The organism is Actinacidiphila sp. bgisy160, from assembly GCF_057707815.1.
Map to the genome: position 1 here is coordinate 57672 of NZ_JBYIQW010000004.1, position 112068 is coordinate 169739.

104 protein-coding genes, 4 pseudogenes and 1 riboswitch (1 of these 109 cut by a window edge) are annotated in these 112068 nt (G+C 72.3%); of the genes and pseudogenes, 36 read left to right on the forward strand and 72 right to left on the reverse strand.

The window, feature by feature from the left end:
* Positions 1–608: the 3' portion of a hypothetical protein gene (locus tag AC3EUJ_RS05905; RefSeq protein ID WP_431959886.1), read on the forward strand. Its footprint begins 295 nt before the window's first position; 608 of the gene's 903 nt are visible here — the last part of the coding sequence; its start codon lies beyond the left edge, outside the window; the stop codon is at positions 606–608.
* Positions 609–772: 164 nt separating this feature from the next.
* Here AC3EUJ_RS05905 and AC3EUJ_RS05910 read toward each other — a convergent pair whose 3' ends face one another.
* From AC3EUJ_RS05910 to hisI, 16 genes and pseudogenes are all read right to left on the reverse strand, one after another.
* Positions 773–2602: an alkyl/aryl-sulfatase gene (locus AC3EUJ_RS05910; protein WP_431959887.1), complete on the reverse strand. Its 1830-nt coding sequence runs from the start codon at positions 2600–2602 to the stop codon at positions 773–775.
* A 171-nt stretch (positions 2603–2773) separates the two neighbouring features.
* Positions 2774–2962 (reverse strand): annotated as a pseudogene (locus AC3EUJ_RS05915) (glycoside hydrolase family 113); the annotation flags it as partial.
* A 224-nt stretch (positions 2963–3186) separates the two neighbouring features.
* Complete coding sequence (locus AC3EUJ_RS05920; protein ID WP_431959889.1) at positions 3187–4647, reverse strand: glutamate synthase subunit beta; 1461 nt, start codon at positions 4645–4647, stop codon at positions 3187–3189.
* A complete protein-coding gene (gene gltB / locus AC3EUJ_RS05925) occupies positions 4640–9226 on the reverse strand; it encodes a glutamate synthase large subunit (protein WP_431960035.1) in 4587 nt (1528 codons plus the stop codon). Before gltB ends, AC3EUJ_RS05920 begins: the two co-directional genes overlap by 8 nt.
* Positions 9227–9500: 274 nt before the next feature.
* Positions 9501–10232, reverse strand: a complete 732-nt coding sequence (locus AC3EUJ_RS05930; RefSeq protein ID WP_431959890.1) for a VIT1/CCC1 transporter family protein — start codon at positions 10230–10232, stop codon at positions 9501–9503.
* Positions 10233–10425: 193 nt separating this feature from the next.
* Entirely contained in the window at positions 10426–11472 is a 1047-nt protein-coding gene (gene lgt, locus AC3EUJ_RS05935) for a prolipoprotein diacylglyceryl transferase (RefSeq protein ID WP_431959892.1), read from the reverse strand.
* Positions 11473–11548: 76 nt separating this feature from the next.
* Positions 11549–12445 (reverse strand): DsbA family protein, encoded by an 897-nt coding sequence (locus AC3EUJ_RS05940; RefSeq protein WP_431959893.1) that lies wholly within the window; start codon positions 12443–12445, stop codon positions 11549–11551.
* 75 nt (positions 12446–12520) lie between these two features.
* The gene (gene trpA / locus AC3EUJ_RS05945) at positions 12521–13330 is read right to left on the reverse strand and encodes a tryptophan synthase subunit alpha (RefSeq protein WP_431959894.1); all 810 of its coding nucleotides are present in this window, start codon (positions 13328–13330) and stop codon (positions 12521–12523) included.
* Positions 13327–14571 (reverse strand): tryptophan synthase subunit beta, encoded by a 1245-nt coding sequence (gene trpB, locus AC3EUJ_RS05950; protein ID WP_431959895.1) that lies wholly within the window; start codon positions 14569–14571, stop codon positions 13327–13329. Before trpB ends, trpA begins: the two co-directional genes overlap by 4 nt.
* A gap of 185 nt (positions 14572–14756) precedes the next feature.
* A complete protein-coding gene (trpM, locus tag AC3EUJ_RS05955; RefSeq protein WP_431959897.1) occupies positions 14757–14894 on the reverse strand; it encodes a tryptophan biosynthesis modulator TrpM in 138 nt (45 codons plus the stop codon).
* 8 nt (positions 14895–14902) lie between these two features.
* Complete coding sequence (trpC, locus tag AC3EUJ_RS05960) at positions 14903–15712, reverse strand: indole-3-glycerol phosphate synthase TrpC (RefSeq protein WP_431959898.1); 810 nt, start codon at positions 15710–15712, stop codon at positions 14903–14905.
* Positions 15713–15861: 149 nt separating this feature from the next.
* Positions 15862–16299 carry a DUF2752 domain-containing protein gene (locus tag AC3EUJ_RS05965; protein WP_431959900.1) on the reverse strand — a complete coding sequence of 146 codons (438 nt, stop codon included), beginning with the start codon at positions 16297–16299 and terminating at the stop codon, positions 15862–15864.
* 87 nt (positions 16300–16386) lie between these two features.
* Complete coding sequence (locus tag AC3EUJ_RS05970; protein WP_431959901.1) at positions 16387–16599, reverse strand: HGxxPAAW family protein; 213 nt, start codon at positions 16597–16599, stop codon at positions 16387–16389.
* A 120-nt stretch (positions 16600–16719) separates the two neighbouring features.
* Entirely contained in the window at positions 16720–17385 is a 666-nt protein-coding gene (locus AC3EUJ_RS05975; RefSeq protein ID WP_431959903.1) for a TIGR02234 family membrane protein, read from the reverse strand.
* A gap of 58 nt (positions 17386–17443) precedes the next feature.
* Positions 17444–18964, reverse strand: coding sequence for an anthranilate synthase component I (locus tag AC3EUJ_RS05980; protein WP_431959904.1), 1521 nt, complete (start codon positions 18962–18964; stop codon positions 17444–17446).
* A gap of 32 nt (positions 18965–18996) precedes the next feature.
* Entirely contained in the window at positions 18997–19344 is a 348-nt protein-coding gene (hisI, locus tag AC3EUJ_RS05985; protein ID WP_431959905.1) for a phosphoribosyl-AMP cyclohydrolase, read from the reverse strand.
* Between the two features lie 81 nt (positions 19345–19425).
* Between hisI and AC3EUJ_RS05990 the strand changes: the two genes are divergently transcribed.
* Together AC3EUJ_RS05990 and AC3EUJ_RS05995 are read left to right on the forward strand one after the other, a co-directional pair.
* Positions 19426–20208: a hypothetical protein gene (locus AC3EUJ_RS05990; RefSeq protein ID WP_431959906.1), complete on the forward strand. Its 783-nt coding sequence runs from the start codon at positions 19426–19428 to the stop codon at positions 20206–20208.
* Positions 20209–20247: 39 nt separating this feature from the next.
* Positions 20248–20886, forward strand: a complete 639-nt coding sequence (locus AC3EUJ_RS05995; protein ID WP_431959907.1) for a TIGR03085 family metal-binding protein — start codon at positions 20248–20250, stop codon at positions 20884–20886.
* Positions 20887–20892: 6 nt separating this feature from the next.
* Here the strand turns inward: AC3EUJ_RS05995 and AC3EUJ_RS06000 are convergent, their stop codons facing one another.
* Entirely contained in the window at positions 20893–21597 is a 705-nt protein-coding gene (locus AC3EUJ_RS06000; RefSeq protein WP_431959908.1) for an MFS transporter, read from the reverse strand.
* A gap of 118 nt (positions 21598–21715) precedes the next feature.
* On the opposite strand from AC3EUJ_RS06000, the gene AC3EUJ_RS06005 reads away from it, so the two are divergent.
* The 3 genes from AC3EUJ_RS06005 (at position 21716) to AC3EUJ_RS06015 (ending at position 23847) form a co-directional block, all read left to right on the forward strand.
* Positions 21716–22903 (forward strand): MFS transporter, encoded by a 1188-nt coding sequence (locus AC3EUJ_RS06005; RefSeq protein ID WP_431959909.1) that lies wholly within the window; start codon positions 21716–21718, stop codon positions 22901–22903.
* Between the two features lie 186 nt (positions 22904–23089).
* The gene (locus AC3EUJ_RS06010) at positions 23090–23656 is read left to right on the forward strand and encodes a hypothetical protein (RefSeq protein ID WP_431959910.1); all 567 of its coding nucleotides are present in this window, start codon (positions 23090–23092) and stop codon (positions 23654–23656) included.
* Entirely contained in the window at positions 23653–23847 is a 195-nt protein-coding gene (locus AC3EUJ_RS06015; protein WP_431959911.1) for a hypothetical protein, read from the forward strand. The genes AC3EUJ_RS06010 and AC3EUJ_RS06015 overlap by 4 nt, the downstream gene beginning before the upstream one ends.
* Before the next feature lie 55 nt (positions 23848–23902).
* On the opposite strand, the gene hisF is transcribed toward AC3EUJ_RS06015, so the two are convergent.
* Genes hisF through hisD form a run of 8 tightly spaced genes read right to left on the reverse strand, consistent with a single transcriptional unit; the run spans position 23903 to position 29649 of the window.
* Positions 23903–24667 carry an imidazole glycerol phosphate synthase subunit HisF gene (hisF, locus tag AC3EUJ_RS06020; protein ID WP_431959912.1) on the reverse strand — a complete coding sequence of 255 codons (765 nt, stop codon included), beginning with the start codon at positions 24665–24667 and terminating at the stop codon, positions 23903–23905.
* On the reverse strand, positions 24664–25071 hold the full coding sequence (locus AC3EUJ_RS06025) for a Rid family hydrolase (protein WP_431959913.1): 408 nt from the start codon (positions 25069–25071) through the stop codon (positions 24664–24666). The genes hisF and AC3EUJ_RS06025 overlap by 4 nt, the downstream gene beginning before the upstream one ends.
* Positions 25068–25802, reverse strand: a complete 735-nt coding sequence (gene priA, locus AC3EUJ_RS06030) for a bifunctional 1-(5-phosphoribosyl)-5-((5-phosphoribosylamino)methylideneamino)imidazole-4-carboxamide isomerase/phosphoribosylanthranilate isomerase PriA (protein ID WP_431959915.1) — start codon at positions 25800–25802, stop codon at positions 25068–25070. The genes AC3EUJ_RS06025 and priA overlap by 4 nt, the downstream gene beginning before the upstream one ends.
* 13 nt (positions 25803–25815) lie before the next feature.
* Positions 25816–26466 carry an imidazole glycerol phosphate synthase subunit HisH gene (gene hisH, locus AC3EUJ_RS06035; protein WP_431959916.1) on the reverse strand — a complete coding sequence of 217 codons (651 nt, stop codon included), beginning with the start codon at positions 26464–26466 and terminating at the stop codon, positions 25816–25818.
* Between the two features lie 13 nt (positions 26467–26479).
* On the reverse strand, positions 26480–26632 hold the full coding sequence (locus tag AC3EUJ_RS06040) for a hypothetical protein (protein ID WP_361803158.1): 153 nt from the start codon (positions 26630–26632) through the stop codon (positions 26480–26482).
* On the reverse strand, positions 26632–27225 hold the full coding sequence (gene hisB / locus AC3EUJ_RS06045; protein ID WP_431959917.1) for an imidazoleglycerol-phosphate dehydratase HisB: 594 nt from the start codon (positions 27223–27225) through the stop codon (positions 26632–26634). The genes AC3EUJ_RS06040 and hisB overlap by 1 nt, the downstream gene beginning before the upstream one ends.
* Positions 27226–27229: 4 nt before the next feature.
* Complete coding sequence (locus tag AC3EUJ_RS06050) at positions 27230–28330, reverse strand: histidinol-phosphate transaminase (protein WP_431959918.1); 1101 nt, start codon at positions 28328–28330, stop codon at positions 27230–27232.
* A complete protein-coding gene (hisD, locus tag AC3EUJ_RS06055; RefSeq protein WP_431959919.1) occupies positions 28327–29649 on the reverse strand; it encodes a histidinol dehydrogenase in 1323 nt (440 codons plus the stop codon). The genes AC3EUJ_RS06050 and hisD overlap by 4 nt, the downstream gene beginning before the upstream one ends.
* Positions 29650–29779: 130 nt before the next feature.
* On the opposite strand from hisD, the gene AC3EUJ_RS06060 reads away from it, so the two are divergent.
* The 4 genes from AC3EUJ_RS06060 to AC3EUJ_RS06075 all read left to right on the forward strand — a co-directional run bounded on the left by AC3EUJ_RS06060 (position 29780) and on the right by AC3EUJ_RS06075 (position 33033).
* Positions 29780–31351 (forward strand): oxidoreductase, encoded by a 1572-nt coding sequence (locus AC3EUJ_RS06060; protein WP_431959920.1) that lies wholly within the window; start codon positions 29780–29782, stop codon positions 31349–31351.
* A 306-nt stretch (positions 31352–31657) separates the two neighbouring features.
* Entirely contained in the window at positions 31658–32374 is a 717-nt protein-coding gene (locus AC3EUJ_RS06065) for an LON peptidase substrate-binding domain-containing protein (RefSeq protein WP_431959921.1), read from the forward strand.
* A 17-nt stretch (positions 32375–32391) separates the two neighbouring features.
* Positions 32392–32892 (forward strand): Cys-tRNA(Pro) deacylase, encoded by a 501-nt coding sequence (gene ybaK / locus AC3EUJ_RS06070; protein ID WP_431959922.1) that lies wholly within the window; start codon positions 32392–32394, stop codon positions 32890–32892.
* Positions 32893–32958: 66 nt separating this feature from the next.
* Complete coding sequence (locus AC3EUJ_RS06075; protein WP_488180945.1) at positions 32959–33033, forward strand: 50S ribosomal protein bL37; 75 nt, start codon at positions 32959–32961, stop codon at positions 33031–33033.
* Positions 33034–33048: 15 nt separating this feature from the next.
* Here the strand turns inward: AC3EUJ_RS06075 and AC3EUJ_RS06080 are convergent, their stop codons facing one another.
* The 4 genes from AC3EUJ_RS06080 to AC3EUJ_RS06095 form a co-directional block, all read right to left on the reverse strand.
* On the reverse strand, positions 33049–33654 hold the full coding sequence (locus AC3EUJ_RS06080) for an ABC transporter permease (protein ID WP_431959923.1): 606 nt from the start codon (positions 33652–33654) through the stop codon (positions 33049–33051).
* Between the two features lie 67 nt (positions 33655–33721).
* Positions 33722–34549 carry an ABC transporter permease gene (locus AC3EUJ_RS06085; RefSeq protein ID WP_431959924.1) on the reverse strand — a complete coding sequence of 276 codons (828 nt, stop codon included), beginning with the start codon at positions 34547–34549 and terminating at the stop codon, positions 33722–33724.
* A 100-nt stretch (positions 34550–34649) separates the two neighbouring features.
* On the reverse strand, positions 34650–35663 hold the full coding sequence (locus tag AC3EUJ_RS06090) for an ABC transporter ATP-binding protein (RefSeq protein ID WP_431959925.1): 1014 nt from the start codon (positions 35661–35663) through the stop codon (positions 34650–34652).
* A gap of 61 nt (positions 35664–35724) precedes the next feature.
* Positions 35725–36972 (reverse strand): NYN domain-containing protein, encoded by a 1248-nt coding sequence (locus tag AC3EUJ_RS06095; RefSeq protein ID WP_431959926.1) that lies wholly within the window; start codon positions 36970–36972, stop codon positions 35725–35727.
* A gap of 204 nt (positions 36973–37176) precedes the next feature.
* On the opposite strand from AC3EUJ_RS06095, the gene AC3EUJ_RS06100 reads away from it, so the two are divergent.
* Complete coding sequence (locus AC3EUJ_RS06100; RefSeq protein WP_431959927.1) at positions 37177–37350, forward strand: hypothetical protein; 174 nt, start codon at positions 37177–37179, stop codon at positions 37348–37350.
* 93 nt (positions 37351–37443) lie between these two features.
* Here the strand turns inward: AC3EUJ_RS06100 and dnaE are convergent, their stop codons facing one another.
* The 6 genes and pseudogenes from dnaE to AC3EUJ_RS06130 all read right to left on the reverse strand — a co-directional run bounded on the left by dnaE (position 37444) and on the right by AC3EUJ_RS06130 (position 46637).
* The gene (gene dnaE, locus AC3EUJ_RS06105) at positions 37444–41022 is read right to left on the reverse strand and encodes a DNA polymerase III subunit alpha (protein ID WP_431959929.1); all 3579 of its coding nucleotides are present in this window, start codon (positions 41020–41022) and stop codon (positions 37444–37446) included.
* A gap of 117 nt (positions 41023–41139) precedes the next feature.
* A pseudogene (locus tag AC3EUJ_RS06110) lies at positions 41140–41730 on the reverse strand (zinc metalloprotease); the annotation flags it as partial.
* A gap of 228 nt (positions 41731–41958) precedes the next feature.
* The gene (locus AC3EUJ_RS06115; protein ID WP_431959930.1) at positions 41959–43623 is read right to left on the reverse strand and encodes an alkaline phosphatase D family protein; all 1665 of its coding nucleotides are present in this window, start codon (positions 43621–43623) and stop codon (positions 41959–41961) included.
* A 127-nt stretch (positions 43624–43750) separates the two neighbouring features.
* Positions 43751–44557, reverse strand: coding sequence for a DsbA family protein (locus AC3EUJ_RS06120; RefSeq protein WP_431959931.1), 807 nt, complete (start codon positions 44555–44557; stop codon positions 43751–43753).
* Between the two features lie 53 nt (positions 44558–44610).
* Complete coding sequence (locus AC3EUJ_RS06125) at positions 44611–45258, reverse strand: hypothetical protein (RefSeq protein ID WP_431959932.1); 648 nt, start codon at positions 45256–45258, stop codon at positions 44611–44613.
* Positions 45259–45320: 62 nt separating this feature from the next.
* Positions 45321–46637 (reverse strand): DUF2252 domain-containing protein, encoded by a 1317-nt coding sequence (locus AC3EUJ_RS06130; protein ID WP_431959933.1) that lies wholly within the window; start codon positions 46635–46637, stop codon positions 45321–45323.
* Positions 46638–46795: 158 nt separating this feature from the next.
* Here AC3EUJ_RS06130 and AC3EUJ_RS06135 point away from each other — a divergent pair, with 158 nt between their 5' ends.
* The 3 genes from AC3EUJ_RS06135 to AC3EUJ_RS06145 all read left to right on the forward strand — a co-directional run bounded on the left by AC3EUJ_RS06135 (position 46796) and on the right by AC3EUJ_RS06145 (position 49554).
* Positions 46796–47332 carry a VldE C-terminal domain-containing protein gene (locus AC3EUJ_RS06135; RefSeq protein WP_431959934.1) on the forward strand — a complete coding sequence of 179 codons (537 nt, stop codon included), beginning with the start codon at positions 46796–46798 and terminating at the stop codon, positions 47330–47332.
* A gap of 1019 nt (positions 47333–48351) precedes the next feature.
* On the forward strand, positions 48352–48702 hold the full coding sequence (locus AC3EUJ_RS06140) for a hypothetical protein (protein ID WP_431959935.1): 351 nt from the start codon (positions 48352–48354) through the stop codon (positions 48700–48702).
* Positions 48703–48963: 261 nt separating this feature from the next.
* The gene (locus AC3EUJ_RS06145) at positions 48964–49554 is read left to right on the forward strand and encodes a DUF4240 domain-containing protein (RefSeq protein WP_431959936.1); all 591 of its coding nucleotides are present in this window, start codon (positions 48964–48966) and stop codon (positions 49552–49554) included.
* 355 nt (positions 49555–49909) lie between these two features.
* On the opposite strand, the gene AC3EUJ_RS06150 is transcribed toward AC3EUJ_RS06145, so the two are convergent.
* Positions 49910–50362 (reverse strand): hypothetical protein, encoded by a 453-nt coding sequence (locus tag AC3EUJ_RS06150; RefSeq protein ID WP_431959937.1) that lies wholly within the window; start codon positions 50360–50362, stop codon positions 49910–49912.
* A 595-nt stretch (positions 50363–50957) separates the two neighbouring features.
* Between AC3EUJ_RS06150 and AC3EUJ_RS06155 the strand changes: the two genes are divergently transcribed.
* Entirely contained in the window at positions 50958–51542 is a 585-nt protein-coding gene (locus AC3EUJ_RS06155; protein ID WP_431959938.1) for a GNAT family N-acetyltransferase, read from the forward strand.
* Positions 51543–51893: 351 nt separating this feature from the next.
* Here AC3EUJ_RS06155 and AC3EUJ_RS06160 read toward each other — a convergent pair whose 3' ends face one another.
* The gene (locus AC3EUJ_RS06160; RefSeq protein ID WP_431959939.1) at positions 51894–52502 is read right to left on the reverse strand and encodes a helix-turn-helix domain-containing protein; all 609 of its coding nucleotides are present in this window, start codon (positions 52500–52502) and stop codon (positions 51894–51896) included.
* 89 nt (positions 52503–52591) lie between these two features.
* On the opposite strand from AC3EUJ_RS06160, the gene AC3EUJ_RS06165 reads away from it, so the two are divergent.
* Together AC3EUJ_RS06165 and AC3EUJ_RS06170 are read left to right on the forward strand one after the other, a co-directional pair.
* Positions 52592–53212, forward strand: a complete 621-nt coding sequence (locus AC3EUJ_RS06165; RefSeq protein WP_431959940.1) for a hypothetical protein — start codon at positions 52592–52594, stop codon at positions 53210–53212.
* A gap of 45 nt (positions 53213–53257) precedes the next feature.
* Positions 53258–53659: a hypothetical protein gene (locus tag AC3EUJ_RS06170; protein WP_431959941.1), complete on the forward strand. Its 402-nt coding sequence runs from the start codon at positions 53258–53260 to the stop codon at positions 53657–53659.
* On the opposite strand, the gene AC3EUJ_RS06175 is transcribed toward AC3EUJ_RS06170, so the two are convergent.
* From AC3EUJ_RS06175 to AC3EUJ_RS06185, 3 genes and pseudogenes are all read right to left on the reverse strand, one after another.
* Entirely contained in the window at positions 53638–54090 is a 453-nt protein-coding gene (locus AC3EUJ_RS06175; RefSeq protein ID WP_431959942.1) for a hypothetical protein, read from the reverse strand. The two genes, AC3EUJ_RS06170 and AC3EUJ_RS06175, sit on opposite strands and share 22 nt — an antisense overlap.
* 51 nt (positions 54091–54141) lie before the next feature.
* The gene (locus tag AC3EUJ_RS06180; RefSeq protein ID WP_431959943.1) at positions 54142–54729 is read right to left on the reverse strand and encodes a dienelactone hydrolase family protein; all 588 of its coding nucleotides are present in this window, start codon (positions 54727–54729) and stop codon (positions 54142–54144) included.
* A 73-nt stretch (positions 54730–54802) separates the two neighbouring features.
* Positions 54803–54913 (reverse strand): annotated as a pseudogene (locus AC3EUJ_RS06185) (RNA-guided endonuclease TnpB family protein); the annotation flags it as partial.
* Positions 54914–54971: 58 nt separating this feature from the next.
* Here AC3EUJ_RS06185 and AC3EUJ_RS06190 point away from each other — a divergent pair.
* Positions 54972–56075, forward strand: coding sequence for a mechanosensitive ion channel family protein (locus tag AC3EUJ_RS06190; protein ID WP_431959944.1), 1104 nt, complete (start codon positions 54972–54974; stop codon positions 56073–56075).
* A 17-nt stretch (positions 56076–56092) separates the two neighbouring features.
* Here AC3EUJ_RS06190 and AC3EUJ_RS06195 read toward each other — a convergent pair whose 3' ends face one another.
* The 5 genes from AC3EUJ_RS06195 to AC3EUJ_RS06215 all read right to left on the reverse strand — a co-directional run bounded on the left by AC3EUJ_RS06195 (position 56093) and on the right by AC3EUJ_RS06215 (position 61054).
* Positions 56093–57688 (reverse strand): Na+/H+ antiporter, encoded by a 1596-nt coding sequence (locus tag AC3EUJ_RS06195; RefSeq protein ID WP_431959945.1) that lies wholly within the window; start codon positions 57686–57688, stop codon positions 56093–56095.
* 35 nt (positions 57689–57723) lie between these two features.
* On the reverse strand, positions 57724–58161 hold the full coding sequence (locus AC3EUJ_RS06200) for a GNAT family N-acetyltransferase (protein ID WP_431959946.1): 438 nt from the start codon (positions 58159–58161) through the stop codon (positions 57724–57726).
* Entirely contained in the window at positions 58154–59089 is a 936-nt protein-coding gene (locus tag AC3EUJ_RS06205; RefSeq protein WP_431960036.1) for an RluA family pseudouridine synthase, read from the reverse strand. The genes AC3EUJ_RS06200 and AC3EUJ_RS06205 overlap by 8 nt, the downstream gene beginning before the upstream one ends.
* 58 nt (positions 59090–59147) lie before the next feature.
* Entirely contained in the window at positions 59148–59708 is a 561-nt protein-coding gene (gene lspA, locus AC3EUJ_RS06210; protein WP_431959947.1) for a signal peptidase II, read from the reverse strand.
* 119 nt (positions 59709–59827) lie between these two features.
* Positions 59828–61054, reverse strand: a complete 1227-nt coding sequence (locus AC3EUJ_RS06215) for a TraR/DksA family transcriptional regulator (RefSeq protein ID WP_431959948.1) — start codon at positions 61052–61054, stop codon at positions 59828–59830.
* Positions 61055–61608: 554 nt separating this feature from the next.
* Between AC3EUJ_RS06215 and ileS the strand changes: the two genes are divergently transcribed.
* A complete protein-coding gene (gene ileS / locus AC3EUJ_RS06220; RefSeq protein ID WP_431959949.1) occupies positions 61609–64737 on the forward strand; it encodes an isoleucine--tRNA ligase in 3129 nt (1042 codons plus the stop codon).
* A 762-nt stretch (positions 64738–65499) separates the two neighbouring features.
* On the opposite strand, the gene AC3EUJ_RS06225 is transcribed toward ileS, so the two are convergent.
* The 17 genes from AC3EUJ_RS06225 to mraZ form a co-directional block, all read right to left on the reverse strand.
* Positions 65500–66702: a DivIVA domain-containing protein gene (locus tag AC3EUJ_RS06225; protein WP_431959950.1), complete on the reverse strand. Its 1203-nt coding sequence runs from the start codon at positions 66700–66702 to the stop codon at positions 65500–65502.
* A 46-nt stretch (positions 66703–66748) separates the two neighbouring features.
* Positions 66749–67039, reverse strand: a complete 291-nt coding sequence (locus tag AC3EUJ_RS06230) for a YggT family protein (RefSeq protein WP_018557120.1) — start codon at positions 67037–67039, stop codon at positions 66749–66751.
* Between the two features lie 62 nt (positions 67040–67101).
* Positions 67102–67683: a cell division protein SepF gene (locus AC3EUJ_RS06235; RefSeq protein ID WP_431959951.1), complete on the reverse strand. Its 582-nt coding sequence runs from the start codon at positions 67681–67683 to the stop codon at positions 67102–67104.
* Between the two features lie 63 nt (positions 67684–67746).
* Positions 67747–68487 carry a YggS family pyridoxal phosphate-dependent enzyme gene (locus AC3EUJ_RS06240; RefSeq protein ID WP_431959952.1) on the reverse strand — a complete coding sequence of 247 codons (741 nt, stop codon included), beginning with the start codon at positions 68485–68487 and terminating at the stop codon, positions 67747–67749.
* Positions 68480–69220: a peptidoglycan editing factor PgeF gene (gene pgeF, locus AC3EUJ_RS06245; protein ID WP_431960037.1), complete on the reverse strand. Its 741-nt coding sequence runs from the start codon at positions 69218–69220 to the stop codon at positions 68480–68482. The genes AC3EUJ_RS06240 and pgeF overlap by 8 nt, the downstream gene beginning before the upstream one ends.
* 15 nt (positions 69221–69235) lie before the next feature.
* Positions 69236–70483, reverse strand: a complete 1248-nt coding sequence (ftsZ, locus tag AC3EUJ_RS06250; RefSeq protein ID WP_431959953.1) for a cell division protein FtsZ — start codon at positions 70481–70483, stop codon at positions 69236–69238.
* Between the two features lie 246 nt (positions 70484–70729).
* Complete coding sequence (locus tag AC3EUJ_RS06255; RefSeq protein ID WP_431959954.1) at positions 70730–71503, reverse strand: cell division protein FtsQ/DivIB; 774 nt, start codon at positions 71501–71503, stop codon at positions 70730–70732.
* Between the two features lie 184 nt (positions 71504–71687).
* Entirely contained in the window at positions 71688–72779 is a 1092-nt protein-coding gene (gene murG, locus AC3EUJ_RS06260) for an undecaprenyldiphospho-muramoylpentapeptide beta-N-acetylglucosaminyltransferase (protein ID WP_431959955.1), read from the reverse strand.
* Between the two features lie 6 nt (positions 72780–72785).
* Positions 72786–74186 (reverse strand): putative lipid II flippase FtsW, encoded by a 1401-nt coding sequence (ftsW, locus tag AC3EUJ_RS06265; protein ID WP_431959956.1) that lies wholly within the window; start codon positions 74184–74186, stop codon positions 72786–72788.
* Positions 74187–74226: 40 nt separating this feature from the next.
* Positions 74227–75642, reverse strand: a complete 1416-nt coding sequence (gene murD / locus AC3EUJ_RS06270) for a UDP-N-acetylmuramoyl-L-alanine--D-glutamate ligase (RefSeq protein ID WP_431960038.1) — start codon at positions 75640–75642, stop codon at positions 74227–74229.
* Between the two features lie 74 nt (positions 75643–75716).
* Positions 75717–76781 carry a phospho-N-acetylmuramoyl-pentapeptide-transferase gene (mraY, locus tag AC3EUJ_RS06275; protein WP_361811110.1) on the reverse strand — a complete coding sequence of 355 codons (1065 nt, stop codon included), beginning with the start codon at positions 76779–76781 and terminating at the stop codon, positions 75717–75719.
* A complete protein-coding gene (locus AC3EUJ_RS06280; protein ID WP_431959957.1) occupies positions 76781–78205 on the reverse strand; it encodes a UDP-N-acetylmuramoyl-tripeptide--D-alanyl-D-alanine ligase in 1425 nt (474 codons plus the stop codon). The genes mraY and AC3EUJ_RS06280 overlap by 1 nt, the downstream gene beginning before the upstream one ends.
* Positions 78202–79797 (reverse strand): UDP-N-acetylmuramoyl-L-alanyl-D-glutamate--2,6-diaminopimelate ligase, encoded by a 1596-nt coding sequence (locus AC3EUJ_RS06285; protein WP_431959958.1) that lies wholly within the window; start codon positions 79795–79797, stop codon positions 78202–78204. Before AC3EUJ_RS06285 ends, AC3EUJ_RS06280 begins: the two co-directional genes overlap by 4 nt.
* Before the next feature lie 169 nt (positions 79798–79966).
* Positions 79967–82327, reverse strand: coding sequence for a peptidoglycan D,D-transpeptidase FtsI family protein (locus AC3EUJ_RS06290; RefSeq protein ID WP_431959959.1), 2361 nt, complete (start codon positions 82325–82327; stop codon positions 79967–79969).
* A 73-nt stretch (positions 82328–82400) separates the two neighbouring features.
* Entirely contained in the window at positions 82401–82832 is a 432-nt protein-coding gene (ftsL, locus tag AC3EUJ_RS06295; protein WP_431959960.1) for a cell division protein FtsL, read from the reverse strand.
* Complete coding sequence (gene rsmH / locus AC3EUJ_RS06300) at positions 82829–83797, reverse strand: 16S rRNA (cytosine(1402)-N(4))-methyltransferase RsmH (protein ID WP_431959961.1); 969 nt, start codon at positions 83795–83797, stop codon at positions 82829–82831. Before rsmH ends, ftsL begins: the two co-directional genes overlap by 4 nt.
* A 156-nt stretch (positions 83798–83953) precedes the next feature.
* A complete protein-coding gene (mraZ, locus tag AC3EUJ_RS06305) occupies positions 83954–84385 on the reverse strand; it encodes a division/cell wall cluster transcriptional repressor MraZ (protein ID WP_431959962.1) in 432 nt (143 codons plus the stop codon).
* A gap of 235 nt (positions 84386–84620) precedes the next feature.
* On the opposite strand from mraZ, the gene AC3EUJ_RS06310 reads away from it, so the two are divergent.
* The 4 genes from AC3EUJ_RS06310 to AC3EUJ_RS06325 all read left to right on the forward strand — a co-directional run bounded on the left by AC3EUJ_RS06310 (position 84621) and on the right by AC3EUJ_RS06325 (position 90170).
* A complete protein-coding gene (locus tag AC3EUJ_RS06310; protein ID WP_431959963.1) occupies positions 84621–85163 on the forward strand; it encodes a beta-class carbonic anhydrase in 543 nt (180 codons plus the stop codon).
* Between the two features lie 108 nt (positions 85164–85271).
* Positions 85272–86249, forward strand: coding sequence for an AAA family ATPase (locus tag AC3EUJ_RS06315; RefSeq protein WP_431959964.1), 978 nt, complete (start codon positions 85272–85274; stop codon positions 86247–86249).
* Positions 86250–86283: 34 nt separating this feature from the next.
* Positions 86284–87627 (forward strand): DUF58 domain-containing protein, encoded by a 1344-nt coding sequence (locus tag AC3EUJ_RS06320; protein ID WP_431959966.1) that lies wholly within the window; start codon positions 86284–86286, stop codon positions 87625–87627.
* Entirely contained in the window at positions 87627–90170 is a 2544-nt protein-coding gene (locus tag AC3EUJ_RS06325; protein WP_431960039.1) for a transglutaminase TgpA family protein, read from the forward strand. The genes AC3EUJ_RS06320 and AC3EUJ_RS06325 overlap by 1 nt, the downstream gene beginning before the upstream one ends.
* 240 nt (positions 90171–90410) lie before the next feature.
* Here the strand turns inward: AC3EUJ_RS06325 and AC3EUJ_RS06330 are convergent, their stop codons facing one another.
* The 3 genes from AC3EUJ_RS06330 to AC3EUJ_RS06340 all read right to left on the reverse strand — a co-directional run bounded on the left by AC3EUJ_RS06330 (position 90411) and on the right by AC3EUJ_RS06340 (position 92401).
* Positions 90411–90818, reverse strand: coding sequence for a DUF3040 domain-containing protein (locus AC3EUJ_RS06330; RefSeq protein WP_431959967.1), 408 nt, complete (start codon positions 90816–90818; stop codon positions 90411–90413).
* 233 nt (positions 90819–91051) lie between these two features.
* Positions 91052–91822, reverse strand: coding sequence for a methyltransferase domain-containing protein (locus AC3EUJ_RS06335; protein WP_431959969.1), 771 nt, complete (start codon positions 91820–91822; stop codon positions 91052–91054).
* Positions 91823–91909: 87 nt separating this feature from the next.
* Positions 91910–92401, reverse strand: a complete 492-nt coding sequence (locus AC3EUJ_RS06340; protein WP_431959970.1) for an SAV_6107 family HEPN domain-containing protein — start codon at positions 92399–92401, stop codon at positions 91910–91912.
* A gap of 200 nt (positions 92402–92601) precedes the next feature.
* On the opposite strand from AC3EUJ_RS06340, the gene AC3EUJ_RS06345 reads away from it, so the two are divergent.
* From AC3EUJ_RS06345 to AC3EUJ_RS06370, 6 genes and pseudogenes are all read left to right on the forward strand, one after another.
* Positions 92602–93417, forward strand: coding sequence for an ATP-binding cassette domain-containing protein (locus AC3EUJ_RS06345; RefSeq protein ID WP_431959972.1), 816 nt, complete (start codon positions 92602–92604; stop codon positions 93415–93417).
* Positions 93389–95503 carry a YhgE/Pip family protein gene (locus AC3EUJ_RS06350; RefSeq protein WP_431959973.1) on the forward strand — a complete coding sequence of 705 codons (2115 nt, stop codon included), beginning with the start codon at positions 93389–93391 and terminating at the stop codon, positions 95501–95503. Before AC3EUJ_RS06345 ends, AC3EUJ_RS06350 begins: the two co-directional genes overlap by 29 nt.
* Before the next feature lie 43 nt (positions 95504–95546).
* Positions 95547–96158, forward strand: a complete 612-nt coding sequence (locus AC3EUJ_RS06355) for a TetR/AcrR family transcriptional regulator (RefSeq protein WP_431959974.1) — start codon at positions 95547–95549, stop codon at positions 96156–96158.
* 618 nt (positions 96159–96776) lie between these two features.
* Positions 96777–96989 (forward strand): annotated as a pseudogene (locus AC3EUJ_RS06360) (IS200/IS605 family accessory protein TnpB-related protein); the annotation flags it as partial.
* 28 nt (positions 96990–97017) lie between these two features.
* Positions 97018–97632 carry a DUF4126 domain-containing protein gene (locus AC3EUJ_RS06365; RefSeq protein ID WP_431959975.1) on the forward strand — a complete coding sequence of 205 codons (615 nt, stop codon included), beginning with the start codon at positions 97018–97020 and terminating at the stop codon, positions 97630–97632.
* 10 nt (positions 97633–97642) lie between these two features.
* Positions 97643–99172 carry a phytoene desaturase family protein gene (locus AC3EUJ_RS06370; protein ID WP_431959976.1) on the forward strand — a complete coding sequence of 510 codons (1530 nt, stop codon included), beginning with the start codon at positions 97643–97645 and terminating at the stop codon, positions 99170–99172.
* Positions 99173–99917: 745 nt separating this feature from the next.
* Here AC3EUJ_RS06370 and AC3EUJ_RS06375 read toward each other — a convergent pair.
* The 5 genes from AC3EUJ_RS06375 to AC3EUJ_RS06395 all read right to left on the reverse strand — a co-directional run bounded on the left by AC3EUJ_RS06375 (position 99918) and on the right by AC3EUJ_RS06395 (position 104399).
* Positions 99918–100865, reverse strand: coding sequence for a hypothetical protein (locus tag AC3EUJ_RS06375; RefSeq protein WP_431959977.1), 948 nt, complete (start codon positions 100863–100865; stop codon positions 99918–99920).
* A gap of 56 nt (positions 100866–100921) precedes the next feature.
* Complete coding sequence (metF, locus tag AC3EUJ_RS06380; RefSeq protein ID WP_431959978.1) at positions 100922–101839, reverse strand: methylenetetrahydrofolate reductase [NAD(P)H]; 918 nt, start codon at positions 101837–101839, stop codon at positions 100922–100924.
* 137 nt (positions 101840–101976) lie between these two features.
* The gene (gene thiE, locus AC3EUJ_RS06385; protein WP_431959979.1) at positions 101977–102681 is read right to left on the reverse strand and encodes a thiamine phosphate synthase; all 705 of its coding nucleotides are present in this window, start codon (positions 102679–102681) and stop codon (positions 101977–101979) included.
* 46 nt (positions 102682–102727) lie between these two features.
* The gene (locus AC3EUJ_RS06390) at positions 102728–103093 is read right to left on the reverse strand and encodes an Rv2175c family DNA-binding protein (RefSeq protein ID WP_431959980.1); all 366 of its coding nucleotides are present in this window, start codon (positions 103091–103093) and stop codon (positions 102728–102730) included.
* Between the two features lie 100 nt (positions 103094–103193).
* A complete protein-coding gene (locus tag AC3EUJ_RS06395; protein ID WP_431959981.1) occupies positions 103194–104399 on the reverse strand; it encodes an NAD(P)/FAD-dependent oxidoreductase in 1206 nt (401 codons plus the stop codon).
* A gap of 81 nt (positions 104400–104480) precedes the next feature.
* Positions 104481–104594, forward strand: a riboswitch (TPP riboswitch).
* Here AC3EUJ_RS06395 and thiO point away from each other — a divergent pair.
* The 6 genes from thiO to AC3EUJ_RS06425 all read left to right on the forward strand — a co-directional run bounded on the left by thiO (position 104591) and on the right by AC3EUJ_RS06425 (position 110362).
* Positions 104591–105739, forward strand: a complete 1149-nt coding sequence (gene thiO / locus AC3EUJ_RS06400) for a glycine oxidase ThiO (protein WP_431959982.1) — start codon at positions 104591–104593, stop codon at positions 105737–105739. Its footprint overlaps the riboswitch before it by 4 nt.
* On the forward strand, positions 105736–105954 hold the full coding sequence (gene thiS / locus AC3EUJ_RS06405) for a sulfur carrier protein ThiS (RefSeq protein ID WP_431959983.1): 219 nt from the start codon (positions 105736–105738) through the stop codon (positions 105952–105954). The genes thiO and thiS overlap by 4 nt, the downstream gene beginning before the upstream one ends.
* 4 nt (positions 105955–105958) lie before the next feature.
* The gene (locus tag AC3EUJ_RS06410) at positions 105959–106762 is read left to right on the forward strand and encodes a thiazole synthase (RefSeq protein ID WP_431959984.1); all 804 of its coding nucleotides are present in this window, start codon (positions 105959–105961) and stop codon (positions 106760–106762) included.
* A gap of 187 nt (positions 106763–106949) precedes the next feature.
* Positions 106950–108848, forward strand: coding sequence for a Stk1 family PASTA domain-containing Ser/Thr kinase (pknB, locus tag AC3EUJ_RS06415; protein ID WP_431959985.1), 1899 nt, complete (start codon positions 106950–106952; stop codon positions 108846–108848).
* Positions 108836–109738 carry a deoxyribonuclease IV gene (locus AC3EUJ_RS06420; RefSeq protein ID WP_431959986.1) on the forward strand — a complete coding sequence of 301 codons (903 nt, stop codon included), beginning with the start codon at positions 108836–108838 and terminating at the stop codon, positions 109736–109738. Before pknB ends, AC3EUJ_RS06420 begins: the two co-directional genes overlap by 13 nt.
* Before the next feature lie 90 nt (positions 109739–109828).
* Complete coding sequence (locus tag AC3EUJ_RS06425) at positions 109829–110362, forward strand: DUF4396 domain-containing protein (RefSeq protein ID WP_431959987.1); 534 nt, start codon at positions 109829–109831, stop codon at positions 110360–110362.
* Between the two features lie 34 nt (positions 110363–110396).
* On the opposite strand, the gene AC3EUJ_RS06430 is transcribed toward AC3EUJ_RS06425, so the two are convergent.
* Positions 110397–111011 (reverse strand): sulfite oxidase-like oxidoreductase, encoded by a 615-nt coding sequence (locus AC3EUJ_RS06430; RefSeq protein WP_431959988.1) that lies wholly within the window; start codon positions 111009–111011, stop codon positions 110397–110399.
* A gap of 161 nt (positions 111012–111172) precedes the next feature.
* On the opposite strand from AC3EUJ_RS06430, the gene bfr reads away from it, so the two are divergent.
* On the forward strand, positions 111173–111652 hold the full coding sequence (gene bfr / locus AC3EUJ_RS06435) for a bacterioferritin (protein ID WP_431959989.1): 480 nt from the start codon (positions 111173–111175) through the stop codon (positions 111650–111652).
* A gap of 26 nt (positions 111653–111678) precedes the next feature.
* Here bfr and AC3EUJ_RS06440 read toward each other — a convergent pair whose 3' ends face one another.
* On the reverse strand, positions 111679–111987 hold the full coding sequence (locus tag AC3EUJ_RS06440; RefSeq protein ID WP_431959990.1) for a (2Fe-2S)-binding protein: 309 nt from the start codon (positions 111985–111987) through the stop codon (positions 111679–111681).
* Between the last annotated feature and the right edge of the window lie 81 nt (positions 111988–112068).

The window sequence follows — 112068 nt, forward strand, 5'->3', positions numbered from 1 at the left end:
TCGTGGAGCTGCACGCGCGCTTCCGGGACGACCGGCGGGACGTGGGGGCGGTGCTGGCGCACGAGGTCATGCACGTCTATCTGCACCGGCTCGGCCTGGAGTTCCCCGGGGTGCGGGAGAACGAGATCCTCACCGACACCGCCACGACGTATCTGGGCGCGGGCTGGCTACTGCTGGACTCCTACCGGGAGGAGCCGGCGCTTCACGGGGAGCGGCTGACCACGGCCGCGTCCAAGCTGGGCTACCTCACCCCCGAGGAGTTCGGCTACGTCCTGGCCAAGCGGGCACAGGCCTTCGGCGACGACATCGAGCCGTGGCTCACCAGCCCGAGGGCCCAGGAGGCCTACCGGGCCGGGCTGCGGGTCGCCGAGGACGATCTGCGCCATCCGCCGATGGTCGGCTGCGGCTGGGCGGGCCGTCGCCGGTACGCCCACGACCGGCGGCGCGGCGGCGCCTACCCGGCCGCCGGCTACGCCTTCGAGGGCGGCGAGCCCCAGCGGGTCTCCTTTCCCTGCCCCACGTGTCACCAGCGGATCCGGGTGCCCGTACGGGGCCGGGTGAGGGCACGGTGCGGGCTGTGCCGCACCGTGCTGGAGTGCGACACTTGACATCCTCCCCGCCCTATGGGACGGGGATTCCTGGCTCACGTTGGCTGGGGACCAGCGGTCCGCCAGCGCTTACACGATCGGCACCAGCCGGGTTGAGACCAGCCCGGACCCGCATCACGCGGGCGGAGCGAACGGAGCACCTTCTTCACGTGCGTCCACGATCCTCACGGTGTGACGATCCTGAAGTCCTGGTCGGCGGTGTCCAGCAGCCCTACGAGGGTCGCGACCACCTTCAGGTCCCCCTCGTGCTCGACGCCCTCGAAGCGCCCGCCCGCAAGGAGCCGGTGCAGTTCGGGCCGGCTGAGGGTGAGCGTCAGGTCCGCGTGGCGGACGGCGGGCCGCCCGTCCTGGGTGGAGAAGTAGGTGAGGGCGCCGTTGGAGAGGGTCAGGTGCCAGGTGCGGCGCTCGTCGGTGAGGCGCCAGTCGATGGTCAGGTGGACATCCCAGGCTTTGGGGCCGTTGACCCGGATGGCGAGGGAGTCGATGAGCTGGTCGACGGTCAGGGCGGCCATCAGCGCCGGGTTGGCGATGACGACCGGTGTCCGCGTGACGCCCTGCCGCAGTTCCAGGGCGCCCATCAGGTAGAAGTTGCGCCAGGGCCCGTTCTCACAGCCGTGCCCCAGGCGTTCGTAGAGCACGGCCAGCTCCTCCGCCGCGGAGGCGTGCCCGGGGTCGGCGAAGACCGCGTGGCCCAGCAGGGTGACGGCGAAGCGCAGGTCGCCCGCGTCGGCGTACTCCCGTGCCTTGGCGACGGTGGCGTCGGTGCCGCCGAGGCAGTCCACGTAGCGCCGCGCCTCCGCCGCCGGGGGGTGCTGCCACAGGTGGGCCGGGTTGCCGTCGAACCAGCCCATATAGCGCTGGTAGACGGCCTTCACGTTGTGACTGAGGGAGCCGTAGTAGCCGCGGTTGGAGGTGAACCGTTCCAGGGCCGGGGGCAGCGTCAGCTCCTCGGCGATCTCGCTGCCGGTCAGGCCCTGGTTGACCAGCCGCAGGGTCTGGTCGTGGAGGTAGGCGTACAGGTCGCGCTGGTGCGACAGTAGCCGGTGGATGCCCTCTCGGCCCCAGGTCGGCCAGTGGTGCGAGGCGATGACGACGTCGGAGGCGTTGCCGAACAGGACGAGGGCCTCGTTGAGATAGTGCGCCCACAGCCGGGCGTCGCGGACCTGCGCCCCGCGCAGGGTGAGGACGTTGTGCATGGTGTGGGTGGCGTTCTCGGCCATGCACAGCACCCGCTTGCCGGGGAAGTGGAAGTTCATCTCGGCGGGCGCCTCGGCCCCCGGGGTGAGCTGGAAGATGATCCGGACCCCGTCCATCGTCTCGTCCTGCCCGGTGCGGGTGACGTGCACCGTGGGCGGGATCAGGGTGACGGTGCCGGTGGAGGCGGTCTGGCCGAGGCCGCAGCCGATCTGCCCGGCGGGGCCCTTGGGCAGTTCGGAGCCGTACATGTAGACGGCGCGGCGGGTCATCGCGACCCCGGCGTCCACGCTCTCGCCGGCGGCGTGCTCCAGGAAACCGGCCGGGGCGAGGACGGGCACCGGGTCGTGGCCGTGCGGCAGGACGCCGCGGGCACCGCCGAAGTGGTCGACGTGCGAGTGGCTGTAGATGAGGGCGGTGACGGGCCGGTCCCCCCGGTGCTCGCGGTAGAGGGCGAGGGCGGCGGCGGCGCACTCGGCGGAGCGGAGGGGGTCGATGACGACGACCCCGCGGTCACCCTCGACGAGGGTCATGTTCGACAGGTCCAGGCCGCGTACCTGGTAGACCCCCTCGACGACCTCGAACAGCCCCTGTTTGGAGGCGAGCCGGCTCTGTCGCCACAACCCCGGGTGCGCCGTGTCGGGGCACGGGCCCTGCAGGAAGGAGTACGCGTCGCCGTCCCAGACCACCCGGCCGTCGCCGTCGGTGACGCGGCCGGGGGTCAGGGCACCGAGGAATCCCCGGTCGGCGTCGGCGAAGTCCGTCGTGTCGTCGGTTGCGCCGGGCGCGAGAGCCGTCATGACGACACAATGTCAGCGTTTCGTCTGAATTGTCACGCCCATGTGCGCCACCAGCGGCGCAGTACCTCCTCCGCGGGTTCGCCGTGCGGGCCGTACGCGAGCCGGGGCGGCGTCTGCCCGCTGTGCGGCCGGTCGTCCCACATCCGCCAGCACACCTCCGGCCCGCCAGCCCTCCCCGTCCAGGGCGGCGAGCAGCGCTCGGTACGCGGCCGCCTGTTCGGCCTCCCGCAGTTGCCGGCTCACGGTCCAGGAGCACGGCGCCGCGGTCGACCCGCGCCGGCTGACGCAGCCGGCCTCGGTGAACAGCACACGGCGGAGGTCCCGGGCGCAGAAGCCGCCTGCGCCGGCGGCAGGCGGCATGGTGCACGCGTGCCAGGGGCGCGGCGCGGACGGGCCCGGCTGTACGGGGCGCGGACGCTCCGTCAGCTGCCCGCCCCGCGCGGGGCGGCGTGGGCGCCCGCACCGGGGGCGCCCGGGTGGAGTTCCACCACATGGCGGTGCGGCGCCTGCCCCCGGTCGGGTGAGGGCAGGCGCCGCCTTCGTTCCGTACGCCCTTGTACGGGACGTCTCGGGAGTGACGGGGGTCAGACCGTCAGCGGGCGATCCGTCGGGCGGATCGGGGCCGGCAGGATGCTCGCGCCGGTCAGGTAGTGGTCCACCGCGCGGGCCGCGGAACGGCCCTCGGCGATGGCCCACACGATCAACGACTGGCCCCGGCCCGCGTCACCGGCGACGAAGACCCCATCCACGTTGGTGGTGAAGTCCTTGTCGCGGGCGATGTTGCCGCGAGCGTCGAGCTCCAGGCCGAGCTGCTCGACCAGGCCGTTCTTCTGGTCGGTGCCGGTGAAGCCCATGGCGAGGGTGACCAGTTCGGCCGGGATGACCTTCTCGGTGCCGGGCTGCGGGACGAACTTCCCGTCCTTGAACTCGACCTCGACCAGATGCAGCGCCTTGACGTTGCCGTCCTCGTCGCCCTCGAACCGCACGGTGTTGACGGCGTAGACCCGCTCGCCGCCCTCCTCGTGGGCGGAGGTGACCTTGTACGTCATCGGCATGGTCGGCCAGGGCTGGTGCGCCGGGCGCTCGTCCGACGGCCGAGGCATGATCTCCAGCTGGGTGACCGAGCGGGCGCCCTGACGGTGCGCGGTGCCGACGCAGTCGGCGCCGGTGTCGCCGCCGCCGATGACGACCACGTGCTTGCCCTCGGCCGAGACCGGCGGGGTCACGAAGTCGCCCTCCTGCACCTTGTTGGCCAGCGGCAGGTACTCCATGGCCTGGTAGACGCCCTTGAGGTCGCGCCCCTCGACGGGCAGGTCACGCCACTGGGTGGCACCCGCGGCGATGACCACGGCGTCGTAGCGCTTGCGCAGTTTGGCGCCGTCCATGTCGCGGCCGATCTCGACACCGGTGCGGAACTTGGTGCCCTCCGCGCGCATCTGCTCGATGCGGCGGTTGATGTGCCGCTTCTCCATCTTGAACTCGGGGATGCCGTAGCGCAGCAGACCGCCGATACGGTCGGCCCGCTCGTACACCGCGACCGTGTGGCCGGCCCGGGTCAGCTGCTGGGCGGCGGCCAGGCCCGCCGGGCCGGAGCCGATGACGGCGACGGTCTTGCCGGAGAGCCGGTCCGGGGGCTGCGGGGTGACGTCCCCGTTGTCCCAGGCCCGGTCGATGATGGTGACCTCGACGTTCTTGATGGTCACCGCCGGCTGGTTGATGCCGAGCACACAGGCGGACTCGCAGGGGGCCGGGCAGAGGCGGCCGGTGAACTCCGGGAAGTTGTTGGTCGCGTGCAGGCGCTCGCTGGCGGCCTTCCAGTCCTCACGGTAGGCGTAGTCGTTCCACTCGGGGATCAGGTTCCCCAGCGGACAGCCGTTGTGACAGAAGGGGATGCCGCAGTCCATGCAGCGTCCAGCCTGCTTGGTGATGATCGGCAGCAGGCCGCCGGGAACGTAGACCTCGCTCCAGTCCTGCTTGCGCTCCTCTACCGGACGGGTCGGAGCGGTCTCGCGGGGCGTGGTGAGGAAGCCCTTCGGGTCAGCCATTTGCCGCCTCCATCATCTTCGCGACGGTCTCGGACTCGGAGAGCCCGGCTTGCTCGGCGGCGTTCTTGGCGGCGAGCACTGCCTTGTAGTCCCTCGGCATGACCTTGCCGAAGCGGGTGAGGGTGCGGCCCCAGTCGGCGAGCAGGCGCTCGGCGACGGTCGAGCCGGTCTCCTCCTGGTGGCGGCGCACCACGTCGTGCAACCACTTGATGTCGTCGGCGTCCAGTTCCTCGACGTTCACCATGCCGGTGTTGACGTTGTCCGGGTCGAGGTCGAGGACGTACGCGATGCCGCCGGACATGCCCGCCGCGAAGTTGCGGCCCGTCGGGCCGAGCACGAGCGCGCGGCCACCGGTCATGTACTCGCAGCCGTGGTCGCCGACGCCCTCGGACACCACGGTGGCACCGGAGTTGCGGACGCAGAAGCGCTCGCCGGTGGTGCCGCGCAGGAAAAGCTCACCGCCCGTGGCGCCGTAGGCGATCGTGTTGCCCGCGATGGTCGAGTACTCGGCCAGGTGGTCGGCGCCCCGGTCGGGGCGGACGATGATCCGGCCGCCGGACAGGCCCTTGCCCACGTAGTCGTTGGCGTCGCCCTCCAGGCGGAGCGTGATGCCCTTGGGGAGGAAGGCGCCGAAGGACTGGCCGGCGGAGCCGGTCAGGGTGATGTCGACGGTGTCGTCGGGCAGGCCCGCGCCACCGTACCTCTTGGTCACCTCGTGGCCGAGCATGGTGCCGACCGTGCGGTTGACGTTGCGGATCGCGATCTGGGCGCGGACCGGGTCCCCCTTGTCGAGGGCGTCCTTGGCGAGCGCGATCAGCTCGTTGTCGAGCGCCTTGGCCAGGCCGTGGTCCTGGTCGGTGGTGCGGTGCATGGCCGCGCCCTCGGGCAGCTCCGGCACGTGGAAGAGCGGGGCCAGGTCCAGGCCCTGCGCCTTCCAGTGATCGACCGCCGCGGTGGTGTCGATCAGCTCGGCGTGACCGACGGCCTCCTCGATCGAGCGGAAGCCCAGCTCGGCCAGGAGCTCGCGGACCTCCTGAGCGATGAACTCGAAGAAGTTCACCACGTACTCGGCCTTGCCGGAGAAGCGGTCGCGCAGCACCGGGTTCTGGGTGGCGATACCGACCGGACAGGTGTCCAGGTGGCAGACGCGCATCATCACGCAGCCGGACACCACCAGCGGGGCGGTCGCGAAGCCGAACTCCTCGGCGCCCAGCAGGGCGGCGATCACGACGTCGCGGCCGGTCTTCAGCTGGCCGTCCGTCTGCACCACGATGCGGTCGCGCAGGCCGTTGAGCAGCAGGGTCTGCTGCGTCTCGGCCAGGCCCAGCTCCCAGGGGCCGCCCGCGTGCTTCAGCGAGGTCAGCGGGGAGGCGCCGGTGCCGCCGTCGTGGCCGGAGATCAGCACGACGTCCGCGTGGGCCTTGGAGACGCCCGCCGCGACCGTGCCGACGCCGACCTCGGAGACCAGCTTCACGTGGATGCGGGCGGCCGGGTTGGCGTTCTTCAGGTCGTGGATGAGCTGTGCCAGGTCCTCGATGGAGTAGATGTCGTGGTGCGGCGGCGGCGAGATCAGGCCGACGCCGGGGGTGCTGTGCCGGGTCCTGGCCACCCACGGGTAGACCTTGTGGCCGGGCAGCTGGCCGCCCTCGCCGGGCTTGGCGCCCTGGGCCATCTTGATCTGGATGTCGTCGGCGTTGACCAGGTACTCCGAGGTGACGCCGAAGCGGCCGGAGGCGACCTGCTTGATCGCCGAGCGGCGCGCCGGGTCGTACAGGCGGTCCGGGTCCTCGCCACCCTCGCCGGTGTTGGACTTGCCGCCCAGCTGGTTCATGGCGATGGCCAGCGTCTCGTGCGCCTCGCGCGAGATGGAGCCGTACGACATGGCGCCGGTGGAGAACCGCTTGACGATCTCCGAGACCGGCTCGACCTCCTCGACGGGGATCGGGGCGCGCTCGCCGTCCTTGAACGCGAACAGGCCGCGCAGCGTCATCAGGCGCTCGGACTGCTCGTTCACCCGGTCCGTGTACTGCTTGAAGATGTCGTAGCGGCGCGAGCGGGTGGCGTGCTGCAGCCGGAAGACCGTCTCGGGGTCGAACAGGTGCGGCTCACCCTCGCGGCGCCACTGGTACTCGCCGCCGATCTCCAGCCGGCGGTGCGCCGGGGCGATGCCGGAGGCGGGGTAGGCCTTGGCGTGCCGGGCGGCGACCTCCTTGGCGACCACGTCGATCCCGGCGCCGCCGATCTTGGTGGTGGTGCCGTGGAAGTAGGTGTCGACGAAGTCGCCGTCCAGGCCGATGGCCTCGAAGACCTGCGCGCCGCGGTAGGAGGCGACGGTGGAGATGCCCATCTTGGACATCACCTTCAGCACGCCCTTGCCCAACGCCTTGATCAGGTTCTTGATGGCGACCTCGGCCTCGATGCCCGAGATGAAGGTGCCCGCCCGCAGCAGGTCCTCGACGGACTCCATCGCCAGGTACGGGTTGACCGCCGCGGCGCCGTAGCCGATGAGCAGCGCGACGTGGTGCACCTCGCGGACGTCACCGGCCTCGACCAGCAGGCCCACCTGGGTGCGCTGCTTGGTACGGATGAGGTGGTGGTGCACGGCGGAGGTGAGCAGCAGCGACGGGATCGGCGCGTGCTCGGCGTCCGAGTGCCGGTCGGAGAGCACGATCAGCCGGGCGCCGTCCTCGATGGCGTCGTCCGCCTCCGCGCAGATCTCGGCGAGCCGCGCGGCCAGCGCCTCGCCGCCGCCGGAGACCCGGTACAGGCCCGACAGGGTCGCGGCCTTCAGGCCCGGCAGGTCGCCGTCGGCGTTGATGTGGATGAGCTTGGCCAGCTCGTCGTTGTCGATCACCGGGAACGGCAGGGTGATGTTGCGACAGGAGGCCGGGGAGGGCTCCAGCAGATTGCCGGACGGGCCGACGGCGCTGATCAGCGAGGTGACCAGTTCCTCGCGGATGGCGTCCAGCGGCGGGTTGGTGACCTGCGCGAACAGCTGGGTGAAGTAGTCGAAGAGCAGCCGGGGTCGCTCGGACAGCGCCGCGATCGGCGAGTCGGTGCCCATGGAGCCCAGCGGCTCGCCGCCGGTCTTGGCCATCGGCGCCAGGATGACCCGCAGCTCCTCCTCGGTGTAGCCGAAGGTCTGCTGGCGGCGGGTGACCGAGGCGTGGGTGTGCACGATGTGCTCGCGCTCGGGCAGGTCGTTGAGGTGGATCAGGCCGGCGTCCAGCCACTCTTCGTAGGGGTGCTCGGCGGCGAGCTGGGCCTTGATCTCGTCGTCCTCGATGATCCGGTGCCGGACCGTGTCGACAAGGAACATCTTCCCGGGCTGCAGCCGGCCCTTGCGGACCACCTTGTCCGCGGCGATGTCGTCCAGCACGCCGGACTCGGAGGCGAGCACGACCAGGCCGTCGTCGGTGACCCAGTAGCGGCCGGGGCGCAGGCCGTTGCGGTCCAGGACGGCGCCGACGACGCAGCCGTCGGTGAAGGTGACGCAGGCCGGGCCGTCCCAGGGCTCCATCAAGGTGGAGTGGTACTGGTAGAAGGCCCGCCGGGCCGGGTCCATGGAGTCGTGGTTCTCCCACGCCTCGGGGATCATCATCAGCACGCTGTGCGGCAGCGAGCGGCCACCGAGGTGGAGCAGCTCCAGCACCTCGTCGAAGGTCGCCGTGTCCGAGGCGTCCGGGGTGCAGACCGGGAAGATCCGCTCCAGGTCCCCGCCGAAGAGCCCCGAGGCGAGCTGCGACTCGCGGGCGCGCATCCAGTTGCGGTTGCCCTTGACGGTGTTGATCTCACCGTTGTGGGCGACGAAGCGGTACGGGTGCGCCAGCGGCCAGCTGGGGAAGGTGTTGGTGGAGAAGCGGGAGTGCACCAGGGCGATCGCGGTGGCGATGCGTTCGTCGGACAGGTCCGGGAAGAAGGGCTCCAGCTGGCCGGTGGTCAGCATGCCCTTGTAGACGAGCGTCCGGGCCGACAGCGACGGGAAGTAGACGGCCGCCTCGCGCTCGGCGCGCTTGCGGAGCACGAAGGCCGGGCGGTCGAGGTCGATCCCGGACCGGGTGCCCGCGGCGTCCGCGACGAAGAGCTGGGAGAAGTACGGCATCGTCGAGCGGGCCGTGGCGCCGAGGGCGTCGGGGCCGATCGGCACCTCGCGCCAGCCGAGGACGGCGAGGCCCTCCTCGGCGGCCAGCCGCTCGATGGACTCGACGGCCTTGCGGCGGTCCTCGTCCTCGACGGGCAGGAAGGCCGTGCCGACCGCGTACCGGCCTGCGGCGGGGAGCTCGAAGCCGGCGACCGCCCTCAGGAACGCGTCCGGGACCTGCATCAGGATGCCCGCACCGTCGCCGGAGTCCGGCTCGGAGCCGGTGGCCCCGCGGTGCTCCAGGTTGCGCAGCACGGTCAGGGCCTGCTCCACGAGCGCGTGGTCAGCCTCACCGGTGAGGGTGGCCACAAAGCCGACGCCACAGGCGTCGTGCTCGTTGCGGGGGTCGTACATCCCCTGGGGGGCGGGACGCCCGTCCATGTGGGACCGGCCGGAACCGGAGCCGGCGGCCTGGGGGTGCGTGGACGCGGAACGCATCGGCTCTCCCGTCGTCGTCATCTGGCATATGACATGCGCACTAGGGACGACGTTGGCCCTCTGCGATTTCGTGCAGGTTACATGATGGCCCGATGGCCGAAAAGTGGATACCTGGTTCCATCATGTGGACTGGACAGCGCTACGAGCAGGCAGTACGGGCCAGCATCGCTCACGTGAGACGTAGGCGACACTGCCCACGGCGCCACAGACTGATGCCCTGTGTCGGTCGCGCTGAAACGAGCGGGAAACACGTGGCTTGTGGCCGTTACCCGGCTCAACCGACGGCGGTGCCGAACAGCGCGCCCAGAACGAAGGTAACCCCGGCGGCGGCTCCGCCCAAGACGAGCTGCCGAAGTCCGCTGAACCACCAGTTGCGCGCGGTCACACGGGCCACAGCCGCCCCGCAGAGGAAGAGGCCGATCAGCGCGACGATCACGGCGGGCCAGACCACCGTTGCGCCGAACAGGTACGGGAGTACCGGCAGCAGGGCGCCGACACCGAAGGACAGGAACGAGGAACCGGCCGCGACCAGCGGCGACGGCAGGTCGGTCGGGTCGACGCCCAGTTCCTCGCGGGCGTGGATCTCCAGGGCCTGCTCGGGGTCCCTGGACATCTGCCGGGCCACCTCTTCGGCCAGCTCCGGCTCGACGCCCCGGGCGACGTACAGGGCGGCCAGTTCGCGCAGCTCGTCCTTGGGATTGCGGCGCAGTTCCAGCCGCTCGACGTCCAGCTCGGCCTGGACCAGTTCCCGCTGGGAGGCGACCGAGGTGTACTCGCCCGCGGCCATCGAGAACGCGCCCGCCGCGAGTCCCGCCAATCCGGTGATCACGATGGTGGAGGGGGCGACGTTGCCGCCGGCGACGCCGGTCATGAGCGCGAGGTTCGACACCAGACCGTCCATCGCACCGAACACGGCCGGACGCAGCCAGCCGCCGTTCACGTCCCGGTGGGTGTGGTGCGCGACGTGATACGGCGCGACCTGCTCATCCTCCACGGCTGACGGCATGGTCCAGTTGCTCCTTCCCCGGGGCGGCGATCCCCGCGTCCCTCCCTCGAACACCTCGACCGTACGCTCGAATTCCCTGCGCTTCCAGCAAGGAAAGCCTGCCTTACCTGCGAAAACGCGTCTAAGAGGGGAAACGCCGCGGCCGCCGTCACCGGGGTGGTGAACGGCGGCCGCGGGTTGCGCGACGTGCGCGTCAGAGGTTCTTGGCGGTCTTGGCCCCGGCGTCGACGGCCGCGGCGCCGTCCTCCTCGTCCCGGTTCTGATCGGACTCCGCTTCGCCGGCTTCCGTCTTCTTCGCGTCAGCCGCGTGCCCGTCCGCGTCCTTGGCGTCCACGTCCTTGGCGTCCTTGGCGTCCTTGGTGTCCTTGGCGTCGGGGTCCGTCCCCTGCGCGGAGGCGTCGGCTGCGGCGACGGCCGCCGGCTCGACGACCTCCTCACGGCCCGGCCGCAGCTTCGCCGAGACCACGATGTAGGCCACGGCGGCGGCGAAGACCAGGATGGACGTCCAGTCGTTCAGGCGCAGGCCCAGGACGTGGTGCGCGTCGTCGACGCGCAGGTACTCGATCCAGAAGCGGCCGACGGTGTACGCCGCGACGTAGAGCGCGAAGGCGCGGCCGCGGCCGAGGCTGAAGCGGCGGTCGGCCCAGATGACCAGCAGGGCCACGCCGACGCACCACAGCGACTCGTACAGGAAGGTCGGGTGGTACGTCGCGACGTCCAGGCTGTCCGCCGGCCGGTGGGCACTGTCGATCTTCAGCGCCCAGGGCAGATCAGTGGCGCGCCCGTAGAGCTCCTGGTTGAACCAGTTGCCCCAGCGGCCGATGGCCTGGGCGAAGGCGATACCGGGCGCCACGGCGTCGGCGTACGCGGGCAGCGAGATGCCACGGCGCCGGCAGGCGATCCAGGCACCGAGGGCCCCCAGGGCGATGGCCCCCCAGATGCCGAGGCCGCCCTCCCAGATCTTGAACGCGTTGACCCAGTCCTTGCCCTCGCCGAAGTAGAGCTCGTAACTGGTGATCACGTGGTAGAGGCGACCGCCGACCAGGCCGAACGGCACGGCCCAGACGGCGATGTCCGCGACCGTGGTCTTCAGTCCGCCGCGGGCGGCCCATCGCCTGCCGCCGAGCCATACGGCCACGAAGACACCGATGATGATGCAGAAGGCATAGCCGCGCAGAGGGATGGGGCCGAGGTGGATGACCCCGCGCGACGGGCTGGGAATGAAGGCGATGAGTTCCATGGCACTGCCGACGCTACCGTGCCGGGCGGGTGCGGCGGGCACCCGCCCGGCAACGGCTGGATAACGGGAGGCACGCTCAGCCGCTCTGCGAGGCCGGGGCAGAGCCCTGCGCGGGGGCCGAGCCGCTCCCCGGTCCCGAAGCGCCCGGGGCCCCGGACGCGCTCTTCGGGGTGGCGCCCTGGGTCGCGGTGCCGGGCTTCTTGCCCTTGTTGGCCTCGGTGACCAGCTGCTTCAGCCGGTCCGCGGTCAGGTTGGGCTGGCCCTTGCCGAGCAGGTTATCCCCGCCGTTGAGCAGGATGGTGGGCGTGGAGTTGAAGCCGGCGGCGCCGAAGGCCTCGTTGTTGGCGTTCACCCAGTCGTCGTACGTGCCGTCCTTCACGCAGGTGGTGAAGGCGGGCGTCTTCAGCCCCGGCACCTTGCCCGCCAGCTCCAGCAGGTAGGTCTTGTCGGCGAAGCGGTCGTCGTTCTCCTCCGGCTGGTTCTGGTAGAGGACGTCGTGGTACGCGCGGAACTTGCCCTCGTCCTGCGCGCAGGCCGCGGCGTTGGCGGCGTTGAGCGAGCCGGTGCCGCCAAGGTTCCCGTCGATCAGCCGGACGAGGTGATACTCGACCTTGAGCTGGCCCTGGTCCTGGAGTCCGTGGATGGTGTCGCGGAGCTCCTTCTCGTAGGCCGCGCAGGCCGGGCACCGGAAGTCCTCGTACACGGTCAGGGTGGACGGGGCGTCGCTCGCTCCGTTCGGGAGGGCCAGCTTGTCCTTGCCCGTCGCGCCCACCGGGGTGACGGCCGGGGCACCGGCACCGCCGCCGCTGTTGGCCACCACGACCCCGATGATCGCGCCGATGGCCAGGACCCCCACCACGGAGCCGGCGACGATCGCCGTCCTCTTGCGCTTCTGCCGCCGCTGGTCCACCGCGCGCTGCTCCTGCAGCCGGTCCCGGGCACTGCGCTTTCCTTCACGGTTCTTCTCGCTCACACCCAGGCACAACGAACCGGGGGCACGCTCACGCGTACCCCCGGCCCATGTTTCGCCCGGAAGAGTGAGGCGCAGCTACCGGCGGACGCCCCGGGCGAGGTCCGCCGCCAGCTCGCGCACGCCGGCGAGGCCCCGCTCCAGGTCCGGCGCGTCCAGCAGCCGCTTGACGAACGCCGAGCCGACGATCACCCCGTCCGCGAAGCCCGCCACCTCCGCCGCCTGGGCGGCGTTGGAGACGCCCAGCCCCACGCAGACCGGCAGCTCGGTCCGGGCACGGGTGCGCCGCACAAGGTCGGCCGCCTCCGCACCGACGCTCTCACGGGTGCCGGTGACGCCCATCAGCGAGGCCGCGTAGACGAAGCCGGAGCCCGCCGCCGTGATCTTCGCCAGTCGCTCGTCCCGGCTGCTCGGGGCCACCACGAACACGGTGGCCAGTCCGTGCTGCTCGGCGGCCTTCCGCCACACCTCGGACTCCTCCACCGGCAGGTCCGGCAGGATGCAGCCGGCGCCGCCGGCCTCCGCCAGCCCGGCGGCGAAGCGCTCGGCGCCGTAGCGGTCGACCGGGTTCCAGTAGGTCATGACCAGGATCGGCTTCCCGGACGCGGCGTGCGCCTCGCGCACCGTGCGCAGCACGTCCTTGATCCGTACGCCGCCGCGCAGCGCGATGTCGTCCGCGGTCTGGATGACCGGGCCGTCCAGCACGGGGTCGCTGTGCGGCAGGCCGATCTCGACGACGTCGGCACCGCCCTCCAGCGCCGCCTTCGCCGCCTCGATGCCACCCTCGACAGTCGGGAACCCCGCCGGGAGGTAGGCCACCAGGGCGGCGCGGCCCTCGGCCCTGGCGCCGGCCAGGGTCCGGTCCAGCAGCTCGATCTGCCCGCTCACCGCTGCGCTCCTTCAGCCTCGTCGTACAGCCCGAAGTAGCGGGCGGCCGTGTCCATGTCCTTGTCGCCGCGCCCGGAGAGGTTGACCAGGAGCAGGCCCTTCTCGCCGACCTCCCGGCCGGCCTGCAGCGCGCCGGCGAGCGCGTGGGCGCTCTCGATGGCCGGAATGATGCCCTCGGTGCGGGACAGCAGGCGCAGCGCCTGCATCGCCTCGTCGTCGGTGACCGGGCGGTACTCGGCCCGGCCGGTCTCCTTGAGGTAGGCGTGCTCGGGGCCGATGCCGGGGTAGTCCAGGCCGGCCGAGATCGAGTACGGCTCGGTGATCTGGCCCTCGTCGTCCTGCAGGACGTAGCTGCGGGAGCCGTGCAGGATGCCGGGCTCGCCGACGGTCAGGGTCGCCGCGTGCTCACCGGAGTCCACGCCGTGGCCGGCCGCCTCCAGACCCAGCAGGCGCACCCCCTCGTCCGGGATGAAGGCGTGGAACAGGCCGATCGCGTTGGATCCGCCCCCCACGCAGGCGGCGACCACGTCCGGCAGTCGGCCCGCGCGCTCCAGGATCTGGCGGCGCGCCTCGACGCCGATGACGCGGTGGAAGTCGCGCACCATCGCCGGGAAGGGGTGCGGGCCCGCGACCGTGCCGAAGAGGTAGTGGGTGCGGTCGACGTTGGCGACCCAGTCGCGGAACGCCTCGTTGATCGCGTCCTTCAGGGTGCGGCTGCCCGACTTCACGGGGATGACCTCGGCACCGAGGATGCGCATGCGGGCCACGTTGAGTGCCTGGCGCTCGGTGTCGACCTCGCCCATGTAGACGGTGCACTCCAGGCCGAACAGGGCGCAGGCGGTGGCCGTGGCCACGCCGTGCTGGCCGGCGCCGGTCTCGGCGATGACCCGGGTCTTGCCCATGCGCTTGGTGAGCAGCGCCTGGCCCAGCACGTTGTTGATCTTGTGCGAGCCGGTGTGGTTGAGATCCTCCCGCTTGAGGAAGACCCGTGCCCCGCCGGCGTGCTCCGCGAAGCGCGGCACCTCGGTGAGCGGGCTGGGGCGGCCGGTGTAGTGCACCAGCAGGTCGTTCAGTTCCGCGGCGAAGGCGGGGTCGGACTTCGCCTTGTCGTACTCCACGGCGACCTCGTCCACGGCGGCGACCAGCGCCTCCGGGATGAACTTGCCGCCGAACCGGCCGAAGTAGCCGTCGGCGCTGGGCACCCGGCCCTCGGGGTCGGGGATGAAGAAGTCTTCGGACATGTCGTTCTCGGCTCCTTCGGGGGCACGTCGGGGCCCCCAGGGTCTGGCGTACCGATGGTCACGTCACGGCGCGGTGGGCGCCGTCGGCGGCATGCGCGCCCCCGGCCGGGGAACACGGCGGAGCTCACCGGCGGGACGCCGGTGAGCACACCCGTGCCCCGGTCATCGGGAGGACGGCGCTGCCGTCAACGCCATCGGCGCCCGTTGATCTGACCCGGCTCGCAGCCGATGTGGTAGCGCACGCGGCGACCGAGGACGCGCCGCGCCGGCGCGCGGCAGCCACGGGGACGGCAGCCCCGGGCCAGTCGCGCGTAGGTCGTCATGGTGCCGGTCAGCCCCGCCCGTGGCGCAGCGCGGGGTGCGCGCCGGCGGCGACGAGGTCGGCCACGGCGCCCTTGGGGTCGCGGCCGGTCACCAGGGACTCGCCGACGAGGACCGCGTCGGCGCCGTCGTTGGCGTAGGCGATGAGGTCGTGCGGGCCGCGGACCCCGGACTCGGCCACCTTGACGATGTGGTCCGGGATCTCCGGGGCGACGCGGGCGAAGGTGCCGCGGTCGACCTCGAGGGTCTTGAGGTCGCGCGCGTTGACGCCGATGACGCGGGCGCCCGCGTCGACGGCCCGTTCGGCCTCCTCCTCGTCGTGCACCTCGACCAGCGGGGTGAGCCCGATGGACTCGGCCCGCTCGACCAGCGAGACCAGCGCGTCCTGCTCCAGCGCGGCGACGATCAGCAGCGCCAGGTCAGCGCCGTAGGCACGGGCCTCCCAGAGCTGGTAGGCGGTGACGATGAAATCCTTGCGGAGCACGGGGATGTCGACCTTGGCCCGGACGGCCTCCAGGTCGGCCAGCGAGCCGCCGAAGCGGCGCTGCTCGGTGAGGACCGAGATGACCGCGGCACCGCCCGCCTCGTAGTCCGCGGCGAGGCCCGCGGGGTCGGCGATGGCGGCGAGGGCGCCCTTGGAGGGGCTGGACCGCTTGACCTCGCAGATGACCTTGACGCTGTCCCCCCGCAGGGCCGCCACGCCGTCCTTGGCGTCGCGTGCCTTCGCCGCCCGCTCCTTGAGCTCGTCGAGGGAGACCCGGGCCTGCCGCTCGGCGAGGTCCTCGCGGACGCCGTCGATGATCTCGTCGAGCACACTCACGCGAGAGGACCCCTTCCGAAAAGCGAAACGATCAAGCCAGTGAGATGTTCCACCAGCACTGCGATGGTAACCGCCGGGGGGCGGAGGACCCGCATCCGGCGGAGCGCCGAGCCACCCGGCGGACGACCCGGGCGCCCCATCGACGCGGGTCAGGGCGCCAGCGCGGCCCCGAACGGAAGGTTCCGGACGACGGTGAAGAGCAGCGCGACGCCCGCGATCGCCCACCAGTGGACGGCCCGCAGCGGGAGCACGAACGGCCTGCCGCGCAGCACCCGGGTGAGCCAGACCGTCCACACCACGGCGAAGAGCACGTAGCCCGCCACGGCCAGCGCGTTGAGGCCGAGCGCCGTGCCGAAGTCGCCGTGCACGACCGCGTACGCGCTGCGCAGTCCGCCGCAGCCCGGGCAGTACAGGCCCGTGTAGTGCAGCAGGGGGCAGACCGGGTAGTGCCCGGCCTCATTCGGGTCGAAGGTGCCGACGTACGCGAAGGCGGCGGCGACACCGCCGAGGACGCCCAGCGGGGCGGCGAGGGCAATCGGCTTCGGCCTGGCGGCAGTCTCGGTCACGCGGTGATTGTCCCGCGCCATGGCCGCCGGGGACACCCGGGGTGGCCGGAAAGCGCGGAGCCACCGCCGGCGGATGCGCCGGCGGCGGCTCCGTAGTGCGTGCTGCGCTCAGCCGCGCTGCTTCTCCGGCATCGGCTTGCCGAGACCCGCGGCGCGCATGCCGAGACCGATCAGACCGCCGAGGGCGGCGACCGCCAGGCCGGCGAACATCCCGATCGGCTCCGCCAGGACGACGAAGGCAGCCGCGACGCAGAAGCCGATGAAGGCGATGGTCACGCCGGTCCAGGCGGCAGGGGTGTGTCCGTGGCTGTTGCCCGCCATGAGTGCTCCCAAGTCGTTCTACAAAAGGGTCGTCAGTTCGTTCGCCCGCGCGATGACGCGCGTCACGCGCCATTGTCCCCCGTTCCGCTCACGCTCCGCGCGCGGGGGTGGCCCGGCGCGTCAGGAGGTCTCGGTTGGGTCCTCGCCGCGGTCCAGCGCCTTCCACAGGTCCTCGGGGCGCTCCTCCCCGGCGGCGGGTGCGGGGGTGCGGCCGGGACGCGCCGCCCCGGGGGTGTCACGGTCGTACCGGTTCGACATGGCGGGCCAGGTCCGCGCGCGCAGGAGGGCCACGGCGCCGGCGAGCAGCAGCAGCGCGCCGCCCGCCGCCGAGACACCCGGCCAGGCGCTGGTGGCGGCCCCGGTGACGGTCGTACGGGACAGGCCGCTGGCCGTCGCGGCGGCCGCGTCCAGGGCCGAGGTGTCGCCGAGCGCGAGCAGCGCCGCCGCCAGTGCCCCGGCCCCGCACAGCGCGAGCAGCCCCCCGACGATCAGCCGGGCCGCTCCCCGTACGGCGAAGACCGCCACCAGGGCGGCCAGGCCCACCAGCGCGAGCGCGCCCGGCACTGCGGTGACCTGGTGGCCGGAGACGCTGACCGGCATCCCGCCGTCGGCGAACGGGGCGCTGCCCTTCTGCCAGGTCTTGCCCGAGGCCAGGAGCACGACCGCGGCGCCGAGCACACCGCTCGCCAGTGCGAGCAGGAGACTGCCGCGGCCGACCGCCGGGCGGGGTGCGGGCTCGGCGGCCGGTTCGGCGACGGTGTGGGGCTGGGGCACGGAACTGCTCACCCGACCACTATCCCCCGTCGCTCCCCCGCCCCGGCACGCGGGGCCCGTCCGGCGGCGGTCACGCCCCGGTGCGCATCCGGCCTGCGGTGGCGACGGCGCGGAGCACCGCGGCGGCCTTGTTGCGGCACTCGGTGTCCTCGCTGGCGGGGTCGGAGTCGGCGACGATGCCGGCGCCTGCCTGCACGTAGGCGGTCCCGTCGCGCAGCACCGCGGTGCGGATCGCGATGGCGGTGTCGGAGTCCCCGGCGAAGTCCAGGTAGCCCACGGCGCCGCCGTACAGGCCGCGCCGGGTGGGCTCCAGTTCGTCGATGATCTGCATCGCGCGCGGCTTGGGCGCCCCCGACAGGGTGCCCGCGGGGAAGCAGGCGGTGAGGACGTCGAAGGCCGTGCGGCCGGCGCCGAGGCTGCCGGTGACGGTGGAGACGATGTGCATGACGTGGCTGTAGCGCTCGATCGACATGAAGTCGACGACTTCGACGCTGCCCGGCTCGCAGACCCTTCCGAGGTCGTTGCGGCCCAGGTCGACGAGCATCAGGTGCTCGGCGCGCTCCTTGGGGTCGGCGAGCAGTTCGTCGGCGAGCGCCTGGTCCTCCTGCGGCGTCGCGCCGCGCGGCCGGGTGCCGGCGATGGGGTGCACCATGGCCCGGCCGTCCTCGACCTTCACCAGCGCCTCGGGGCTGGAGCCGACGACGTCGAATCCGTCGAAGCGCAGCAGGTACATGTACGGCGAGGGGTTGGTCGCCCGCAGCACGCGGTAGACGTCGAGCGCGCTCGCCGGGCAGGGCGTCTCGAACCGCTGCGAGGGCACGACCTGGAAGGCGTCGCCGGCCCGGATGTACTCCTTGGTCGTCTCCACCGCGGCCTGGTAGGCGGCCCCCCCGAAGCGCGAGGTGACCTCCTCCGGGAGCCGGGACGGCGGCAGTTGGGCGGGCGCGGAGTCCACGGGGCGGGCCAGGTCGGCGGTCATGGCGTCCAGCCGCCGCACGGCCTCGGCGTACGCCTCGTCGACTCCGGTGTCGAGGTCGTTGTGGTTGATCGCGTTGGCGATCAGCAGCACCGAGCCGTCCCAGTGGTCGAGGACCGCCAGGTCGGAGGTGAGCAGCATGGTGAGCTCGGGCAGCCCCAGGTCGTCGCGGGCGTGGTCGCCGATGCGCTCCAGGCGGCGTACGACGTCGTAGCCGAGGTAGCCGACCATGCCCCCGGTGAACGGCGGCAGCCCGGCGTCGTCGTGCAGGTCTCGCGGGGTGTGCAGGGCCTCGACGGTGGCCCGCAGCGCCTCCAGCGGGTCGCCGCCGGCCGGCACGCCCATCGGGGGCGTGCCGAGCCAGTGGGCCTGGCCGTCGCGTTCGGTCAGGGTGGCGGCGCTGCGGACGCCGACGAAGGAGTAACGCGACCACGAGCGGCCGTTCTCCGCGGACTCCAGCAGGAAGGTGCCGGTCCGTTCGGCCGCGAGCTTCCGGTACAGACCGACCGGGGTGTCCCCGTCGGCCAGCAGCTTCCTGCTGACCGGGATCACCCGGCGGTCCTGTGCCAGCTTGCGGAAGGTGTCGAGGTCGGGGGTGACGGTGCCCGTGGTCATGGTCCGCAGCCTAGTGCCCGGGGGCGGCCGGTTCAGGCCGGCGGCAGTTCACCGGCGTCGAAGCAGGTGCGGTCGCCGGTGTGGCAGGCCGCGCCGACCTGGTCGACCTTGACCAGGATCGTGTCGCCGTCGCAGTCCAGGGCTACGGACTTCACGTGCTGGACGTGCCCGGAGGTATCGCCCTTGACCCAGTACTCCTGGCGGCTGCGGCTCCAGTAGGTGCAGCGGCCGGTGGTGAGGGTGCGGTGCAGCGCCTCGTCGTCCATCCATCCGAGCATGAGGACTTCGCCGGTGTCGTACTGCTGCGCGACGGCGGGCACGAGGCCGTCGGCGGTGCGCTTGAGACGGGCGGCGACGGCGGGGTCGAGCGGGGATTCCATACCCCCATTCTGCCCGCTCCGGGCGACGTGACTTCGGCTCCTGCTCCCACCCCGGTCACCCGCATGGGGCATGCTTCGTCCATGAGTTTTCCTCCGCCGTCGCCGCCCGACGACCCGCGCCCCGGACAGGGCGGCGGTTTTGGGCCGCCCCCGGGGGGTTTCGGCCCGCCGCAGCACCAGCCCCAACCGCAGTACCAGCCGCAGCCGATGCCGCCGTACCAGAACCAGTCGCATTTCCCCGGACCGCCGCAGCAGGGCGGCGGTTACGGCTACCCGCCCCCGCCGCAGCCGCCGCGCAGCGGTGGTGGCGCGAAGGTCGCCGCGATAGTCATCGGCGCGATCGTCCTGGCAGCCGTCGTCGTCGGCGGTCTGGCGGTCGCGCTGAGCGGCGGCGAGGACGACGACAAGGGCGCCACCGGTTCCACGAGCAGCAGCCCCACCGCCTCGGCCCCCACCACCGAGGACACGGCGACCGCGTCCACGCAGCCGGACCCCTCGGAGACCTTCCGCAAGTACGTCGTGCTCAGCCCCGGCCAGTGCTTCGACGACCCGGGCCTGGACAGCAGCGTCACCGAGGTCACGACGGTCTCCTGCAACGGACCGCACGACGCCGAGGTCATCGCCAACGAGACCATCACGGGCACCTTCGCCACCGAGGGCGCGCTCAAGGCCAAGGTCCTGAAGCTGTGCGAGGCGGACGCCGCGAAGCGCCTGAAGAACGTCAAGGACAACCCGGGGTACTTCTACTACGCGCTGTACCCGAAGCTCACGGGCTACCAGTTGCAGGGCAAGGACACCGTCTCGTGCTCCCTGACCCTCAGCAACCGGCCGGACGGCAAGAAGCTGACCAAACCGCTGCCGTAGCTGCTGCCCGCAGGCGGGGGCCGGACGTAAGCTGACGGTATGTCGACTCATGCCCAGCGTGAACGTCTGCTCCTCGCCGACCTGCTGGACAGTGCCGGACCCGAGGCGCCAACCCTCTGCGAGGGCTGGACCACCCGCGATCTCGCCGCCCACATCGTGGTGCGGGAGCGCCGTGGTGACGCCTCGGCCGGCCTGGTCATCCCCTTCCTCGCGGACCGGTCGGAGCGCGTGCGCAAGGAGTTCGCGGAACGCCCCTACCAGGAACTGATCCGGCTGATCCGCACCGGGCCGCCGCGGCTGTCACCGTTCGCCCTCAAGCAGATCGACGAGGCGGCCAACACCGTCGAGTTCTACGTCCACGCCGAGGACGTGCGCCGGGCCCAGCCGGACTGGTCCCCGCGTGAACTCGACCCCGTCTTCGCCGACCTGCTCTGGTCCCGTCTGGAGCGCTCCGCCCGCCTGCTGGGCCGCAAGGCCCCGGTCGGCGTGGTGCTGCGCCGTCCGGACGGCCAGACCGCGGTGGCACACCGCGGCGCCCCGGTCGTCACCGTCACCGGGGAGCCCGGCGAGCTGCTGCTGTTCGCCTTCGGCCGGCAGGACTCCGCCCGGGTGGAGACGGAGGGCGACAAGGACGCGGTGACCCGGCTGTACGACGCCAGGCTGGGGATCACCGCCTGAGTCCGGCTACCCGGGGCGGCGGGCGAGTTCCGCCCGCCGCAGCGCCGGCGCGGCGAGTCCCACGACGGCCCCCGCGGCCGCGACCGCCGTACTGGCGACGAACACCGGCGCCGGGCCCCAGGCGCCGATGGCGGCACCGGTGAGCGGAAAGCTCATCGGTGCGACGCCGAGCGAGAACAGGGCGGCCACCGAACCGACCCGGCCGAGGTAGGCGGGGTCGGTGAGGGTCTGCAGCAGGGCTCCGCACAACGCGCCGCTCAGTCCCGCCACCAGGCCGCCCACGACCGCGACGGCGACCGCCCCCGGCAGCACGGGGACGAAGACGAACCCGGCCACCGCGGCCGCCCCCAGTCCCGGGCAGCAGGCCTGGGCCAGCCCGGCACGCGGCAGTCGGCCGCGCACCGTCAGCAGCAGCGAGGCGGCGCCCGCCCCGGCGCCGAAGCCGCTGACGATCCAGCCGAGCCCGGCGGTGCCCCAGCCCCGGCCGGCGGCGACCAGTGTGAGGCCGATGTCGAACGGCCCGGCGAAGCCGCGTTCGCCGACCGCGATGACGACCACGAGCACGGTGAGCACGTGCCGTCCGCGTATGGAGCGCAGGCCCTCCACCAAGTCCCGCCACGCGGTGCCGCCCGCCCGTGCGGCCCGGTCGTCGGGCGGCGGCGGGGCGACGCGGACGGCGAGCAGCAGCACCAGCGAGACCGCGAACAGCACCCCCGCGACCGGCTGGTTCGGCCCGGAGGACCTCGAACGTCTGAAGGAGAACCGCGCGCCTGGTGAGACCCTGGTGCACGACGTGATCGCCGCAGCGCTCGACCTCCGTGGGTGACGTGTGCCATACCTGAAACTGCTCCGCCGGCCCCATGTGGGCCGGGTGCTGTCCGGTTCGCTCGTCGGACGGCTGCCGACCGCCATGGCGGCCCTGGCCATCGCCCTGGCGCTGCGCGCGGCGGGCGCCGACTACCGACTGGTCGGCGCCGCAGGGGGCGTCTACGCGGTGTCCGGAGCGATCGGCGGGCCGCTGCTCGGTCGCTGGGTCGACCGGCTGGGCCAGCCGCGTGTGCTGATCGTCTCCTCGCTGGTCTCGGCCGCCGGCTTCGCGGCGCTGGCCGCCGCACCGGGCAGCACGGCGGTGGCGGTGCTCAGCCCGGCCGTCGCCGGGGCCGCGTCGCCGCCGCTGGAGCCGTGCCTGCGCGCGCTGTGGCCCGATCTGGTGGAGCCGGACGAACTGGAGTCGGCGTACGCCGTGGACGCGGGCGCGCAGGAACTGGTCTTCATCGGCGGCCCGCTGCTCGTCGGCGGGCTGGCCGTGGCCGGCCCGGCCCGGCTGGCGCTGCTGGCCGCGGCCGTCCTCGGGGTGGTGGGCGCGATCTGCGTCGCGACCTCCGCGCCGTCCCGTGCCTGGGCCTCCGCCGCGCGTTCCGTCCACTGGCTGGGGCCGCTGCGCAGCCGGGCCCTGGTGGTGCTGCTGTGCGCGCTGACCGGCTGCGGCTGGGCGCTGGGCACGTTCAACGTCCTCGCCGTCGCCTACGCCGAGCGGCACCCGTTGCCCGGCGGCGCCGGAACCCTGCTGGCGCTGAACTCCACCGGCGCCCTGGTCGGCGCCCTGCTGATCGCCGCCCTGCCCTGGCGGGCGGACGCGGCCACCAAGGCGGCCGTCACCGGCGCCGGGATGGCCGTCACCTTCTGGCCCTTCACCCTGGTCCCCGGCCCGCTGCCGATGGCGCTGGTCGCCCTGCTCAGCGGGGTGTTCTTCGCGCCGCTGCTCACCATGGTCTTCGGCCTCACCGGCGAACTGGCCCCGGCGGGCACCGTCACCGAGGCCTTCGCCTGGCTGGTCACCCTGGTCACCACGGGCATCGCGGGCGGTTCCGCCGTCAGCGGGCTGATCCTCGCCGACGGCTCCCTCCCGGCGGCCGCCGTCAGCGCCGCGAGCGGCGTCACCCTCTCCGCCCTCACCCTCGCCGCCGCGCGCCCCGTCCTGGCCCGCGACCGCGCCGCCGTCCAGCCCGCCGGTTAGGCCCGGGGGGTGCCGGCCGGCCCTTGGTGCCGGCCGCGATACCGCGGACAGCACCGCCCACACGAGAGTGGAAGGCTCCCGGCACCGGAGGCCGTCCCCCGGTGCCCGCTTCCGGCAGGCTTCCGGGAACGAGACTGCCGTGTTCGTCGTCTGTCGCCGCGACCGCGCCGCCTCCATGCTGACGCCGTGGTCCGCATCGTCAGTCATGCCGTACACGTGGCGCGGGTACCCCGTGCCTGGTTCACGGGCATGGCCGGCATGCTCGCGGAGGTCGCGGAGCAGTCCCGGACCGACGGAGGGCGGGTGCTTCTGCCCGGGGGGCGCACCGTGCCGGACGTCTCACTGGTCACCGGGCGGCACCTGCGGCCGGGGGCGGTGTACGACGCCTCGGACGAGGAGGCGCAGGTCCGGTTCACGGTCAAGGACTGGGACCGCAGGCGCGGGGTGCGCCTGGAGCACGTGACGACCGCGCCGGACGGCACCATCCGCTTGGTGGGCCTGCTGAAGGACGCCCGGCGGCCCCGGCTGGTGGAGGTGGACGGCACGGTCCAGGGCGTGGGAGCGCTGCCGTGGTTGGGTTGTCACGGGCGGCGGGCAGCGCCCGGGTGGACTTCGACGCCTGGTGGACCGCGGCGGACGCCGGAGTGCCCGCGCGCGGCGGACCCGCGCGCGCACGTCTGGCCCATCCCCTGGCACGGGCGGAGGTCACCGTGGCTCCCCGTCCGGCAGAAGGGGGCTGGCAGGTCCGTGTGACGGTGTCCGTGCGCGGCCGGTGGCTGCTGCGCCCGGCCGCGGCCGTCGTCGCGCGGCTCGCCCGGCCGTGGATGCGCCGCGCTCTGGTGCGCTCCCTGGACGGACTGGCCGAGCGGTGGAACGAGGAGGTGCCCAAGGCGGTCGCCCGCGGCCCGCTCCAGTGGCGTGCGGAGCTGCTGCGCGAACCGTGAACCACGTCCCAGGGCGCGGGTGCCCGGGTGCCCCGGATGTGCCTGGGCGAGCGCCTCAGCGCACCGGGTGCCCGGCGTCGCGCAGCGTCCGCTTGACCTCGCCGATGCGCAGGTCGCCGAAGTGGAAGACGGAGGCCGCCAGGACGGCATCGGCGCCGGCGGCGATGGCCGGGGGGAAGTCGGTGAGGCGGCCCGCGCCTCCGGAGGCGATGACCGGGACGGTGACGTGCTTGCGGACGGCGGCGATCATCTCCGTGTCGTAGCCGTCCTTCGTGCCGTCCGCGTCCATCGAGTTGAGGAGGATCTCGCCGGCGCCGAGCTCGGCCGCGCGGTGCGCCCACTCCACGGCGTCGATGCCGGTGCCCTGGCGGCCGCCGTGCGTGGTCACCTCGAAGCCGGACGGGGTCCCGGCGTCGGTGCGCCGGGCGTCCACGGACAGCACCAGCACCTGCCGGCCGAACCGCTCGGCGATCTCGCGCAGCAGCTCGGGCCGGGCGATCGCCGCGGTGTTGACGCCGACCTTGTCGGCCCCGGCGCGCAGCAGCTTGTCGACGTCGTCGGCCGACCGCACGCCGCCGCCGACGGTGAGCGGGATGAAGACCTGTTCCGCGGTGCGCCGCACCACGTCGTAGGTCGTCTCACGGTTGCCGGACGAGGCGGTGATGTCGAGGAAGGTCAGCTCGTCGGCGCCCTCGGCGTCGTAGAGCCTGGCCATCTCGACGGGGTCGCCCGCGTCCCGCAGGTTCCGGAAGTTGACGCCCTTGACGACCCGGCCGTTGTCCACGTCCAGGCAGGGGATGACTCGGACCGCCACGGTCATTGTTCTCGGGCTCCTCGGAATGCTTCCAACTCGACTTCGACCAGGACGCGGGAGTCCACGAACCCGGAGACCACGACCACCGTGGCGACGGGGCGCACGGCGTCGAAGAACTCCTTGTGGGCCCGGCCCACCGCGTCCACGTCGCGGGTGTGGGTGAGGTACATACGGGTACGGACGACGGACTCGGCGCCCAGGCCGAACTCCTCGAGCGCGGCAAGGGCGTTGGTGAAGGCCACCTTGGCCTGTTCGTACGGGTCGCCCTCGCCGTAGAGCACGGTGCCGACGAACGGCATGGTGCCCGCGACGTGGACCCGGTCCCCCGCCGCGACACCGCGCGCGAAGCCGAACTGCTCCTCCCAGGGGCTGTCGCTCTGCACTCGCCGTACGCCGGGGGTCTCCGTCATCGGGACACTGCCTCCAGGGCCTCTTCCAAGGTGAACGCCTTGGCGTAGAGGGCCTTTCCGACGATGGCACCTTCGACCCCCTCGGGACCCAGCGTGGCGATCGCCCGCAGGTCGTCAAGGGAGGAGACGCCGCCGGAGGCGACGACCGGACGATCGGTGGCCGTGCAGACGTTCTTCAGCAGCTCCAGGTTGGGACCCTGCAGGGTACCGTCCTTGGCGATGTCGGTGACGACGTACCGGGCGCAGCCCTCGGAGTCGAGGCGGGCCAGCGTCTCGTAGAGGTCGCCGCCGTCGCGGGTCCAGCCGCGGCCGCGCAGGGTGGTGCCGCGGACGTCCAGGCCGACCGCGATCCGGTCACCGTGCTCGGCGATGACCTTGGCGACCCACTCAGGGGACTCCAACGCGGCGGTGCCGAGGTTGACCCGGGTGCAGCCGGTGGCGAGGGCCGCGGCCAGCGACTCGTCGTCGCGGATGCCGCCGGACAGCTCGACCTTGATGTCCATGGAGCGGGCGACACCGGCGATCTGCTCGCGGTTGTCCCCGGTGCCGAAGGCGGCGTCCAGGTCGACCAGGTGCAGCCACTCGGCACCCGCCTGCTGCCAGGCCAGGGCGGCGGCCATGGGGTCGCCGTAGGACGTCTCGGAGCCGGACTCGCCGTGGACGAGGCGGACGGCCTGGCCGTCGCGGACGTCGACGGCGGGAAGGAGTTCGAGGCGGTGCGTCGTGCTCATAACGGCGTACGTCCTAGTCCTTGAGGGTGTCGAGCCAGTTGGTCAGCAACTGGGCGCCGGCGTCGCCGGACTTCTCGGGGTGGAACTGGGTGGCCCACAGCGGGCCGTTCTCCACCGCGGCGACGAAGGGCTCGCCGTGCGTGGCCCAGGTGACCTTCGGGGCCCGGATGCTGGGGTTGGCGGTCTCCAGCTCCCAGGTGCGCACCGCGTACGAGTGCACGAAGTAGAAGCGGGCGTCGGCGTCCAGGCCGGCGAACAGCCGCGAGTCCCCGGGCGCCTTGACGGTGTTCCAGCCCATGTGCGGCACGACCGGCGCGCGCAGCGGCTCGACGGTGCCGGGCCACTCGTCGCAGCCCTCCGTGGTGACGCCGTGCTCGACGCCCTTCTCGAAGAGGATCTGCATGCCGACGCAGATCCCCATCACGGGCCTGCCGCCCGACAGCCGGCGGCCGATGACCCACTCACCGCGCACCGCCTTCAGCCCGGCCATGCAGGCGGCGAAGGCGCCGACGCCGGGGACGAGCAGCCCGTCGGCGTTCATCGCCTGATCGAAGTCGGAGGTGATCTCCACGTCCGCGCCGACCCGGGCGAGCGCGCGCTCCGCGGAACGGACGTTGCCGAAACCGTAGTCGAGGACCACGACCTTCTTGGCGGCCTTGCTCATCTACCGAGCCCCCCTACAGCCGCAGCAGGCCGGCCGCCAGCGACATGGCGGAGCCGATGCCGAGCAGCACGACGACGCTCTTGGGCATCTTCTGCTTCCAGAAGGAGTACACCCCTCCGGCCAGGAAGAGACCGAGCAGGATGAAGAGGACAGCGGCCTTGCTCATCAGAGGGCGCCCTTCGTCGACGGGAGGATGCCCGCGGCGCGCGGGTCGCGCTCGGAGGCGTGGCGCAGGGCCCGGGCCAGCGCCTTGAACTGGCACTCCACGATGTGGTGGGCGTTGCGCCCGTACGGGACGTGGACGTGGAGGGCGATCTGGGCCTGGGCGACGAAGGACTCCAGGATGTGCCGGGTCATCGTCGTGTCGTAGGAGCCGATCATCGGCGCCATGTTCTCGGGCTCGCTGTGCACCAGGTACGGACGGCCCGACAGGTCGACGGTGACCTGGGCCAGGGACTCGTCCAGCGGCACGGAGCAGTTGCCGAAGCGGTGGATGCCCACCTTGTCGCCGAGCGCCTGCTTGAAGGCGGCGCCGAGCGCGAGGGCGGTGTCCTCGATGGTGTGGTGGGTGTCGATGTGCAGGTCGCCCTCGGTCTTGACCGTGAGGTCGAAGAGGCCGTGGCGGCCGAGCTGGTCGAGCATGTGATCGTAGAAGCCGACTCCGGTGGAGATCTCGGTCCTGCCGGTGCCGTCGAGGTCGAGCTCGACGACGACGGACGTCTCCTTGGTCGTGCGCTCCACGCGGCCGACGCGGGTCATGTGGTTACTGCTCCTTCTTCAGCTCGCGTACCGCTTCGAGGAACGCGTCGTTCTCGGCCGGGGTGCCCGCGGTGACCCGCAGCCAGCCCGGTACGCCGTTGTCGCGGACGAGCACGCCGCGGTCGAGGATCGCCTGCCAGGCGCGGTGGCTGTCCTCGAAGCGGCCGAACTGCACGAAGTTGGCGTCGGAGTCGGTGACCTCGTAGCCGATCGCCCTCAGCTCGCCGACCAGGCGGTCCCGCTCGGTCTTCAGCTGTTCGACGTACCCGAGCAGCGTATCGGTGTGCTCCAGCGCGGCCAGCGCGGTGGCCTGGGTGACGGCGGACAGGTGGTACGGCAGGCGCACCAGCTGGACCGCGTCCACGACCGCCGGGTCGGCGGCGAGATAGCCCAGCCGCAGTCCGGCCGCGCCGAAGGCCTTGGACATGGTGCGGCTGATCACCATGTTGGGGCGGCCCTCGATCAGCGGCAGCAGGGAGGGGCTGTGGCTGAACTCGCCGTACGCCTCGTCGACCACCACCAGCGAGGGACGGGCGGCCTGGGCGGCCTCGTACAGCGCCAGGACGGTGTCGGCGGCGACGGCCGTGCCGGTCGGGTTGTTCGGCGACGTGACGAAGACCACGTTCGGCCGGTGCTCGGCGATGGCCCGCTCGGCGGCGGCCACGTCGATGGTGAAGTCCTCGCGGCGCGGGCCGGGGATCCAGCCGGTGCCGGTGCCGCGGGAGATCAGGCCGTGCATGGAGTACGAGGGCTCGAAGCCGATCGCGGTGCGGCCGGGCCCGCCGAAGGTCTGCAGCAGTTGCTGGATGACCTCGTTGGAGCCGTTGGCGGCCCACACGTTGGCGAGGCCCACCGCGTGGCCGGCGGTGCGGGTCAGGTACTTCGCCAGCTCGGTGCGCAGCTCCACCGCGTCCCGGTCGGGGTAGCGGTTGAGGTCGCGGGCGGCCTCGCGGACCCGTTCGGCGATCCGCTCGACCAGCGGCTCGGGCAGCGGGTACGGGTTCTCGTTGGTGTTCAGCCGTACGGGTACGTCGAGTTGCGGGGCGCCGTAGGGGGATTTGCCGCGCAGTTCGTCCCGGATGGGCAGGTCGTCGATGCCGGTCACGAACCCGGTACCGTCCAATCGAATCGGGCGCGGACCGCGGCGCCGTGCGCGGGCAGGTCCTCGGCGTCGGCCAGGGTCACCACGTGCGGGGCGATCTCGGCGAGCGCCTCGCGGCTGTAGTCCACGACGTGGATGCCGCGCAGGAAGGACTGCACGGACAGGCCCGAGGAGTGGCAGGCGCAGCCGCCGGTGGGCAGCACGTGGTTGGAGCCGGCCGCGTAGTCGCCGAGCGAGACGGGGGCGTAGGCGCCGACGAAGATCGCGCCGGCGTTGCGCACCCGGGCGGCGACGGCGGCGGCGTCCGCGGTCTGGATCTCCACGTGCTCGGCCGCGTAGGCGTCCACCACCTGCAGGCCCTGCTCGATCCCGTCGACAAGGACGATGCCGGACTGACGGCCGGACAGCGCGGGGGCGATCCGGTCCTCGACGTGCTTGGTGGCGACCACCTGCCGCTGCAGCTCCTTCTCCACCGCCTCGGCGAGGTCCACGGAGTCGGTGACCAGGACGGCTGCGGCCAGCGGGTCGTGCTCGGCCTGGCTGATGAGGTCGGCGGCGACGTGCACCGGGTCGGCGGTGGCGTCGGCGAGGACGGCGATCTCCGTGGGGCCGGCCTCGGCGTCGATCCCGATGCGGCCCTTGAGCAGGCGCTTGGCGGCGGCGACCCAGATGTTGCCGGGGCCGGTGACCATGTTCACCGGGCGGCACTCCTCGGTGCCGTACGCGAACATCGCCACGGCCTGGGCGCCGCCCGCGGCGTACACCTCGTCGACGCCGAGCAGGGCGCACGCGGCGAGGATCGTCGGGTGCGGGAGTCCGCCGAACTCCTTCTGCGGCGGCGACGCGACGGCCATCGAGCCGACCTCGGCCTCCTGCGCGGGCACGACGTTCATCACCACGGAGGACGGGTAGACCGAGCGGCCGCCGGGCACGTACAGGCCCACGCGCTCCACCGGCAGCCACCGCTCGGTGACCGTGCCGCCCGGGACGACCTGCGTGGTGTGGTCGGTGCGGCGCTGCTCTCCGTGGACGAGCCGGGCGCGTCGGATCGACTCCTCCAGCGCGGCCCGCACCTTGGGGTCCAGCCCCTCCAGGGCCCGGGTCAGCGCCTCGGCCGGAACACGCACCCGGTCGATGGTGACACCGTCGAACTTCTCCGCGTAGTCGATCAGTGCCGCGGTGCCACGATGCTTCACGTCCTCACAGATCGGGCGCACCTTCTCCAGTGCGGCCTCGACGTCGAGCTCGGCACGGGGCAGCAGATCGCGGTCGATGCCGTCCGCCGGGAAGGCGTCGCCGCGCAGATCGATTCGGGAGATCACCCTCCCAAGTGTAGAGAACCGCCCTCAGGGACTTCGTCGAGTATCAGTCCGTGATACGCGTACCGGCCCCGGCCCGTGATCGCCCCGGCTAGCGTTTCCGTCGTCGTCGCCAGCCACGGGAGGGAAACCGGTGACCGAGCCGTCGGACGTCGCGCCGCCGCACGACTGGACCGCTGTGGAGCAGGGCCTGTGGGAGGCCTTCCGCCGGGGTGAGCTGTACGACCTGCGCACCGGCATCCCCGAGCGGGACGACCCGGCCGCGGACCGCTTCTGGGGCCCGGACCGGACGGTACGGGCCGAGGTGATCGCCAAGCTGCTGCTCGACGGGCCGCAGGCCGCGTCGGGGCGCGTGTCGTGCGTGAAGCTGTCCGGGGCCCAGATCAGCGGGCAGCTCAACCTCTCGGGCGGCACGGTGGTGCCGTATGTGGAGCTGCACGACTGCCGCTTCGAGCAGCAGGTGCTGCTGGCGGAGTGCAACTTCACGACCCTGCGCATGGTGCGCTGCGCGATACCGCGGCTGGAGGCGGCCCGCCTGCACACCTCGGGCGACCTGCACCTGCCGCAGTGCACGATCGAGGGCGGGATCCGGCTCACCGACGCCCACATCGGCACGGACCTGCTGCTCAACCAGATCACCCTGCGCAAGGACCGGCACGGCCGGGCCCTGGCGGCCGACGGGCTCAGCGTCGCCCAGGACGTCGAGGCCGAGCTGATCGAGGCGACCGGCGAGATCAGCCTGCGCAGCGCCCGGATCGGCGGCCGCCTCAGCCTGCGCGGCAGCCGGCTGCACAACCCGTACGGGCGCTACGCACTCAACGCGGCCCGGGTCACCGTGGAGCACACCCTCTACCTCAGCGCGGGATACGTCGGCACCGGCGGCTCCGGCGGCGGCACCCCGCCGCTGGGCGTGCGCACCCGGCGCTTCAGTTCGGACGGCGGGGTGCGGCTGGACGACGGCCGGTTCGGCAACGCGGTGATCATCCACCAGGCGCGGTTCCGGCTCACCGGCGGCCAGCAACTGTCGCTGCGCCGGATCCAGACGCCCGAACTGCGGCTCACCCTGGACCAGCCGCCGTCCGGGACGATCTCGCTGGCCGGCGCGCGCGTGGGCAACCTCACCGACAGCCGCACCTGCTGGCCCGAGGCCGGCGGCCTCGACCTGACCGGCTTCGCCTACGGTTCCCTCAGCCCCGAGGGCGCCTTCCCGCTGCGCGCCCGGATCGACTGGCTGGCCGCGGCCACCCCGGAGTACAGCCCCGAGCCGTACGAGCACCTGTCGGCCGCGCTGCGTGCGAGCGGCGAGGACGCCGACGCCCGCGAGGTGCTGCTGGCCAAGCACCGCCGCCGCCGCGAAACCCTCCCGCTCGCGGGCAAGCTGTGGGGCTATCTGCAGGACGTGACCGTCGGCTACGGCTACCGCCCGGGCCGCGCCGCCATATGGATGGCACTGCTCTGGGCGATCGGCGCGGTCTTCTTCACCGTCCAGGGCGAGCCCAAGCCCGTCGACGACGGCGCCTTCCCCCACTGGAACGCCCCCCTGTTCGCCCTCGACCTGCTCCTCCCGGTGATCAACCTCGGCCAGGACAACGCGTGGCGCCTGGGCGGCAGCACCCAATGGGCCGCCGCGGCCCTCACCATGCTCGGCTGGATCCTCGCCACCACCGTCGCCGCCGGCGCCTCCCGCCTCCTCCGCCGCGGCTGACGCCGCGGCGTGCGGCGCAGCCCCGGACGCGCCGTCCGGCGGCAACCGGGACCCCGTGGCGAGGCCGCCGGGCGAACGCCGCCACCAGCGCGAACCGCAGGGCGCACGCGCACGCGCCGCCCCGGCCGGCGGCGAGGCCGAAGGCGCCGAGGGCACAGCCCTGCCGGGCGAGGCGCGCGGTCGCCGCCATGACCGCGGGTGCGCCGTCCTCCACGAAGTGGGCGCCGCAGGCGCGACCGCCGCCCGGCCAGGACGGGCGGCGGGGGACGAGGGCGACGATGGGGGTGGGCGCCGCAGGCCCTAGGCTTGCTGACCGTGACCGCTCGTCTTCCGCTCTTCCCGCTCGGCTCCGTCCTCTTCCCGGGGCTCGTGCTGCCGCTGAACGTCTTCGAGGAGCGCTACCGCGCGCTCTTCCGCGACCTGCTGGCCCTGCCGGAGGACACGCCGCGCCGGTTCGGCGTCGTGGCGATCCGGGACGGCCACGAAGTGGCCCCCGCGGGGGCGGTGGAGGCCGCGGCCGGGTACGCGGCGGACCTGTCCGGAGCGCTGTACGCGCTGGGCTGCACCGCGGACGCGGCGACGATCGGGGAGCGCGAGGACGGCGGCTTCGACGTCGTGGCGACCGGCACGACGCGCTTCCGGCTGCTGTCGGTGGACTCCACGGGGCCGTACCTGATCGGTGAGGTCGAGGAGGTCGCGGAGGAGCCCGGCACCGGGTCGGGGGCGCTGGCGGCCGACGTCGCGCGGGCGTTCCGCACCTACCAGAAGCGGCTGGCCGGAGCGCGGGAGCGGAGCATGGCGGGGAGTCAGGAGCTGCCGGACGACCCGACCGTGCTGTCGTACCTGGTGGCCGCCGCCACCGTCGCCGAGACCCCGGCGAAGCAGACCCTGCTGGAGGCCCCGGACACCGCGGCCCGGCTGGAGCGGGAGCTGGGGCTGCTGCGCCGCGAGGCGGCCGTCATCGACAAGCTCCGCACCCTGCCCGCCGTGGACCTGACCCGGCAGGTCCCGAGCCCGAACTGACGTATTCTCACAGCGACATGGCCAAGAAGAAGCAGTCACCATCCGGCGGCACGCCCGCCACCGTCGCCCTGGAGAAGGCGGGCGCCGCCTTCACCGTGCACGCCTACGCCCACGACCCCGCCTCGGAGCTCGGCTACGGGGAGGAGGCGGCGCAGGCGCTGGGCACCTCCCCCGACCGGGTGTTCAAGACCCTCGTCGCCGAGGTGGACGGGGCGCTGACCGTCGCCGTCGTCCCCGTGGCGGGCTCGCTGGACCTCAAAGCGCTGGCCTCCGCGGCCGGAGGGAAGCGCGCCGGCATGGCGGACCCGGCCGCCGCCGAGCGGACCACCGGCTACGTCAGGGGCGGCATCTCCCCGCTGGGGCAGCGCAAGCGGCTGCGCACCGTCGTGGACGCCTCCGTGCTGGAACACCCCACGGTCTTCGTCTCCGCGGGCAAGCGCGGCCTGGAGGTCGAGCTGGCGCCGCAGGACCTGGTGCGGCTCACGGACGCGGTGGTCGCTCCGATCGGACGCGCCTGACCCCTGGACGGCGGGGCCGTACGGGCGCACTCTGCCCGCAGACCCAGCCGGTTCAGGGGAGGTCCGATGTCCAAGCGCACCCGCAAGCGCAAGTGGCGGATCAAGAAGCGCAACGCCAACCACGGCAGGCGCCCGGCGTGACTCCCGGGCCCCGGGTCAGACGCCCGGGGGCGGCGGGTTCCAGTGCACCGCGGGGGGCTGCTCGTCGCGCGGGCCGAAGCCCGTGGTGAGCAGCAGATGGGTGAGGACGGCCCCTACGGGCCAGGCCAGGAGCGCGCCCTTGGCCTGCAGTTCCAAGGGGCCGTCGAACACCTTCTTCGCGCCGACCGCCCTGGCGTGCGCGATCAGGTCGCTGGTGGGGCCGAGCCAGGTGCCCAGCCGCCAGGCCAGCACGGAGCCCAGTACGGCGCCCACGGCCATGCCGAGAACGACACCGACTCCCCCGCGCCGGTTCCGCCAGAAGACGACGGCCCCGGTCAGCACCCCGACGGCGAGCGCGAGCAGCACGAAGGTGCCGTCGGCGCCGATCGCCTGCTCCCCCTCGGTGTCCTTGAGGTAGACCGCCTTGCCGTCCGACACCAGCGGGATCCGCGGCGCGAGCCACAGCCACAGCAGACCGAGGACCACTCCCGCCACGGCCACGAGAACCGCGGTCAGCACACCGTTCTTGAGCTCCCGGACGGGGTCCATGCGGTCCCGCTCCGGGAACGGCGGCAGCGGCGCGGGCGGCCATTGATCATGGGGCGTCAGGGGTGCGGTCACCCTGCCATCGTGCCAGGTCCGTCCGTGGCTCGCGTCACCGGCACCTCACCGGCACCACACCCGCGGGTCAGCGGCAGGCCGCGCGACGGTAGGCCCAGGTGGCCACCGCCAGCGACACCAGCCCCACGGCCGCGCACACCGACAGGTCGGCGGTGATCGCCAGCCAGTCGGGGCGGGCGTCGAAGCTGCGGATGAAGGCCTCCACGCCGTAGGTGGAGGGCAGCAGGTCCCGTACGTAGCCGATGGGCTCCGGGAGGTTGCCGGCCGGCAGCACGCCCAGCAGCAGCGCCGCGGACATGCCGAGCTGACCTGCGAGGGTGGCCAGCTCCTGCCGCGGCGCGAGCAGCCCGAGCGCCGCGCCGAGCCCGGACAGGGCGGCCCCCGCCAAAGGGATGACCGCGGCAAGGATCCACAGGTGGGCGAACGGCAGCTGGAAGAGCGCACAGCCGATGCCCGCCGTCACGAGCGTCCCCGGCACGGTGAAGGAGGCGTACGCGCCGGCCGCGCCGAGCACCACGGCGGCCGGGGGGACCGGCAGGGTGGCGTAGTGGTCGAGCCCGCCGGAAGCGCGCAGCTGCCCGAAGTACTGGGCCAGCAGGTTGAGCGCCACGAAGGCGACGACCAGCACGCTCGACCCGGCGACCACCGCGCGCGCGGCCGGGCCGCCGTCGACGACACCACGCATCATGATCATGATGCCGAACGACTGGAAGGTCGCCACGAACAGCAGCGGGATCCGGGCGACCTTCGCCCGGGACAGCTGCGCCCGGTACACCGCGGCCATCGCCGGCAGCAGCCGGGCGCGCGGGGCGAGCGCCGCCGCCGCGTCCAAGGGGGCGGCGGGCGCCGCCGGTGCCGCCGTCCGGGTGTCCGCTCCCGCGGAGAGGATCGTCACTGCGCGCCGCCCCACCGCGCGGTGCCGCGCACGTACAGGTCCACGTTCCGGTTCACGTACCGGTACCCGTCCAGGGTCACGTTCTCGCCCTTGCCGCCGTTCACGCCTTGACCAGTCCCTTCCGGCGGCCGCCGAGCGCCAGGTAGACATCCTCCAGGCTCGGCGCCGTCAGGGTGAAATCGTCGAGCGCGGTGAAGGCCGGCCCGCCGGTCAGCTCGGCGACCACCGCACGGGCCCGCTGCTGCGGCAGCCGCAGCGTCCAGCGCCGCCCGGTGACACGGGCGCCATCGCGCAGGGCGGCCACGGCGGGCACGGCCAGCGGCGGCTCGTCCCGCCACACCAGGTCCAGCCGCACCTCGTCGGCGACCAGCGCCTTGAGCCCGGCCGGGGTGTCGCAGGCGATGACCCGGCCGTCGTCGATGACCGCGACCCGGTCGAGCACGGTCTCCGCCTCGATCACGTTGTGGGTGACCAGCAGGACCGTCGTGCCGTGTTCGGCGCGCCGCCGGTCGACCGCGGACCACACCGCGCGCCGGGCCACCGGGTCCATGCCGGTGGTCGGCTCGTCCAGCACGAGCACCGGCCGCTCACCCACCAGGGCGGCGGCGAAGCAGGCGAGCCGCCGCTCCCCGCCCGACAGCTTCTTCAGGGGCCGCGAGGCGAGGGCTGTCAGGTCCAGTTCCTCCAGGACGGCGTCCCGCTCGGCGCGCGCGGCCCTCGCGTCCAGGCCCCGCAACCGTCCGGTGGTCTCGGCGGCGAGGGCGACGGTCAGCTCGTCCAGCGCGCTCGACTCCTGCCCGAGGTAGCCGACCAGCCGCGCCGCGCGCTCCGGGTGCCGGACGAGGTCGTGCCCGAGCAGGTGGACGGTGCCCGCGTCGGGGCGCAGCAGCCCCGTCAACTGGCGTACGAGGGTGGTCTTCCCGGCGCCGTTGGGGCCGAGCAGCCCGAAGATCTCACCGCCGCGGATGTCCAGGTCGATGCCGTCGTTGGCGCGCACCGGGGAACTCGCGGCGCCACGCCGACCCCGCCCGGCCGGATAGCTCTTCACCAGCCCGCGCACGGTCACCACCACCGCCGTCCGCGCGGTGGCGCCCTGTTCCGTGCCCGTACTCACGAGGATCGAGCCTACGCTGCATCCCGGCCGGGACATGCCGCAGGGTCGGGTCCGGGCGCGCTCACTCCCCCGGAGAGGCTCGGGCGACGACCGCGCGGGCGTCGATCTCGCGCCAGAACCCCGCCCGGATGGCGTAACGGTCGTGCTCGTCGATCTGGTCGTCCTTGTGGGCCAGCAGCCCGAACCGGGCGGCGTAGCGCAGCAGCTCGCCGTCGATGCGGTGCGGGACGCGCGGGTACTCGGCGGAGAGCACCTGGAGGTGGGACGTGTCGGTGAGCCGGCCGATCCAGCGGCGGGCGAAGACCTGGCCGACCTCGTACGGGTCGCCGCTGATGGCGGTGATGTCCTCCTCGCGGTCCGCCCAGCGCTGTTCGGGGCTGGTGAGCTGGGCCAGCGTGGGCAGGGCGGCGTCGGCGCCCTCGGCGCCGCCGACCAGCCCCCGGTCGGAGGACCAGCGCAGGGTGGCCCCGGTGCCGGCCGGGGAGGCCGGGTGCGGGGAGGAGTGCCCGCGGTGGACGATGCCGGCGACGTCCTTGGGGGTGGGCACCATGCCCTTGCCGGTCGTCACGGCGGGTACCCCGGGGCTTGGGCGGGTGCCGTTGCGGTCCGCGGTGACGACCTGGGGCGCGGCGGCGGCCGGCTCCACGGGCTGCTCGGCGGCGGGCTGCGGCTCGGCCCCCTGGGCTGACTCGGGCAGCGGCGCGGAGAGGATGGCGGCGATCTCGGGCCGTGGGGTGAGGGGCGCGCAGACCCCTGCGGGCTCGCGCACCTGGATGGCCCGGGTGATCCACTCCCGGTCCAGGACGCGCCGTTCGTCGGCCTCGGCGACCAGATCCTCGGACTGGTTGAAGTCGCCGTCCGCGGCCTGCACGGCCCACAGGTGGACGGCGACCCCGTGCTCCTTCGCCGACATCATGCCCGGCAGCAGGTCGCCGTCGCCGGTGACCAGGACCACGTCGGAGCAGGCGCGGTTGCGCGCCAGCTCGGACAGCTCGGCGTGCATGGCCGCGTCGACGCCCTTCTGCGCCCAGCGTCCGTCGGTCCGGGTCAGCGCGCCGAGGCGGACCGTCACCCGGGGCATCACGCGCAGCCTCCGGTGCTCCGGTTGGGGGACACGGTCGGGGGCGCCGTCGAACCAGTAGATCCGCAGCAGCGGCTGGCCCGTCTCCTGCTCGGCACGCTCCCGCAGACCCGCGACGATCGCGGCGTGGTCGACGGTGATCCGGGACCGGGAGGGCTCTCCGGCGAGGAGGCTCGCGGCCGCTCCGAGCAGGTAGCCGGCGTCCACGAGGACGACGCAGCGGTCCATCGGTCTCACCCTCTTTTCCGAAAGTCCTGCCGTCCGACCCCCCGGTAACACTGTTGCCCCGAGTCTGCCCGAACACCGGGGCGTTGTGACCGGTTACGCGATCATCGGCGCGCCCCACCCTGCAACTGCCCGAAATGCGACCTTCGTACTCCCGTGCAAGCCTGAGTGCGGCCCATCATCCGAGATTTCCCCCAAGGAGGAATCGTGGGCAAGAACAAGAACCGGGGCGAACGTACCGGCCAGCACCACGACCGCAGCGCCGCGACCACCGAAGAGCACGCGAGGAGCGCAGGCGGACGCGAGCAGATGGCGATGACGGCCCCGGGCGCCGAACCGCACGTGTCGCAGAAGCGGCAGAAGAAGTTCGGCCACAACTAGCGCGCGAGCGCCGGTCGCTCATGATCGAGGGTGGCACCCCGTCCGGAAGGGGTGCCACCCTCGGCACGTTGTCCCCGCTCGCGCGAGGGGTGATCAGCCCGCCTGTTGCTGGGCGGTGGCGAGGCAGGAGGGGCCCAGGAGGGCCTTGAGGTCACCGAAGAGCGCCGGGTCGGGAGTGACGCGATGGCGGTCGAGCCTCAGCACCGTCGTCTTGCGGGCGCCCTGCAGCCGCACCCGGACCTCGGTGCTCCCCTTGTGGCTGGCGAGTACTTCGCCGAGGCGGGCGACCAGCGGCGGGGTCACCTTCACCGTCGGAATGGAGATCGTCACCGGGGCGTTGGTCCCGGCGTCCGTGAGGTCGGGGACCATCAGCTCCATCGCCACCAGGCGCGGGACGTCCTCGCGCTTGTCGAGCCGCCCCTTGACGAAGACGACGGCGTCCTCGACGAGCTGGGTCGAGACCAACTGGTAGGTGGCCGGGAAGAACATGCAGTCGATGGAGCCGCCGAGATCCTCGACGGTGGCGATGGCCCAGGCGTTGCCCTGCTTGGTCATCTTGCGCTGCAGGCCGGAGATGATGCCGCCGATGGTGACGATCGAGCCGTCGGCGTAGTCGCCGGCCAGCGCCGAGACGGAGGCGTCCGCCTTGTCGTTGAGGACGTGCTCGATGCCGAAGAGCGGGTGGTCGGAGACGTACAGGCCGAGCATCTCGCGCTCCTGCGCGAGCAGGTAGGTCTTGTCCCACTCGACGTCGGAGAAGGTGACGTCGAGGCCGAAGCCCGGCTCGTCGCCCCCGGTGTCGTCGCCCATCCCGCCGAAGAGGTCGAACTGCCCCTCGGCCTCCTTGCGCTTGACCGCGACCACGTTGTCGATCATCGATTCGTAGTGCTCGGTGAGGCCCTTGCGGGTGTGGCCCATCTCGTCGTACGCGCCGGCCTTGATGAGCGACTCGACGGTGCGCTTGTTGCAGACCACGGCCTCGACCTTGTCGAGGAAGTCGGGGAAGGAGGTGTACTTCCCCTTGGCCTTGCGGCAGCGGATGATCGAGTCCACCACGTTCTGGCCGACGTTGCGGACGGCGGTGAGGCCGAACAGGATGACGTCGTCGCCCTGCGCGGTGAAGTTCGCGTCCGACTCGTTCACGTTCGGCGGGAGCACCTTGATGCCCATGCGGCGGCACTCGTTGAGGTAGATCGCCGACTTGTCCTTGTCGTCGCGCACGGAGGTGAGCAGCGCCGCCATGTACTCGGCCGGGTAGTTGGCCTTGAGATAAGCCGTCCAGTAGGAGACCAGGCCGTACGCGGCGGAGTGTGCCTTGTTGAAGGCATAGCCGGCGAACGGCACCAGGACGTCCCACAGCGCCTGGATCGATTCGTCGCTGTAGCCGTTCTTCCGGGCGCCCTCCTGGAAGATGGTGAAGTTCTTCGCCAGCTCCTCGGGCTTCTTCTTGCCCATGACGCGGCGGAGGATGTCGGCCTCGCCGAGCGAGTAACCGGCGATGATCTGCGCGGCCTTCTGCACCTGCTCCTGGTACACGATCAGGCCGTAGGTGACGTCGAGGACCTCCTTGAGGGGGGCCTCGAGCTCCGGGTGGATCGGGGTGATCTCCTGCTGCTTGTTCTTGCGCAGGGCGTAGTTGATGTGCGAGTTCATGCCCATCGGGCCCGGCCGGTAGAGGGCCGAGACGGCGGAGATGTCCTCGAAGTTGTCGGGCTTCATCATGCGCAGCAGGGACCGCATGGGACCGCCGTCGAACTGGAAGACGCCGAGGGTGTCGCCGCGGGCGAGCAGGTCGAAGGTCTTGGGGTCGTCGAAGGGCAGGGCCAGCAGCTCGATGTCGACGCCCTTGTTGGCCTTCACGAGCTTGACGGCGTCGTCCATGATCGTGAGGTTGCGCAGGCCCAGGAAGTCCATCTTCAGCAGGCCGAGCGACTCGCAGCTCGGGTAGTCCCACTGCGTGATGGTGACGCCGTCGGAGTGCCGCACCCAGACCGGGGCGTGGTCGACGATCGGCTCGCTGGACATGATCACGCCGGCGGCGTGCACGCCCATCTGCCGGACCAGGCCCTCCACGCCGCGAGCGAGGTCGATGACCTTCTTCGCGTCGGGCTCGTTCTCGTACATCGAGCGGATCTCGCCGGCCTCGCTGTAGCGCGGGTGCGCGGGGTCGGTGATGCCGGAGAGCGGGATGCCCTTGCCGAGGACGTCGGCGGGCATCGCCTTGGTGAGGCGGTCGCCGACCGCGTACGGGTAGCCCAGGACGCGGGCCGAGTCCTTGATCGCGTTCTTGGCCTTGATGGTGCCGTAGGTGCCGATCATGGCGACCTTGTCGGCGCCGTACTTCTCGGTGACGTACCGGATCACCTCGGCGCGCCGGCGCTCGTCGAAGTCGATGTCGACATCGGGCATGGAGATGCGCTCGGGGTTGAGGAAGCGCTCGAAGATCAGGCCGTGGTCGATCGGGTCGAGGTCGGTGATGCCCATGGCGTACGCGACGATCGAGCCGGCCGCGGAGCCTCGGCCGGGGCCGACGGCGATGCCGTTGTTCTTGGCCCACATGATGAAGTCGGCGACGACGAGGAAGTAGCCCGGGAACCCCATCTGGATGATGGTGTCCATCTCGTACTCGACCTGCTTCATGCGGTCGTCCGGAATGCCCCCCGGGTAGCGGCGCTGCATGCCGCGCATGGTCTCCTCGCGGAACCAGGTGACCTCGGTGTAGCCCTCGGGGACCTCGAAGCGGGGCATCAGGTTCCGCGCCTGGAACATGCCGTCGGTGTCCACCTGCTGCGCGACGAGCAGCGTGGTGTTGCGGCAGCCCTCCTGCCAGGCGTCGGAGGAGTCGACGGCGAACATCTCGTCCGTCGTCTTCAGGTAGTAGCCGGTGCCGTCGAAGCGGAAGCGGTCCGGGTCGGAGACGTTCTTACCGGTCTGGATGCACAGCAGGGCGTCGTGGGCCTCGGCCTCGTGCGCGTAGGTGTAGTGCGAGTCGTTGGTGACGACCGGGGGGATGCCGAGCTTCTTGCCGATCTCCAGCAGCCCGTCGCGGACCCGGCGCTCGATCTCGATGCCGTGGTCCATCAGCTCCAGGAAGTACCGCTCCTTGCCGAAGATCTCCTGGTACTCGGCGGCGGCCTTCAGCGCCTCGTCGAACTGGCCGAGGCGGAGCCGGGTCTGCACCTCGCCCGAGGGGCAGCCGGTGGAGGCCATCAGGCCCTCCGACCACTGCGCGATGGTCTCCTTGTCCATGCGCGGGTACTTGGTCAGCCAGCCCTCGGCGTAGGCGTCGGAGGAGAGCCGGAAGAGGTTGTGCAGTCCCGTCGCGTTCGCCGCCCAGATGGTCTTGTGCAGGTAGGAACCGGAGGCGGAGACGTCGTCGCGCTTCTGGTGCGGCTGGCCCCAGAGGATCTTCCGCTTGTTGCGCCGGGACTCCGGCGCCACATACGCCTCGATGCCGATGATCGGCGTGATCCCGGCACCCCTGGCCTGGTGGAAGAAGTCGTACGCCCCGTGCAGGTTGCCGTGGTCGGTCATGGCGATGTGCGTCATGCCCATCTCACCGCAGGCCTTGAACATGTCCTTGAGCCGTGCCGCCCCGTCGAGCAGGGAGTACTGGGTGTGGACATGCAGGTGGGTGAACGGCGTGGTCACGGGAAGCGACACCTCCGGCATCGGTCGTCATCTGGCGGCGTTGGGAATCCTACGCCGGGGGTCCGACAGCCGAAGCCATTCCCGCACGTCCCGCCGCGGCCGGCCGGCCCCGTGACCGGCCGGCCGCGGACGGTGGCGTCAGCCGGCCCGGTAGGCGGTCCACGAGCTCTTCATGCGGCTCACCTGGCCGGCGGTGAACTGGTACATGCAAGAGTCGTAGGTGTAGTCCATGAAGTTGTGGATCGGGTCCACCCCACTGGCCGTGCAGGTGTCGCGGCCGGTCGGGCAGGCGCCGGCGGCGGTCTTCTCGGCGGGCGTGTCGGAGACGTAGTCGCCGTTGGCGCTGCAGCCGCCCTGGAAGGTGTGGTACAGGCCCATCCAGTGCCCGACCTCGTGGGTGGCGGTGTCGCCCTGGTTGTAGTTGGTGGCGGAACCGCCGGGCACGGACGCGTCGAGGATGACGACGCCGTCGTCCTCGGGGTTGCCCGCGTACCAGCTCGGGAAGGTGGCCCAGCCGAGCAGGTCCTCCTGGAGGTTGGCCGAGTAGATGTTGAGCGCGCTCGCGCCGCCCTTGCGGAGAGCGGTCTCCATCGCGGTCTCGGCCGACGAGCCCTCGGTCAGGTCGTACCAGGCCGCCTTGTCGGTGTAGTCCGTCGCCGCCAGCGAGAACCGGAAGCCGGAGTCGACGTTGCCGGTGCACTGTCCGGCGTAGGCGGCGTTGAGCACCGCCCGGAGGCTATGTGTCCATGCCAGAACCGGTGCAGCCTCCTTCCGGCTCATTGGCGGACCCTGGACAACGAAGGGCCCTTGAGGGTCCGCGGCGGCCGGCGCGACGGCGCCGGAACGCGGGGCGGGCGGTGTGTCCGGATTCGGACCCGAGGGTCTCCCCACCGCCCGCCCCCGACGGCCGCTCCCCGCATGACGAGGGGGGTGGCCGGAAATCGCCGTTCGGGAGGCTCAGCGTACCGGCGAGTAGACCCGCTCGACCTTCTGCGTGCCCGACCGGGTGCGGTACGAACGCTCCCAGGTCGACGAGGCGTTCGGGTCGGTACGGTCGGAGAGCGCGTAGTAGTCCATCTGCGCCCGCTCGCCGGTGATGTCCAGCACGCCGTAGCCGTGGGAGTCCATGTCCAGCCACTTCACATGGCGGTTGGCGGCCTTCACGGCGGCCTCGGCGACCGTGGAGACGGTGTCCGGGGCGACCTTGAGGATGTCGTCCAGGTTGTCGGAGGTGACCGAGGTGACCACGAACTCGGTGGCGGCCGAGGCCGACAGCGGGTAGGTAGCCGCCTTCACCGGGACGTCGTTCGCCCACGCCATGTGGATGTCGCCGGTCAGGAAGACCGTGTTGCGGATGCCGTTGTCCCGCAGGTGGGCGAGGAGCTCGCGGCGGTCGTCGGTGTAGCCGTCCCACTGGTCGACGTTGACCGCCAGGCCCTCGGCGGGCAGGCCGAGCAGCTTCGCCAGCGGGGCCAGCAGGTGGTCCGGCAGCGCTCCGAAGGCGACCGGCGAGATCATCACCGAGTTGCCGATCAGCCGCCAGGTGGTGTCCGAAGCCTTCAGGCCGGTCTTCAGCCAGTCCAGCTGGGCCCGTCCGGTGATCGTACGGTCCGGGTCGTCCACCGAGCCGCTGCCGAGCGAGGCCTGCTGGGAGCGGAAGGAGCGCAGGTCGAGCAGGGACAGGTCGGCGAGCTTGCCGAAGCGCAGGCGGCGGTAGGTGGTGCCGGCGACCGAGGGGCGCACCGGCATCCACTCGAAGTAGGCCTGCTTGGCGGCGGCCACCCGGGCCGTCCAGGCGCCCTCGGCGCCCTCGGTGTGGTTCTCCGCGCCGCCGGACCAGGCGTCGTTGGCGAACTCGTGGTCGTCCCAGATCGCCACGACCGGGGCCGCGGCGTGCAGCGCCTGCAGGTCGCCGTCGGTCTTGTAGCGGCCGTGCCGGGTGCGGTAGTCGGCCAGCGTGACGATCTCGTGGGCGGGCGCGTGCGGGCGGACGACGGTGCCGCGGGCCGCGTAGCCACCGGTGGCGTACTCGTAGAGGTAGTCGCCCAGGTGCAGCCAGGCGTCCAGGTCGCCGCGGGCGGCCAGGTGCCGGTACGAGGAGAAGTACCCGGCCTCCCAGTTGGCGCAGGAGACCACGCCGAGGCGCAGCCGGTCGGCGGTGGCATTGTCGGCGGGCGCGGTGCGGGTACGGCCGGCCGGCGAGGTCACGCCGCCGGCGGTGAAGCGGTACCAGTAGTCCGTGGCGGGCTGCAGCCCGCGCACGTCGGCCTTGACGGTGTGGTCAAAGGCGGCGGTGGTGGCCGCCGTGCCGGTCGCCACGACGGAGGTGAACGCCTTGTCCCTGGCGACGGTCCAGCTCACCTCGGTCGCCGGGCCCAGCCCGGAACCCGGGACGGCCTCCGGCACGGGGGTCACCCGCGTCCACAGCAGCACGCCGTCCGGCAGCGGGTCACCGGAGGCGACGCCGTGCAGGAAGGAGGGGGCCACGGCGGCGGTGGCGGGGGCGGCGCCCGCGGCCAGCGGTATCAGCGCGGCACCGGTCACGACGGCGCCGGCCTTGACGACCGAACGGCGGCTCGGTGTTCTCGATGAGGTCTGTAAGGGTGCAGAGGTCTCGGTCACGGGCGGTCAGATTACGCGCCAGTAACCCCTTTCCGGACCAGAATGCACAAGAGTTCAGGACGACTTCGCCCCCCGGTCCCCGGCATGTCGCCGGGGACCGGAGGGCGGGCGGACCCGCGAGCCGGTGCTAGCCCTTGCCGATGATCTGGTCGACCGCGGCCGTGTACTGATCGGGGGTCATCGCCTGCACGCTCTCGATGGGCTTGTCGTCGAGCTTCACGGTCGGCGTCGCGTTGACACCGTCGGCGCTGAACTGCTTGTCCATGGTCAGCGCCCACTTGTCGTAGGTGCCGTTGCGGACCGCGTTCTCGAAGGTCTTGTTGCCCTTGAGCGCGTCGACCTTCTGCGCCAGTTCGATCAGCTTGTCGGCGCTGCCGAAGTCGTCCTTGGTCTCCTCGGGGTGGACGTCCTTGGAGTACAGCAGCGTGTGGTAGTCGACGAACGCCTCCTTGCTGACGTTCAGGGCGGCGCCCAGCGCACTCAGCGCCTTCTTCGAGCCCTGGCCCTGGCCGAGGCTGTTGTCGAGGAAGGCGCCCATGGTGTAGGAGATCTTGTACTTGCCGTCCTTGGCGTCCTTCTGGACGGTCTCGCCCGAGGTCTGCTCGAACTGCGCGCACACCGGGCAGCGCAGGTCCTCGTACACCTTCAGCGTGTGCTTGGCGTTCTCGTCGCCGATGACGATCGACGTGCCGTCCTTGCCCGAGGAGTTGGCGGGCTTCACCAGCGGCTTCTCCGCGGCCTTCTCCCAATAGCCCGGCGCGTTCATCTTGACGACGGCCACGGCTATGCCGGCGCCGAGCGCCAGCACGCCCAGCACGCCGCCGACGACGAAGAACTGCCGCCGCAGCCGCTCCCGCTTCTGCTGCCGCTCGCGCTCCGCGCGCAGCCGCTCGCGGGCGGCGTTCTTGGCGGCCTGGCTGTTCCGCTTGCTCATGATGATGTGATCTCCGACTCGTACGTACGTGGGTGAGGGATGGTGCGCCGTGCTCAGCGGAAGCCGAGGCGGGCGGGCGGCCCTCGCCGTAGGACGGAGTGCAGGAGCAGGGGCAGCGGCGGCGCGGCGGCCGCGGGCCCGGCCGCTCCGGGGCGGGTGGTGCCGAGCGGCCCGGCCGCCCGGAAGACGGCCACCGCGACGAGCAGCGGCCGGAAGGCGGCGCGCAGCAGGCGGTGCAGCGCGTCCTCACCACACCGCAGCCACCCGGCGGCGACCAGGCCGACGCAGACGTGCGCCAGGAGCAGCAGCCACGGGGAGGTGGTGGGGCCGGACCCTTGCGGCGCCGTGGCGGCGAGCGAGCCGCCGACGTCACCGTGGCAGACCAGCACCTCGTTGATCGAGCGCCACGAGCCGGTGACGGGCCCGCCGCCGGGGCCGTAACAGGTGTGCCGGCCCGCGGTGAACAGCGTGTCGACGGCCAGTTCCAGCGGGACGAGCAGGCCGGCGATCGGCCAGTAGCCGCGCTCGCGGCGGCCGAGCGCGTACGCGACCGCGAAGACGGCCGCGAAGGCCCCCGCCGTGGTCGTCATCGGCAGGGGCTCCCGCGAGAGCATGATGTGGGCGGTCGCGGACAGCGTCACGCACAGCGCGGCGAAGCATCCCGCGCGCAGTGCCCTCAGCCGGGGTCCGGTCCCTTCCATGGCGCAGAGTGTGCCATGCCGGTGGGTAAGCAATGCCTAAACCCCGGAACAAGGGCCCGGGATCACAGCCCCGGGATGCGGCCGTTGCGGAACAGGTCCACGAAGACCTGATGGTCGGCGCGGGCCCGGGCGCCGTAGGAGTGGGCGAACTCCACCAGCGACTCGGTGAAGCCCTCCTCGTCCCGCGCGATGGCCGCGTCGATGGCGTCCTCAGTGGAGAACGGCACCAGCGAGTGCCCGCTCTCGTCGTCCGCCGCCGCGTGCATCCCGGCGGTGGCCCGGCCGAGGTCCGCGACGACGCCCTCGATCTGCTCCGGGTCGTCGATGTCCGACCAGTCCAGGTCCACCGCGTAAGGCGACACCTCGGCGACCAGCTGGCCGACGCCGTCCAGCTCGGTCCAGCCCAGGAACGGGTCGGCGTGCGCCTGCAGCGCGCGCTGCGAGATCACGGTGCGGTGACCCTCGTGGCGGAAGTACGCGCGCACCGCCGGGTCCGTGATGTGCCGGGAGACCGCCGGGGTCTGCCCCTGCTTCATGTAGATCACGACGTCGTTCTCCAGGGCGTCGGTGTGGCCCTCGAGGAGGATGTTGTACGAGGGCAGGCCCGCGCTGCCGATGCCCACGCCGCGCCGGCCCACGACGTCCTTGACCCGGTGGCTGTCCGGGTTGATCCGGCTGGTCTCCGGCAGCGTGTCCAGGTACGCCTCGAAGGCCCGCAGCACCTTCTCGCGGGTGCCGCCGTCCAGTTCCACGGCGCCACCTCCCGCGGTGAAGCGGCGGTCCCAGGCACGGATCTCCGTCATCGAGTCCAGCAGCCCGAACCGGGTCTGCGAGCGGGCGTGGCGCAGCGCGTCCAGCAGCGGGCCCTGCGCGGAGTCCAGCGTCAGCGACGGGACCGCCTCGCCCCGGGCGAGGGCGCGGATCCGCCCGCGGTAGGCCGTGGCGTAGCTGCGCACCAGGCCGGAGATCACGTCGTCGGCCAGGGCCTTGCCGTAGCCGATCAGGGCTACGGAGGCGGCGAAGCGCTGCAGGTCCCAGGTGAACGGGCCGACGTAGGCCTCGTCGAAGTCGTTGACGTTGAAGATCAGGCGGCCGTTGGCGTCCAGGTACGTGCCGAAGTTCTCGGCGTGCAGGTCGCCGTGGATCCACACCCGGGACGTGCGCTCGTCCAGGAACGGGCTGCCGTCCTCGGCGTCGGCCAGGTCGGCGTAGTAAAGGCACGCGGTGCCCCGGTAGAAGGCGAACGCCGACGCCGCCATCTTGCGGAACTTGACCCGGAACGCGGCCGGATCGGCGGCCAGCAGCTCCCCGAACGCGGTGCCGAAGACCTCGAGGATCCGCTCGCCGCGCTCTTCGTCCGTCGTCATGCCTGTGGCCATCGGTGCTGTGCCTCCTGGGCTGGTCCGTGTCTGCCGGGTCAACGCAGGAGCGTACGCTCGCGTGCCCGGGGACGACCCCGGGCGGGGTGTCGTTCGCGTCACCGTCGCACCGCGTTCAAGCGGGCACTTCCGGCCACCGTCGCGCGTTCTGGCTTGCGATGAACACCACCAGGGGGCGGGACACCGCGCGTCGCGGCCGGCGGCGCACCATATTCGGGCTGCTGCTGATCGGCGGCCTCGCACTGGCCGCCATAGCGTGGCCCACGCTCTCCGCGCAGGTCCGCGCGGCCAACTGGCCGAAGGAGCAACCCCGGGGGCCGCAGCACATCACCGCCCGCATGGAGACCGTCCGCGACGCCGTCGTCAAGGAGTTCGGCCCCCGCGGTCTCAAGGGCGCCCCTGGCTGCTACCGCGAGGAGGGCGGCATCGCCGGCGGCGGCGAACACCCCCTGGGCCGCGCCTGCGACTTCATGCTCATGCCCGCCGGCGAGAAGGCCACCGGCAAGCCCGACGCCCTGGGCGAGGACATCGTGGCCTGGGTCCGCGAGCACGCGGACGAATACGGCATCTGGTACGTCATCTACGAACAGCACATCTGGTCCAGCCGGCTCCCGCAGCAGGGCTGGAAGCTGATGGAGGACCGCGGATCCATCACGCAGAACCACTTCGACCACGTGCACATATCGGTCTACTGAGCCGCTGCCTAACTGAGCTGCAGCTTCGGACGGAACGGCCCGCTGACCAGCGTTGATGCCGTCACTGGTTGTCAACGTTGGTCAGCACTGGTCCACCTCCCACGGCCCAGGGACGGCCCCGCGACGGTGTTCAACTTGCAGGGCGACACCCGCTTTAGGAGCGAGGTGGGGCGGTTCTGGTCCTGACCTGGGGTTCCTTGTCCTGGGCGGAGTCTGGCAGCACGTACCCTTGCGCACCCTGGTTCCCCGTGAGGCCCCGACCGTTCTGGCACGAGAGTGGCACGGTCCAGGGAACTCCATCGCGGTCGGGCGCGTGCCGGGCTGTCAAGATCGCCAACGGCTCCAGAGTAGCCACTTCACGTACTGGGGCAGGTGGTGACGCCAGAGCCAGACCGGCAAGTGACGGTGCGGGACAAACGACCAGAGATCGTCGTCGGCTTCGTTGCCCCTGGTGCGGGCTCGCAAGAGGGCCAGGCACTCGGCATCGACCGTGCGGTGCAGACGTGCAACGTGCGCTAGAGCGATCGTGCCCTGCCGGCGCAGCTCTTCCGAGTCCGAGCGGAGAGCGCGGGCGACCCTGGGAAGGATGGCAAGGGGATCGGAGTGATTGAGGGCAAGGCCGATCACGGCTACTCCGACGTGAGGCTCCCCGCGGTCAAAAGCCGCATCTACTTCCGCTGGCTTGTCCATCCCGAGCAGGCCTGTACCGTCGGCCCAGCTGTAGACCCAGCCGGGAGAGCCTGTCTCCCCACGCTCGCACGTCACGCGCCGACTTTACGTCCCACCCTGTACCGCAGCGAGATCAGTTCTTCCACAACTGACGTTCGGGGATGAGCACCTGCGCCGGTGATCGGAGCACCGCCCCTGAGCAGGGGAAGGGCCGTCGGCGACTGTCGTCATCTGTCGTCGTTGGCTACGTCGGACGGCCCAGAGACGGCCCGGGCTGAGGTGTAGCGGTGTGGCTTCTACGCGATTTTCTGCCGTGCAAGCTAGGGGATCACGTCACCTACTCTCTAGGCATGGAGGACTCCGAGGCGTTTCGCGTAGCGGTCAGAGCGCAAGCGGCGGCCATGCTGGAGGGCGATGCTTCACCGTACGACCGGACGTTGGAGATTTGGCGTCTCGCTATGGGTGAGTGGCCTGGGCCTGACGGAGACGAAGCAGGCATTTCGCTGCATCTCATCTGGGGTGCGCTGACGGATTGGGTCGAGCTCCGGCCCACGGAAACGGATCAAGCTGAGGCGCACATGGTCACGGCGGCCCGTGAGTGGCTGACCATCGAGGGTGACCAACAGGCCGAAGCCGAGTACTTCGATCGTTGGGTCCACGACATCCTCGGATACGAGCGTCGGGCTCCGGTCCAAAGCTAATACACGATCTTGAAAACCGTCGTGGCAGCGATGTCACCGTGGGTTCAAATCCCACACTCTCCGCAATGGCCGGCGAAGGCGCTGGACAGAAGGGGTGCCCCAAGACACGGGGGCGCCCCTTCTTCGTGCTCGATGGCACCGTAGTTCCCCGCGGTTTCCCGTGCGATCGGGCACGCCAGGGGCACGACGCCTGGGAAGGACTGCACGATTCAGGGGCAGGCCCCGACAGGTCTTGTCAGAGGCGCCTGGCAAAGTGCCCACGTGGACGTTGATCCCTTCTGGACTCTCATCGAGGCGTGCCGACAGCAAGCCCTGAGTCAGGATGATCGGCTTGAGTGGCTGCGCGGCGAGTTGGCGCAGAGGTCACCGGCGGAGATCGTGGAGTTTCAGGTATGCCTGAATCAGGTGACTGCGGATGCGTTCACTTGGGATCTGGTGGCAGCCGCAGAGCGGATCTTCGGCGGTTGGTGTTCGGACGACGGCTTCTGCTATTTCGGTCTCTGGATGGTGGGGCTGGGGCGCGAGGCTTTCGAACGCGCGGTGGCCGATCCTGACGCCCTGGCCCGCACGCCTGAGGTCCGGCGTCTGGTGGGGCTTCCTCGGAGCGAGTGGGGCGGTGCTTGGCCGGGATGGGAGTCGCTCGATTACGTTGCGCTGGAAGCCCATGAGCTGGTGGCAGGAGAATCCGGCGACTGCGGCGATGCGTTCTATGACGCCGTGAAGGCCCGGGCGAGTAGTGATGCGGAGCCCCGACACCCCGCCGGCGAGCGTTGGGACGTCCGCGATGAAGAGGAAGCAAGCCGCAAACTGCCGAGGTTGAGCAGCGCCTTCCCGCTCGCCATCGGGACATGAGATCCCGGTGCGTTGGGGGCTGCGGGCTGACCGGGGACGAACATGGCCCGGAGCCCCAGTTTGGAAGATTGAGGCTGCGCCGCATTTGCCTCGATGACGACTTCTCCCCCGAGGTCCCGAACCTCGATCCGCACGTCCGCCTCCCGCGTGAAGACTTGCGCGACATCATCGGGCACGGCCGTAACTCGGGTGCTCTGAGCAGGGGCCCTGCTGGGTTCGGAGGTCGTGGAGAAACATGACGCCTCAGCACGCACGGCTCCGGAGGCCGGTTCGATTCTCTATGTCGATGCAGTTCAAGCGCATGATTCGCCCTCCGGCTGACGAGTCGTCCCGCACAGGTCCCGTGACGTGGCGATCACGTAGTCGGTTCGCGACCGGGACCACTCGGATCAGCCTGCCGGCTGAATTCGTGCGTGCACCCCCCGGAAGTCTCGTCCCGAGTGAAGCAGGCGACGAAGGAACTCGGGGAGCCGTAGAAGGCCACTTTCATGCCGTCGCAGTCCACGCCGTCGAAGGTGACCGTGCCGGACGTTCCGGAGGGAGACCAGGTTCCATGTTGCACGTCGGCGACGCCCGGACACTCCCGGACGACCTCCGCCTTGTCGAAGCCCTTGGCTGTGAACGTGCCGCCGTCCTTGAACTCGACTGTGGCCCCGCTCCAGTCCGACCACACGCCCGTCAGCTGATCAACGGTGTCGACCTCGACCGGGTAGTAGCCGGAGCAGGAGGCCAACAGGAATGTCACCGCGCCTCCCAACGCAGCGCCCGTGAACGCACGTCGTATCCGCTGATGCCGGTCGACAGCCATACGCCCCGCCTCTCGTGTCTCGCACACGCCCGGGAGCGGCGCCCCACGTAGACGGCGGACATCATCTTGAACGCGTTCAAGTCCTGGTGTCAACCAGGGCCGGGACCCACTTCGCGGTGACGATCCCGTGCGCCCGGCAGCGAAGGTCGGCACGGAGAGACTGTGGGCGGGAGCTGCCGTGGTCCGAGCACCTGCACCTTCGCTGACCTGGGTCGGAGCCTTCCTGTAACGCCTCGTGGTTCCCCCCGGCTTCCCGACAGGTCGGGCACGCGGGGGGACACGCACCCCAGCCACAGCCTGCCCCGCTGTCATCCCGTCCGCGTCGACCCCCACGCATGTGGAACGGGCGCGGGTCAGCCGGGCAACACGGGGACAAGTGAGCGGCGAGGTCCGGCAGGAGACCCATCGTCTCACCCTGCTCCCCGCCTCCGCGGCGCTCCGATGGCAGGATGCAGGGATGCCTGACGACCTGATGGCTCGCGCTCGAGCCATGTGGCGGGAATTGGCCTGCGCACCCGCTGAATTCAGACGCTCCGCTGCCGACGTGGTCGTCTCACCGGGGTCGGCGTTGTGTCCCCCTTCGTGGTGTGGGGTCGTGGTGCTGGGCGCAGCAGGGATTCTCACGGTTCCGACAGCCGAGGCTGCCGTACTGCTCCGCAAAGCCACCGCTGGTATTCCCCCGGACACCCTCGTCCGGGCGGATGCGCTCCGGACGGTACTGCCCGTCGCCGAGGTGCTGGGTCCGGCCACGCTCGCCTACGTGTCTGACGTGGAGTTCCGTCCTGTGTCCACGGACCACGCGGTGGCGCGTCTGTCAGTGAAACACCCTGACGTGCTGGCTTTGCTCGCGACAGCGGGGCACGAAGACGCCGGCGAAAGCGGCCTGGGTGAGATCTCCTCGCCCGCGTTCGTCATCCTCGACGGCGGCGAGGCCGTGGCCGCAGCGGGATACCGGATCTGGCCCGGGGGCACGGCTCATGTGTCGGTACTGACGGCACCGCAGCGCCGCGGCCGTGGGTTGGCGAGGACCGTGGCCTCCGCGGCAGTGGCTCATGCTCTCGATGCGGGTCTCCTGCCTCAATGGAGAGCTCGGCCTGAGCCGTCCCGAAGGGTCGCGGGCGCGCTCGGATTTCGAGAGGTGGGGGCCCAGTTGAGCTTTCGTCTCGAGTTCGGCGCCTGACCAACCCGCCGGACAGGCTGCGCTGGTGTGGAACACGGCCCGCCGGCCGAGTCACCGGCGTGGCGACGGCGGCGACGAGCGCGGCCCGTCCGCTCGCCGGGTGCCGGCGGACACTCTCGTCGTGCCACGTGCCGGTCGCGAGCAGCCCGAGCACCGTCAGCGGCGCGACCCTGTGCAGGATGTGGAGTCGGGCTTCCGCCGGATCAGCCCGGAGCTTGTCGTGGATGGGGACGGACGCGAGTGACCCCTGGTTCCCCCATCGTTTCCACCCGTCTCTCCCCCGTTTCGACGGAGGTCACCGGGACAGGGAATGCGCGGTCAACGCGTCCCTGCGACGGCACCAGCGGGACCTCAGTCGGCACCGCCGCCGGCCCCTTCCCTCCGGCCGGGCCTGGCGCGGACGTGCATGCGCTCGCCCTGGCGGCCGAAGAGACTGAGGATCTCGACGGGTTGGTCGCCGGCGCTGCCGAACCAGTGCGGCATCCGGGTGTCGAACTCCGCGGCCTCGCCGGCGCCGAGGACGACCTCGCGCTCGCCCAGCAGGAGCCGCAGACGTCCGGAGAGCACGTACAGCCACTCGTAGCCCTCGTGGACGCGAAGGTCGGGCTCGCACTGGCCCGCGGCGACGACGACCTTCCAGGCCTGCGGCGAACCCGGCTGCCGGGTCAGGGGCAGGACGGTACGGCCGTTCACGCGGCGGGCTTCGAGGCGTACCCGGGGGTCGCCGACCTCGGGGGCGCCGACCAGTTCGTCCAGCGGCACGCGGTGGGCCTGGGCGATCGGAAGGAGGAGTTCGAGGCTGGGGCGGCGCCCGCCGGTCTCCAGGCGGGACAAGGTGCTCGTGGAGATGCCGGTGGCCGCGGAGAGCGCGGCCAGGGTGACACCCCGCTCCTTGCGCAGGCGTTTGAGGCGGGGGCCGACCTCCGCCAGGGCTGCGGCGATCGGGGACAGGTCTTCCATCCGCCCATTCCACCCCGGCCGTCCCGGGAACGGCAACGAACCCTGCCGGCGGATACGGTCGGAGCCGAGCCGGGAGGGAGGTGGGGGCCGTGAGTGTGACGGGCGTCTGGGTGGTCGGGGCCGTCCCCGACGACGAGGCACGGGCGCGGGCACGTGCGCTGTCCGGGCACACGTCCCCGCACGCCACCGGAGAAGAGGAGTTGTTGCCGGCGGGCGGTGCCGGGCAGCGCTTCCTGGCGGACGCCCCGGCCGTGCTGCGGTTCGCCGAACTCGTCCACTGCGCGACCGCCGCCGAGGACGACCAGCCGACGCTGACGCTGCAGGACGAGCTCATGGACCTCATGCCGCGGACCGGCGGCGACGGCCCGTTCGCCGTCGCCGCCCGCAAGGCGAGCCCGGTCGCGGCGCTCGTGTACGCGCTCGGCCCCGGAGCCACAGCCTTGCTGCCCGGCAGATTCGGCGAGTTCCTGCTGACCCACGACGAAGTGGTGGCGGCACTCCCCCGGGTCGAGCGGGCCCTGGACGTCCGGCACCCGGCGGGAGGAGGTCCTCGCCCGCGTGGCCGACTGGATGCGCGTCGTGGGCGACGCGGACTTCGGCGCCGCGGAACTGCTCGACGCGCCCTTGCGCGTGCTCCGTCACGCCGCCCGGTCCGGTCTCGGCGCCGCCGCGTTCAGCCGCTGGTACTGAGCCGGGCCGCGATCCGCTAGGTTGAACGCGTTCAAAGCGGTGTTCGCCAGGGGGAAGGGGCGGCCATGAGGGCTGGGTCGGGGCGGCCGGAGGTACGGCTGGGGATCGCGCGCCGGCAGTGGGTGCTCGCGATGGGGGCGCTCGCCGCTGCGGTGCCCGGACTGCTCTACGGGCTGGACAGCTACTACGGCGGCTTCTTCGTGCTGACCGTGGTGCCCCTGACGCTGCCGCCGCTCCTGGGGCGCTTCCCCAGGGTCTTCGCCCAGGCCTGCGTCGTCATCGCACTGGCGCTGGTCGCCTGGTCCGTCATCGGCGCGGCGATCGCGATGTACCTGTTCCTGCCTTCGGCCGCGCTCCTGCTGCTCGCCGCGTCGGCCGGGCCGCGCCGGGCCGGCCCGGCCGACGCCGCCGAGGTGGCCGAGGTGGCCGAGGTGGCCGACGCGGCTCAGGGGCGTATCCAGCAGTAGAGACGCCGTCCGTCGGCCGACGCGCGGCCGGCCAGCCCGGCGAGCTCCTTGAGGAACGGCCCGAGGACGTCCGGTCCGTGCACGCCGTGGAGGCCTCCGGAAGTGCGGGACCACCCCATGGCGACGTCGTCCAGCAGGTCCACGTCGAAGGCGGCGAGCGCGTCGCGGAAGCTGTCGGTGAGGGAGACGGCGACCACTCTGCCCTCACCGGCCACTCCCACCAGGGCGCCGCGGCGCGGATCGGAGCGCACGTCCTCAGGGGCGCGGCCGGTGATGAGCACCTCCGCGGGGAGCAACTCCACCACCGGGTCGATGCCCTGGGTCACGTGCTGGTCGCGGCCGCCGCCCTCGGCGTGGTGGAATTCGCGGACCACGGCGCGGGCGGCGTCCTTGTCGTCGGCGGCGGAGTAGTACCCGTAGAGAACACCCATGTCCCGGATGATCTCAGCGGGCACTGACAACGGCTCCCGCTCACATGGGCGTTACGCGTCATCCGCCTCCGCCGCGAGGTCGGCGAGGAAGTCCAGGGCGGTCGCCCAGGCGCGCTCCGCCGCCTCCGCGTCGTAGTCATCGAGGTCCGGGTCGGTGAACAGGTGGCCGGCGCCGCGGTAGCGGTGGACCTCCACGTCGGCGCCGGCCTTGCGCATGCGCAGGTACCAGGCGTTCAGCCAGTCGTCCGGCTCAAAGGGGTCGGGTTCGGCGACGTGCAGCTGCACGGGGATGTCGGTGGTGGCGTCGTCGGCGATGTCGGAGGTGCCGTGGAGCAGCAGGAGGCCCCGCGCCTTGGCGTCGGCGAGGGCGAGGTTCTGCGCGATGGAGCCGCCCAGCGAGAACCCGGCGTAGACCAGGCCGCGCTCGGAGAGCGGCCCGGAGACGGTGACGGCGCGCATCAGCAGCTCGTCGCGGCCGATCTCGTCCTTGATGGCCATGCCCTCCTCGACGGTCTCCGCGGTGCGGCCCTCGTAGAGGTCGGGAACGTGCACCTCGTGGCCGGCCGCGCGCAGCCGGTCGGCGGCGGCGTGCACGGCCGGACGGAGTCCGTAGGCCGAGTGGAACAGCACGATGGTCATGCCCGAGGTCACAATTTCACTTCCCATGATCGGCGCACGGTCGGGTACGGGCTCCATCATGCCCCCCGTCACCGTCGAAGTGCCCGACGCCCTTGAAGCGTGGGTAGCCCGGGGTCTGCCCGGCCTTGACCCTGCGGAAGAACGCCTGGAACGCCCTGCCCGGACGGCGCGGCGTGGCCTGACGCTGAAGACCTCGGGTCGTGCTTGACGAACAGGTGGACGTCCCCTTGCCAGGAGGATTGATGGATTCCGTCATACGGCCGCTCGGCGTGGTGGGCGGCTCCCTCATTGTGACGCTCGCCGTGGGCTGGGCCGTGGACCACGCGCTGCGCCGGGCGGACGCCCGGCACCGGGAGACCCCGCTGTGGAACCTGCTGCGGCGCGCGCGCCTGCCCCTCCAGCTGGTGATCTGCGGCTCGCTGCTGCGCGGCTCGTACGAACAGGCGCACCTGGCCCGCGGCCACACCCGCGGGATCGGGCAGCTGCTGACGCTGGTACTGATCGGGGCCTGTGCCTGGCTGGTCGTCAGGGTCGCGGCGGCCATCGTGGAGGCGTCCTACTCGCGGTACGCCTCCGCCGCGCAGGACGCGGCTCGGGTGCGGCGGGTACGGACGCAGGTGACGCTGATCCAGCGGGTGGTCACCGCGGTCGTCGGCGTGGTGGCGGTCGCGGCCATGCTGCTGACCTTTCCCGCGATGCGCGGCTTCGGCGCCTCGATGCTGGCCTCCGCGGGGCTGATCGGCATCGTCGCGGGCATCGCCGCCCAGTCGACGCTGGGCAACCTCTTCGCGGGGCTGCAGATCGCCTTCGGGGACATGGTCCGGATCGGCGACGCGGTGGTCGTGGAGGGCGAGTGGGGGACGGTGGAGGAGATCACCCTCACCTACCTCGTGGTCCGCACCTGGGACGAGCGGCGGATCACCATGCCGGTCTCGTACTTCACCAGCAAGCCCTTCGAGAACTGGTCCCGCGGCAACGCCCGGATGACCGGTACCGTCTACTTCCACCTGGACCACGCCACGCCCGTCGACCTGATGCGCGAGCACCTCCACGACGTCCTCAAGGAGTGCGAGCAGTGGGACGGCCGGGCCTGGGGCCTGGTGGTGACGGACACCACCCCGTCGACGATCGAGGTGCGCGCCCTGGCCACGGCGAAGGACGCGGACGACATCTGGACGGTGCGCTGTGTGGTGCGGGAGCACATGATCGACTGGCTGCGCCGCGAGCACCCGTACGCGCTGCCGCGCATCAACACCGCCATCGCCCCCGGACTGGCCGAGGCCCCGGACCGGGAGCAGGCCACGCCCGCGGCCGAGGACGTCGGTCCCGGCCCCGGGGCCCGGTAGGGAACAAACCGCACCGCCTACCGCGACACGCGCAGGCTGCGCACGTCGAGCTGACGCAGTACCCGGTCGACGATCTCGGGGTCGTAGCCGGGCTCGCTGCGGGCGGCGAGGACCTCGTGCCGCGCGGCGGAGAGCATGTCGCGCTGGACGCGCTCGACGGTCCTGATGCGGCCCACGCGGGCGGTGTGCCGCTCGCGCTTCTCGTCGTCGACGATGTCGGGGCAGATCCGGGCCCCGACGTCGAAGGCGCGGCGGTGCAGGAGTTCGGAGACCTCCTCGGAGAAGTCCTCGGTCTCCTCGACCTCCCTCAGCCGCTGCTTGGCGGCCGCCATGGCGCGCAGCGCGAGCATCATCTCCATGTCGTGCTCCACCTGGGTGTCGCTGCTCACCCCGAGTCGCTTGACGACCTGCGGAAGAGTGAGTCCCTGCAGCACAAGGGTGGCGAGGACGACGGAGAACGCGATGAAGAGGATCTCGTCCCGCGCCGGGAAGGGCTCGCCGGTCTCCGTGGTGTGCGGGATGGCCAGCGCCAGGGCGACGGACGCCACGCCGCGCATCCCGGACCACCACATGACGACGGTCTCGCGCCAGGACAACGGGATGTCCTCGTCGAGGTCGCGCCGCTTGTGCAGCCGTTTGGTCACCGCGGCGGCCGGCATCAGGTAGGCCAGCCGTACGAGGACGACCGCGCCGACGACGATCGCCGCGTGGCTGACCATCGTGCCCCAGCGGCCGGCGCCGACACCGAAGACGTTGTGCAGCTCCAAACCGATCAGGCCGAAGGCGACGCCGGTGACGAGTGTGTCGACGACCTCCCAGAAGGTGGCGCCGACCAGTCGTCCGGTCACGTCGTCGGCGTCGCTGGCATGTTCGGCGAGGAACAGCGCCGTGGTGAGCACGGCCAGGACGCCCGAGCCGTGCGCCTCGTCGGCGATCGCGTACGAGGCGAAGGGGACGAGCAGCGAGAGCCCGATCTGCAGGGTCGGGTCGCCCACGACCCCCATCAGCTTGGAGGCCGTCCAGCCCAGCACGACACCGACGGCGACCGCGACGACCGCCGACAGCAGCAGTTCGCCGAACGCCTCCGGCCAGGAGAAGGAGCCCGTCACAGCCGCGGCGACGGCCACGTTGTAGACGACGATCGCGGTGACGTCGTTGAACAGCCCCTCGCCCTCCAGGGTCGACACCATGCGGCGCGGCAGGCCGAGGCGTCCGGCGACGGCCGTCGCGGCCACCGGGTCGGGCGGGGCGACCAGCGCGCCGAGCGCGAGGGCCGCGGCCAGCGAGATGCCGGGGACGATGGCGTTGGCGATGGCGCCCACCGCCGCGGTGGTGATCAGCACCAGGGCGACGGCCAGCAGGAAGATGGCCTTCTTGTTGGCGGCGAACTGCCGCCAGGACGTGCGCTGTACGGAGGCGTAGAGCAGCGGCGGCAGCACGAGTGGCAGGATGAGCTCGGGGTTGATCTGGACGTTCGGCACGAACGGCAGGAGGGCCAGCACGACCCCGAGCAGAGTCATCAGAACGGGCGACGGCAGCCCCGTCCGGTCACCCAGCGGCACCATGACGATGGCGGCGAGCATCAGGGCGAAGAACAGCGCGAGTTGATCCACACCCCTAGCGTGGCATGCCGGCCGCCCCGGCCCGGTCAGAGCACGCGCCTCATCGAGAGGTGCGGGATGCCCGCCTCCTCGTACTCCTCGCCGAAGGACGTGTAGCCGAGGCGCTCGTAGAAGCCGACGGCGTGGGTCTGGGCGTGCAACTCGACGGCGGACAGGCCGTGCTTGCGGGCCTCGTCCTCGATGGCGCGCACCAGGGCCACGCCGATGCCCAGCCCGCGGGATGCGCCGGTCACGGCGAGCCGGCCGAGGATGCCGGTGCCGTCCTCGCCGAGCAGCAGCCGGCCGGCGCCGAGGGCTCCGTCGGGGCCGGTGGCCAGGACGTGCACGGCGTCGGCGTCATGGGCGTCGTACTCCAGATCGGCGGGGACCTGCTGCTCGATGACGAAGACCTCGTGCCGTACCGCGTAGTACGCCTTCAGGTCGTCCGGGTCGGCTGCGACCCGCACCTGGTAGTTCTCAGACACTGTCGGCTCGCACGGTGTCGAGGGCGTACTGCAGGTCGTCCGGGTAGGGGCTCTCGAACTCCACCCAGCGGCCGTCCTCGGGGTGGGAGAAGCCCAGGCGGACGGCGTGCAGCCACTGGCGGCCGATCTTCAGCCGCTTGGCGAGGGTGGGGTCGGCCCCGTAGGTGAGGTCGCCGACGCAGGGGTGGCGGTGGGCGGCCATGTGGACCCGGATCTGGTGGGTGCGGCCGGTCTCCAGCTTGATGTCGAGCAGGGAGGCCGCGCGGAACGCCTCGACGAGGTCGTAGTGCGTGACGCTGGGCTTGCCGTCGGCGGTCACGGCCCACTTGTAGTCGTGGTTCGGGTGACGGCCGATCGGGGCGTCGATGGTGCCGCTGAGCGGGTCCGGGTGGCCCTGGACCAGCGCGTGGTAGCGCTTGTCGACGGTGCGTTCCCGGAACTGCTGCTTGAGGTCGCTGTAGGCGATCTCCGACTTGGCGACGGCCATCAGGCCTGAGGTGCCGACGTCGAGCCGGTGGACGATGCCCTGGCGCTCGGCGGCGCCGGAGGTGGAGATCCGGTAGCCGGCGGCGGCCAGGCCGCCGATGACGGTGGTGCCGGTCCAGCCGGGGCTGGGGTGGGCGGCCACGCCGACGGGCTTGTCGATCACGACCACGTGGTCGTCGTCGTACACGATCCGCATGCCGGGCACCGGCTCGGCGACGACCTCCACCGGGCGGGGCGGCGCGGGCATCTCGACCTCGAGCCAGGCACCGCCCGAGACCCGGTCGGACTTGCCGGCCTCGCTGCCGTCGATCGTCACCTTCCCGGCGGCGGCCAGCTCGGCCGCCTTGGTCCGCGAGAAACCGAACATGCGGGCGATGGCGGCGTCGACACGCTCGCCCTCGAGGCCTTCGGGAACAGGGAGGGACCGAACTTCGGCAGGCATACTCACCTGATCGAGTATGCCGGATCCGCGGGGCGTCCCTCGCCGCCCGGCTCCCGGCTCAGTCCTTGTGGACGGTTCCGTCCGGGTCGAGACCGCGGAAGGACAACAGGACGATCAGGACGCCGCCGCAGACGATCGCCGAGTCGGCCAGGTTGAAGACCGCGAAGTGGGTCGGCGCGATGAAGTCGACCACGTGCCCCTGCAGGAAGCCCGGCGCGCGGAACACGCGGTCCGTGAGGTTACCGAAGGCACCCCCGAGCAGCAGCCCCAGCGCGATCGCCCACGGCACGCTGTGCAGCTTGCGGGCGATCCTGGCGATCACCACCACCACCGTGACCGCGATCACCGTGAAGACGATGGTCATGCCCTGGCCGAAGCCGAAGGCCGCGCCGGCGTTCCGCACCGCCTCCAGGCGCAGGTAGCTGCCGAACACGTCGATGGGCTCGTGCCCCTCGAGGCTGGTCACCACCCAGATCTTGGAGAGGAGGTCGAGGACGTACGCGAGCGCCGCGACGCCGAGGAGCACGGCGATGCGCCGCGGCCCCCTGCCGGTGACCTCGTCCGTACCGCCGGTCGGCTCCTCGGCCGTGTCCGCCGCGGTCTCCTGTGCCTTCGCCATGTGAGTCCTTCAGCCCTGATCTGCGCCAGTCCGGATCCTGACGCAGACGAGGTTACGGCACATACGTCCGAACAGCGGGGCTGCGGGGACCCGGGCCCCGCGATTCCCCGTGCCCATGGTCAGTGGCGCTCCTGGCGCTGCTTGCAGTCCACGCAGAGCGTCGCACGGGGGAAGGCCTGCATCCGCGCCTTGCCGATCGGCTTGCCGCAGGACTCGCAGAGCCCGTACGTGCCGGAGTCCAGCCGCTCCAGCGCGTGCTCGGTCTGCGCGAGCATCTCGCGCGCGTTGGCGGCCAGCGCCATCTCGTGCTCGCGCGTGATGTTCTTGGTGCCGGTGTCGGCCTGGTCGTCGCCGGCACCGTCGCCCGAGTCGCGCAGCAGCCCGGTGATGGCGTCCTCCGAGGTGGAGATCTCGGACCGAAGCCGGTCCATCTCGGCCAGCAGCTCGGCGCGCGCCGCGTCCACCTCCTCCTCGGACCACGGCTCCTCGTCCGGACGAACCGCCAGGTCGCCCGCGGCGACGGCACCCGCCGCCTCGGCGATTCGGGCCGTGGGGACCGGGGAGGCGGACGCCCCTGCCGCGGCCGACCCGGCCGCCGTCTTCTTCGCTGCCACCTTCTTGGCTCCCGTCTTCGTGGCCTTCGCGGCCTTCGTGGTCTTCGCCGCCGCGCGGGCGGTCGTGCCGGTCTTCGTGGTCACGGACTTCGTGGTCCCGGCGGGTGCGGCCGCCGCGGTCGTGCCGGTGGTCTTGGTGGTCTTGACGGTCCTGGCGGCCTTCTTCGCCGGTGCGGCCTTCTTCGCCGGTGCGGCCTTCTTCGCCGCGGCCGGCGCCTTCGCGGGCTTCTCGGCCGCCGTCACCGTCTTCCTGGCGGGTGGCGCGGTCTTCCTCGCCGTACGTCCCGTGGTCTTCCGCGCGGACGCCGCCTTGGCCGTCGTCTCCTCCGCCACGGCCGCCTTCTTTCCTGCGGCCTTGGCCGCGGTCTTTCCCGCGGCGGCTGCCGCGGCCTTCTTCGCGGCGGGTGCCGCCTTGGGTACGACAGCCTTCTTCGCGGGCGCCTTCTTCCCGTCCGCCGCCTTCTTCGCGGCGGTCCTGGTGGACGGTGCGGCCTTCTTGGGCGGCACGGACGTGACCGGGAGCGCCCGCTTCTCGGGGGCCCGCCCGGCCTCGGCCGCTCCTTCGCCGGCCGTGGCGGTCTTCCTGCGAGCGGGGGACGCGGCCTTGGCCGGGCGCTTGGCCGCGGCCTTCCGCGCGGCGGGCGCGGCGTTCCTGCGGGCCGCGGGGGCGGCCGCCGGTGCCGTCTTCTTCGCCGTCGTCTTCTTCGTGACGGTGGTCTTCTTCGCCACCATGGCCGAGGCCCCTTCACATATTGTGATCTTGCTCGCGAATCGTGCCGGAACGATAAATCGGCTCCGGGCCCGCGGCAACGGGGCACGCCGCCGGATTCGCCTGCCGCGCCGGGTCGGGAGGCAGGTCTGCATCCGTTGTGCCCAGCTCTCCGCGAGGTATTCCGGTACCAACGGGTAACAGGGTGCGGACCGGGCCATTCGGGTCACACCGGCCGCCGCCGAAACCCGGCCGACACCGCGCCCCGCGGCCCCTTACACTGGGCGGAGCGAAAGGCGTGGAAGGGGACGAGTAGCGCCGTACGCAGCCCATAGCGACCCGGGGACGGTGGAAGCCCGGGGGCCAGCGCGACGTGAAGATCACCCCGGAGCCGCCGGAAGAAAGCCCGCAAGGGCGAGTAGACCCGGCAGCGCGACCCCAATGAGGGGGTTGCGGAGCGAGCCCGCGAGGGCCCGTCCGCAGCCAAGGAGGGTGGTACCGCGGGAGCAGTGGCAGCACGTGCTCTCGTCCCTCCGACGGAATACGCACGCGAACGTGTCCGCCGGAGGCAGATCCGATGACGCAGTACCGCCAGGTCCCCGCCCAGGTCGACCTGCCCGCGCTGGAGCACGAGGTGCTCGCGTTCTGGCAGGAGAACAAGGTCTTCGCCCGCTCCCTGGAGCAGACCGAGGGCAGGCCGGAGTGGGTCTTCTACGAGGGCCCGCCGACCGCCAACGGCATGCCCGGCGCCCACCACATCGAGGCCCGCGTCTTCAAGGACGTCTTCCCGCGCTTCAAGACGATGCAGGGCCACCACGTGACCCGCAAGGCCGGCTGGGACTGCCACGGACTGCCGGTCGAGCTCGCCGTCGAGAAGGAGCTGGGCTTCTCCGGCAAGAAGGACATTGAGGCGTACGGCATCGCCGAGTTCAACGCCAAGTGCCGTGAGTCCGTGACCCGGCACACCGACGCCTTCGCCGAGCTGACCACCCGCATGGGGTACTGGGTGGACCTCGACGACGCCTACCGGACCATGGACCCGGAGTACATCGAGTCCGTCTGGTGGTCGCTGAAGCAGATCTTCGACAAGGGCCTGCTGGTCCAGGACCACCGCGTCGCACCCTGGTGCCCGCGCTGCGGCACGGGCCTGTCCGACCACGAGCTGGCGCAGGGCTACGAGACCGTGGTCGACCCCTCGGTCTACGTGCGCTTCCCGCTCACCTCCGGCCCGCTCGCGGGCGAGGCCGCACTCCTGGTGTGGACGACCACCCCCTGGACCCTGGTCTCCAACACCGCGGTCGCCGCCCACCCCGACGTCACCTACGTCGTCGCGACCGACGGCCGGGAGAAGCTGGTCGTCGCCGAGCCACTGCTGGACAAGGCGCTCGGCGAGGGCTGGGAGGCCACCGGGCAGAGCTTCACCGGCCGCGAGATGGAGCGCTGGTCCTACCAACGGCCCTTCGCCCTGGTGGAGATGGAGGGCGCGCACTTCGTCGTCAACGCCGAGTACGTGACGACCGAGGACGGCACCGGCCTGGTCCACCAGGCGCCCGCCTTCGGTGAGGACGACCTCAAGACCTGCCGCGCCTACGGCCTGCCCGTGGTCAACCCGGTGCGCCCCGACGGCACCTTCGAGGAGGGCCTGGAGCTCGTCGGCGGCCAGTTCTTCAAGAAGGCCGACGAGGCCCTCGTCGACGACCTGCAGGCGCGCGGGCTGCTCTTCCGGCACCTGCCGTACGAGCACAGCTACCCGCACTGCTGGCGCTGCCACACCGCGCTGCTCTACTACGCGCAGCCGTCCTGGTACATCCGCACGACCGCGGTCAAGGACGCCCTGCTCCGCGAGAACGAGCGCACCAACTGGTACCCGGAGGCGGTCAAGCACGGCCGCTTCGGCGACTGGCTCAACAACAACATCGACTGGGCGCTGTCCCGCAACCGCTACTGGGGCACGCCGCTGCCCATCTGGCGCTGCGAGGAGAACCACCTCACCTGCGTCGGCTCGCTGGCCGAGCTGTCGGAGCTGACCGGCACCGACCAGACCGGCCTCGACCCGCACCGCCCCTTCATCGACGACGTCACCTTCGCGTGCCCGCAGTGCTCCGCCCAGGCCGTGCGCGTGCCCGAGGTCATCGACGCCTGGTACGACTCGGGCTCCATGCCGTTCGCGCAGTGGGGCTATCCGTACCGGAACAAGGAGCTCTTCGAAGGGACGTACCCGGCGCAGTTCATCTCCGAGGCGATCGACCAGACCCGCGGCTGGTTCTACACGCTGATGGCGGTCGGCACCCTGGTCTTCGACCGGAACGCCTACGAGAACGTGGTCTGCCTGGGTCACATCCTCGCCGAGGACGGCCGGAAGATGTCCAAGCACCTGGGCAACATCCTCCAGCCCATCCCGCTCATGGACCAGCACGGCGCCGACGCCGTGCGCTGGTTCATGGCGGCCGGCGGCTCGCCCTGGGCGGCCCGCCGGGTCGGCCACGGCACGATCCAGGAGGTCGTCCGCAAGACCCTCCTGACGTACTGGAACACGGTCGCCTTCCAGGCCCTGTACGCCCGCACCTCCGGCTGGGCCCCGGGCGAGGCCGACCCGGCCCCGGCCGACCGCCCGCTGCTGGACCGCTGGCTGCTGGGCGAGCTGGGGACGCTGGTGCGGGACGTCACCGACGCCCTGGAGTCGTACGACACCCAGCGCGCGGGCAAGCTGCTCTCGTCCTTCGTCGACGACCTGTCCAACTGGTACGTGCGCCGCTCGCGGCGCCGCTTCTGGCAGGGCGACAAGGCGGCGCTGCGCACCCTGCACGACGTCGTAGAGACCGTGACCCGGCTGATGGCGCCGCTGGTGCCGTTCATCACCGAGCGCGTCTGGCAGGACCTTGTCGTCCCGGTCACCCCGGGCGCCCCCGAGTCGGTGCACCTGGCGAGCTGGCCCACGGTGGACGTGGCGCTGGTCGACCCCGTCCTGTCCCACCAGATGGCCCTCGTGCGCCGTCTGGTGGAGCTGGGCCGCGCCACGCGTGCCGAGTCCGGGGTCAAGACCCGCCAGCCGCTCTCGCGGGCCCTGGTGGCCGCCTCGGGCTTCGAGGCGCTGGGCGAGGAGCTGCGGGCGCAGATCGCCGAGGAGCTCAACGTCGCCTCCCTGGCGTCCCTGAGCGAGGTCGGCGGCTCCCTGGTCGACACCACGGCCAAGGCCAACTTCCGCGCCCTCGGCAAGCGCTTCGGCAAGGGCGTCCAGGCCGTCGCCAAGGCCATCGCCGACTGCGACGCGGCGGCGCTGTCGCTGGCGCTGCGCGAGGGCAACGCGTCGGTGGTCGTGGACGGCGAGCCGGTCGCCCTGTCGGCGGAGGAAGTGATCATCACGGAGACCCCGCGGGAGGGCTGGTCCGTCGCGTCCGACTCCGGCGCGACCGTGGCGCTCGACCTCGAGATCACCCCGGAGCTGCGCCGGGCGGGCCTGGCCCGTGACGTCATCCGGCTCGTCCAGGAGGCCCGCAAGAACAGCGGCCTGGACGTCGCGGACCGCATCGCGCTGCGCTGGGCCGCGGCCGACGCGGAACTGGCGGAGGCACTCGCGGAGCACGCGCGGCTCGTGGCGGACGAGGTCCTCGCGACGGACTTCTCCTCCGGCGCCCCGGAGGAGGGTTACGGCCCCGCCTTCACCGACGAGGCGCTCGGCCTGACGTTCCACCTCCGCAAGCGGTAACCCTCCGGGGGGCCCGCGCGTGACGGCTGCGCCGTCGTCCGCCCCGGCGGACGACGGCGCAGCCGTCTGTGTGCCCGGGGTGCCCCTTGCTTGCGGCCCGTCGTTGTCTGCGGGGCGTTTGTGACCGGGATCGGGTCTCTCCCCCGCCCTCCCTCCCGATTGCCCGGCACGGTTGGTGCGGGCCTCGCTCTGTGGCTGGGTGGGCCGGGGGCGGGGCCTGCGGGGTGGGCATTCCGTACCGCATATTCATGTGCATGGCGGGCACCACTCGTCGGTGCCGTCTGTGCCGCACATCGAATACACGTCAGCGTCCAGAACGCCCACCCCTACGGCCCCACCCCCTCCGAATCGACGGCGACCAACGGCCGGTGGGGGCCAGAAGGCAGTCCGGGGGCACCGCACCTGTCCGGCGCACCCATCAACTGGACACCCTGCGCCCGCGCAACAGGGAGGGGGTGCGGCGGGGTGCTCCCCCTGGCCGAAGGCCGGGGGGAGACGAGCGGCGGACCCGGCGCCAAGGATGTGGGGCGCACACCGCGAGCGTCGAGGACGTGCGCCGGCGCGGCCCCGACCCCACAACGTACGCGCGATACCCCACCAACCGCGCCGGGCAATCGGGCGGGAGGGCGGGGGAACCCCCGACAGAAACCACAACGCACCCGCACACAAGCAACCGGGCCGCCCCCACGCGCAAGGGCCGGGCCCCCGAGGGAAGCGTTTCCCTGGGGGCCCGGCCCTATGGCGCTGCGGTCGCGCCGGCGACTAGTTGTCGTCCTCGTCGATCAGGAACCCACGCATCGGCGTCGGCGCCTGCTGCAGCGGCGCCGGGCCCTGCGGCCGGACCGGTGCCATCGGCTGCGTCATGGCCGGGGACATCTGCTGCTGACCGCCGTAGGTCGGGTTCGGGCCGCCGTGGCCGCCCATGCCCTGGCCGCCGTAGGTCTGGCCGCCGCCCATGGTGCCGGCACCGGCCGTGGCCATGCCGCCGCCCATGGTGCCGCCGCCCATTGCGCCGGAACCGGAGGAGAGGGACGCGGCCGCGGGGGTGCGCGGCGGGGCGAGCGAGTCGTCGGCCTGGTTCTCCAGCTGACGCAGCTGGCTCTCCAGGTACGACTTCAGGCGCGTGCGGTACTCGCGCTCGAAGCCGCGCAGGTCCTCGACCTTCCGCTCCAGCGTCGCGCGGGCGGACTCCAGGGAGCCCATGGCGACGCGGTGCTTCTCCTGAGCGTCCCGCTCAAGGGCGTCGGCCTTGGCGCGGGCGTCGCGCTCCAGGCCCTCGGCACGGCTGCGGGCCTCGCCGACGATCTTGTTCGCCTCGGCGCGCGCCTCGGCGATGGCCTGGTCGGCCGTCTGCTGGGCGAGCGAGAGCACACGGGCGGCGCTGTCGCCACCGGGGCCCTGCTGCTGCATCGGGTGACCGGGACCACCCATGGGGTGCTGGCCCATCGGACCCTGGCCCATCGGGCCCTGACCCATGGGGCCGCCCTGCATCGGACCCTGCCCCATCGGACCCTGACCCATGGGGCCGCCCTGCATCGGACCCTGCCCCATCGGACCCTGACCCATGGGGCCGCCCTGCATCGGACCCTGGCCCATCGGACCGGGGCCCTGCTGAGCACTGGGCCCGGCGGGCAGGGCGAGGCCACTGCCGGGTCCCTGGGGACCGGGGCCGCCCATCTGCTGGGGCGGCACCGGCTGCGGTCCTGATATGGCGGCGGGCACGGGGGCCCCGGGACCGCGGCCGTCCTGCGGCTCGGGCTTGCGCATGCCCTGCTGCTGGTTCTGGGCGGCGGCACGGGTCGCCGCGGCCAGCTTGGCCCGCAGGTCCTCGTTCTCACGGAGCAGTCGGGTCAGTTCCGCCTCGACCTCGTCGAGGAAGGCATCCACCTCGTCCTCGTCATAGCCTTCTCGGAGGCGGACGGTCGTGAACTGCTTGTTCCGCACGTCCTCGGGGGTCAGTGGCATCTCTTCACCTCAACGTGATCGTCGACATATCGGGAGCCCGCATCGGTCATCCTCGCAAGCCCCCTACGACGGTGAGCAGGATGTACACGATGATCATCAATACGAAGAAGGACAGGTCGAGCGCCACGCCCCCGAGACGCAGCGGCGGGATGAACCGCCGCAGAAGCTTGAGTGGCGGATCGGTGACAGTGTAGGTGGCCTCCAGGACGACCACCATGGGCTTCCCTGGCTGCCACGATCGAGCGAACTGGAAAACATAGTCCATCACCAACCGGAAGATCAGGACAAGCAGGAAACACATCAGCGCGATCCACAGCACCTGGAGTGCGATGTCCATCGCGCTTCCCTCTCCCCTGCTCGTTCATGGGCCTCGCGGCCGGTTTCGTACGGTTGTGTATCTCAGCTCTGATTGAAGAACCCGCCTTCGGCGATGCGGGCCTTGTCCTCCGCCGTGACATCGACGTTAGCAGGCGACAGCAGAAAGACCTTCTGCGTCACCCGCTCGATGCTGCCGTGCAGCCCGAAGACCAGCCCGGCGGCAAAGTCGACAAGTCGCTTCGCGTCCGTGTCGTCCATCTCCGTCAGATTCATGATCACCGGCGTGCCCTCGCGGAAGTGTTCCCCGATCGTACGGGCTTCGTTGTACGTCCGGGGGTGGAGTGTCGTGATCCGGTACGGCTCTCGTTCCGACACGACCTTAGGCATGATCACCGGTGCGTTCTTCTCCAGGCTATGGCGTTCTTGTGTGATGGATGCCACTGGGGCGATCCGTGGCTCCCGGGGGACCGGAGCGTGCACGAGGCGTGCCGGTTCCTCCGGTTGTGCCTGATGTGGTGGCTGGTGGGACTGGTGCGGTCGGCGGGAGCGCTCCGGCTCGGGTTCGGGTTCGAACTCGTCGTCGGGATCGAATCCCGGGCCGTCGTACCCGTCGTCCTCCACGAGGCCGAGGTAGACCGCCATCTTGCGCATCGCGCCGGCCATGCTCTGCGTCCTCTCAGCGGGGAAAGACCATATTTTTTGTGTGGTCCGACTTGTTTGGTGACGTTACCCGAGCCCGGTCCGGACTCCGAGTACCGCGCTACCGATGCGTACGTGTGTCGCACCGGCGGCGATGGCCTCTTCGAGGTCCGCGCTCATCCCTGCCGAGACCATGTTTGCAGCCGGATGCGCCGCGCGCAGGCAGGATGCGATTTCCGCCAGCCGATCGAAGGCGGCGCGGGGTTGACCGGCGTACAGCCCCGCCAGCGGTGCGACCGTCATCAGTCCGTCGAGGCGTAGCCCGGGAGCGGCGGCGACGGCTTCGGCGATCCCTTCGACGGCATCCGGTGCGATTCCGCCGCGGGAGCCCTGCGTCCCGGACTCGGCGTCCAGCGCGACCTGGACCAGGCAGCCGAGCTCGCGGTCGGCCCGCTCGGACTTCATGACGGCCGCGGAGAGCGCGTCGACCAGCCGGGGGCGGTCGACCGAGTGGACGACGTCGGCGTAGCGCACCACCGAGCGCACCTTGTTCGTCTGCAACTGCCCCACGAAGTGCCAGGTCAGCGGGAGGTCGGCACAGGCCGCCGCCTTGGGGGCGGCGTCCTGGTCGCGGTTCTCCGCGACCTGGCGGACGCCGAGTTCCGACAGGATCCGCACGTCGCTCGCCGGATAGGTCTTGGTGACCACGATCAGGGTCACCTCGTCCCGCGCCCGGCCGGCCGCCGCGCAGGCCGCGGCGATGCGCTCCTCGACCGCGGCCAGGTTGCCGGCCAGCTCGGCCCTTCGCTCTTGCGTGCGGTCAGTCACTCGGTCCGTCCAGCCAGACGTAACCCGCGAGTCGTCCGGTGGTCCGCTCGCGGCGGTAGGAGAAGTGGTCCCCGGACTCCATCGTACAAATATGGGATTTATCACCCACCGGGACGCCGAGCCGCGCGAGTTGGGCGTGCACTCCGCCGGCGATGTCCAGGGAGGGGGTGCCCCAGCTGGTGGTGGCACGGGCCTCGGGGACCACCGCGGCGACCTCGTCGCGCATCGACTCGGGCACCTCGTAGCAGGCGCCGCAGACAGAGGGCCCGGTCATCGCGGTGATCCGCTCGGCGCGGGCGCCGAGGCCGACCATGGCCTCGACCGCCGCGGGGACGACGCCGGCCAGCAGACCCGGGCGGCCGGCGTGAGCCGCGGCCACCACCCCGGCGTGCACGTCGGCCATCAGGACCGGGACGCAGTCGGCGGTGAGCACCGCGAGGGCGAGGCCGGGCCGGGTGGTGACGACGGCGTCCACCTCCGGGACCCGCCCGTCGGCCCAGGGGGCGGCGACGACGGCGACGTCATTGCCGTGCACCTGGTTCATCCACACCACGCGGGCGGGGTCGAGGCCCAGCTCGCGTGCGGCGATGTCGCGGTTGGAACGGACGGCGGCCGGGTCGTCACCGACCGCGCCGCCGAGGTTGAGGCTGTCGTACGGAGCGGCGCTCACCCCGCCCCACCTGTCGGTGAAGGCGAAGTGGGCGCCGCCCGGATGTGCGTGGTTGAGCGTTATCACGTGTGATTGTGCTTACTTCAGGAAGTCGGGGACGTCGAGTTCCTCGGCGGCGGTGTCCTGGTAAGGACGCGCCGGCGGAACCTGCGGGGCGATCGGCTGGGCCGGCACCTCGGCGACCGGCTCTCCCCCGGCCTGGCGGCTGGGGGGTGCCCCCAGCGGCTCCTCCTCACGCTGGGTGACGCTGCCCAGGCCGCTGAAGGCGGGGCGAGCCGGCTCGGCGGGCGGGGTGGCCGGACGGAACGGCGCCGGGGAGGAGCTCTCCTCGCGGGAGGAGTACGAGCCGAGCACCTTGTCGCGGTTGCGGGTCGGCGGCTGCCCGCCGTCGAAACCGGCCGCGATGACGGTGACCCGGACCTCGTCGCCCAGGGCGTCGTCGATGACCGCGCCGAAGATGATGTTGGCCTCGGGGTGGGCGGCCTCGCTGACCAGCTGGGCCGACTCGTTGATCTCGAACAGGCCCAGGTCCGAACCGCCGGAGATGGAGAGCAGCACGCCCCGGGCACCGTCGATGGACGCCTCCAGCAGCGGCGAGGAGATGGCCATCTCCGCGGCGGCGACCGCGCGGTCGTCACCGCGGGCGGAGCCGATGCCCATGAGGGCCGAACCCGCCTCGGACATCACGGACTTCACGTCGGCGAAGTCGAGGTTGATCAGACCCGGGGTGGTGATCAGGTCGGTGATGCCCTGGACACCGGAGAGCAGCACCTGGTCCGCGGAGCGGAAGGCGTCCAGCACGCTCACCTGGCGGTCCGAGATGGACAGCAGCCGGTCGTTGGGGATCACGATGAGGGTGTCGACCTCGTCGCGCAGTTGGGCGATGCCGTCCTCGGCCTGGTTGGCCCGGCGGCGCCCCTCGAAGGTGAAGGGCCGGGTGACCACACCGATGGTGAGGGCACCCAGCGACCGGGCGATGTTGGCCACGACGGGAGCGCCGCCGGTGCCGGTCCCGCCGCCCTCGCCCGCGGTGACGAAGACCATGTCGGCGCCCTTGAGCACCTCTTCGATCTCCTCGCGGTGGTCCTCGGCGGCCTTGCGGCCGACGTCCGGGTTGGCCCCGGCACCGAGTCCACGCGTGAGTTCACGGCCGACGTCCAGCTTGACGTCGGCGTCGCTCATCAGCAGGGCCTGTGCATCGGTGTTGATCGCGATGAACTCGACGCCCTTGAGACCGACCTCGATCATCCTGTTGATGGCGTTCACGCCACCGCCGCCGATGCCGACGACCTTGATGACTGCGAGGTAGTTCTGCGGTGCTGCCACGTCGAAGGCCTCTCGCCTCGAGTTACGTATACCTGTGGGGACGGTCGGGAAGGCCGGCCGATCCGAACCCTAACCCTGAGGTTTAGGGTTACCAGTATGTCTGTCCCGCACTGTCTTTGGGACAGGACACTAAATCGACAAGCGGTTCGCGTTCAACGAACACGCCGAACCTCCCGTTTTTCTTTTGACCCTATGTGATCACGCCAGAGCCGGACCAACCAGGGTGTCGAACAGAAGGCTGGGACGTCAACCGTCCGACGCGGCAGGGGCTGTTGGGGCACTCACGTCGAAGAACTCGGCATCGCGCTCGACTTTCATCAGCGCCGCAAGGGCAACCGCCTTCTCCGCCCCTTGATCCGCGCTCCCCCACATCACCGCACGTCCGCCGGTCAGTTCGACCGTAATGTCGTCATATGAGCGCACCTCGATGAGCTGCGCGTCCCGGTATGCGACTTTCGGCAGGTCCGCCGCGACCTGAACCGCCGCCGCCACTAGGCGCTTTGTCCCGAAAAGTCGATTGCTCGCGGAGCCGCGGTCGGGCCTCAATTCGATGATGGGCACACCTTTGAGGGGAGTGTCCCGCTCGTCGAACCGGAAGCCGTCCGCGTCGACTTCGATGTAGTACCCGTCACCTTTCACAAGGGCGGCGGGAGTTCGCTCCGTTACTTTCAGCGTGATCGTGTGCGGCCACGAACGCTCCACTTCGACGGCGGAGATGCGCGGCAGCCGCACCTTCAGCCGGCGGGCGATCACGTCCGTGTCCACGGAAACCAGCGGCCCGTTGAGCGGGACCTGCGCGGCGTCGCGCACCTCGTCGGGGTAGAGCGCCTCAACGCCCGTCACGCGGACATGCGTGGCGCGCAGCCAGGCGGAGCCGTACAACAGCCAGGCGCCCGCGCCGCCCAGCACGGTGACCGCGGCGAGCGCCGAAAGGACGATGACGCGCCGGCTCCGCCGCGGCGGGCGCTCGGCCCCGCCGTCCTGGTCGCCGGCCGCCTCGACGGTCGTCGGTACGGCCACGTTCGCCTCCGGGGTCGTCGGAACTGCCTTCCGCTTCCGGGCAGGCTAGTCGTCGTGCTGTGGTGCCGGGGCGGCCGCGCGCCGCCCGGCGGGCCGGGCCCCTTCCCCGTGACCCCAACGGAGCACGGGGCACCCTCGGCGTCGCCCGCCGGGGGTGCCGGAGGTGCCCGGCCGGCACCGCGGTTCAGCCGCGGCGGGCGGCGATCGCCTCGTAGACCATGCCGACGAGCAGCTCGTCGGCGTGCGGGCGACCGAACTCGGCCGCGGCGCGCGACATTTCGTACAGACGGTGCGGATCGGTCAGGACCGGCAGTACGTTGCCGAGCACCCAATCCGCGCTGAGGTCGGCGTCGTCGACGATGACGCCGCCGCCCGCCTTGACGACCGGCTGGGCGTTCAGCCGCTGCTCGCCGTTGCCGATCGGCAGCGGGACGTACGCGGCCGGCAGGCCCACGGCGGAGAGCTCGGCGACGGTCATGGCGCCGGCGCGGCAGAGCATCATGTCGGCGGCGGCGTAGGCGAGGTCCATCCGGTCCAGGTAGGGCACCGGGATGTACTGCGGCATGCCGGGCATGTTGTCGGCGTGCGGGAGCTCGTTCTTCGGGCCGACCGCGTGCAGGATCTGGACGCCGGACTGCTGCAGGCGCGGGGCGACGGAGGCGATCACCTCGTTGAGCCGCCGGGCGCCCTGGGAGCCGCCGGAGACCAGCAGGGTCGGCAGGTTCTGGTCGAGGCCGAAGGCGGCACGCGCCTCCGCGCGGACCGCGGCGCGGTCGAGGGTCGCGATGGACCGGCGCAGCGGGATGCCGACGTAGCGGGAGTGCCGGAGCTTGCTGTCCGGGGTGCTCACGGCCACGTGGTCGGTGTAACGGGAGCCGATCTTGTTGGCGAGGCCCGGGCGGGCGTTGGCCTCGTGCACCACGATCGGCACGCCGAGGCGCTTGGCGGCCAGGTAGCCGGGCAGCGCGACGTAACCGCCGAAGCCGACGAGCGCGTCGGCCTTGGTGCGCTCCAGGATCTGCTCCGCGGCCTTGATGGTGCCGCGCAGCCGCCCCGGGACGGTGATCAGCTCGGGGGTGGGCTTGCGTGGCAGCGGGACGGCGGGGATGAGCGCCAGTTCGTAGCCGCGTTCGGGCACCAGCCGGGTCTCCAGGCCCCGCTCGGTGCCGAGTGCCGTGATCCCCACGGTCGGGTCCTGCCTGCGCAGGGCGTCGGCGAGCGCGAGCGCGGGCTCGATGTGGCCGGCGGTCCCCCCACCGGCGAGTACGACATGCACCGAAATTCACCGCTCTCCGGACGGCCGCCGTCTGGCGAACCGCCTCATCGTCCGTGTCATTGCCCCCGGCCAGTAGCCGGGCCCCCGCGCGTTGAGCGCCGCTCGCGCACCGGGATCGCTCCTCGCGAAGGAGATGAGCAGCCCGATCGCGAACATGGTCGGCAGGAGGGCCGAGCCCCCGTAGGAGAACAGCGGGAGCGGGACTCCGGCGATCGGCAGCAGGCCGAGCACCGCACCGATGTTGACCACGAACTGCGCCGTGATCCACGTCGTCACGCCTCCCGCGGCAAACCTCACGAAGGGGTCCTCCGTTCGACCGGCCACGCGGATACCCGCATAGCCTAGAGCCGCGAAGAGGACGAGCACCGACAGCGTGCCCGTCAGCCCCAGTTCCTCCCCGGTCACGGCGAAGATGAAGTCGGTGTGCGGTTCGGGCAGTTGACCCCATTTTTCCACGCTCGCGCCGAGTCCGGAACCGAACCATCCGCCCGAGGCCAGGGCGTAGATCCCGTGCACGGCCTGCCAGCAGCCGCCACCGGGAGTGACGTCGGTCGCCCCGATGCAGGCCAGCCGGTCCATGCGGTTGCCGCTCGTCTTGATCAGCAGGAAGCCGATCGCGCCCGCGACGCCCAGCACGCCCGCGAACAGCCGGGTGGGGGCGCCGGCGATCCACAGCAGGCCGAACAGGATGGCGGTGAGGATGATCGCGGTGCCCATGTCACCGCCGAGCATGATCAGGCCGAGCAGCAGGAAGGCCACCGGCACCAGCGGGATCAGCAGGTGCTTCCACTGGACGAGGAGCTTCAGGTCCTCCTTGCGGGCCAGCAGGTCCGCGCCCCACAGGACGAGCGCCAGCTTGCCGAACTCACTGGGCTGCAGCTGGAAGGGGCCGCCGAGGTAGAGCCAGTTCTGGTTGCCGTTGACGGACTGCCCTATCCCCGGCACCTGGACCAGGGCCATGAGGAACACCGAGCCGACGAGCAGCGGGTAGGACAGCACGCGGTGCAGCCGTACCGGCACGCGCGAGGCCGCCACGAGCAGGCCGGTGCCGAGCACAGCGGCGAACAGCTGCTTGCGGAAGTAGTACGTGGAGGGCAGCCCGTACTCCAGCGCCTTGATCTGCGAGGCGGAGAAGACCATCACCAGGCCGAGCACGGTGATCAGCAGACTGCTGCCGAGGATGACGTAGTACGCGGTCAGCGGGCGGTCCCAGGCCCGCATGGCGCGGTCCAGTACGACCCTGGCGCCGCGCAGCGCGCTTCCCCTGGACCCCTTCCCGCCGGGCGTGCGCGCCCCGGAGGCGGCGGCCGAGGGCCGGGGCGGCGCCGCCCGCGGGGGGCGGGCGGGCGCCTTGAGGGCGTTGCGGGAACGAGAACCGGAGGCGTCACCGTGGTCGGCTGCCGTCATGTCCCCTCCTAGGTCGCGGTGCGGGCCGGAGCGGCTCCGGCTACTGCCCGGCGCCGGGCGCCCGCAGATCCCGTACGGCCTCCGCGAAGGCGTTTCCGCGAGCCTTGTAGTTCGCGAACATGTCCATCGAGGCGCAGGCCGGTGCCAGGAGCACCGTGTCCCCCGGGTGGGCGAGGTCCCGCGCGGCGCGGACGGCCGCCGCCATCGCCCCAGTGTCGGTGCGGTCGAGGTCGACGACCGGGACCTCGGGGGCGTGTCGCGCGAGCGCTTCACGGATCAGGCCGCGGTCCGCCCCGATCAGCACGGCGCCGCGCAGCCGCTTGGCCGCGGCCGTGACCAGCTCGTCGAAGGTGGCGCCCTTGGCGAGGCCGCCGCCGATCCAGACGATGTGCTCGTACGCGGCGAGGGATGCCTCGGCGGCGTGGGTGTTGGTGGCCTTGGAGTCGTCGACGTAGTCCACGTCGTCGATCCGGTCCACGTGGGCGATGCGGTGCGCGTCCGGCCGGAAGGCGCGCAGGCCGTCCCGGACGGCGGCCGGCGCGACACCGAACGCGCGGGCGAGGGCGGCCGCCGCCAGGGCGTTGGCGATGTTGTGCGGCGCCGGCGGGTGCACGTCGCAGACCTCGGCCAGCTCCTGGGCGCTCTTGTGCCGCTCGGGTGCGAAGGCCCGGTCGACCAGGATGCCGTCGACGACCCCGAGTTCCGAGGGCCGGGGGCTGCCGAGGCCGAAGCCGATCGCGCGGCAGCCCTCCTCGACGTCGGCCTCGCGCACCAGCGCCTCGGTGGCCGGGTCGGCGAGGTTGTAGACGCAGGCGACCTTGTTGCCCTCGTAGATGCGGCCCTTGTCGGCGGCGTAGGCGGCCATGGAGCCGTGCCAGTCGAGGTGGTCGGGGGCGAGGTTGAGGACCGCCGCCGAGTGCGGGCGGACCGAGGGGGCCCAGTGCAGCTGGTAGCTGGACAGCTCCACGGCGAGGACGTCGTACTCCCCGCCGGACAGGACGACGTCCAGGACCGGCGTGCCGATGTTGCCCACCGCCGCCGTGCGCAGGCCCGCCGCGGAAAGGATCGAGGCGAGCATCTGCACGGTCGTGGTCTTGCCGTTGGTGCCGGTGACGGCGAGCCAGGGCGCCGCCCCGGGGCCGCGCAGCCGCCAGGCCAGCTCCACGTCGCCCCACACGGGCACGCCCGCGGCCGCGGCGGCCGCGAAGAGCGGGCTGGCGGGCTTCCAGCCGGGCGAGGTGACGATCAGTTCGGTGCCCTCGGGCAGGGTCCGGCCGTCCCCCAGCCGTACGGTGACGCCGAGCGTCTCCAGTTCGGCGGCCTGGGCCCGGGCCGGCTCGTCGTCGCCGTCGTTGACGACCGTCACACGGGCGCCGAGGGCGTGCAGCGCCTTGGCGGCGGGCACGCCCGAGACGCCGAGGCCGGCGACGGTGACCCGGCGGCCCGGCAGGCCCAGCCGCGCGGCCGCCTCGACGGCGGCCGGCGGAAGTCCGCCTCGACGGGGGCCGGGTTCCTGCCCGGGGACCGAGGTCACTGCGCGGCCACCCAGCCCGCGTAGAAGAGACCGAGGCCGACGGCCATGCACATGCCCTGGATGATCCAGAAGCGGACGACGACCAGGACCTCGCTCCAGCCCTTGAGCTCGAAGTGGTGCTGCAGCGGGGCCATGCGGAAGACGCGCTTGCCGGTCAGGCGGAAGGAGCCGACCTGGATGACCACGGAGAGGGTGATCAGGACGAAGAGGCCGCCCAGGATCGCCAGCAGCAGCTCGGTGCGGGAGCAGATGGCCAGACCGGCCAGGGCGCCGCCGAGCGCGAGCGAGCCGGTGTCACCCATGAAGATCTTGGCCGGCGAGGTGTTCCACCACAGGAAGCCGAAGCAGGCGCCCATGAGCGCGGCGGCCACGACCGCGAGGTCGAGTGGGTGCGGTACGTCGTAGCAGCCGGGTCCCGCGGTGATGACGTTGGAGCAGGACTGGCCGTACTGCCAGACGCCGATGACGGTGTAGGAGGCGAAGACCATCACCGAGGCGCCGGTGGCCAGGCCGTCGAGGCCGTCGGTGAGGTTCACGCCGTTCGACATCGCGAGGATCATGAACAGCGCCCAGATCACGAAGATCACCGGGCCGAGGGACCAGCCGAAGTCCTGCGTGAAGGACAGCCTGGTGGACGCCGGGGTGACACCGCGGGAGTCGGCGAACTGCAGCGACAGCACCGCGAAGGTGATGCCGACGATCAGCTGGCCGGCCATCTTCGCCTTGGCCCGCAGACCGAGGCTGCGCTGCTTGACGATCTTGATGTAGTCGTCCAGGAAGCCGACCACGCCCAGACCGGTGAAGAGGAAGAGCACCAGCACGCCGGAGATCGTCGGGCGCTCGGAGGTGATGACCTTGGTGAGCGCGTACGCGACGAGCGTGGCCAGGATGAAGGCGATGCCACCCATGGTGGGCGTACCGCGCTTGCTGTGGTGCTCCTTCGGGCCGTCGTCGCGGATGAACTGCCCGTAGCCCTTGCGGGCCAGCAGCTTGATCAGCATCGGGGTGCCGATGAGGGACAGGAACAGCCCGAGCACGCCCGAGACCAGGATCTGGTTCATTACCGAGCGCCCCCGCCCTCGACGCCGTCGAGCAGCGCGAGTGCGACCCGCTCCAGGCCGACCGCCCTCGATGCCTTCACCAGCACGACGTCCCCCGGACGCAGTTCACTGCGCAACAGGTCGATCGCCGCCTCAGCGTCGGACACGTGCACCGACTCCTCACCCCACGAACCCTCGTTGTAGGCGCCCATTTGCACCCAGGCGGCCGCCTGGCCGCCGACTGCCACGAGCTTGCTGACGTTGAGCCGGACGGCGAGCCGTCCGACAGCGTCGTGCTCCGCGAGGGCCTCCCCGCCGAGCTCCGCCATCTCGCCCAGCACCGCCCACGTGCGTCCCCCACGTGCCTGGGCGGCACGGCCCATGGCCGCGAGCGCGCGCAGGGCGGCTCGCATGGACTCGGGGTTCGCGTTGTAGGCGTCGTTCACGACCGTCACGCCGTCCGGCCGTTCGACGACCTCCATGCGCCAGCGGGACAGCGTCCCCGCCTCCGAGAGCGCGGTGGCGATCTCGTCGACGGGCATGCCGAGTTCACGGGCTACGGCGGCCGCGGCAAGCGCGTTCGACACGTGGTGCTCACCGTACAGGCGCAAGGTCACTTCGCTGCACCCGGTAGGTGTTGTGAGCGTGAAGACAGCCTGACCTCGGTCGTTGAGGCGGACGTTCTCGGCGCGGACGTCGGCGTCGGCGGACTCGCCGAACAGCACGACGCGCGCCTTGGTGCGGGAGGACATGGCGCGTACGAGGGGATCGTCCGCGTTGAGCACCGCGATGCCGCCGTCGGCGGCCTCCGGCAGCGCCTCGACGAGCTCGCCCTTGGCCTGGGCGATCTGCTCGCGGCCGCCGAACTCGCCGATGTGGGCGGTGCCGACGTTGAGGACGACGCCGATGCGCGGCGGGGTCAGCCCGGTGAGGTAGCGGATGTGGCCGATGCCACGGGCGCCCATCTCCAGCACCAGGTGCCGGGTGGAGGCGTCGGCGCGCAGCGCGGTCAGCGGCAGTCCGATCTCGTTGTTGAGCGAGCCCGGCGGCCACACGGTGGGCGCCAGCCGCTGCAGCGACTGGGCGATGAGGTCCTTGGTGCTGGTCTTGCCCGCCGATCCGGTCAGCGCCACCAGGGTCGCGCCCAGCCGTTCGATGACGTGCCTGGCCAGCGCACCCAGGGCGACCTGGACGTCGTCCACGACGATCGCGGGCACGCCGACCGGCCGGGCGGCCAGCACGGCCAGCGCTCCGGCCGCGACGGCCTGCTCCGCGTAGTCGTGGCCGTCCACGCGCTCGCCCTGGAAGGCGACGAAGAGGCCGCCCGGCGTCACCTTGCGGGAGTCGATTTCCACGGACCCGGTGACGGGCACCGTCGGGTCCGGTATGTCGTGCGTGCTCCCGCCGACCGCGTGTGCGACCTCGGCGAGGGTGAGTGGGATCACAGCTGGTCCTGGTCCTTCTCCTGCGCTGGTGTGCCGGCGGCCCGTTCGACGGCCGCGCGCAGCACTTCTCGGTCGTCGAAGGGGCGTACCACTCCGGCGATGTCCTGGCCCTGCTCATGGCCCTTGCCGGCCACCAGTACGGTGTCGTCCGGCCGGGCCAGGGCGACGGCGGTCGCGATGGCCGCCGCCCGGTCGGGTTCGACGACGACATGGCCCCGCTCGTGCGCGGGCACCCCGGCCGCTCCGGCCAGCATCGCGGTGAGGATCGCGAGCGGGTCCTCGGAGCGGGGGTTGTCGGAGGTCAGCACGGCCGTGTCGGCCAGCCGTGCCGCGGCGGCGCCCATCGGGCCGCGTTTGGTCTCGTCGCGGTCCCCGCCGCAGCCGAGGACGATGTGCAGGCTGCCCTTGGTGACCTTGCGCAGGGCCCGCAGCACCGATTCGACGGCGTCGGTCTTGTGGGCGTAGTCGACGACCGCCAGGTACGGCTGTCCCGCGTCGACGCGCTCCAGCCGGCCGGGCACGCCGGGGACGGCGGCGACGCCCTGGGCGGCCGTCTGCGGGTCGATCCCGGCCACCGCCAGGGCGGTGATGGCGGCGAGCGCGTTGGCGACGTTGAAGGGGCCGGGGAGGGGCGAGGCGGCCTCGATCCGCACGCCGCCCGGGCCGACGACGGTGAAGGTGGAGCGCAGCGGCCCGGTCACGACGTGCTCCGCGCGCCAGTCGGCGTCCGGATGGCCCTCGGCGGAGAAGGTGGTGACCGGGACCTGCGACTCGCGGACCAGGCGCCGGCCGTACTCGTCGTCGATGTTGACCACGCCGGCCCTGCTGCGGCGCGGGGTGAACAGCTGCGCCTTGGCCTGGAAGTAGTCCTCCATGCCCGAGTGGAATTCCATGTGCTCGGGGCTGAGGTTGCTGAAGACGGCGACGTCGAAGACCGCGCCGTCCACCCGTCCCAGCACCAGGGCATGGCTGGAGACCTCCATGACCAGGGCCTCGATACCGCGCTCGCGCATCACCGCGAACAGCGCCTGCAGGTCCGTGGCCTCGGGGGTCGTGCGCTCGCTCTTGATCCGCTCGTCGCCGATCCGGGACTCGACCGTGCCGATCAGTCCCGTCCTGCCCCCGTGCGCGGCCCGCAGGCCGCCCTCGACGAGGTAGGCGGTGGTGGTCTTGCCGGAGGTGCCGGTGATCCCGATCTGCAGCAGGTCCTCACCCGGCCGGCCGTAGATCTCGGCGGCCAGTTCCCCCATCCGGGACCGGGGATCCCCGACCGTCAGCACCGGCAGGCCGGTCGCGGCGGCGCGCTCGGCGCCCGCCGGGTCGGTGAGGATCGCCGCGGCGCCCAGTTCGGCCGCCTGCGGGGCGAAGTCGGCACCGTGGAAGCGGGCGCCGGGCAGCGCGGCGTACAGGTCGCCGGGGCGGACGGCCCGCGAGTCGTGCGTGATCCCGGTGACCGGGGTGGCACCGGGCGCGGGCGGTTCCGTGCCCAGCCGCGCGGCCAGTTCCGCGGTCGGTACGGGCCGGACCCGGGTGGGGCGGGGTGCGCCCGGCTGCGTCTGTTCGGGGTGGGGGGACTGATCGGCGAGTGACACGGCGGTGAGAGTACCCGCCGGGCCGGGCTCCGGGCCAAAAGCCCCTCGCCGGGCTTCCGGCCTGCCGCTTCCTCCGGTACGGTCCGCGTGCGCGGGGCTACCGTCCGTACCCGCCGCTGCGGGCTCGTGTCCGTTCACGGCCGCCGTTCCTTCCTCCCCTGCGCGCCGGTCACGGCTTCGAGGGGTCCCACTCGACCGGCAGGCTCGGGGTCTTCGCTCCGCTGGGCGCCACCTGCAGGGACTTCAGGGCGAACTCCATGACCCGTTTGAACACCGGGCCGCAGATCTGGCCACCGAAATAACTGCCGCGGGTCGGGTTCTGGATCACGCAGGACACGGTCAGCCGGGGGTCGTCTGCGGGGGCGAAGCCCATGAAGGACGCCGTGTAGCCGCTGTAGGTGCCCGTTTCCGGGTCCACCCGGTTGGCCGTGCCGGTCTTGCCCGCGACGCGGTACCCCGCGATCCGGGCCTTCGTGCCGGTGCCCTGCTCGTCGCCGACCACGGACTCCAGCATGGTGGAGAGCGTCTTGGCGGTCTTCGTGCTGACCACCCGGGTCCTGGACGCCTCCGGGGACGGCACGAAGCGGCCGTCCGGTCCGGTCGTGCCGCGCACCAGACTGGGCTCGACCCTTACCCCGCCATTGGCGATCGTCGAGTAGACCGACGTTGCCTGCAGCGCGTTCAGCGACAGGCCCTGCCCGAAGGGGATGGTGTACTGCTGGGACGCGTTCCACTGGTCCGGCCTCGCAAGGATGCCGGGCGTCTCGCCGGGGAAGCCGACCCCCGTGGGCCGCCCGATGCCGAATTTCCTCAGGTATGAGTAAAGGACGCGGTTTGCCTGCTTCTGGTTCTTGCCGAGTTGCTCGGCGGCCAGGATCGTGCCGATGTTGCTGGACTTGGCGAGCACGCCGTTCAGGGTCAGGTGCCAGGTGCCGTGGTCCACGTCGTCGTGGAAGACCCGGTCGGCGCGGGGCAGGGTGCCGGGCACCGTGACGTGGGTGTCCGGGGCGGCCACGCCCTCGTCGAGGACCGCGGCCATGGACATCAGCTTGCTCACACTGCCGGGCTCGTAGGCGTCCTGCAGCGCGGCGTTGCCGAGCGCGGTGGGGTCGGCCCGGGTCAGGTCGTTGGGATCGAAGCCGGGGGCGTTGGCCATGGCCAGCACCTCGCCGGTGCGGGTGTCCTGGACGATCACGTAGCCGCGGTCGGCGTCGGACGCCCGTACCTGCTGGGTGATCGCCCGCTGGGCGGCCCACTGGATGTCCCGGTCCAGGGTCAGTTCCACGTCGGTGCCGGGCTCGGCGGCGCGCTCCTGCACGCTGGCCGTCGGCACCCGGCGGCCGCCGGACTGAGCGTAGGTGATGGTGCCGTCCTTGCCCGCCAGCGCCTTGTCGAGGCGGCTCTCCAGGCCGCCGCCGCCCGCGCCGGCGGCGTTCACCCAGCCGATCACGCCCGCCGCGAGGTCGCTCGCGGGGTAGACGCGCTTGGCGTGCCGCAGCCGGAAGATCCCGGCGAGGTAGTTGACGCCGTCGCCCTTCTCGGCCCGGTCGGCGAGCGCTCCCTGCAGGTCCTTGATCTGGTTCCAGACCTGCGGGGACTGCTGGCGGGCGATGATCTCGTTGCGGGACCCCGGGTAGTTGGCGAGCTGCTTGGCGATCTTCTTCTCGTCGCCGTCGAGGATCGGCGCGAGCAGTTCGGCGGCACGCGCCGGGGCGTCCTCGGCCTTCGCGTACTTGGGGGTGAAGAGCATCGGATCGGCCGTGATGTCGTATGCGTCGACCGTGGTGGCCAGGTCGACCCCGTTCCGGTCGGTGATCGTCCCGCGCTCGGCGGCGAGGGTCACCTTGACGTTGCGGTTGACCTCGGCCTTGGCGGCGTACGTCGCGGCGTCCACGGCCTGCACCTGGAAGAGCCGGATCACGAAGGTCAGCATCACGAGCGTCAGCGCGAAGCTGACCAGCCGCAGGCGGGGACGGGGCCGGCCCAGCCGCAGCAGCGGGGCACCGGCCGGCGTGACCGGGCGCGGGGGCCTGCGCCGCGGCGGTACGGCAGCGCGGCCGGCCCGGTCCCGGGAGGCTTGGGCGTCGCGTTCGCGCCCGCCGGCCGGCCTGGGGGCCCCGGAGGTGCGTCCCCGCGGCACGCCGGAGGCGCGGGCGCTGCCGGAGGCGCCGGACGCGCCGGATCCCTCGCGGCGGGGCGTGGGCCTGCGGGCGCGCGGGGCGCGGCCCGTCTCGCGGGCTGCCCGGCCGCCGTCGTCGCGCGGCCGGGCGCCGCGTGCGGCTGGCTGACGTGCTCCCGGCTGCTGCCCGGGCGAGGTCCCGCGGCGGGGTTCCCCGGGCTCGCCGCGGCGTGCGGGGGTGCCGGCGTCGCCGTCGCGTCCCCGGGGCACCGGCCGGCGCCGGGGGGCTGTCCCTCCGGCGTCACCGCGGCCGCCACGGCCCTGGGCGCCGCGCCCGGGGCGGCCGGAGCCGTTCTCCCGGTCACTGCGTTCGGCGCGGTCGCGCGGCGGCTCCCCGTCTCGGGTCACCACGCCCCGGCACCTTCCCTGCCGGCCGGGCGGGCGGATCGTGGTGGGCGCAGGGCGCGGGGCCCCGGAGCGGCGGTCACGGGGTCTCCCTGGGGCTCGTGCTGGGCCTGGCGGACGGCGTCGGGCCCAGGGAGGCGGCCGCGGAGCCGCTGGGCGCGACGGTGGCGGGCGCGGTGCTCGGGCTGGGCGCCGGCACGTACGGCGCGGCGCCGGGCTTGCCGAGGACGGTGCCGTCGGGGGCGAGGAAGGCCGGGTTGCCGCCGGGAACCATGCCCAGCTCGCGGGCCTGATCGTCCAGCGCGTCCGGCGCCGAGTACTCGTCGACCTCCTGCTGCAGCGCCTGCTCCTCATCGGTGTACTGGGTGGTCTTCCTCTGCAGCTCGCTGAGCTTGAAGGAGTCCCGGTTCACCGCCGAGTTGAGCAGCAGCAAGGTGATCAGGCCGCCGCCCAGCAGCAGCACGATCAGCAGGACGAAGGGCGAGCGCGCCGCCGAGGTGCGCCGCCTCACGCCAGGGCCTCGCGGATCCGCTGGGCGCCGCGCAGGCGGGCCGGGGCCGCCCGGCGGTTGGCGGCGATCTCGTCCTCCGTGGGCAGCTCGGCGCCGCGGGTGAGCAGCTTGAGCCGCGGCTGGTACTGCTCCGGGACCACGGGCAGCCCGGGCGGCGCCGTGGTGGCAGCGCCGGCCGCGAGGACGCCCTTGACGAGCCGGTCCTCCAGGGAGTGGTACGACAGCACGACGATCCGGCCGCCGACCGCGAGCGCGGCGACGGCCGCCGGGATGGCCCGCTCCAGCACGGTCAGCTCCCCGTTGACCTCGATGCGCAGCGCCTGGAAGGTGCGCTTGGCCGGGTTGCCGCCGGTGCGCTTGGCGGCCTGCGGCAGCGCCTCGCGGATCAGCTCGACGAGCCGGGCGCTGGTGGTGAAGGGCTCGCGTTGCCGCTCGCGGACGACCGCCTCCACGATCTTGCGGGCGAACTTCTCCTCGCCGTAGTCGCGCAGCACCCGCACCAGCTCGCCCGGGGGATAGGTGTTGAGGACCTCGGCGGCGCTCATGCCCGCGGTCTGGTTCATGCGCATGTCCAGCGGCGCGTCCTGGGCGTAGGCGAAGCCCCGGTCGGCCTCGTCCAGCTGCATGGAGGACACGCCCAGGTCGAACAGGACGCCCTGCACCCTGGGTACGCCCAGCCGCTCCAGCACCTGCGGGATCTCGTCGTAGACGGCGTGCACGAGGGTGGCCCGGTCCCCGTACGGCGCGAGCCGCTCACCGGCGAGCTTGAGCGCGGCGGGGTCGCGGTCGACGGCGATCAGCCGGACCCCGGGGAACCGCTGCAGCAGCGCCTCGCTGTGCCCGCCGAGGCCGAGGGTGGCGTCCACGACCACGGCGCCCGGCGCGCCGACGGCGGGGGCCAGCATGTCCAGGCAGCGGTCCAGCATGACCGGGACGTGGCGTGGCTCGGACGGGGTGGTGCTCATGAAGCCCTTCTCATCTGCTCTCGGGGACGTACCACTGGGTCCCCGCCCGCTCGTGGGCGGCCATCTGGCACCGGGGAAGGAGTGCCAGCGGACCGGGGAGCGGGAGGAGGCCGAGCGTCACGTACTCGTACGTGAGTCATCAGGCTACGGGCGAGGTCACAGTAAGCCGGGAGGCACCTCCTGGGACAACGCCGAAAAGGCGTCCTCCTGACCCGCCAGATAGTCCTCCCAGGCCGCCGCGTCCCACACCTCGACCCGGGTGTTGGCGCCGATCACCGCGCAGTCGCGGCGCAGTCCGGCGTAGTCGCGCAGGGGCTGCGGGAGGGTGACCCGGCCCTGCTTGTCGGGGACCTCGTCGTGAGCGCCGGCGAAGAGCACGCGCATGTAGTCGCGTGCGGCCTTGGAGGTGAGAGGGGCTCGGCGGAGCTCCTCGGTGAGGGCGCGGAAGCCCTCGGCCGGCCATACGTACAGGCAGCGCTCCTGGCCCTTGGTGATGACCAGGCCGTCCGCGAACTGCTCGCGGAACTTCGCGGGGAGGACCAGCCGGCTCTTGTCGTCCAGCCGTGGCGCGTACGTCCCGAGGAACATCCGCACCTCCCGCGCTAGGTTGGCGACCCACTTCGCGCCACTTTACTCCACCGGCCCCCACGGTCAACGAAGAGCCTGCCCTGGCACAGGCGCCCTCGTGGGCACCGAGCGCCCGAATCACCCGCACGGGCGAGCGCGCGCGACGCCTGTGGGTTACCTCACAGTGCACCGGTTTGACCGAGATTTGCCGACCCCCCAGCAGGTCGGAAGTGACCGCGCCCTCTACGGTCGTGTCATGTCGATAAACGCGCATGAGACCGCGGTTCCCGCCGGCACCGGCACGGCGTCCGTCACCGACCGGCTGGTCGAGTCGAACCGGCGCTACGCGGAGCAGTTCCGCGACCCCGGCATGGACGCCCGTCCCGTTCTCAAGGTGGCCGTCGTCGCCTGTATGGACGCCCGCCTCGACCTGCACCAAGCGCTGGGCCTGGAACTCGGCGACTGCCACACCATCCGCAACGCGGGCGGCGTGGTCACCGACGACACCATCCGTTCGCTGACCATCAGCCAGCGCGCACTGGGCACCCGCTCGGTCGTGCTGATCCACCACACCGGCTGCGGCCTGGAGTCGCTGACCGAGGAGTTCCGCACGGAACTGGAGCAGGAGGTGGGCCAGCGCCCGACCTGGGCGGTGGAGTCCTTCCGCGACGTCGACCAGGACGTGCGGCAGTCGATCCAGCGGGTCCGGACCTCCCCTTTCCTGACCCACACGGACGATGTGCGGGGGTTTGTGTTCGACGTGCACACCGGCCTGCTGCGCGAAATCACAAACGAGTAACGGAAGCGGAGTGACGCGGAGCATAGTTGAAGGGGAGAATGCTCCGTGTAACGGGGAGGGCCGGTCCAGGGATGACCGCGTCCCTAGGAACGGGCCGAGGAGAACCGGGTGACGACCTATGACGCGCGAGCGAGCCTCAGCGATCTGACTGCCACGGCGGACCGCGTACGCCGGTCGGTGGAGAACGTGATCGAGGGCAAGCCCGAGGTCGTACGGATTGCGCTGACGGTGTTGCTCGCCGAGGGACATCTGCTGATCGAGGATGTCCCCGGCGTCGGCAAGACGATGCTTTCCAAGGCGCTGGCCCGGTCGATCGACTGCTCGGTGCGGCGCATCCAGTTCACGCCGGACCTCCTGCCGTCGGACATCACCGGGGTCAGCGTCTTCGACCAGCAACGCCGCGACTTCGAGTTCAAGCCGGGTGCGATCTTCGCGCAGATCGTCGTCGGCGACGAGATCAACCGCGCGTCGCCCAAAACGCAGTCGGCGCTGCTGGAGTCGATGGAGGAGCGGCAGGTCACCATCGACGGCAGCACGTACCCGCTGCCGAGCCCCTTCATGGTCATCGCCACCCAGAACCCGGTGGAGATGGAGGGAACGTATCCCCTGCCCGAGGCGCAGCGGGACCGCTTCATGGCCCGGGTCTCCATCGGCTACCCCAGCGTCGAGGCCGAGTTGGAGATGCTCGACGTGCACGCGGGCGTCAGCCCGCTGGACGACCTGCAGCCGGTCGCCCACGCGCACGAGATCGTCAAACTCGTCGACGCGGTACGGACGGTGCACGTGTCCCCGGCCGTACGGCACTACGCGGTGAGTCTGGTCTCGGCCACCCGGGACCACCCGGACCTGAGGCTGGGCGCCTCACCGCGCGCCACGCTGCACCTGGTGCGCGCGGCGCGCGCGGCGGCGGCCCTGGACGGGCGGGACTACGTGCTCCCCGACGACGTCCAGTCGCTGGCCGGCGCCGTGCTGGCGCACCGTCTGCTGCCGACCGCGCAGGCCCAGTTGAACCGGCGCACCCCGGAGCAGGTCATCACGGAGATCGTGCAGCGCACGCCGGTCCCCGACCCGTACGGCAGCCGGTGACCCGGACGACGGGCTGGGGCGCTGGAGGTGCCGCGTGACCGAGCGTGAAAGCGGCTTCCGGGCCGCCCTGGGCGGCCTCACCACGCGGGGCCGCTCGTTCCTCGCCGCGGGGATCGCGGCGGCCGTCTGCGCCTACGTGCTGGGACAGCCGGACCTGCTGCGGGTCGGCCTGCTGCTGGCCGTGCTGCCGTTGGCCTGTGTGGCGGTCCTGTACCGCACCCGCTACCGCGTCGCCGGCAGCCGCCGGCTGTCGCCCTCGCGTGTGCCGGCGATGACCGAGGCGCGCGTGCACCTTCGGGTGGACAACGTGTCGCGGCTGCCCACCGGGCTGCTGATGCTCCAGGACCGGGTGCCGTACGTGCTGGGGCCCCGGCCCCGCTTCATCCTGGACCGGGTGGAGCCCGGCGGGCATCGCGAGGTGTCCTACCGGGTGCGCTCGGACCTGCGCGGGCGCTACCCGCTGGGGCCGCTGCAGCTGCGGCTGACCGACCCCTTCGGCATGTGCGAGCTGACCCGCTCCTTCAGCGCGTACGACACCCTGACGGTGGTGCCCCGCGTGGAGCCGCTGCCACCGGTCAAGCTCCGGGGCGACTCCTCCGGCTACGGGGAGAGCCGCATCCGCGCGCTGGCCCTGGCCGGCGAGGACGACGTGATCCCGCGCGGCTACCGCCACGGCGACGACCTGCGCCGTGTGCACTGGCGCTCGACCGCCAAGTACGGCGAGCTCATGGTGCGCCGCGAGGAGCAGCCGCACCGCGCCCGGTGCACGGTGCTGCTGGACACCCGTGCCGTGGCGTACTTCGGCGCCGGCCCCGACTCGGCCTTCGAGTGGGCGGTCTCCGGGGCGGCGTCGGTGGCGGTGCACATGCTGGAGCGGGGCTACTCCGTCCGGCTGCTCACCGACACCGGCAGCACGGCGCCGGGGGCCGAGGGCTTCGGCGGCGCCGACTCCTCGGACGCGGCCGGGACGATGCTGGACACCCTGGCCGTGATCGACCACTCGGACGGCGCGGGACTCTCCCGTGCGCTCGACGTGCTGCGCACGGGCAGCGAGGGCCTGCTGGTGGCGTTCTTCGGGGACCTCGACGAGGAGCAGGCCGCGATGGCCGGCCGGATGCGGCAGCGGGCGGGGGCCGCCGTCGCCTTCGTCCTGGACAGCGCCGCCTGGGGGGCGACGGAGGAGGACGGGCCGGGACGGTCCGAGGCACCGCGCCCGGACGCGGACGGCGATGCTCCCGAGGGCGGCGCGGCGCGGGCCGTGCGGATGCTGCACGAGGCGGGCTGGACGGTGCTCCCGGCCGCCGCCGGCGACGGGCTGCCCGACCTGTGGCAGCGCGCCGACCGGTACCGGTCGCGTGAGGAGGCGGGGACGCGATGATGAGCGGACGGGGACGGCTCGCGCTCTGCGCGGCGGCGGCGACACTGATGACCGCCTGCTCGCTGCTGCCGCTGGCGACGCCGAACTCGTGGATTTTGCAGGCCGTGTTCCTGGTGCTGCTCCAGACCGGGGTGGGTGCGCTGGCCCGGCGGGTGCCGCTGGCCCGGCCGCTGACCGTGCTGGCGCAGGCGGTGTTCACGCTGCTGGTGCTGACCTTGATGTTCGCGAGCGAACAGGCCGTGCTCGGATTCCTGCCGGGCCCCGCCGCGTACACCCGGTTCGGCAACCTGCTGACGGCCGCGATGCAGGACGTGACCCAGTTCGCCATCCCGGCGCCGGTCACCCCGGGCATTCGGCTGCTGCTGCTCGGCGGGGTGCTGCTGATCGGGCTGATCGTGGACGCGCTGGCGGTGACCTACGGCAGCGCGGCCCCGGCCGGGCTGCCGCTGCTGGCCCTGTACTCGATCGCGGCGGGACTGGCCGGGGGCGACGGCACCCGCTGGCCGTACTTCCTGCTGGCCGCCGTCGGCTATCTGCTGCTCCTGCTGGCCGAGGGCCGGGACCGGATCTCGCGCTGGGGCCGGGTCTTCGGCGGTGTCGGCTCCGGGGCGCGCGCCGGGTACGGCGGACCGACCGGGGCGGTGGCCCCGGTGCGGACCGGCCGCCGAATCGGGGCGCTGGCGCTCGGCATCGCCCTGGTGGCGCCGGCCGTGCTCCCCTCGATGGGCGTGGGGCTGCTGCCGACCGGGGGCTCGGGCACGGGCAACGGACGCGGCGGCGGCACGATCTCCGCGGTCAACCCCGTGGTCGCGCTCCAGGACAACCTCAACCAGTCCGACGACCGGGTCGTGCTCCGGTACCGGACGAACGCCGTCTCCAACGCGGACATGTACCTGCGGATCGTGGCGCTCGACCGCTTCACCGGTGACAAATGGGAGCCCGCGCAGCGCTCCCTCACCGGCGTGCCCAAGGTGCTGCCCAGCCCGCAGGGACTCGGTCCCGACGTGAAGGCGACGGAGGTCGCCACCTCGGTCGCGGCGGACAAGAGCTACGTCCAGATGTGGCTGCCGCTGCCGTACCCGGCCACGCAGGTGCAGGTCGACGGGCGCTGGCGCTACGAGCCCACCGGCCGCACCATCATCGGCGACCGCGGTCAGACCACCTCCGACACCCGCTACCAGGTCAGCAGCCTGGCGCTGGAGCCGACCGCGCAGCAGCTGGCGAGCGCGCCGCCTGCGGACGCCCGGCTGCGGGCCGAGTACACGAAGGTGCCGGACTCATTGCCCGACGTGGTCGCGCGGACGGCCATGGAGGTCACCAAGGACGCCACCAACGACTACGAGCGGGCCGTCGCGCTGCAGCGGTGGTTCACCTCCGGCGCCTTCTCGTACGACACCTCGGTGCGCTCCGGCACAGGCGTGCAGGCCATCACCCGCTTCCTGCGCAACAAGGAGGGGTTCTGCATCCACTTCGCCTTCACGATGGCGGCGATGGCACGGACCCTGGGCATCCCGGCGCGGGTGGCGGTCGGCTTCACGCCCGGCACCGCGGAGTCGGACGGCGCGTACGCGGTGGGGCTGAAGGACGCGCACGCCTGGCCCGAGCTGTACTTCGAGGGCGTCGGCTGGACGCGTTTCGAGCCCACGCCGACCCGCGGCACCGTGCCGGGCTACACCCAGGACACGGCCGCCTCCGACACCGGGCCCTCGGTGCCCGACACGCCGGAGCAGTCCGCGGGGACCGGGGCCGGCAGCAGCCCGAGCGCCTCCCCGTCGTGCCTGGGCAAGGACGCCCAGCTCGGCAACTGCGACCCCCTGGGGCAGGCCTCGGGTATCGGCACCGAGGACGAGCGGCTGTGGCCGCGGATCCTCGAATGGACGGTGCGCGTCCTCGCCTGGGCCCTGCTGCCGCTGGTCGTCCTGCTCCTGCTGCTGCCGCTGCTCTGGCGCCGCAGGCAGCGTTTCCAGCGGCTGCACGGCGGCCAGGACCCGGCCGCCCTGGCGGCGTGGCTGGAGCTCACCGGACGCGCCCGGGGCACGGCGGGAGCCGACGGGGACGCGCAGGGCGGCACCCCGCGGGGCCCGACTCCCGACGAGCTGGACGCCATGGGCGCCCGGGACGGTGCCCGGACCCTGGCCGCCTGGCTGGAGCTGATCGACACCGCCTGGGACTACGGTCTGCGGGCCGACGAGTCCGACACCGCGCGCCGGGTCGCGGCGCGCCTCATCCGCGACGGCGGCCTGGAAGGGCCCGCGGCGGAGGCGGCTCGGCGTCTGGCGACCGCGGTGGAGCAGGCCCTGTTCTCGCCGCGGCCTCCGGTCACCACGGGCTCGGCGAAGGACGTCCGGCTGGTGCGCGAGGGGCTGAGCGCCAACGCGGACGTCATGACGCGGATCCGTGCGGTGCTGCTGCCGCGTTCCACGGTCCGGATCGTCTGGCGGTCCACGGAGCGCTGGTCGGCGGGCTCGGCCCGCCTCTCGGCCCGGCTGCGCGGTGCGGGCGATGGCGTGCTGCGGCAGCTGCGGCAGCGCCGGAGCCCCTGAGGGGCCAGATGGTCCTGAGGGGCCAGATGGTCCTGAGGGGCCAGATGGTCCTGAGGGCCGGCCGGACGGCCGGCCCTCAGGACCCCGCCGCATCCCGGGTGTGCGTCCGTACGCGATGCGTGAGCGGCCTGGCCGTGCGACGCGGTACACCACAGGCCGCAGGAGGGCCGCGTAGGACGGCATGACGAAGGGGGGCGGGGTTCCGACCGGAACCCCGCCCCCTTCGTGTTCGTCTGTGGGTCAGTGGCCCTGTTCGTCGCGCCGACGCTGCCAGCGCTCCTCGATACGGTCCATCATCTTGCGCCGCGGCTGGTGGCGACGGCCCCGTCCGGCCGCACCCTGCAGCGGGTGCGCGGGAGCGGTGGCCGCACCCGGTTTGGCGGCACGGCGCCAGCCGGTGACGGCGAGAACGGCACAGCCGAGCATCACGAGGAAGCCCACGACGCTGATCCAGGGCTGCTGGGCGATCATTCCGCCCATCAACAGCCCGATGCCCACCAGGAAGCCCGCCACAGCCAGGTAGACGCGCCGCCTGGTGTAGGTGCGCAGCCCGCTTCCCTCAAGCGCCGACGCGAACTTGGGATCTTCGGCGTACAGCGCTCGCTCCATCTGCTCGAGCATGCGCTGCTCGTGCTCCGAGAGCGGCACGGAGTCCTCCTCCTCGTCGGTCGCGGGGGGAGCGACCGGTACGACCCTTCCAGGATAGGCAGGGAATCGCCCCCGTGAAACCCGCCCCACTACGCCAATCCGACGGGGGGTGTTTTCCCCGTCGAACGCCACGTCATGCCAGCATACGGCCCTGCACCGGGAATCGGGGGGCGTGTGACGGACTCCTCCCGCTGGGTGACCGGAAGAGGCAAGGGGAACGGCCCCCCTCCCGCTCAGCCGCGCTCGGCCAGAACGTGCAACTGGGTGGCCACGGCGTGGAAGGCCGGCTGCTCTGCGGCGGCCAGTTCCAGCCTCAGCAGGGCGTCCATCGCGCCCGGTTCGGTGTCCACCAGGACACCGGGTACGAGGTCGGCGAAGACGCGGACGCCGTGCACCGAGCCGACCCGCAGCCCGGCCTCGGCGACCAGCGCGGTCAGCTCGTCCGCGGTGAAGCGGCGGGGCATCGGATCGCCCTCGCCCCAGCGGCCGTCGGGGTCGTCCAGGGTGTGCAGGGCCTCGCCGAAGTGACCGGCGAGCGCGCGCGCGAGCACGGCCCCGTGGCGGCCGGCGGCGAGCAGGCTGAGGGCGCCGGAGCCGCGCAGGGTGCCCGCGGCGTTGCGCACGCCCTCGGCGGGGTCGTCCACGTACTCCAGTACGCCGTGACAGAGCACGACGTCGTGGCTGCCGGCCGGCACGACGTCGAGCAGTCCGTGGGCGTCGCCCTGCACCCCGCGGACGCGTTCGGTGACGCCTGCCTCCGCCGCGCGGCGTTCGAGGGCGAACAGGGCGTCGGGGCTGGGGTCGACCACGGTCACCCGGTGGCCCAGACTGGCCACGGGAACCGCGAAGTTGCCGGTGCCGCCACCGGTGTCGAGCACGTCGAGGACGTCCCGTCCGGCGGCCTTGGCCTGCCGGTCCAGCGCATCGCGCAGGACCTCCCAGACCACGGCGGTACGCAGGGCTGCGCGGGGCCGCAGCGGTTCGGCCCCTCCTGGACGGGACATGCGGACGGCTCCTAGCGGACGGACGGGGCTGGGGACCGGTCGGCCCAGCCTGGGACCCACTCTAGTGGGCGGCCGCCCGGCGGCCGATCAAGCGGGACGACCGGTCTGCGGCCGGTCCAGCACGGGCCGCAGCACCAGCAGGCGCTCCACGAGGCGCAGGAACATACCCGTCGCACGGACGAGGTCGTCGGCCTCGCGGGGGCTGACCGCGCCTTGGATGCCGGCCTCGGCGCGCGCCCGCTGAAGGGCGCCCGCCTCGAACAGGGCGCTCCACTCGGACAGTTCGGGCGCGATCTCGGGCAGCACCTCCCAGGCACTGCGTATCCGCTGACGGCGCCGCCTGGTGGTCTCGGGGCGGCCGCGTACGGCGAGGACGGCGGCCGCGGTGCGCAGGGCGGCCAAGTGGGCGGTGGCGAAGCGGTCGTTGGGGGCCTGCAGGACGGCGGCCTCGTCGAGTCCCCGCCGGGCCTGAACGAGCAGGTCGAGCGCGGCCGCGGGGGCGTTGGCCCTGCGCAGCACGGGGTGGACGTCGGCGGCACTGCCGCCGGCCACGGCGGCGCTGCGGGCTGGCACGGTCATCACATACCTCCTGTCTTCGTATGACGCGTCCGACAGTTCCTGGCTTCCACCACTCATCGTGAGGCACACCTCTGACAATCACGCCGACCTGCACAAACGGGCGTGATGGCCGGACAACGTCTCCCGGGATTCGCGGGCCGCCGACCCTTGGGGTACAGTTTTTATACTGACTGGTCAGTGCAAAGAAAGGGGGCGGCCACGTGATCACCGCGGAGGGGTTCGGACTTCAGGGGTCCCCGGGCTGGGTGTTCCGCGACATCACCTTCACCGCGCCGGCGGGCAGTCTGATCGCCGTCGAGGGCGCCTCCGGCTCGGGCCGTACCTGCCTGCTGCTGTCGCTGACCGGGCGGATGCGCGCCACGGAGGGCCGGGCCGAGGTGGCCGGGCTCCGGCTGCCCGAACAGCTCGCCGCGGTCCGCCGCGTCGCCGCGCTCGGCCCCGTCACCGGGGTCGCGGAACTCGACCCGGCCCTCACCGTCGGCGAGCACCTGCGCGAACGCGTGCTGCTGCGGCGTCGGTTCGGTGGCTCGCTGCGCGAGCTGGTGCGGCCCGGCGGAACCGACGGGGCGCGCGTCGACGGGGCGCTGACGGCGGCCGGGCTGGACCTGTCGACACTGCCCAAGGGCGAACGCACCGCTGCCCGGGACCTGGAGCGGCTCGAGGCCCTGCGCCTGGGCACCGCTCTCGCGCTGCTGGCCCGGCCCGAGGTGCTGGCGGTGGACGACGCCGACCACAAACTCGCCCCGGCCGAACGCGAGCAGGCCTGGGCGATGCTGCGCGGCATCGCCGCGTGCGGCACGACCGTGCTGGCGGTGTGCACCGAGGCGCCGGAGGACGCCGTGGTGGTCCGCACCCGGGCGCCCGCGGCGGACAAGGACGCCGCCGCCGAGGTCGCCGCCGAGGCCTGTGACGAGGCCTGTGACGAGGCCTGCGACGAGGCTGACGCGAAGACGAACGACGAGAACACCGACGAGGAGGGGGCGGCCGATGCGCACGCCGAGGCTGGCAGCGCTTGAGCTGAGGAAGTTCGGCAGGGGACGTCTGCCACGGGCGGCCATGGTGTCGCTGCTGCTCCTGCCCCTGCTCTACGGCGCCCTGTACCTGTGGTCCTTCTGGGACCCCTACGGGCGGCTGGACAAGATCCCCGTCGCCCTGGTGAACTCCGACAAGGGCACCACCGTGGACGGGCGGCGGCTCGCCGCGGGCGACTCCATCGTCGACGGCCTGCGGGAGAGCGACACCTTCGACTGGCGCGAGACCAGCGCCGCCGAGGCCGCCAAGGGCGTCGAGGACGGCACCTACTACCTGTCGCTCACCATCCCGCGGGACTTCAGCGCTCGCGTCGCCTCGAGTTCCGGCGACCGACCCCGCACCAGCGCGCTCCAGGTGCGCACCAACGACGCCAACAACTACATCGTGGGGCAGATCTCCCGCACGGTCTTCTCCGAAGTTCGGTCCGCCGCGTCCACCAAGGCGTCGAGGGACTTCTACGACCGGATCTTCGTGGCCTTCTCCGACCTCCACGACGAGACGGTCGAGGCCGCCGACGGCGCCGACGACGTCACCAAGGGCGCGGGCACGGCGCGTACGGGCTCCAAGAAGCTCGGCGACGGCATCTCGACCGCCGAGGACGGCGCGCGGCGACTGGCCGGGGGCCTGCACACGGCGAAGAAGGGCAGCAGTTCGCTCGCCGGCGGGCTGGGAACGCTCGACACCGGCGCGGGCCAGGTCGCCGCGGGGACCCAGGCCCTGGCCGACGAGGTCAACGGCGCCTCGGACGAACTGACCTTCGTCAAGCAGCATGTCAAGGAGATCAACGCGGTGGCGCGGGTCGTCGCCCGCGGCTCGCAGGCCGCCCGCGACGGCATCGGCGACCTGCCGCGGCAGTCGGCGCGGGCGGCCCGGGACGCCGCAGCGGCAGCCGCCGCGGTCCACGACGCCTACGCCGGGCAGTGCCCCGTGGGCGGCGTCACCCCACAGTGCCGGACGCTGATGAAGGCCGTCGACGCCGCCGACGAGGTCGCGGGCGTGGCCGCCCGCCTCGACACCTATGTGCACGGGCACTCCGCCGCCCTCGACGGGCTCCGCGACGACCTCGGCACGCTGCACTCGGCCGCCGTGGAGCTGTCGGACCCGGCACTCGCCACGAAGCTGCAGAACGCCGTCGACGGTGTCAACCAGCTCAACGACGGCGCCCACAAGGTGGCGAAGGGCCTGCGATCGGCGTCGGCCGGCGCGGGCGCCCTCGACGCGGGGCTCCGGGACCTGGCTTCGGGAGCCGACACCCTGGTGGGCGGGATGTACCGGCTGTCGGACGGCAGCAACCAGCTGACGGCCGGCCTGACCCAACTCACCGACGGCAGCGGGCAGCTCGCCGACGGCCTGCACCACGGCGCGTCCCGGATCCCCGACTACGACGGCGAGGAGCGCGCCGGCCGCACCCAGGTGATGGCCGACCCGGTCCGGCTCGCCGCGCAGTCTGCGCACAAGGCGCCCAACTACGGGACGGGCTTCGCCCCCTACTTCATCCCGCTCTCGCTCTGGGTCGGCGCGATGGTCTCCTACATGCTGCTGCAGCCCCTGAACAGGCGTGCCATGGCCGCGGGCGCCCCCGCGTGGCGGATCGCGATGGCCGGGTGGCTGCCGGTGTTCACCATCGGCGTGCTGCAGACGCTGGCCCTGATGGCGGTGCTGCACTGGGCGATCGGCCTGCAGATGGTGCGGGCGGCCGGGACGGTCGGCTTCCTCGTGCTGGTGACCGCCTGCTTCGCCGCCATCGTGCAGTGGCTCAACGCCCGCTTCGGGCCGGCCGGACGCGTACTGGTGCTGGCACTGCTCATGCTGCAGCTCACCTCGGCGGGCGGCACCTACCCGGTGCAGACCAGCCCGGACTTCTTCAACGCGATCCACCCCTTCCTCCCCATGACCTACGTCGTCGAGGGGCTGCGCCACCTCATCACAGGCGGCGGGCTCGGGCCGGTGTGGCGGGCGGTGCTGGTGCTGCTCGCCTTCACCGCGGGCGCGCTGGCGCTCACCGCGGTGTCCGCCCGCCGCAAGCAGGTGTGGACGGTGGACCGGCTGCATCCGGAGCTTTCCCTGTGAGGCCGCGCGGATCCGGCCGCCCGGAGCGTAGAGAATCGTCGTCATGAACAGTGCACGACGGCAGGCCACCCGGCAGAAGCTCTTCCAGGCCGCGGTCACGCTCATCGCCGAGCAGGGTTTCTCCGCCACCACGGTCGACGAGATCGCCGAGCGCGCCGGGGTGGCCAAGGGCACCGTCTACTACAACTTCGCCAGCAAGAACGAGCTCTTCGAGGAGCTGCTGCGGCACGGCGTCGGCCTGCTGACGGCCTCCCTGCGGAAGGCGGGTGCCGACGTGACCGCCCGCGGCGGCAGCCACGTGGACGCGATCGACGCGATGATCCGGGCCGGGCTCGCCTTCATCGCCGAGTACCCGTCCTTCACGCAGCTGTACGTGGCCGAGCTGTGGCGGACCAACCGCGCCTGGCAGGACACGCTCATGGTGCTGCGCAAGGAGGCGGTCGCGGTCGTGGAACAGGCGTTGCGCGACGCGGTGGCGGCGGGCGAGCTCAGCGACGAGATCGACGTGCCGCTCACGGCGGCCGCGCTCTTCGGGATGGTGCTCGTCGCGGCGCTGGACTGGCTGTCCTTCCAGCCCGAGCGGTCGATCGACGACGTGCACGCGGCCCTGTCGCGGCTCCTGCAGGGACGGGTCGCGGGGCACGCCCGCGCCTGAACGCCGCACGACGGCGCGCCGCCCCGGCGCGGCCCGATCCCCCGTCGGGCCGTTCCGGGACGGCGCTCCGTGCACCCCCGCTCCGGCAAGGCGCGCGCCGTTCCGCCGCCCCGTGTCGGCGGTGCCGGTGCCGTGCCCTTCCGTTGCCTCCACCTTGGCGTCCGGGCCGGCCCGCGCTCATCCGCGCGGGTACTCAAGTGGGGGTCTGAGTACAGGTACTCATGACCGAGTCCTATCGCTCAAAGGCGGCGGCACTTTTCCGGGGGTTTTCGCCTGCTGGTCCTCGAGATCGAGTAAGTGAGGGTAACCATGTGTGAGTGAGTGTCGTTGTGAGAGTGTGAATCTGACGGAATGGGCGAAGACGCAGGGGTGCATCCGCAGACCGCGTATCGCTGGTTTCGTGAGGGGACGTTGCCGGTGCCGGCTCAGCGAGTCGGGCCGCGCACGATCCTGGTGAACATCGAGACCAACACCGCTCCGGAAGCGGTGGGCGGCCTGCGTCTGTATGCCCGCGTCTGCTCGCACGACCAGCGATCTGGAGCGGCAGTTGGTGCGGTTGTCCGCGTGGGCGGCCAGGGCGGGCGGCATGGTCGTCCGGGTCGAGTCCGAGATTGCGTCCGGCACGACCAGAGCGATCGTCGCGGGCATCGGACCGTCCAGGCCCGACCGGAGACTCCTGGGCGTGAGGGAACCCGCCCCCGCAACCCCGGACCGCGGACACGATCCGTGCCGCCGAACGCGGCGAGTACGCGGGCGACCAGGACACCCAAAACCGTTCGGGATGTCCTCAGCGACCAGGCACGGGTACAAGACTCGCTCCTGCTCACTGATCAGGAACGGTTCGGTAGCATCACCGCCCATGTCTGTACTTCCGCTCGTGTTCACCAGCGGCTGGGCGAGCGGGATCAACGCCTACGCCGTGGTCTTCCTGCTGGGCCTGATGGGCGTGACGGGCCTCAGCGACGAGGTGCCGCCGGCCCTGGAGCGCACCGACGTGCTGGTCGCCGCGGGGGTGCTGTTCCTCTGCGAGGCGGTCGCGGACAAGATCCCCTACGTCGACACCACCTGGGACGCGGTGCACACCGCGATCCGGCCGGTCGCCGGAGGCGTGGTGGCGGCCCTGCTGGCCGGGCAGGACGGCTCGCTGCCGCAGCTGGTGGCGGGCGCGGTCGGCGGGACGACGGCGCTGGTGAGCCACCTGGTGAAGGCCGGGATCCGGTTGGGGGTCAACACCTCGCCGGAACCCGCGAGCAACATCATGATCAGTCTCGCGGAGGACGTCGGTGTCGCCGCGATCGTCGTCTTCGCGCTGTTCCACCCGGTGGCGGCGGCGAGCATCGCGGCGGTGCTGCTCGTACTGGGCGTCGTCCTGGTGTTCTTCATACTGTCGCGCATCCGGCGCGCCTGGCAGCGCTGGACGGCCCGCAGGGAACGCCGCAAGGCCGGTCGCGGCGTTGTCGGTGGCTGGGGTTAGAGTCCCCTTCATGGCACGGATTGCGGTGATCGGCGCGGGGATGGGCGCCATGGCTGCCGCCGCCCGGCTCGCCACCGGCGGGCACCGGGTGGCGGTGTACGAGCGGACCGGCACCCACGGTGGCGGGGTGCGGCGGCTGGAGCGGGCGGGCTTCGGGTTCGACACCGGCCCGGGCCTGCTGCACCTGCCCGCGGTCTACCGCGACCTGTTCGTCAAGACCGGCAGGGAGAGCCTGGAGGGCAGCGTCACCCTGAGCCAGGTCGACCCGGCGAGCCGCCACGTCTTCTCCGACGGCACGTCCGTGTCGCTGCCCAACGCGTCACGCGGCGGAGTCGTCGCGGTGCTGGACGCGGCGCTCGGCGCCGGCGCGGGCGAGCGCTGGAGCGAGCTGCTGGTGCGGGCCCGGGAGGTCTGGGACGCCACGCGCCGCCCCCTGCTGGAGGACGCCCTCGCCCGGGATCCGGCCGCGCTCGGCCGCGATCCCTATCCGGCGCCTCCCGTGCGTCGGGGGCTGTTCCGGCGCGGTGCGCCCACCCTCGCCGACATCGCCCGGCGCGAACTGGACGACCCGCGGCTCGCCGCGCTCCTCGGCTCCTACGCCCTGGCGTACGGCTTCGACCCGCGCACCGCGCCCGGCAGCGCCACGGTGCTGCCGTACATGGAGCAGACCTTCGGCAGCTGGTACGTACGCGGCGGCATGCGGGCGCTCGCCGACGCCGTGCACGCCCGGTGCGTGGCGCGGAGGGTGGAGTTCCACCTCGGGGCCGAGGTTGCGGGGATCGTGGAGAAGGACGGCCGCGCGGCCGGGCTCGAACTCGCCGACGGCACAAGGGTGGAGGCCGACACCGTCGTCGCCGGTGCCGCCCCGTGGCTGCTGCCCCCACTGCTGTCGCACGGCGCCGGGGGCACCTGGCACGCCGACCGGATGTGGGACGGTGTCGGTCCCGGGCCCCGCTGCGAGGGCCCGGGGCGCCTCACGGTCTGCCTGGCGCTGCGCGGGGCCCGGCCCTCGGACGCCGTGCACCGTACGGTCGTCCACAGCGCGGACCCGGACGCCGAGGCGGCCGCCCTGGCGCACGGCGAGCTGTACGACCGCCCGACCGTCACGGTGCTGCGCCCCGACGACGACACCTTGCGGCCCGACGACGCCTCGGAGTCGGTCACCCTGAACGTCACGGTCCCGCCGCACGGCCCCTCGGGGGTGGACTGGCGGGCCCCGGGTCTGGCCGAGCGCGCCGCCGACGCGGTGCAGGCGGCCGCGGCCGCGGTGCTGCCCGGTCTGACGGACCGCCTGCTGTGGCGGGCCGTGCACACGCCCGCCGACACCGAGGAGGAGACGGGCACCCCGGGCGGCCGGCTCCCCCGCCCCGCCCTCGCCGGCGCGGACGGGGCGCATCTGCACCCCGGCAACCGGCTGCTCGTCCCCGGTCTGTATCTGGTGGGCGGCTGGTCCCACCCCGGTGGGGGCCTCGCCCACACCGGCATGTCCGGTGCCATCGCCGCCGACCTCATCATGGGCGGTCCGGGCGGCAGCCGCTGAGGCGCGCGCCGACGCCCGGACACCGGTGGCACCCCCTACGGTGATGCGATGGGCCGTCTGAACCACGACCGCCTGTGCTGCGGGATCGTCGCGCGGACCGGCTGCTGCGCTACGCCCTGGAGGGCGCGGACCTGACCTCCCCCGTACCCCCTGTCCCAGCTGGAACGCCGGCCAGTGGCTGCGGCATCCCGGGGGCGCCCAGCGCCGGGCCGAGGAGGTGGTGCGTGGCCCCGCGCCGGTGCCCGTGCCGGAGGGGAAGTTCCGCCTCCTCGCCCTGCTTGGACGACATGGACCCCGCCGTACTGGTTCCCCGGCTCACCGACGGCGCCGCCCGCCTCGCGGACACCCTGCGGGCTGCCGGGCCGGCCGCCCTGCCGTGGACGCCGGCTCGAACGGCACGGCGGCCTTCCACGCTCCCCCCCTCGACGAGTGGGTGGAACTCGCCTCGCTGCCGGTGCACTTGGGGCTCCATCCGTGGACGCGTGAACGGCTCGGCCCGGCCGCACCCGCCACCTCCACGCCACCGGCACCGCGCCGGCAGCGGCGGCCGCGCGGGTGGTCTGCTTGACCCGCGTGGTCATCATCTGGCGCCGCGCGCACGGAAGGCGGCCGTCGCGGTGCGCGGCCCGCCGCTCGAACTGCTGCCGCTGGTCCACCGGCGGCGGCCCCCGGTCCTCGGCGACGCCGGGCTGCCGGACTTCCGGCTGGAGTGGGTCGGCCTCGGCTGACGGGCGCGCCGCGGGCGCTAGTTGTAGCGGTAGGGGTCGTAGGGGTCGTACTGGCCCTGGCCCTGACCCTGCTGCTGGCCCTGTTGGTCGTAGGTGTTCTGCTGCTGCGGGATGTAGGGCTGCTGCTCCCCGCCCTGCTGCGGCACCCACACGCCGCCCGCCGGGGTGTCGTAGCCGTACTGCTGCTGCTGAGGGGCGCCCTGGCCCTGGTATGGGTCCTCGTAGCCGCCCGCGTAAGTGCCGTAGGCCGTCTGCTGCTGCTCCCAGCCACCGTTCTGCTGCTGTCCGTAGGCCTCGTACGAGGCGGCGGGCTGCTGTTGCTGCTGCTGCCCGCCGTTCCAGTCGCCGTAGCCTGTGGTGGCGTCGTAGTTCTGGTATCCGGCGCCGGCTCCGGCGTAGGGGTCCTGGGTGTAGTTCGGCTGTCCGTTGTACATCGGGTACTCGCCGCTGTCCTCGTGCATGGGCATGGGCTGGTACACCTGCGTGGAGTCCATCCCGGCGGGTGCCGCGGCGGCCGGGCCGCCGGTGGCGTAGCTGTCGTAGGACTGCCCGACGCCCACACCGGCCGGGGCCTCGTTGATGGGCTCCTCGTACGGCGTCGCCAGGTCGTCGGCCTGCGCCTCGTCGCGCTGCGCGTCCCGGCCCCGGCGGCCGGCGGCACGGCGCGGCAGCGGCGGCGCCTCCTCGTCGTCCTGGTCGGCGTCCTCCTTGGGGGACCGCAGGGCCCAACCCTCGACGAAGCCGCGGCGGTAGGAGAGCGTGACGAAGGTCTGGCCTGCGCCGAAGGCGACCGCGCCGACCACGATGACCAGCACCGAGGGCAGATTGACGCCCAGGACGACGCCAAGGAACCCCGCGAAGGCCAGCAGCCGCCACCTCAGCCGCGCCTTGTACTGCAGGAGCACTTCACCGAGCAGCCACAGCGCGACCACCCCGAAGGCGATGTAGAGCACTGTGTAGGCCATGAGCGCACTTCCTCACCGTTCACCGTCGTCGGCCCACAGGGGCGGCGGGTCCGCCCTCACGACCTCTGGTGCAGTCCCAGATTCTCGTAGATTTCCAACGACGCCGTGGAGTGATTAAGGGTAATGAAGTGCAGCCCCGGGATGTCCTCGGCCATCAGCCGCCGGCACATCTCCGTCGCGTACTCGACCCCGATCGCCCGCACCGCGGCCGGATCGTCCTTGACCGCGAGGATACGGTCCGCGAGCTCCTGCGGGAAAGGCGCGTTGCCGAGCTGGGCGAAGCGCTCGATCTGCTTCACGTTCGTGACCGGCATGATCTCGGGGATGATCGGGGTCTCGCAGCCCGCCTTGCCGACCCGGTCGCGCAGGCGGAGGTAGTCCTCGGCGTTGAAGAACATCTGGGTGATGGCGTAGTCGGCGCCCGCCCGGCACTTCTCGACGAAGTGACGCGTATCACTTTCCCAGTCGGTCGAGCGGGGGTGCATCTCCGTGAAGGCGGCGACCCCCACGCAGAAGTCGCCCGACTCCTTGATGAGCCGGACCAGTTCGTAGGCGTAGTCCACGCCCTCCGGGTGCCGCAGCCACTCCCCCATGGGGTCGCCGGGCGGGTCGCCGCGCAGCGCGAGCATGTTGCGGATGCCCGCGTCCGCGTACTGGCCGATGATGTTGCGCAGCTCGGCGATGGAGTGGTTGACCGCGGTCAGGTGGGCCACCGGGGTCAGCGTGGTGTCGGAGGCGATCCGCTCCGTCGCCCGGACCGTGCCCTCACGGGACTTGCCGCCCGCGCCATAGGTGACGGAGACGAAGGTCGGACCCACCGCCTCGATGCGGCGGATCGCGTTCCACAGGGTCCGCTCGCCCTTCTCGGTCCTCGGTGCCATGAACTCGAAGGAGTACGAGCGCTCGCCGGAGGCCAGCAGCTCACGAATGGTGACCGCGTGATCGGTCCTGGTGGAGGCGGTTCCGAGGGCCATGCGCCTCAGGCTAACGGCGAGGGCCGGACCGTCCCAACAGATGAGGCCCGAATGTCCACCCCTTGGACATCCCGCACTCGCGGCACGAGACGGCCCCGCGCGGGCCCCGCTGCGCGCCGAGCGGCGCGGGTCGTCGCTCAGGCCTCGTACGAGCGCACCCGCTTGGCCAGCTCGGCCGCCGCGGCACCCGGCTCGGCCGCCTCGGTGACGGCCCGCACCACCACGATCCGGCGGGCCCCGGCGTCGAGCACCTGATCCACGTTGGACAGGTCGATCCCGCCGATCGCGAACCACGGCCGGTCCGTGCCCAGGCCGGCCGCGTACCGCACCAGGCCGAGGCCCGGCGCGGGCCGGCCGGGCTTGGTCGGGGTGGGCCACACCGGCCCGGTGCAGAAGTAGTCCGCACCGGGCTCCACGGGCCCCTGGCCTTCGGCATGGGGGACCCCGGCCGCGGCTGCCGCCTCGGACTCGGAGTGGCAGGACCGCCCGATGATCACCTCGTCGCCGAGGATCGCGCGGGCGGCCGGCACGGGCAGGTCGCCCTGGCCCAGGTGGAGGATGTCCGCCGCGGCCGCGTGCGCCACGTCGGCGCGGTCGTTCACCGCGAGCAGCCGGCCGTGCCGTCCGCACTCCTCCGAGAGGACCGCGAGGTACTCCAGCTCCTCGCGGGCCTCCAGTCCCTTGTCGCGCAGCTGGATGACGTCGACCCCGGAGGCCAGCACGGCGTCCGCGAACGCCGCGAACTCCTTCAGGCCGCCGTGGCGCTTGCGCGCGTCGGTGCACAGGTAAAGCCGGGCGTCGGCGAGCTGGGCACGGCTGCTCGTGCTCGTACGCGTGCTCATACGGGAGGGTCCCCCTCGGTGGCTGCGGCGTTGGCGGGTCGTTCGGTCAGACGGCGAGCGCCTGGGCGCGGCGCTTCACCTCGGTGCCGCGGTTGTCCCGCAGCGCCTGGACGGGGGTGCCGGGCAGGCTCTCGTCCGGGGTGAACAGCCACTCCAGGGCCTCTTCGTCGCTGAACCCGTCGTCCTTGAGCAGGGTGAGGGTGCCCGCGAGGCCCTTGACGATCTTCTCCTCGCCGATGAAGTCGGCGGGAACCATGAGCACCCGGTTCTCACCGCGGCGTACGGCGATGAGCTGGCCCTCCTTGATGAGCTGGCGGACCCGGGTCACCTCCACGCCGAGGCGCTCGGCGACGTCGGGGACGTACAGCCAGGAGGGGATGAGGGAGTCAATCTTTGCGTCGATCTCGGTCACAGGACAAGCGTGCCATCCCGGACCGACACCATGGAACCGCTCACGCCACCCGTTGCTCCGTCCTGACGGGTCCGCCACGCCTCCGGCACCACCACGGGTGTCAGACGACCGCGGCCCGTAGCTGCACCGCAGGGTCGGTGGCCAGGGCACCGTCGAGGTGGGCGCCGCGCCCGATGAGCTTGCGGGCCTGCGCCAGGTCGCGGGGCCGGCCCACGGCGAACAGCGCGACCAACTGGCCGTCGCGCAGCCACAGCACCGACCAGGCGGGCCCGTCCGGGTCCCCGCGCAGCAGCATGCGGTCGCAGTCCCCGTGGTGCCCGGCGTACTGCACGAAGCGCCCGAACTGCTCCGACCAGAAGTAGGGGACGGGGTCGTAGGGCTCGTCGCCGCCCAGGATGTTCGCGGCGGCCGTGCGCGGTCCCTGCACGGCGTTGTCCCAGTGGTGGATCAGCAGCCGCTCCCCGTACCGCGCCGAGGGGAAGGAGGCGCAGTCCCCCACGGCGTACACGTCCGGCACCGAGGTGCGCAGCCGGTCGTCGGCGAGGACCGAGCGGTCCGGCCCCAGCTCGACGCCGGAACCGGCCAGCCACCCGGTGGCGGGCCGGGCGCCGATACCGATGACGACCGCCTCGGCGGCGAGCACGCTGCCGTCGGCCAGGCGCACCGCGCCCGGTTCGACGGAGGAGACCACCGCGCCGGTGCGCAGCTCCACGCCCTCCTCCGCGTACCAGCCGCGCATCCGTTCGGCGATGTGCTCGGGCAGCACCCCGGCGAGCGGATGGCCGGCGGCCTCGACGACGGTCACCTCGCACCCGGCGTGACGTGCCGCCGTGGCGAACTCCGCGCCGATCCAGCCCGCGCCGACCACCACGACCCGGCGCCGGCCCTCCAGCACCGGGCGCAGCGCGGTGGCGTCGTCCAGGGTCCGCAGCACATGCACCCCCGGCGTGCCCTCGCTGCCCGGCAGCATGAGGGGCTCGGCGCCGCTGGCCAGGACGAGCTTGTCGTAGCCGACCGGGCCGGCGTCGGTGTGGACCTGCCGCTCGCCGGGGCGCAGGGCGCTCGCGTGCCGCCCGAGCAGCAGTTCGACGCCGATGCCCGCGAAGTCGACGTCCAGCGCCGGGCCCTCCTCGGCGCCGAAGAGCACCCCCTTGGACAGCGGCGGCCGGTCGTAGGGGGCGTGCGGCTCCGCGCCGATCAGCGTGATCGCCCCGCCCCACCCCTGCTCGCGCAGGGACACGGCGGTCTGCACCCCGGCCATTCCTGCCCCTACGACGACGACGCGCTGTTCACTGCTGCTGGTCACGCGATCACGGTAACGCCGCGGGGCGTCGCCCGCCGGTACCCGTGCCCTACTCGCCGCGGACGGTGCGTACTAAGGTGGGCCGGGAACACTCGCGGGAGCCCGGCGCACCGGGCTGAGAGGGCGGCTGGAGCGGCCGCCGACCGTACGAACCTGATCCGGGTCATGCCGGCGAAGGGAGGAGCGGGAACATCATGCACCGTCATGACGTCGTCGTGGTCGGCGGCGGGATCATCGGACTGGTCACCGCGTGGCGGGCCGGCCTGCGCGGCCTGCGCACGGCGGTCGCGGACCCCGAACCGGGCGGCGGCGCAGCCCAGGTGGCCGCGGGGATGCTGGCCCCTGTCACCGAGGTGCAGTACGGCGAGCAGGCGCTGCTCGAGCTCAACCTCGCGGCGGCGCGCCGCTATCCGTCCTTCGTGGCCGAGCTGGAGGAGACCACCGGTCTCGGCCTCGGCTACCGCACCTGCGGCACCCTCGCCGTCGCCCTCGACGCCGACGACCGCGCACAGCTGCGCGAACTCCACGCCTTCCAGCAGTCCCTGGGCCTCGCCTCGGAGTGGCTCGGCGGCCGTGAGTGCCGCCGCCTGGAGCCGATGCTCTCCCCCGGCGTGCACGGCGGGCTGCGGGTCGACGGCGACCACCAGATCGACCCCCGGCGGCTGGCCGCGGCGCTGGTGCGCGCCTGCGAGCTGTCCGGGGTGGAGTTCCGGCGGTCGCGGGTGGCCCGGGTGGACGTCAGGGGCGACCGCGCCCACGGGGTGGTCCTGGAGGACGGCACCCGGGTCACCGCCGGGCAGGTGGTGCTGGCCGCCGGAAGCCTCAGCGGCCGCGTCGGGGGGCTGCCCGCACGGGCACTGCCGCCCGTACGGCCGGTGAAGGGGCAGGTGCTGCGGCTGCGGGTGCCCGCGGCGTACGCGCCGTTCCTGTCACGGACGGTTCGGGCCGTGGTGCGCGGCGGCCACGTCTACCTGGTGCCGCGCGAGAACGGCGAACTGGTCGTCGGCGCCACCAGCGAGGAGATGGGCTGGGACACCACCGTCACCGCCGGCGGGGTGTACGAACTGCTCCGCGACGCCCACGCATTGCTGCCCGGCATCACCGAACTCCCGCTGGCCGAGACGCGGGCGGGACTGCGTCCCGGCACGCCCGACAACGCCCCGCTGCTCGGCCGCGGCGCGCTGGACGGACTGGTGCTCGCCACCGGCCACCACCGCAACGGCGTCCTGCTGACCCCGCTGACCGGCGACGTGATGGCCGAGGTCCTCACCGGGTCGGAGGTCCCCGCACCGGCCCGGCCCTTCTCCCCCGACCGCTTCGCCCTCCAGGAGCAGCACGCATGACCGCGCCCCTCCTTCTGTCCGTCTCCGTCAACGGCGAGGCCCGGGAGGTCGCCGAGGGCGTCACCCTCGACCGCCTCGTCGCGACCCTGACCGCCGCTCCTTCCGGAGTGGCGGCCGCCCTCAACGAGACCGTCGTCCCCCGCGCCCAGTGGCAGGCGACCGCGCTCCGCGACGGCGACCGCGTCGAGGTGCTCACCGCGGTCCAGGGAGGCTGACCCCATGGCCGACGACCCGCTGACCATCGGCAATACCACCTTCGGCTCCCGGCTGATCATGGGCACGGGCGGTGCGCCCAGCCTGGAGATCATGGAGCAGGCGCTGCTCGCCTCCGGCACCGAGCTGACCACGGTCGCCATGCGGCGGCTGGACCCCACGGTCAAGGGCTCCGTGCTGTCCGTGCTCACCCGGCACGGCATCCGCGTACTGCCGAACACCGCCGGGTGCTACACCGCCGGCGAGGCCGTGCTCACCGCGCGCCTGGCACGCGAGGCGATCGGCACGGACTGGGTGAAGCTGGAGGTCATCGCCGACGAGCGCACCCTGCTGCCGGACCCGGTGGAGCTGCTGGACGCGGCGGAGACCCTCGTGGACGACGGCTTCACGGTGCTGCCCTACACCAGCGACGATCCGGTGCTCGCCCGGAAGCTGGAGGACGTGGGCTGTGCGGCGATCATGCCTCTGGGCTCGCCCATCGGATCGGGGCTCGGCATTCGCAACCCGCACAACTTCGAGCTGATCGTCGAGCGGGCGACCGTGCCGGTGATCCTGGACGCGGGGGCGGGGACGGCCTCGGACGCGGCCCTGGCGATGGAGCTGGGCTGCGCGGCCGTCATGCTGGCCTCCGCCGTCACACGGGCGAGGGAACCGGTGCTCATGGCGGAGGCCATGCGGCACGCCGTCGAGGCCGGGCGCCTGGCGTACCGGGCGGGGCGTATCCCCCGCCGCCACCACGCGACCGCGTCCTCCCCCGCTGTGGGTCTCGCCACGTTCGACCCCGAACGCCCCGCCTTCGGCGCCTCCTGACGAGCGGCCCGGCGTACGGCGGCGACCTGCGCGGGACCGCCCCGGAACCGCGGCGGGGCGGGGCAGTACCCGCCAGGGACACCGCCACCGCGCCGGGTCACGGGGCGGTTGCGGTACCGCACGGGTGGGGTACAACCTGCGCGGGTTAGCCCAGAAGGGTCATGTCGGCACCGTAAACTGCACCTTCGTGGACAGGACGCTTCAGGACCCGCTGGTCGGGCAGACGCTCGACGGCCGCTACCGGGTGGAGTCCCGGATCGCGGTCGGCGGCATGGCGACGGTGTACCGGGCACTGGACATCCGCCTGGACCGGGTGCTGGCCCTGAAGGTCATGCACCCCGCCCTCTTGGCCGAGCCCGGCTTCGTGGAGCGCTTCATCCGCGAGGCGAAGACGGTGGCACGCCTCGACCACCCCAACGTGGTGCAGGTCTACGACCAGGGCACCGACGGCACCTACGTGTACCTGGCCATGGAGTACATCGCGGGCTGCACCCTCCGCGACGTGCTGCGCGACCGCGGCGCCCTGCCGCCGCGCGCCGCGCTGGACATCCTGGAGCCCGTGCTGGCCGCGCTCGGCGCGGCGCACCGGGCAGGGCTGGTGCACCGCGACATGAAGCCGGAGAACGTCCTCATAGGGGACGACGGCCGGGTCAAGGTGGCGGACTTCGGCCTGGTCAGGGTCGCGGGCACCCACACCGACACCTCCGCGAGCGGCGTCCTCGGCACGGTCTCGTACATGGCGCCGGAGCAGGTCGAGAACCTCACGGCCGACGAGCGCACCGATGTGTACGCCTGCGGAGTGCTGCTCTACGAGATGCTCACCGGCCGCAAGCCGCACAGCGGCCGGACCCCGGTGCAGGTGATCCACCAGCTCGTGAACGAGGACGTGCCCGCCCCCTCCGCGGCCTCCCCCGGGCTGCCCCCGCAACTGGACGCGCTGGTCGCCGAGGCGACCGCGCGCGTCGCCGCCCGGCGTCCGGCCGACGCCGCGGAGCTGCTGCGGCGGCTGCACGCGGTGCGCCGGCTCATGACACCGGAGCAGATCGACCTGGTGCCGCCGGCCGCGCGGATCCCCGCGCCGGGTCCCGCGGCACCGGCCGGCTCCGAGGAGCCGACGACGGTGGTGCACCGCACCGCGCGGCTGGAGCTGCCGCCCGAGCCGACCCGGCACCAACCCCGGACGGTCGCCGGGCCGGGGGCCCGGCGCCGCCGGCGTCCCGGGGTGATCGCCCTGGTGACGGCCCTGCTGCTGATCGTCGGCGTCGGCGCGGGCGTCTGGTACATCAACGACGGCCAGTTCACCAGGACGCCCGCCGTCGTCGGGCTGCCGCAGGCGCAGGCGGAGCGCCAGTTGCGCGACGCCGGGCTGCGGGTCGAGGTCGTCGAGGCGTTCGACCCGACCATGACCAAGGGCAAGGTGGCCTCCACCGACCCGGGCACCGGCGAGCGCATCCGGGACAACGGCACGGTGACGATCACCGTGTCCAAGGGCCCGGAGCGGGTGAAGGTCCCCGGCGTCGTGGGCGAGGAGCTGGCGGAGGCGAGGCGGCGTCTGAAGGCCGCGGGCCTGAGCCCGGGGACCGTGACCCGGGAGTTCAGCGACGAGATTCCGCAGGGCCGGGTGATCTCCACCGACCCCGGTTCGGGAGCGAGCCGGCGGCCGGACTCGGCCGTGTCGCTGGTGGTGAGCAAGGGCGTGCCCGTCGACGCCCCCGACGTGATCGGGCAGCCGCTGGAGGACGCCCGCCGGCAGCTGGAGGACGCCGGGCTGCGGGTGAAGGTCGACCCGCGGCGGGTCTACTCCGACCAGGCGGACGAGGGCGCCGTCGCCGGGCAGACGCCCGGCCCCAACACGCGGCTGGCGGGCGGGGACACGGTCACGCTGAAGGTCTCCAAGGGCCAGCAGATGGTCGAGGTCCCGGACGTGGAAGGCTTGGCCGTCGACGAGGCGAAGGCGAAGCTGGAGGCCGCGGGCTTCGACGTCCGCGTGATCCAGTTCTTCTTCACCGGTCAGGTCAACAACCAGTCGCCGGCCGGCGGCACCGAGGCACCGAAGGGCAGCACGATCACACTGTGGGTGCGATAGCCACCTCCGACGGCGGTGCCGTGGCGCTCCGCAACCCCGTCGGCGCTCATGTCGCCGTGGCCGGGGGCCTGGCGACCACCGGGCTGGCGGAGGCCGCGCGGATGGGCGCCGAGACCGTGCAGGTCTTCGTCGCCAACCCGCGCGGGTGGGCGACCCCGCCCGGCAGTCCGCGGCAGGACGAGGAGTTCCGCGAGCGCTGCGCCGCTCAGGGCGTCCCCGCGTACGTCCACGCGCCGTACCTGATCAACTTCGGCTCGCACACCGCAGCGACCGTCGATCACTCGGTGGACTCCCTGCGCCACTCGCTGCGCCGCGGGCGGGCGATCGGCGCACTCGGCACCGTCGTGCACACCGGGTCGGCGACCGGCGGCCGTTCCCGGGCCACGGCGCTGGCGCAGGTACGGGAGCGGATGCTGCCGCTGCTGGAGGAGCTGACGCGCGACGACGACCCGTGGCTGCTGCTGGAGCCGACCGCGGGGCAGGGGTTCTCGCTCTGCTCGCTGGTGGAGGACCTGGGCCCGTACTTCGACGCCCTGGACCACCATCCGCTGCTGGGGGTCTGCCTGGACACCTGCCATGTGTTCGCGGCCGGGCACGACCTCGCGGCGGCGGGCGGGGTCAAGGCCGTGCTGGACGAGCTGGTGGCGACGGTCGGCGAGGGGCGGCTGAAGCTGATCCACGCCAACGACTCCAAGGACGTCGCCGGCGCCCACAAGGACCGCCACGAGAACATCGGCGCCGGTCACATCGGTGCCGCCGCCTTCGGGGAACTGTTCCGGCACCCCGCCACGCGGGGCGTGCCGCTGATCGTGGAGACGCCGAACGGCGGCCCCAAGGGCACCGGGATGGCGACGGACGTGGCCGTGCTGAAGTCGCTGCGCCCGGCCTGACCGGACCACCGGGGAATACCCCAGGGGGGTATACGGTTGGGCCGGAAGCACCGCACGACGACACCCGCACTCATCCCTGGGGGACGAAGGATGCAGCACGTCGAACACTCCCACCATGAACAGCACGCGCAGCACGAAGCCGCGCACCACGGGCACCACCAGGCCACGCGCCACGAGCACCACTCCGGCCCGGCCTCCTGGGGTACCGCCGTCCAGGCCACGCTGCACTGCCTCACCGGCTGTGCGATCGGCGAGGTCCTCGGCATGGCGATCGGCACGGCCCTCGGCTGGCACAACGTCCCGACGATGGTCCTGGCGATCGTGCTGGCCTTCGCCTTCGGCTACTCGCTCACCATGCGCGGCGTCCTGCGGGCCGGCCTGGACCTGCGCAGCGCGGTGCGGGTGGCGCTAGCCGCCGACACCGTCTCGATCGTCTTCATGGAACTCGCGGACAACGGGACGATTTTGCTCTTCCCGGGCGCGATGGACGCGACGCTGTCGGAAGGGCTGTTCTGGTTCAGCCTCGCGCTGGCCTTCGCGGTCGCCTTCCTGGTGACCACACCCGTCAACAAGTGGATGATCGGCCGCGGCAAGGGCCACGCGGTCGTCCACCGGTACCACTGATCCGGCGGCGGGAGCCCGGCGGCAACGGCTACGGCTACAACTCCGGGCCGTCGCCGGGCTCCTCCTGGTAGGAGTAGCGCTGCTCGGTCCACGGGTCGCCGAGGTTGTGGTAGCCGCGCTCCTCCCAGAAGCCGCGGCGGTCGGACGTCATGTACTCCACGCCGCGCACCCACTTGGGGCCCTTCCAGGCGTAGAGGTGGGGCACGATCAGCCGGACCGGGAAGCCGTGCTCCGCGGTCAGCGGCTCGCCGCCGCGATGGGTCGCGAATATCGACTTGGGGTCGGCGAAGTCCGCCAGCCGCAGGTTGGAACTGAAGCCGTACTCGGCCCACACCATGACGTGCGTGACGTCCGGCGCGGGCGGCGCCAGCCGCAGGATCTCGGCGGCGCGGACACCGCCCCACTCGACTCCGAGCATGCTGAACTTGGTCACACAGTGGAAGTCACCCATGACCGTGGTGTAGGGCAGCGCCGTGAACTCCTCATGGCCCCAGGCGACCTTGCCGCCGTCCGCCGTGGCGCCGAAGACCTGGAACTCCCACCGTTCGGGCTTGAACCTGGGTACCGGACCGTAGTGGGTGACCGGCCAGCCCCGCTGAAGCCGCTGTCCGGGAGGAAGCTCCCCTTCGCGGCGTTCGGACTGACCCATGCGTCCATGGTGACAGACCGGACGCAGTGCTACCGACCAGCACCCGGGCAAAGTACGGCAACCCGGGCCGGCGGAGTAAGCGTGGGCTTACTGGATCGCTTCCACCGGCGGTGCGAAGATGCGCCCATCGTGTGGATTCCTCCCGAAAGGACGGGCTTGCCATGCAGGGCGACCCCGAGGTCATCGAGTTCCTGAACGAGCAGCTGACGGGCGAGCTGACGGCGATCAACCAGTACTTCCTGCACGCCAAGATGCAGGAGAACCTCGGCTGGACGAAGCTCGCCCAGTACACCCGGCACGAGTCCTTCGACGAGATGAAGCACGCCGAGGTGCTGACCGACCGCATCCTCTTCCTCGAGGGGCTGCCGAACTACCAGCGGCTCTTCCATGTCCGAGTGGGTCAGACCGTCACCGAGATGTTCCAGGCCGACCGCCAGGTCGAGGTCGAGGCGATCGACCGCCTCCGGCGCGGCATCGAGGTCATGCGGGCCAAGGGCGACATCACCTCGGCCAACATCTTCGAGGACATCCTCGCCGACGAGGAGCACCACATCGACTACCTGGACACCCAGCTCGAGCTCATCGAGAAGCTCGGGGAGCCGCTGTACATCGCGCAGGTGATCGAGCAGCCCGACAGCTGAACGTCGGACGGCCGGGCCGGAGTCGCTCAGGCGGCGCCGGCTGCCGCGGGCAGCGGTGCCGTGGCCGGCACCGGCAGCGCCGACGGGGCCGGCAGGGTGGCCGGCGCGGGGACGGCGACGGGCGCGACGGATGTCCCGGGCTTCGCCGTGTCGAGCTTCGTACGGGTGGCACAGCCCTCGCCCCGGCCGAGAAGCGCCTGTATCCGGCGCACGCAGGAACCACAGTCCGTGCCCGCCTTGCAGGCGGAGGCGATCTGGCGAGGGGTGCAGCGGCCGGCGTCCGCATGCTGCTTGACCTGCTCTTCGGTGATGCCGAAGCACGAGCAGACGTACACGCGGTTCCCCTCTCTCCGATCCCGACCTGATGAGGCAAACCTAACCTTACCCGCCGGGCGAGTGGCTGGAAACCGACGAGG

What these genes read in the sequence shown, in the direction of transcription:
- AC3EUJ_RS05980 (WP_431959904.1), bottom strand. Translation starts at nt 18,964, where the DNA reads ATGACCACGGGCACCGTCACCCCCGACCTCGACACCTTCCGCAAGCTG.
- AC3EUJ_RS06335 (WP_431959969.1), bottom strand. Translation starts at nt 91,822, where the DNA reads ATGTCCCGTCCAGGAGGGGCCGAACCGCTGCGGCCCCGCGCAGCCCTG.
- trpB (WP_431959895.1), bottom strand. Translation starts at nt 14,571, where the DNA reads ATGTCCGAAGACTTCTTCATCCCCGACCCCGAGGGCCGGGTGCCCAGC.
- AC3EUJ_RS06355 (WP_431959974.1), top strand. Translation starts at nt 95,547, where the DNA reads ATGAACAGTGCACGACGGCAGGCCACCCGGCAGAAGCTCTTCCAGGCC.
- bfr (WP_431959989.1), top strand. Translation starts at nt 111,173, where the DNA reads ATGCAGGGCGACCCCGAGGTCATCGAGTTCCTGAACGAGCAGCTGACG.
- AC3EUJ_RS06095 (WP_431959926.1), bottom strand. Translation starts at nt 36,972, where the DNA reads ATGGACCGCTGCGTCGTCCTCGTGGACGCCGGCTACCTGCTCGGAGCG.
- hisH (WP_431959916.1), bottom strand. Translation starts at nt 26,466, where the DNA reads ATGAGCAAGGCCGCCAAGAAGGTCGTGGTCCTCGACTACGGTTTCGGC.
- AC3EUJ_RS06365 (WP_431959975.1), top strand. Translation starts at nt 97,018, where the DNA reads ATGTCTGTACTTCCGCTCGTGTTCACCAGCGGCTGGGCGAGCGGGATC.
- thiO (WP_431959982.1), top strand. Translation starts at nt 104,591, where the DNA reads ATGCACCGTCATGACGTCGTCGTGGTCGGCGGCGGGATCATCGGACTG.
- AC3EUJ_RS05970 (WP_431959901.1), bottom strand. Translation starts at nt 16,599, where the DNA reads ATGGCGGGCAACAGCCACGGACACACCCCTGCCGCCTGGACCGGCGTG.
- AC3EUJ_RS06150 (WP_431959937.1), bottom strand. Translation starts at nt 50,362, where the DNA reads ATGGCTGTCGACCGGCATCAGCGGATACGACGTGCGTTCACGGGCGCT.
- AC3EUJ_RS05920 (WP_431959889.1), bottom strand. Translation starts at nt 4,647, where the DNA reads ATGGCTGACCCGAAGGGCTTCCTCACCACGCCCCGCGAGACCGCTCCG.
- hisI (WP_431959905.1), bottom strand. Translation starts at nt 19,344, where the DNA reads ATGGAATCCCCGCTCGACCCCGCCGTCGCCGCCCGTCTCAAGCGCACC.
- metF (WP_431959978.1), bottom strand. Translation starts at nt 101,839, where the DNA reads ATGGCCCTCGGAACCGCCTCCACCAGGACCGATCACGCGGTCACCATT.
- trpM (WP_431959897.1), bottom strand. Translation starts at nt 14,894, where the DNA reads ATGACGACCTACGCGCGACTGGCCCGGGGCTGCCGTCCCCGTGGCTGC.
- hisF (WP_431959912.1), bottom strand. Translation starts at nt 24,667, where the DNA reads ATGACCGTGGCGGTCCGAGTCATCCCCTGCCTGGACGTGGACAACGGC.
- AC3EUJ_RS06225 (WP_431959950.1), bottom strand. Translation starts at nt 66,702, where the DNA reads ATGCCACTGACCCCCGAGGACGTGCGGAACAAGCAGTTCACGACCGTC.
- AC3EUJ_RS05910 (WP_431959887.1), bottom strand. Translation starts at nt 2,602, where the DNA reads ATGACGGCTCTCGCGCCCGGCGCAACCGACGACACGACGGACTTCGCC.
- AC3EUJ_RS05930 (WP_431959890.1), bottom strand. Translation starts at nt 10,232, where the DNA reads ATGCCGTCAGCCGTGGAGGATGAGCAGGTCGCGCCGTATCACGTCGCG.
- AC3EUJ_RS06125 (WP_431959932.1), bottom strand. Translation starts at nt 45,258, where the DNA reads ATGGAAGGGACCGGACCCCGGCTGAGGGCACTGCGCGCGGGATGCTTC.
- AC3EUJ_RS05965 (WP_431959900.1), bottom strand. Translation starts at nt 16,299, where the DNA reads ATGGCGCGGGACAATCACCGCGTGACCGAGACTGCCGCCAGGCCGAAG.
- thiS (WP_431959983.1), top strand. Translation starts at nt 105,736, where the DNA reads ATGACCGCGCCCCTCCTTCTGTCCGTCTCCGTCAACGGCGAGGCCCGG.
- AC3EUJ_RS06235 (WP_431959951.1), bottom strand. Translation starts at nt 67,683, where the DNA reads ATGGCCGGCGCGATGCGCAAGATGGCGGTCTACCTCGGCCTCGTGGAG.
- ybaK (WP_431959922.1), top strand. Translation starts at nt 32,392, where the DNA reads ATGGCCAAGAAGAAGCAGTCACCATCCGGCGGCACGCCCGCCACCGTC.
- mraZ (WP_431959962.1), bottom strand. Translation starts at nt 84,385, where the DNA reads ATGTTCCTCGGGACGTACGCGCCACGGCTGGACGACAAGAGCCGGCTG.
- AC3EUJ_RS06370 (WP_431959976.1), top strand. Translation starts at nt 97,643, where the DNA reads ATGGCACGGATTGCGGTGATCGGCGCGGGGATGGGCGCCATGGCTGCC.
- AC3EUJ_RS06410 (WP_431959984.1), top strand. Translation starts at nt 105,959, where the DNA reads ATGGCCGACGACCCGCTGACCATCGGCAATACCACCTTCGGCTCCCGG.
- AC3EUJ_RS06325 (WP_431960039.1), top strand. Translation starts at nt 87,627, where the DNA reads ATGAGCGGACGGGGACGGCTCGCGCTCTGCGCGGCGGCGGCGACACTG.
- ileS (WP_431959949.1), top strand. Translation starts at nt 61,609, where the DNA reads ATGACGCAGTACCGCCAGGTCCCCGCCCAGGTCGACCTGCCCGCGCTG.
- thiE (WP_431959979.1), bottom strand. Translation starts at nt 102,681, where the DNA reads ATGAGCACGCGTACGAGCACGAGCAGCCGTGCCCAGCTCGCCGACGCC.
- lgt (WP_431959892.1), bottom strand. Translation starts at nt 11,472, where the DNA reads ATGGAACTCATCGCCTTCATTCCCAGCCCGTCGCGCGGGGTCATCCAC.
- gltB (WP_431960035.1), bottom strand. Translation starts at nt 9,226, where the DNA reads ATGCGTTCCGCGTCCACGCACCCCCAGGCCGCCGGCTCCGGTTCCGGC.
- AC3EUJ_RS06205 (WP_431960036.1), bottom strand. Translation starts at nt 59,089, where the DNA reads ATGCCTGCCGAAGTTCGGTCCCTCCCTGTTCCCGAAGGCCTCGAGGGC.
- AC3EUJ_RS06130 (WP_431959933.1), bottom strand. Translation starts at nt 46,637, where the DNA reads ATGGCCACAGGCATGACGACGGACGAAGAGCGCGGCGAGCGGATCCTC.
- dnaE (WP_431959929.1), bottom strand. Translation starts at nt 41,022, where the DNA reads ATGCCGGAGGTGTCGCTTCCCGTGACCACGCCGTTCACCCACCTGCAT.
- AC3EUJ_RS06160 (WP_431959939.1), bottom strand. Translation starts at nt 52,502, where the DNA reads ATGGAAGACCTGTCCCCGATCGCCGCAGCCCTGGCGGAGGTCGGCCCC.
- AC3EUJ_RS06175 (WP_431959942.1), bottom strand. Translation starts at nt 54,090, where the DNA reads ATGGGTGTTCTCTACGGGTACTACTCCGCCGCCGACGACAAGGACGCC.
- rsmH (WP_431959961.1), bottom strand. Translation starts at nt 83,797, where the DNA reads ATGAGCACCACCCCGTCCGAGCCACGCCACGTCCCGGTCATGCTGGAC.
- AC3EUJ_RS06040 (WP_361803158.1), bottom strand. Translation starts at nt 26,632, where the DNA reads ATGAGCAAGGCCGCTGTCCTCTTCATCCTGCTCGGTCTCTTCCTGGCC.
- AC3EUJ_RS06215 (WP_431959948.1), bottom strand. Translation starts at nt 61,054, where the DNA reads ATGGTGGCGAAGAAGACCACCGTCACGAAGAAGACGACGGCGAAGAAG.
- AC3EUJ_RS06140 (WP_431959935.1), top strand. Translation starts at nt 48,352, where the DNA reads ATGGAGGACTCCGAGGCGTTTCGCGTAGCGGTCAGAGCGCAAGCGGCG.
- AC3EUJ_RS06425 (WP_431959987.1), top strand. Translation starts at nt 109,829, where the DNA reads ATGCAGCACGTCGAACACTCCCACCATGAACAGCACGCGCAGCACGAA.
- lspA (WP_431959947.1), bottom strand. Translation starts at nt 59,708, where the DNA reads ATGGCGAAGGCACAGGAGACCGCGGCGGACACGGCCGAGGAGCCGACC.
- hisB (WP_431959917.1), bottom strand. Translation starts at nt 27,225, where the DNA reads ATGACCCGCGTCGGCCGCGTGGAGCGCACGACCAAGGAGACGTCCGTC.
- priA (WP_431959915.1), bottom strand. Translation starts at nt 25,802, where the DNA reads ATGAGCACGACGCACCGCCTCGAACTCCTTCCCGCCGTCGACGTCCGC.
- AC3EUJ_RS06430 (WP_431959988.1), bottom strand. Translation starts at nt 111,011, where the DNA reads ATGGGTCAGTCCGAACGCCGCGAAGGGGAGCTTCCTCCCGGACAGCGG.
- AC3EUJ_RS06120 (WP_431959931.1), bottom strand. Translation starts at nt 44,557, where the DNA reads ATGAGCAAGCGGAACAGCCAGGCCGCCAAGAACGCCGCCCGCGAGCGG.
- AC3EUJ_RS06350 (WP_431959973.1), top strand. Translation starts at nt 93,389, where the DNA reads ATGCGCACGCCGAGGCTGGCAGCGCTTGAGCTGAGGAAGTTCGGCAGG.
- AC3EUJ_RS06135 (WP_431959934.1), top strand. Translation starts at nt 46,796, where the DNA reads ATGAACACCACCAGGGGGCGGGACACCGCGCGTCGCGGCCGGCGGCGC.
- AC3EUJ_RS06170 (WP_431959941.1), top strand. Translation starts at nt 53,258, where the DNA reads ATGAGGGCTGGGTCGGGGCGGCCGGAGGTACGGCTGGGGATCGCGCGC.
- AC3EUJ_RS05995 (WP_431959907.1), top strand. Translation starts at nt 20,248, where the DNA reads ATGTCGACTCATGCCCAGCGTGAACGTCTGCTCCTCGCCGACCTGCTG.
- mraY (WP_361811110.1), bottom strand. Translation starts at nt 76,781, where the DNA reads ATGAACCAGATCCTGGTCTCGGGCGTGCTCGGGCTGTTCCTGTCCCTC.
- AC3EUJ_RS06025 (WP_431959913.1), bottom strand. Translation starts at nt 25,071, where the DNA reads ATGACGGAGACCCCCGGCGTACGGCGAGTGCAGAGCGACAGCCCCTGG.
- AC3EUJ_RS06230 (WP_018557120.1), bottom strand. Translation starts at nt 67,039, where the DNA reads ATGGACATCGCACTCCAGGTGCTGTGGATCGCGCTGATGTGTTTCCTG.
- AC3EUJ_RS06310 (WP_431959963.1), top strand. Translation starts at nt 84,621, where the DNA reads ATGTCGATAAACGCGCATGAGACCGCGGTTCCCGCCGGCACCGGCACG.
- AC3EUJ_RS05990 (WP_431959906.1), top strand. Translation starts at nt 19,426, where the DNA reads ATGAGTTTTCCTCCGCCGTCGCCGCCCGACGACCCGCGCCCCGGACAG.
- AC3EUJ_RS06190 (WP_431959944.1), top strand. Translation starts at nt 54,972, where the DNA reads ATGGATTCCGTCATACGGCCGCTCGGCGTGGTGGGCGGCTCCCTCATT.
- ftsW (WP_431959956.1), bottom strand. Translation starts at nt 74,186, where the DNA reads ATGACGGCAGCCGACCACGGTGACGCCTCCGGTTCTCGTTCCCGCAAC.
- AC3EUJ_RS06180 (WP_431959943.1), bottom strand. Translation starts at nt 54,729, where the DNA reads ATGACCATCGTGCTGTTCCACTCGGCCTACGGACTCCGTCCGGCCGTG.
- AC3EUJ_RS06340 (WP_431959970.1), bottom strand. Translation starts at nt 92,401, where the DNA reads ATGACCGTGCCAGCCCGCAGCGCCGCCGTGGCCGGCGGCAGTGCCGCC.
- AC3EUJ_RS06375 (WP_431959977.1), bottom strand. Translation starts at nt 100,865, where the DNA reads ATGGCCTACACAGTGCTCTACATCGCCTTCGGGGTGGTCGCGCTGTGG.